The organism is Agromyces sp. P2_B3, assembly GCF_056404815.1.
In genome coordinates this window covers 1-113,173 of record NZ_JBFUDH010000007.1, presented here as the reverse complement: position 1 = coordinate 113,173, position 113,173 = coordinate 1, and the positions used below count along the sequence as shown (strand labels likewise).

The window sequence follows — 113,173 nt, the reverse complement described above, 5'->3', positions numbered from 1 at the left end:
CCGAGCAGCATCGTGGCGGCGGCGGCGGGCTCGACGATCGAGCTGCCCGTCTACGCCTCCCGCGGAGCCGACGCCGACCGCGACGCGACCGTCACGGTCACGGCGACGTCGGAGAACGACCCGTCGAAGACCGAGACGATCACCTGCGAGCTCGACGCTCCGGGCAAGGCCCGGTAGTCGCTCGCACCGAGTGGGGCACGCGGAGCGGGACGACCTCCCGTTCCGCGTCGCCCCGTTCGGCGTCACGCGGGCTCCGCGCGAGCCCGTACGATCACACGACACGACACGACCCGACCCGACCCGACACGACGCCCGGCCGATCGGCGGGCAGGAGGAGGCCACGTGAGGTTCCGGCCCATCCACCGCCCTGCGTTGCTCGCCGCGACGATCCTGTCGGTCGCAGCGCTCGCCGGGTGCGCCGGCACGACCGCCGGCGCCGGCGATGACGAGCCGGGCGGCCTGCAGCTCGTCGTCCGCGACGGCCACCTCCGGGAGCTCGGCGCCGCATGCTCCGGAGCGCGGCCGTACCTCGGCATCCACAAGGGCGCCGAACTCGCCCTCCACGACGACGAAGGCCGCCAGGTGTTCGCCGCGGTGCTCGGCGACGGCGAGGCCGTGAAGGTCGACGACATCGACTACGGCACGGCCCCGCGCATCCCCACCTTCTGCCGGTTCTCCCTGGGAACCGCGGAGCTTCACGACGGGACGCAGTACGCCGTCAGCATCGACGGACAGGTCGTCGCCGAACACGAGGCGGATGCCGCTGACCCGATGGTCTTCGTGCCGGCACTCGCCGACCCCACCATCGAAGGAACCGAATGACCTCCCTCCGCCGAGTCGCCACGGTCATCGCCGCCGCTGCCCTGGCCCTCACCCTCGCCGCGTGCACGTCCGAACCACGGGGTGGTGCAGCCCGACTTCCCGGCGACCTCCCCGAGGGCACGTCGTTCGCCTCCAACGCGGAGGCCCCCGCTGCCCCATCGCTCGAGGGCCGTCTGGTCGACGGCACGGAGGTGGACCTGGACGTCCTCGCGGCTGGGCGTCCGCTCATCGTGCAGTTCATGGCCAGCTGGTGCTCCACGTGCGCCGGCCAGCAGGGGGTGCTCACCGACGTCGCCTCCGAGTACGGCGAGGCCGTGGCGATCGCCCAGGTCTCGGGCGACACCGACCCCGAAGCGCTCGCGACCTACCTCGACGACCAACAGGTGGGCGACCCCGTCGTGCTCGATCCCGACCTGCAGATCTGGCGCGCCTACGCCGTGACCGAGCCGCCCATGACCGCGCTCATCGACGCCGACGGGCATCTCGTGAAGCTCTGGCCGGGCGGCGCCGACGCCGGGAAGATCGGCGAGCAGCTCGAGCAGATGGTGTCCCGCGCAGGCTGAGCGAGGCGCGTCCCGTCAGTCGCCCCGAAGGGCCCGGCGATCGCGCTCGAGGTCGACGAGGGCGTGCTGGAGCGCGGTGTACGTCGCCGTGTCGGCGCGATCCGCACGCTGGAGCCGGCCGAGCAGCTCGGACTTCTGCCGCAGGAGCTCCCGGTCGACGAGCGCGCTCACCACCCCCGTGACGTAGGCCGCGAGTTCGGCCTCGCTGCGCTGCGGCACCGGCGCGACGGCGAGCTGGTGCACGATGCCGCTGAACGGCGCGGGCACCTCCTCGACGACCCGGTCGACGCGGATGGCGGGCTCGGGTGACGCGAGCACGGATGCCACGGCGTCGCGGACGACCGCGAGCGTCGCGTTGCCGAACCGGCAGTCGATCGCGTGGCGGAGCAGGTCGGCGCCGACCGCGTCGGGGTACTGCAGGATGACCTGCAACGCGTCGCGCTCGAGCCGGGTCGACGGGTCGTTCGGCAGGTCGGTGATCGAGAACGGGCGGGTCGGAGCATCCGCTGCCGCGGCGTGGTCACGCGGCGAACCCTGCTGCCCGTTGCCCGGCGCCGCCGAAGCAACCGATCCGCGTCGGTCGCCGCCCGCGGCGGTGCCCTTGGGGCGTGACGCCGCCGATCGCACGGCCCGCTCGACCTCGGCGAGCTCGAGGCCCAGCATGCGCGCGAGCTCGCGCGTATATCCGGGGCGCAGCGCGGGGTCGCGGATGTCGGCGACGGCCGGCGCCGCGGCCCGCAATGCGGACACCCGCCCCTCGACCGTCTCGAGGTCGTAGCGCGCAACCGTGTGGCGGATCACGAACTCGAACATCGGCGTGCGCGTGTCGACGAGGGATCGCACGGCGGCATCGCCGCGCGCGAGCCGCAGGTCGCACGGATCGAGCCCGTCGGGCGCGACCGCGACGAACGTCTGGGCCGCGAAGCGCTGCTCCTCGGCGAAGGCGCGCATGGCGGCCTGCTGCCCGGCCGCGTCACCGTCGAACGTGAAGACGACCTCGCCGATGCCCGAGTCGTCGCCGAGCACCCGCCGCAGCACCTTGATGTGGTCGACGCCGAACGACGTGCCGCACGTCGCGATCGCGGTGGTGACCCCGGCGAGGTGGCACGCCATCACGTCGGTGTAGCCCTCGACGACCACGACTCGGTGCGTCTTCGCGATGTCGCGCTTGGCGAGGTCGAGGCCGTACAGCACCTGTGCCTTGTGATAGATCGCCGTCTCGGGGGTGTTCAGGTACTTGGGGCCCTGGTCATCGTCGAGGAGCCGTCGCGCCCCGAAGCCCACGGTCTGTCCGGTCACGTCACGGATGGGCCACACGAGCCGGCCGCGGAACCGGTCGTACACGCCGCGGTCGCCCTGCGAGACGAGGCCGGATGCCGCGAGCTCCTCGGTCGTGAATCCCCGCCCCTTGAGGTGGTCGGTCAGTGCGTCCCAGCTCTTGGGCGCGAAGCCCACGCCGAACCTGCGGGCGGCCTCGGCGTCGAATCCGCGCTCCCCGAGGAACCGGCGACCGACCTCGGCGTCGGGTGCGCCAAGTCGCTCGACGAAGAACTCGGCGGCGGCCTGGTTGGCGGCGAGCAGCCGCGCCCGGTTGCCGTGGTCGGAGGCCTGCCCGCCGTCTTCGTAGTGCAGTTCGAGCCCGACGCGGCCGGCAAGACGCTCGACCGCCTCGGTGAACGAGACGTGGTCCATGCGCTGCAGGAACGAGTAGACGTCGCCCGATTCGCCGCATCCGAAGCAGTGGTAGTAGCCGAGCTGCGGACGCACGTGGAAGCTCGGGCTGCGCTCGTCGTGGAAGGGGCACAGCCCCTTCAGGGAGCCGACGCCCGCGGACTTGAGGCTCACGTGCTCGCCGACGATGTCGGCGATGTTGGTGCGGGCCTTGACCTCTTCGACATCGCTCTGTCGAATGCGGCCCGCCATGGCTCTCATCCTAGTTCGCCACGGAACGACGCGGGCCGGATGCGGACACGTCGCGGGGCGACCCGACCCAGGTCGGTACGCCGCCGGGTTGCCCGCCGCACCGGTGTCGGGTGCTCACCGCTGGACGAGCCGCTCGTACCAGGCGAGTGCGGACTGGTCGGTGAGGCTCGCGACCTGGTCGACGATGGCGCGCTTGCGGGCGTCGTCGTCGCGGGCCTCCCGCCAGTCTGCGGCGAAGCCAGGATCGAGATGCCGGTCGCCCGTCTCGTGCAGCACGTCGGCGAGCGAGGTGAGCACCTGGCGCTGCTGGGTGTAGATGGGCTGGCGGGTGTTCTTCGACATGACGAACGCGGCCACGATGCCCTTGAGCACCGCGATCTCGGCCTGGATCTCGCGCGGCACGACCACGTCGGCGTCGAACCGGATGAGGCTCGCGAGCGGGAACGCCGACCTGGTCGCCTCGGTCGCGGCGTGCGCGAAGCGGCCGATGAGCTGGCTCGTGAGGTTCTTCAGCCGCCCCTGCTCGAGGCGGCTGCCGCTCCACGTGTCGAGCCAGCCGTCGAGCGAGTCGAGCCGGTCGAACGCGGCGATGAGCTCGTCGTGGGTGATGGCGCCGCCGATCCACTCGTACATCGACGAGACGAGTGCATCGTGGTCGACGCGGGCTCCGAGCGCGGCCACGTCGACGTAGCCGTTCACGATGGCGTCCTCGAAGTCGTGCACCGAGTAGGCGATGTCGTCGGAGAGGTCCATGACCTGCGCCTCGATGCAGAGCCGCCGCTCGGGAGCCCCGGCGCGCATCCACTCGAAGACGGCGACGTCGTCGCGGTAGAAGCCGAACTTCGCGCGGCCGCTCGGGTCGGCGACCGAGGTGGCCTCTGGCCACGGGTACTTGCAGCTCGCATCGAGGCTCGCGCGCGTGAGGTTGAGCCCGTAGCTGCGACCGTCGGCGTCGAAGACCTTCGGTTCGAGTCGCGTGAGGATGCGCAGGGTCTGCGCGTTGCCCTCGAAGCCGCCGATGTCGTCGGCCCAGGTGTTGAGCGCCCGCTCGCCGTTGTGCCCGAAGGGCGGGTGCCCCAGGTCGTGGGCGAGGCAGGCCGTGTCGACGACGTCGGGGTCGAGGCCGAGGCTCGTGGCGAGCTCGCGGCCGACCTGGGCGACCTCGAGCGAGTGGGTGAGGCGGTTGCGGGCGAAGTCGAGGCCCGCGGTGGGGCTCAGCACCTGCGTCTTTGCCGCGAGACGTCGGAGTGCGCTCGAGTGCAGCAGCCGCGCCCGGTCGCGGGCGAAGTCGCTGCGCCGGTTCGTGTGTTCCTCGGGCAGCAGGCGTTCGGTGTCGGCGTCGTCGTATCCGCCGAACAGTCGCTCCCGCACGTCAGCCGCCGCTCGTGTCGAGCTCGGCGTCGACGAGCGTGGTGCGATCGTGACCGGCGAGCTCCTGCGAGTCGAGCCACCCCTCGGGGAGCGCGGGATTCTTGGGGGTACCCGCCCGCCCGCGTGGACCCTCGGCGCCCTCGCCGGGGTAGGGCATCGACCAGTCGAGCGTGCCGAGCAGGTCGTCGAGCTGCGCGAGCGACTCGACCGTGGCGAGCTTCGCCCGCAGTTCGCCGCCGACCGGGTAGCCCTTGAAGTACCACGCGACGTGCTTGCGGATGTCGCGGCAGCCCCGCTCCTCGCTGTCGAAGAACTCGGTGAGCAGCTCGGCGTGCCGCCGGAACGTCTGCGCCACCTCGCCGAGCGACGGATGCGCCGTCGCCGACTCGCCGCGGAACGCCGCCGCGAGGTCGCCGAAGAGCCACGGCCGGCCGAGGCATCCGCGCCCGACGACCACCCCGTCGCATCCGGTCTCTGCCACCATGCGCAGGGCGTCGTCGGCCGACCAGATGTCGCCGTTGCCGAGCACCGGCACGCTCGTGACGGTCTGCTTGAGCTTCGCGATCGCCGACCAGTCGGCCTCGCCCGAGTAGAACTCCGCAGCGGTGCGGGCGTGCAGCGCGATCGAGGCGACCCCCGCGCCCTCGGCGATGCGGCCCGCCTCGAGGTAGGTGAGGTGGTCGGCGTCGATGCCCTTGCGCATCTTCACCGTGAGCGGGATGTCGCCGGCGGCGCGCACGGCGCCCTCGACGATGTCGCGGAACAGGCCGCGCTTCCACGGCAGCGCGGCTCCCCCGCCCTTGCGGGTGACCTTGGGCACGGGGCATCCGAAGTTCAGGTCGATGTGGTCGGCCCGGTCTTCGGCGACGAGCATGGTGACCGCCTCGGCGACGGTCTTCGGGTCGACGCCGTAGAGCTGGATCGACCGGGGCGTCTCGGACTCGTGATGCGTGATGAGCCGCATGGACTCGGGCGTGCGCTCGACGAGGGCCCGGGACGTGATCATCTCGCTCACGTAGAGGCCGGCGCCGAACTCGCGGCAGAGCCGGCGGAACGCCGTGTTGGTGATGCCGGCCATCGGGGCCAGCACGACGGGGACGTCGAGTTCGATCCCGCCGATCGTGAGCGGGGCCGCGGGGAGCGTGTCTGAAGTGGGCATCACCGTCGATTCTCCCAGAGTTCCGGTCGGCTTCGCCCGTGAGCGCCGAGCGCGCCTAGGATCCGAGGAGGACGAGGTGTGGAGGACGACATGACCGACGGCGGGCTCACGGGTTCCGATCGGGTGCGAGCGGATGCCGCCGACCGCGGCCTCGAGGTCGAGATCATCGAACGCCCGGCGGCCCGCAGCCTCGAGGAGGCCGCGGAACTGCTCGGCATCACCCCGGCCGACATCGTCAAGTCGCTCGTCGTGAAGCGCAGCGACGACACCTACGTGTTCGCGCTCGTGCCCGGCGGTCGCAAGATCTCGTGGCCGAAGCTGCGCGGGCTGCTCGGCGTCAACAAGCTCCAGTTGCCGGATGCCTCGCTCGCGCTGGCCGCCACGGGGTACGAGCGCGGCACGATCACGCCGCTCGGCTCGACCACCGCCTGGCCGGTCGTCGTCGACGCGACCATTCCGGGGCGACGCGTCTCGATGGGCGCCGGAGAGCACGGCCGCAGCCTGTTCGTCGACGCCGACGACCTCGTGCGCGCGTTCGACGCGACCGTGGCCGACATCACCGACCCCGAAGTAGCGGTCAGTCCGCGGCGCGGTCCGCGGTCGGGATGAAGCAGACGTCGCCCTCGCAGACCATGGCCGCCGGGTCGCCGGTCACCATCGTGAACGGCGAGGGCGCGGCATCCGTCGACCCTGCCGTCACGACCCCTTCGACCCGCTCGATGCGCTCGGTCATGCCGCGGCGCCGTCGCGCTCGCCGGCGACCTGCGTGAGCACCTGGCTGAACACCTCGGCGGGCTGGGCGCCCGAGACGCCGTACTTGCCCTCGAAGACGAAGAACGGCACGCCGTTGATGCCGTAGGCGCCGGCCTGGGCGATGTCGGCCTGCACGGCGGCGGAGTAGCGGCCCGACTCGAGCGCCTCGCGCGCGGCACTCGCGTCGAGTCCGACCTCGGCGGCGAGTTCAACGAGCTCGTCCACCCGGCCGACGTGTCGGCCCTCGGTGAAGTAGGCGCGGAACAGCCGCTCGGAGAGCTCGAGCTGCAGCCCCTGATCCTTCGCGAAGTGCAGCAGCTCGTGCGCCTTCAGCGTCTTCGTGTGCTGCAGTGCCTCGAAGTCGTAGTCGAGCCCGGCATTCGCCGCGACGCCCGTCACGTGCTGCAGCATCTGCTGCACCCGGTCGGCCGGCAGGCCCTTGTGCGTCGCGAGGAAGTCGACCTCCGAGCCCTCGAAGTCGACGGGGGTGTCGGGGGCGAGCTCGAACGAGTGGTACTCGATCTCGACGTCGGGTGCGTCCGCCCCGAGGGCCGCGATGCCGCCCTCGAGGTGCCGCTTGCCGATGTAGCACCAGGGGCACGCGATGTCGGACCAGATGTCGATCTTGATGGGGGAAGTCACGATGAGGCGAACGGATGCCGCGGCCGCCGTATTCCCGGCCGTCCGCGGCATCCGAGCGCCTTCACGCCCGCACCGGCAGGCCGGAGGCGGCTCAGCGGCCGACGACGATGCGCGTGGCCTCGGCCACGACCTCGTTGTTGCGCACCGCGTCGGGCCGGTCGGTGCGGGTGAGGATCACGAGCGTGAGCGGCTCGACGCCTGGACGCCAGAGCACGCCGGCGTCGTTGACGACGCCGTACTCGCCGCCGCCGGTCTTGTCGGCGAGCTCGTAGGGCGGGGTGAGGCCGGCGCGCATCCGGGCGCCCGAGGTCGTGTTCCGGAGCATCCACTCACGGAGCCTCGATGAGGCGAGCACGCCGGCGGCGTCCTCGAGCATGAGGGCCGAGTACAGCACGGCGATGTCGTCGGGCGTGGTCGTGTCCCGCTCGTCGCCCGGGCGGGCCTCGTTGAGGTCGGGCTCCCAGCGGTCGAGCCGCGTCTGCGTCGCCCCGAGTTCCTGGGCGAAGGCCGTGATCGCGGCGGGCCCCCCGAGTTCGCGCAGCAGCAGGTTGCCTGCGGTGTTGTCGCTGTAGCGGATGGCGGCGTCGGCGAGCTGCTCGGGGGTCGCCTGCTGCGGCCGCATCGTGCTCAGCACGGCCGAGTCGCGCACGACATCCCCGTCGGTGAACGGGATGGGTGTCGACCAGTACGCGTCGTCGTATCCCCGCGCCCGCACGAGCGCCGCGGCGGCCAGGGGCTTGAAGAGCGAGCACATGGGGAACAGGTCGGCCGCCCGGTACCGGAACGCGCGAACCCGCCCGGCGCCGCGCCCCAGGTCGGCCGGCAGCGCGACGACCCCGATCGTGACGTCGGTCGCGACCTCGAGCGAGCGAAGGTCATCGGACACGCGGCCGTGGTCGGCACGTATGACGGGCCTGCCGTTCGCCGGCAACGGCGAGGCCCAAGCCGGCGCCGATGCCAGCACGGTGGAGACGACGCCCGCGGCTCCCGCTGCGCCGCCGAGGGCGAGCAGCGAACGCCGGGACAGGGAGGTGGATTCACGCGATGGATTCATGGATCGCAGTCTTCCGATGCGGCACTGATGCCGGCAAAGCACCAAACGGCTCTATTCATGCAAGGATCGCATGCATGGCACGCAACTTCGACCTCCTGTCAGCGTGCGAGGCCTTCGTCTCGGTGGCCGAGCACGAGAGCTTCACGGCCGGTGCCGTCGGGGCCGGCGTGACGCAGTCCGTGGCGAGCCGGCGCATCGCCGCCCTCGAAGCGCACCTCGGCGGTCGCCTGTTCGAGCGCTCGTCGCGCCGCGTCGCACTCACCGCGTTCGGGCGCAGCGTGCTGCCGGGCGCGACCCGGCTCGTCGTGGCGGCGCAGGAGTTCGGCGACGACGCCGAGCACGCGCGCTCCCTGCCCATCACCCTCGCCGTGCCCCGCCACCTCTCCCCCGCGCCGGCCGCGCGGCTCTGCGCCGCGGCTGCCGATGGGTCGCTGACCGTCGAGCTGCTCGAGGGGGTGCCACGTGAGCGAGCCGAGTGGATGAGCGCCGGGCGCGCCCAGCTCGCGCTGCAACACGTCGAACCCGACCGCGCGGTCTGGTCGACCCCGCTCGGCGTGGGATTCGCCGGCGATGCCGGTCGCAACGACGGCAGCGGCGACGAGGAACCGTTCTACCTCGCGGAGCTCCGGCCGCGACGGGGCACGCCCGAGCGGCGTCGGCTCTGGCTCCAGCCCGAGGACGACGTGCCCAACGTGCGCGATCGACTCGAACGCGTGCGCAACGGCGCGGGGCTCGCACCCGGCCACCTCCGACTCGCCACCTCACTCGTCGCCGCCATCGCCCGCGCGATCGCCGACGGCGACCTCGTGCTGTGCACCCGCGCCGAGGCGAACGAGGCCGACCTCGCGTGGCATCCGCTCGGCGACCTGCACCTGCTGCGCGGCTACGCCCTCGTGCACCGCGACGCCGGTCTCGCCGAGCGGTTCCTCGACGCGACCCGGCCGCTGCTGCCCGAGTTGCTCGGCACGACGACCACGGCCGGCACCGCCACCACCATCGAGCAACCTCATGCGCACTGACCGCCTCGTACTCCGCGAGGCGACGCGGGCGCTCGCGGAGGCCGGGCTCGTCGCATCCGTGACCGTGCGCGACCTCGACACCGGTCGCGAGCTCGCGATCGATCCGGATGCCGCATACCCCCTCGCGTCGGTCGTGAAGCTGCCGCTCGCCATCGCCGTGCTGCGCGAGGCGGCGAACGGCTCGATCGACCTCGCATCGCAGGTCGACCTCCACCCATCCGAGCGCACGCCGGGGCTGACCGGCCTCTGCAGGTTCGAGCATCCGGCACGCGTCTCCATCGAGGACCTGCTGTACCTCGCGGTGTGCGTGAGCGACGACACCGCCGCCGACGCCCTCTTCGAGCGGTGCCCGCCCGCTCGGGTCACCGACCAGCTGCGCGGCCTCGGCATCACGGAGCTCACCGTGCGGCACTCCATCCGCGAGCTCCACGAGACGCTCGCGAGCCGCCTCACGCCCGACGAACTGCCGCAGGCGCTCGCCCTCGCGATCCAGGCGTCGACGCGCGGCGGCGGGCACCTGATCCCCCAGCTCGACGTCACGCACGCCAACGCCGGCACCTCACGAGCCCTCGTCGACCTGCTCGAGCGGCTCTGGACCGACCCCGAGCTCGCCGGCGAACGCGAGCCGATGCGACGCCTGCTCGGCATGAACCTCATGCGGCATCGCCTCGCACCCGACCTCGAGTCCGACGACGCCGAGTGGTTCTCGAAGACCGGCACGTTCCTCCACCTCAGGCACGAGGTCGGGGTGCTCGAGCACGCCGACGGCAGCGCGTTCGCCATCGCAGTGCTGAGCGAGTCGTCGGTTCCGGCGCGGCGGCAACCGGGCGCCGAGCAGGCCCTCGGCCACGCGGCCCGGTTGCTGCACGACCAGGTGCGCGCGACCCGATCCACGCGCTGACCGGATGCCGCGTGGGCAGCTACGCTCGGACGATGCCCACCCCCGAGCCGCCGTCCAGGCCGATACCGCCGCCCCGACGCATCCTCGTCGCGGGCACGAGCGGGTCGGGCAAGTCGACCCTCGCGGCGCGGATCGCGGAGGTCGGCGGCCTGCCCCACGTCGAGATCGACGCGCTGTTCCACGGCGCCGACTGGACGCCGCGGCCCGAGTTCGAGCATGACGTCGACGCGCTCATCGCGCGGCCCTCATGGGTCACCGAGTGGCAGTACACGTCGGTCCGCGGGCGCCTCGCCGCCGCCGCAGACGCACTCGTCTGGCTCGACTACCCACGGCCGCTCGTAATGCGACGCGTCATCCGTCGAACGCTCGCACGGCGCATCCGGCGCATCGAACTCTGGAACGGCAACATCGAGCCACCGCTGCGCACGATCGTGACCGACCCCGACCACATCATCCGGTGGGCATGGCGCACCCATTCCGGCCTGCCGGCGATGGTGCACGCCGCGGCGGCCGCGAACCCGGCGCTCGAGATCGTCCGACTTCGGAGCCCGCTGGTGACGGAGCAGTGGCTGTGCGACTACGCCGAGGCGGTGGGAGTGTCGATCGCCCCGCCGAAGCGACGGTTCCGCCCGGCGTAGAGCTCGATCGCCTCCCAGAGGTCGACCCGGGAGAAGTCGGGCCAGAGCGTGTCGAGGAACACCATCTCGGCATAGGCCGACTGCCACAGCAGGAAGTTCGACGTGCGCTGCTCCCCCGAGCTGCGCACGAAGAGGTCGACGTCGGGCAGGTCGGGCACGTACAGGCGCTTCGCGATGAGCTTCTCGGATACGGCCGATGGCCTCAGGCGCCCGGATGCCACGTCGTCGGCGATCGACCGCACCGCGTCGGTGATCTCGTTGCGGCCGCCGTAGTTCACGCACATCGTGAGGGTCAGGGTGTCGTTGCCCGCCGTGAGTCGCTCGGCGAACCGCAGCTCGTTGATGACGGACGCCCAGAGCCTCGGCCTGCGCCCGGCCCAGCGGATGCGCACGCCCCACTCGTTCAGCTGGTCGCGCCGACGGTGCAGCACATCGCGGTTGTAGCCCATGAGGAAGCGCACCTCGTCGGGCGACCGCTTCCAGTTCTCGGTGGAGAACGCATAGACCGACAGGTGCTTCACGCCCGCCTGGATCGCGCCGGCGACGACGTCGAGGAGCGCCACCTCGCCGGCCTTGTGCCCCTCGATGCGGGTGAGGCCGCGGCGGTTCGCCCAGCGGCCGTTGCCGTCCATCACGATCGCGACGTGGCCGGGCACGGCGCCCTTCGGCAGCTCGGGTGGGTAGACGCCCGTCCAGTCGACGGGCCGGTAGGGCACGGCGTCGCGATGCGTGTAGGGCTTGGGGGTCACGTGGTCGTCGTTTCTCTCGAGACGTGCGGCAGCGAGCGCAGCCCGCGCTCGAGGTGCCACTGGGTGTAGGCGGCGACGATGCCGCTGGCCTGGTTGCGGTCGCCGGATGCCGCCGCCTCGGCGAACGCCCAGTCGCCGGCGAGCAGCGCACCGAGCAGCGCCACCGTGGAGCGGGCGATGCGCGGCGTGCCGGGCGGGGCGCAGTCGTCGCAGACCACGCCGCCGAGCTGCACCACCACGGCCGTGTGCTCGCCGGCGTTGCCGCACCGGGCGCAGTCCTGGAAGCTCGGTGCCCACCCCGCGAGGGCGAGCGCGCGCAGCAGGTAGGAGTCGAGCGTCAGGCTCGCGCCGTGCTCGCCACGCGCCAGCGACCGCAGGCCGCCGACGAGCAGCAGGTACTGCTGCAGCGACCCCTCGTCCTCCGTGAGCTTGTCGGCCGCCTCGACCATGGCGTTCGCGGCCGTGTAGGCGGCGTAGTCCTGCGTGATCTCGGCGCCGTACGAGCCGATCGACTCGGCCTGCGTCACGACGTCGAGCGTGCGGCCCTCGTAGAGCTGCAGGTCGGCGACCATGAACGGCTCGAGCCGCGCCCCGAATTTCGAGCCCGTGCGCCGCACGCCCTTGGCGACCGCGCGCACCTTGCCGTGCCGCCTCGTGAGGAGCGTGAGGATGCGGTCGGCCTCGCCCAGCTTGTGGGTACGAAGCACGACGGCTTCATCTCGGTAGACGGGCACCCTTCATTATCGCGCGCCCGTCCGACGCGGCGGCCGAGGTGAGCGGCGCGAGCCGTCATGTGCCGCCCGCAGCCGCCGTCGGATGGTTCACTGGTGGCGTGGCCTCCGCACTCTTCGTCATCCCCCTGTGGCTCGACCTCACGGCGGTCGCCATCGGCGCCATCCAGGGCGCCATGTTCGCGGCCAGGCTCACGGAGCGGCGCATCGACCTGCTCGGCGTCGCGCTCATCGGGGTGATCGTCGGCCTCGGAGGAGGCCTCCTGCGCGACATCCTGCTCAACCAGCTGCCGGCGGCGATCTCCGACAACTGGTACATCCCGGTCGCGACGGCGGCCGCCCTGCTCGGCATGCTGCTCCTCCGCGTCTTCACCCGCCTGAACGGGCTCATCATCGCGCTCGACGCGGTGACGATCGGCCTGTTCGGCGCGATCGGCACGTCGAAGGCGCTCGCCTACGGCGTGCCGGTCGTGCCGGCGATCTTCGTGGGCGTGATCTCGGCGGTCGGCGGCTCGATCCTGCGTGACGTGGCGCTCAACCTGCCGATCGCGCTGATGCACGTCGGCTCGCTCTACGCCATCGCGGCCACCGCCGGCACGACCCTGCTCGTCGTGCTCGTCGCGCTCGACGTGAACATCGTGGTGGCGGCGACCGCCTGCGTCATCGTCACGACGCTCACCCGCCTCGGCTCCGTGCGCTACGGGTGGAGCCTCCCCGAGCAGCGGGCGCTCGGCAGCTGGCGGGTGTGGCGGCGCGCGTAGCGTCACGGGCGAGCGGATACCGCAGCGGCGGCGACGTGAGATGGCGGATGCCGCGCGCCGACGTTGGCGCGCGGCATCCGTCGCCCGTCAGACCGCGACGACCTCGCGCTCGGCCTCGGCGGCCACCGTGCCCCGGATCGCCCGGTTGACGGCGGAGACCACGGCCTTCAGCGACGCCGTCGAGATGTCGGCGTCGATCCCGACGCCCCACAGCACGCGGCCGTCGACCTCGAGCTCGACGTAGGCGGCCGCGAGCGAGTCGCCGCTCGCCGACAGCGTGTGCTCGACGTAGTCGCGCAGCTTCACGTCGACCCCCTCGGTGCCGAGCACGGCGAGGAACGCGGAGATGGGCCCGTTGCCGCTGGCGTCGGCCTCGATGCGCTCGTCGCCGTCGCGCAGCCCGACGCGCACGTTCACGACCCCGTCGAGGGCGCTCTCGGTGCGCAGCGACAGCAGCTCGAAGCGGCCCCACTTCTGCTCGGGGTGATCGGCCGGCGCCGGCAGGTACTCGTCGTTGAAGACGCGCCAGATCTCGTCGCTCGAGACCTCGCCGCCCTCGGCGTCGGTCTTCGCCTGCACGACGCCCGAGAACTCGATCTGCAGCTTGCGCGGCAGGTCGAGGGAGTGGTCGGCCTTCAGCAGGTAGGCGACGCCGCCCTTGCCCGACTGGGAGTTCACGCGGATCACAGCCTCGTAGCTGCGCCCCAGATCGCGCGGGTCGACCGGCAGGTAGGGCACGGCCCACTCGAGCTCGTCGACCGTGACGCCGCGGCGCTCCGCCTCGGCCGCCATGGCCTCGAAGCCCTTCTTGATCGCGTCCTGGTGCGAGCCGCTGAAGGCCGTGTAGACGAGGTCGCCCGCCCACGGCTGGCGCTCGGGCACCGGCAGCTGGTTGCAGTACTCGGCGGTGCGCTTCACGTCGTCGACGTCGGAGAAGTCGATCTGCGGGTCGATGCCCTGCGTGAACAGGTTGATACCCAGCGCGACGAGGTCGACGTTGCCGGTGCGCTCCCCGTTGCCGAAGAGGCACCCCTCGATGCGGTCGGCGCCGGCCATGTAGCCGAGCTCTGCTGCGGCGATGGCGGTGCCGCGGTCGTTGTGTGGGTGCAGCGACAGGATGACGTTCTCGCGGTGGGCCAGGTGTCGGCTCATCCACTCGATCGAGTCGGCGTACACGTTGGGCGTGGCCATCTCGACGGTGGCCGGCAGGTTGATGATGACCTTGCGCTCGGGCGTCGGCTCGAAGATCTCGAGCACCTGGTTGCAGACGTCGACGGCGAACTCGAGCTCGGTGCCCGTGTAGCTCTCGGGCGAGTACTCGTAGTAGACCGTGGTGCCGGGAACGGACGACTCCATCTCACGGCATTTGCGCGCGCCGTGCAGGGCGATGTCGATGATGCCCTGCTTATCGGTGCGGAACACGACATCGCGCTGCAGCACGCTCGTGGAGTTGTAGAGGTGCACGATCGCCTGCTTGGCGCCGGCGATCGACTCGTAGGTGCGCTCGATCAGGTGGTCGCGGGCCTGCGTCAGCACCTGGATGGTGACGTCGTCGGGGATCGCGCCCTCCTCGATGAGGCTGCGCACGAAGTCGAAGTCGGTCTGGCTCGCGCTCGGGAACCCGACCTCGATCTCCTTGTAGCCCATGCGCACGAGCAGGTCGAACATGATGCGCTTGCGCTCGGGGCTCATGGGGTCGATCAGGGCCTGGTTCCCGTCGCGCAGGTCGACGGCGCACCAACGGGGCGCGGTCGTGATGCGCTGCGACGGCCACGTGCGGTCGGGCAGGTCGACGCGGATCTGCTCGTGGAACGGACGGTACCGATGCACGGGCATCGAGGACGGCTTCTGGGTGTTCTGCATGAGGTGCTCTTCTCGCTTGTTCGGATGGATTCAGCCGACGACGAACTCCGCAGCGAGGGAGGCCTGGATTAGGACTCGCTGCGGCAGCTAAGGAGAAGCAGGCCGTGAAGCACGAGCCAAGGCTAACACCGAGGGGTGGTGCGAGTGCAAACATGACGGACGAGCGGATGCCACGTGGCTCGCGGCATCCGCTCGTCGAAGCGTCTCGCGCGACCGTCAGTCGACCGCGAGCGCCACCACGGGCGCGACCCGCATGGCGCGTCGCGTCGGGGCCACCGAGGCGACGAGTGTGAGCACCGCCGCGGCCAGCAGCAGTCCGCCGAACATGACCCATGGGATGCCGGGCAGCACGAAGGTCGGCTCCCCCTGCGCGCCGCCGAGCAGCGCCTGCGCGCCTGCCCAGCCGTAGCCGAACCCGAGCACCAGTCCGAGCAGCGTCGCGGCGAGGGTCAGGGCCGCGCTCTCCGCGACGATCATCGTGCGCACCTGGCGGCGCTCGAAGCCCAGCGCGCGCAGCAGGCCGAGCTCGCGGGTGCGCTGCATGACGCTGAGGGACAGCGTGTTCACCATGCCGATGGCCGCGATCAGGGCGCTGAACCCGATCAGCACCGTGAAGATCGCGACGGTGACGTTGAGCATGTCGTCGATGCCGGCGTACATCTCGGGCTGGGCGCGCTGGGCCTCCAGCAGCATGGCGCGGTACGACTCCATGGTGACCGCGAACGTCGTGACGAGCGTCACCCCGATGACGAGGCCGATCGTCATGCGTGAACTGCGCTCGGGGTGGCGCACGGCGTTCTCCGCTGCCAGCCGCGCCGACGGCGAGCGGCCGAGCGCACGCCCGACGAGGCGGAGGACCGGGGGCAGGACGACCTGGGCGCCGAGCACGATGCCCGTGAACGAGACGATGCCGCCGACCATGCCGACCAGTACGCCGTAGGGCTCGGTGAGCCCCCACACGACGCCGATCACGAGGAGGACGATGCCGACGACGAACAGCACGAGCGCCACGATGTTGCGGCCCCGCCGCCGGCCGAGCTCCTCGCGGTCCTGCTCGTGCGAGTCGCCGATCGCCTGGATCGGCCGCACCCGCAGCACGCGGCGCGAGCCCACCCACGACGCGAGCCACGTCGTGACCGCCACGGCCGCGGCGGGCAGCGCCACGACGGGGTTCAGGTAGTCGTACGCGGTGGCCGGCATGAGGTCGTTCGCCTCGGCGACCGCCTGGATGGCGAACGCGGCGCCCGTGCCGAGCACGACGCCCGCGAGCGCGCCGGCGAGCCCGATCAGCAGTCCCTCGCGGGCGATCTGCGCGCGCTGCGACCGTGCACTGGAGCCGATGAGGCGCAGCAACGCGATGAGGCGGGTGCGACCCGCGACCACCGTCGACACGGTGTTCGCCGTGACGATCGCGCTGACGTAGATGGCGATGACGATGAAGACGGTCGCGACGATGCCGAGGATGATCGCGACCGTCGTGCTCTCGCCGGTCACCTCATCGGCCGCGATGGCCGCGCCGAGCAGTCCGGTCACGTGCAGCAGCACGACGCCGAAGGTGCCGGCGAGCGTGGCCACCACGAGGGTCGGCCACTGGTCCCTGAGTCGCGTGCGCATCACGCCGCGATCTCCATCGAGAGCATGAACGCGGAGATCTCCTCGGCCGACGAACGCGCGGCATCGCGGACGATGCGTCCGTCGGCCAGGAAGAGGATGCGATCGGCGTGGCTGGCCGCGACCGGGTCGTGCGTGACCATCGCGATCGACTGCCCCGAGCGGGCGCTCGCCGTGGCGAGGAGGCCCAGCACCTCACGGCCGGTACGCGAGTCGAGGTTGCCCGTCGGCTCGTCGGCGAACACGAGGTCGGGCAGCGTCGCCAGGGCGCGGGCGATGGCCACCCGCTGCTGCTGGCCGCCCGAGAGCTCGTGCGGGCGGTGCGTGAGGCGAGGGCCGAGGCCGAGGGTGTCGATCAGCTCGTCGATCCACGCCTGCTCGTCGCGGCTCGGCCGGCGACCGTCGAGCTCGAACGGGAGCATGACGTTGCCGCGCACGTCGAGCGTCGGCACCAGGTTGAACGACTGGAACACGAAGCCGATCCGGCGCCGGCGCAGCACGGTGAGCGCCGAGTCCGAGAGCTCGGTGATCTCCGTGTCGCCGAGCCATGCTCGACCCGACGTGGGCGAGTCGAGGCCCGCCATGATGTGCATCAACGTGGACTTGCCCGAGCCCGACGGCCCCATGATGGCGGTGAAGTCGCCGCGGCGGAGCCCGAGCGAGACGTCGTCGAGTGCGGTGACCGTGCCGGCGCCATGTCCGTAGCGCTTGCCGAGGCCCGTGACGCGGGCGATGAGACCGAGGTCGGAAGGTTGGATCTGCATGCCTTCGACGCTACGGACGGGGGCCACGACGCGGCATCCGGCCACCGGATGGTCCGGCGTCATCCTGCAGGATGACCCGCCCTCACTCGCCGAGGTCGTGCTCGTAGCCGAAGACCACCAACTGCACGCGATCGCGGAGCCCGAGCTTGGCGAGGATGCGGCTGACATGCGTCTTCACGGTGGCCTCCGACAGGTACTCGGATGCCGCGATCTCGGAATTCGAGAGGCCGCGCGCGGCGAGGGCGAAGATCTCGCGCTCGCGCGGGGTGAGCTCCGACCACGCGGCCGGGGCGGGACGGCGGCCGTTGCCCCGGCCCACGTGGGCGAACAGCTCGCGCGTCGCCGCCGCGGCGATCACCTGGTTGCCCTGATGCACGGTGCGGATCGCCGCGAGCAGGAACTCGGGGTCGGCGTCCTTGAGCACGAAGCCGCTCGCGCCCGCCCGGATCGCGCGCGCCGCGTTCTCGTCGAGGTCGAAGGTGGTGAGCACGAGCACCCGCGGCGGCGTGCGCCCATCGCGGTCGGCGTCGGCGAGGATGCGTTCGGTCGCGGCGATGCCGTCGAGCAGCGGCATCCGCACGTCCATGAGCATGACGTCGGGCCGGGCGCGGGCGGCGAGCTCCACCGCGGCGACGCCGTCGCCCGCCTCCCCGGTGACGGTGAGGTCGGGCTGCGATTCGACGAGCATCCGCACCCCCGCACGGAACAGCGCCTGGTCGTCGACGAGGGCGACGCGGATGCCGCTCACGCGAGGCCGCCCGGCTGTGCGGGGATGTGCGCGCGGACCCGGAACGTGCCGTCACCGGCCGGCTCCGCCGTCAGGGATCCTCCTGCGAGCTGCGCCCGCTCGCGCATGCCGGGAAGCCCGTGCCGGAGTCCGTGCGACTCCGCCGTCGCGGCATCCGCTCGCATCGCGTTGACGATCTCGAGGTCGACGCCCGCGCCGTCCCACGCGAGCCGCAGGTCGACGGGCGCGCCGGCGTCGCCATGGCGGAGCGCGTTCGTCAGGCTCTCCTGGGCGATGCGGTAGACGGCGATCTGGTGCCCCGTTCCGAGAGCGAGGCGGTCACCGGTCTCGGAGTAGCGCACGTCGAGTCCTGCGGCGCGGACACGGTCGACGAGGCCGTCGAGGTCGTCGAGCACCGGCTGCGGCGATCCGGACTCGTCGTGACGGAGTTCGGCGAGCAGCACCCGCACGTCGCCGAGCGCGCCGCGCGCGACGTGCGAGATCGTCTCGAGGGCCCCGACGGCGGCCTCGGGGCGCGTGCGGGCGGCGAAGCGCGCGCCGTCGGACTGGGCGATGACCACCGCGAGCGAGTGCGCGACCACGTCATGCATGTCGCGGGCGATGCGGTTGCGCTCCTGCTCGACCGCGTAGCGGTACTCGACGAGGGCACGCTCGCGGTTGGCGGCGTCCTCCCTGCGACGAACCTCACGGGAGTCGCGGATCGAGCGGATGAGCAGGCCCGCCGTCCAGGCGAGCACCAGCACGGCGATCGAGGCGACGAAGAGGAAGCCGAGTGCGAACGCGAGCCCGATCCCGTCCTGCGTGATCGGCGCCGCCTGCCCGAAGATCGGCTTCACCAGCGCGAGGTAGACGGTCGCCACGACCGCACCGGCGCCCGCGCTCGCGAGGCCGGCCCACTTCACCACGCGGCCGCCGTGCGCCGCGGTCGAGTACAGCACCCCGAGCACCGCGGCATCGTAGAGCTGCAGGTCGCGTAGGGTCGCCATCTGCAGGATCGCAGCGCCCCACGCGATGCCGAGCGACCAGGCGGGCGACAGCCGCCGCACCGACAGGGCCGCCGTGAAGCCCGCGAGCACCACCACGTCGACGCCGTTGCCGAGCAGGGCGAACGGCAGGCAGGCCAGTGCGAACACGACGGCGAGGACGATGTCGGTCGTCAGCTTGCCACGGCTCAGGGTGTTCACCGGTCCACCGTACGCGGTGCTCGGGAGCGAGGACGGCGTCTCACGCCGGAATCATCCTCGAGTCGTACGCGAGGCGCGGCCGTGGTGGCCGCGCGAGCTGCCGGCTCGGTCAGAAGCCCAGTCGGCCGAGCTGCTTCGGGTCGCGCTGCCACTCCTTCGCGACCTTGACGTGCAGCGCCAGGTGCACCTTGCGACCGAGCAGGCCCTCGATCTGCGCGCGTGCGGTGGTGCCGACCTCGCGCAGCCGCGCACCGCCCTTGCCGATGATGATGCCCTTCTGGCTGTCGCGTTCGACGTAGAGGTTGGCGTAGATCTCGAGGAGGTCCTTGTCCTCGCGCTCGACCATGTCGTCGACGGTCACGGCGATGGAGTGCGGCAGCTCGTCGGAGACGCCCTCGAGCGCCGCCTCGCGGATGAACTCGGCGATGCGCTCACTCGTGTCCTCGTCGGTGAGCGTCTCGGCCGGGTAGAGCGGTTGGTCGGACTCGGGCAGCAGCGCGAGGAGCTCGTCGACGAGCACCTCCAGCTGCTCGCCGCGCGGCGCGGACACGGGGATGATCGACGCCCACTCCCGCAGCTCGGACACGGCGAGCAGCTGCTCGGCGACCTTGGCCTTCGACGCGGCATCCGTCTTCGTGACGATCGCGACCTTCTTCGCGCGCGGATACTGGTCGAGCTGCTCGTTGATGAAGCGGTCGCCGGGGCCGATCGGCTCATCGGCGGGCACGCAGAAGGCGATGACGTCGACGTCGCCGAGCGTCGACTGCACGAGCGAGTTGAGACGTTCGCCGAGCAGCGTGCGCGGGCGGTGGAGGCCCGGCGTGTCCACGAGGATCAGCTGGCCGTGCTCGCGATGCACGATGCCGCGGATCGCGCGACGGGTGGTCTGCGGCTTCGAGCTCGTGATCGCCACCTTCTCGCCGACCAGCGCGTTGGTCAGCGTCGACTTGCCGACGTTCGGCCGCCCGACGAACGAGACGAATCCGGCTCGGTACTCAGCCACGGTGGTTCCTTCCTTCGATGTCGCCCTGGTCGAACGCCGCCTGGGCGTCGATGAGGGCCTGGTCGCGCTCGACGAGGATGGTCGAGATGCGCTTGCGCCGCCCCTCGGTGCGCTCGGCCTCGAGGAGGAGCCCCGACACGGTCACGCGCTCCCCCGGCTGCGGGAGACGGCCGAGCTCCTTGGCGAGCAGACCGCCGGCGGAGTCGACGTCCTCGTCCTCGAGATCGAGTCCGAACAACTCCCCGAGCTCGTCGACGGGAAGGCGTGCATTGATGCGATAGCGCCCGTCGCCGAGGGCCTCGACCTGCGCCGCCTCCCGGTCGTACTCGTCGGAGATGTCGCCGACGAGCTCCTCGATGAGGTCCTCCAGCGTGGCGAGGCCGGCGATCCCGCCGTACTCGTCGACGACCATCGCGAGGTGGTTCGACTCCAGCTGCATCTGCCGCAGCAGGGCGTCGGCCTTCATCGAATCGGGCACGAACATCGCCGGCCGCGCGAGCTCGCCGACCGTGAGGTCCTCGGCGTCGAGTGGCCGCTCGAACCCGAGCCGGGCGAGGTCGCGCAGGTACAGGACGCCCACCACGTCGTCGGCGTCGTGCTCGATCACGGGGATGCGCGAGTAGCCCGCCTTGAGGAACAGTGCCATCGCGTGCGGCAGGTGCGCCGAGGCGTCGATCGTGACCATGTCGGTGCGGGGCACCATGACCTCGCGCACGACGGTGTCGTTGAACTCGAAGATCGAGTGGATGAGCTCGCGGTCGCCCTCCTCGAGCACGTCGAGCTCGGTCGCCTCGTCGACCATGCTCAGCAGCTGCTCCTCACTGGAGACGCCGGCGAAGCGGATGCGGCCGGGCGTCACCCGGTTGCCGAGCGACACGAGGGCGTTCGCGAGTGGGCCGAGCAGCACGCGCAGGAAGTGGACGAGCGGCGCGGTGAGCCGCAGCACCGCGTCGGCGTGCGCCCGCCCGACCGACCGCGGGCTGGCGCCGACGAGCACGAACGAGACGGCCGTCATGATCAGCGCCGACCAGAGCAGGACGAGCCAGACGTTGTCGAGGAACGAGGTGAACGCGAGCGTCACGAGCACGGCCGCCGTCGTCTCGGCGAGGATGCGCATGAAGTTCACGGCGTTCACGTGCGCGCCGGTGTCGTCGGCGATGGCGAGGAGCGAACGACGTGCGCGGGAGCCGAGCGCGAGGTCGGTGACATCCGCCCGGCTCGTCGCGCCGATCGCCGAGTCGACGGCCGCCATGAGGCCGCCGAAGGCGACGAGCACGAAGGCTGCGCCGAGGAAGAGCCAGGGCTGCATGGTCAGCGGCGTCGCTCCTGCATGGTGAAGCCGACGAGGATGTCGCGCTGGATGCCGAACATCTCCTTCTCCTCATCGGGCTCCGCGTGGTCGAACCCGAGCAGGTGCAGGATGCCGTGCGTCGTGAGCAGCAGCAGTTCGTCGAGCAGCGGATGTCCCGCCGTGCGCGCCTGCGCCTCGGCGACCTGCGGGCACAGCACGACGTCGCCGAGCAGTCCGGGCGGGGCCGGCTGGTCTTCAGTGCCCGGACGGAGCTCGTCCATGGGGAAGCTCAGCACGTCGGTGGGACCGGGCTCGTCCATCCACTGCACGTGCAGCTGCTCCATCGCGCCCTCGTCGACGAGCACGATCGCGAGCTCGGCGTCGGGGTGCACGTGCATCGCGTCGAGCGCGTACACGGCCAGCCGCTGCAGGGCGGCTTCGTCGACCTCGACGGCGGACTCGTTGTTGACCTCGATGCTCACGCGCGGTGCTCCTCTTGGGCGATCACTTGGACTTCCGCGGCAGGTGGTCGCGGGGCGCGGTGCCGCGGCGCTCTGCACGGTTGGCGAACTCGCGTGCCTGGTCGCGCTCGAAGCGCTGCGCCTGGGTGCGCTGGTCGTACTCGGTGTAGGCGTCGACGATGCGGCCGACGAGGCTGTGGCGCACCACGTCGTCGCTCGTGAGCCGTGCGAAGTGGATGTCGTCGACGTGGTCGAGGATGCGGGTGACGAGCCGGAGCCCGCTTGCGCCGCCGGGGAGGTCGACCTGGGTGACGTCGCCGGTGACCACCATCTTCGAGCCGAACCCGAGCCGGGTGAGGAACATCTTCATCTGCTCGGGCGTGGTGTTCTGGGCCTCGTCGAGCACGACGAACGAGTCGTTCAGGGTGCGGCCGCGCATGTAGGCGAGCGGCGCCACCTCGACGGTGCCGGCCGCGAGCAGCTTCGGCACCATCTCGGGATCCATCATCTCGTTGAGCGCGTCGTAGAGCGGCCGCAGGTAGGGGTCGATCTTGTCGGTGAGGGTGCCGGGGAGGAATCCGAGCCGCTCCCCCGCCTCGACGGCCGGGCGGGTGAGGATGATGCGGTTCACCTCCTTGCGCTGCAGGGCCTGCACGGCCTTCGCCATGGCGAGGTAGGTCTTGCCGGTGCCGGCCGGGCCGATGCCGAACACGATGGTGTTCTCGTCGATCGCGTCGACGTACTGGCGCTGACCCTCGGTCTTCGGGCGGATGGTGCGCCCTCGGGCGGAGACGATGACCTGTCCGAGCAGCTCGGACGGCTTGGCGTTGGGATCGGCTTCGAGCATGCGGGCCGAGCTCCTCACTTCGGTGGGTGTCGGGTCCTGGCCGGCTCTGACGAGCTCCAGGAGTTCTTCGATGAGGCGGCGGACGCGCAGGCGGTCGTCGGCAGCGCCCCGGATGGTGATCTCGTTGCCGCGCACGTGCACCTCGACGCCGGGGTGCTCGCGCAGGATCGTGGTGAGCAGCCGGTCCTGCGGGCCGAGGAGTCGCACCATGGCGATGCCGTCGATGCGGAGGCGCTCCTCGTCGTCGTGGAGCGGCTGCTCGGCAGCCGCCTCTGAGCCCTGCGCGTCAGCCGGCAAGCGAACCCTCCTCGAGGCCGCCCGCGAGCACGTGCGCGTGCACGTGGAAGACGGTCTGCCCGGCTCCGGCGCCGGTGTTGAACACGAGCCGGAAGTCGCCGTCGGCGAGGTCGTCGGCGATGCCACGTGCGACGGCGACGAGCTCGGCGAGCAGTTCGGGGTCGCCCTCGGCGAGCTCTGCCACGTCGCGGTAGTCGCCCTGCTTGGGCGTGACGATCACGTGGACGGGTGCCTTCGGCGCGATGTCGTGGAACGCGATCACCCGGTCGGTCTCCGCCACGATCTGCGCGGGGATCTCACGGGCGGCGATGCGCTCGAACAGGGTCGGCTCCGCGGCGGACTGGGTCATCTGCCCATCGTAGCGACGGATGCGTCACCACCGCCCGAGGGTTGCGTTCAGCACCGCGATGGCCGCAGGGCCGGCCGTGGAGGTGCGCAGCACTGAGGCGCCGAGCCGCACGGGCTCGGCCCCGGCGGCCACGAGCGCCTCGAGCTCGGACGGGGCGATGCCGCCCTCGGGGCCGACGACGAGCGCCAGGTCGCGACCGTCGGGCCGCAGTTCGGTGAGCGCCGTCGTCGCGGTCGGCTCGAGGAGCAGCATCCGGGAGCCCTCGACCGCCGTCGCAAGCGCACCGGTCGCGGTGACGGATGCCACGGGCGGAAGCCATGAGCGGATCGACTGCTTCACGGCCTCGCGCACGATCGTCGCCCAGCGCTGTCGGCCCTTCTCGGCCTTCGGCCCCTCCCAGCGCGACACCGAGCGCGAGGCGGCCCACGGCACGATCGCGTCGACGCCGAGCTCGGTGGCGGCCTGCACCGCGAGCTCGTCGCGATCGCCCTTCGCCAGCGCCTGCACGAGCGTGATGCGGATCGCAGGCGGCTCCTCGACGACGACCTCGTCGGCCTCGAGCGTGAGCTCGCGAGGCCCGGTCGCCGTGACGATGCCGAGAACGCGGATGCCGCGGCCGTCGCCGATCGCGATCCGCTCGCCCGTGCGCACCCGCGACACCGTCACCGCGTGCCGAGCCTCGTCGCCCGAGAGCTGGACGGTCGCGCCGGGGGCGACGGACGCGAGGTCGAGGGACTCGTCGAGGTAGAGGTGGCTCATCGCGGCATCCGTCAGCCGAGGAAGCGGTCGCGGAGCCGCGCGAAGAGGCCCTGCTGGAAGTGGCTGAGCGCCGGGGCGGCCGCCTTCTTCGAGTGGGCGAACTGCTGGATGAGGTCGCGCTCCTTCGAGGAGAGCTTGGTGGGAGTGACGACCTGCACGCCGATCTTCAGGTCGCCGCGACCGGTGCCGCGGAGCTTCGTGACGCCGCGGTCCTTGACGGTGAGGATCTCGCCGCTCTGCAGCCCTGCGTGGAGTTCGACTCGCACGTCGCCGTCGAGCGCCGGGATGGTGGTGTCGGCGCCGAGCACCGCGTCGGTCATGGCCACCTCGAGCGTGCAGAGCAGGTCGTCGCCGTTCCGGCTGAACACCTCGTGGTTGCGCACCTTGATCTCGAGGTAGAGGTCGCCGTTCGGGCCCCCGGCGGGGCCTGCCTCGCCCGACCCGGGCATCTGCAGGCGCACGCCGGTGTCGACGCCGGCGGGGATGTCGACCGGCACGGTGCGGCGGGCGCGCACGCGGCCCTGGCCCTGGCAGGTGACGCAGGGCGTGGCGATGACGGTGCCGTAGCCGCGGCAGGTGCCGCAGGGGCTCGAGGTCATGACGTTGCCGAGCAGGGAGCGCACCGCGCGCTGGATCGAACCCGTGCCGTGGCAGATGTCGCACGTGACGGGCGACGTGCCCGGCTGGCAGCACGAGCCGTGGCATGTCTCGCAGAGGATCGCGGTGTCGACCTCGATGTCGCGGTGCGTGCCGAAGATGACCTCCTCGAGCCCCACCTCGACGCGGATGAGCGCGTCCTGGCCGCGTTCACGCCGCGACCGCGGCCCACGGGTCTGCTGGCCGGCGCCGAAGAAGGTCTCGAAGATGTCGCCGAATCCGCCGAAGTTCTGGCCGCCGGCGCCGCCGAATCCGCCCTGCCCGCCGAGGTCGTACTGCTCCCGCTGCCTCGGGTCCGACAGCACGTCGTACGCGTGCGTGACCATCTTGAACCGCTCGGATGCGTCGGCGCCCGGGTTCACGTCGGGGTGCAGCTCGCGCGCGAGGCGGCGGTAGGCCTTCTTGATCTCGTCGGGGGTGGCGTCACGCGAGACGCCGAGGACCTCGTAGTGGTCTGCCACGGAGGGCGTGTCCTTTCGAATTGCCGGATGCCGGTCGGATGCGACGGCAGCGGGGAATCAGCTCTCGCCGAGGGTGCGGGAGAGGTAGCGGGCGACGGCTCGCACGGCCGCCATGCTGTTGGAGTAGTCCATGCGGGTGGGTCCCACGATGCCGAGGCGAGACACGTCGCGACCGGGGATCGCGAACGCGCTCGAGACGACGGAGGTCTCGCCCAAGCCGAACGAGGCGTTCTCGCGCCCGATGCGCACCGCGACCGCGTGCTCGTCGCCGGCCATCTCGCCGAACAGCCGGAGCAGCACGACCTGCTCCTCGATCGCCTCGATGACCCCGAGGATCGACCCCGCGAAGTCCTGCTCGGTGCGCACGAGGTTGGCCGCGCCCGCCACGACGAGGCGATCGTGTCGCTGGGCGCGCGCCTGCTCGGCGAGCGTCGCCGCGATCGTCTGCACCACGACGGCGTGGCGGCCGTCGGCGCCGGGGATCTCGCCGGAGAGCGCGTCCGCGGCATCCGCCATCGTCCGTCCGCCGGCCAGGTCGTTCAGGCGCACCCGCAGCGCGGAGAGGGTCTCGTCGTCGACGGGCTCGTCGAGCGCGACGAGGCGCTGCTCCACCTGCCCCGAGTCGGCGATGAGGATGCCGAGCACGCGGTCGGGGGCGAGGGACACGAGCTCGACGTGCCGCACGCGGGCGCTGCCGAACGAGGGGTACTGCACCACGGCGAGCTGCTTGGTCAACTGGGCGATGAGCCGGACCGTGCGCGCGAGCAGCTCGTCGAGGTCGCTCGATTCGCCGAGGAAGGTCTCGATGGCCTGGCGCTGCGCCTGGCTCAGCGGACGCACGTCGGTGAGCTGGTCGACGAAGACGCGATAGCCCTTGTCGGTGGGGATGCGACCCGACGAGGTGTGCGGCGCCGCGATGAGCTCCTCCTCCTCGAGGAGGGCCATGTCGTTGCGGATCGTGGCGGCGGACACGCCGAAGGAGTGGCGCTCGACGATCGTCTTCGAACCCACCGGCTCGCGGGACGCGACGTAGTCCTGCACGATGGCGCGGAGCACTGCGAGACTGCGTTCGGAGACCATGGTCCTCGCTTCCCTCACCGCTTAGCACTCGTTCTGACTGAGTGCCAATCCTACCGCGAGAATCAGGGTCAGCACCGTTGCCGGGCCGCACGGCGCAGCGCTACCGTATGGGTACCCCGCGAGGCACCTTGCCTGCACCTTCCCTGCTGCAGTCGCGGTTCACCCCTTCTGAACCCCCCTGAAAGGCACGCACATGACCGACCCCAACGTCCAGCCCTCGGATCCGACGGGGCAGACGCCGCCTCCGCCCGCCGCACCGGCGACGCCCACCCCCGCCACGCACGCCGCGCCGCCGCTGACGCCCGAGCAGGACGTGCAGTGGGGCTCGTTCGCCCACCTCGGCGGCGTGCTCGGCTTCCTGCCGTCGCTGATCATCTGGCTCGTCTTCAAGGACCGCGGCGCGTTCACCAACACCGAGGCGAAGGAGGCGCTGAACTTCCAGATCACCCTCGTCTTCGGCTACATCATCTCGGCCATCCTCGTGGTCGTCTTCATCGGTGCGCTGCTCATGTGGGTCGTCTGGATCGTGGGCGTCGTCTTCTCGATCATCGCGTTCCTCCAGGCCAAGGACGGCAAGCACTACCGCTACCCGTTCGCCATCCGCCTCATCAAGTAGGCGCACGCCGGCAAGATCGATCGGCCCGTCGCGGGAGCGCCTATTCCCGCGGCGGGCGTTGCTGTGCCAGCATGAACCTGAACGAGTCTCGCCGAACGGACGAGCCCGGAGAAGGAGACCGCCATGTCCGACCAGACCCCGCCTCCCCCGCCGCCGCAGGGACCGCCGCCGCCGCCACCGCAGGGGCCGCCCGCACCGCCGCAGAACCCCTACGGGCAGAGCCAGCAGCTCAGCCCGAGCGATGAGAAGCTCTGGTCGACGCTCGTGCACATCGGCGGCATCTTCTTCAGCTTCGTGCCGGCGCTGCTGGGCTACCTCATCCTCAAGGACAAGGGCCCCTTCGTGCGCGAGCACACCGCGACCGCGCTGAACTTCCAGATCACGATGGCCATCGCCTACGTGGTCGGCATCGTGACGACGTTCATCGTGATCGGCATCTTCATCCTGATCGCCGTGTGGGTGCTCGTGATCGTCTTCAGCATCATCGCCGCGGTGAAGGCCAACCAGGGCCAGCTCTACAGCTACCCGCTCACGATCAAGTTCGTGAGCTGAGCCTCACTCCTCGAGCAGGCGCCGCACGACGGCGTCCGCGAGCAGCCGCCCCCGCCTGGTGAGCATCAGCACACCGGCGAGGGCGGCTTTCGCGTCCACGAGGCCGTCCGCGATGAGACCGGCCACGGCGTGCCGGCCGCCGGCGTGCAACGACTCGATGCGGATGCCCTCCCGGATGCGGGTCAGCAGCAGCACCCGTTCCGTCTCGCGGGTGCCGGCGTCGAGCACCTCGCGTCCCACGGCCGGCGAGAGCTCCGCCGTCACGCGATCCGCGTAGGCGGCCGGGTGCTTCGCGTTCCACCAGCGCACGCCGCCGACATGGCTGTGCGCGCCAGGCCCGACGCCCCACCAGTCGTCGCCGCGCCAGTACCCGAGGTTGTGGCGCGACCGCTGTGAGGCATCCGTCGCCCAGTTGCTCACCTCGTACCACTCGTACCCGGCGGCGGCGAGCAGGTCGTCGGCGAGCTCGTACATGTCGGCCTCGAGGTCGTCGGAGGGCGTCGCGAGCTCCCCGCGACGGATCTGGCGGGCGAGCTTCGTGCCCTCCTCGACGATGAGCGCGTAGGCGCTGACGTGGTCGGGCCGCTCGGTCACCACCGCCTCGACGCTCCGGCGCCAGTCGCCCAGTGACTCGCCCGGCGTGCCGTAGATGAGGTCGAGGCTCACGTCGAGCCCGGCGTCGCGCGCCCAGCGCACCACGAGCGGCACCCGCGCGGGATCGTGCGTGCGGTCGAGTGCCGCGAGCACGTGCGGCACCGCCGACTGCATGCCGAACGACACGCGCGTGAACCCCCCGTCGGCGAGACGACGCAGGTCGTCGGGTCCGACCGAGTCGGGGTTCGCCTCGGTCGTGACCTCGGCGCCCTCCTCGAGTCCGAACTCGTCGCGCACGGCGCCGAGCATGCGCACCAGGTCGTCGGCGGGCAGCAGTGTCGGCGTGCCGCCCCCGAAGAACACGGTCGAGGCGAGGCGATGCGGCACTCCGGATGCCTCGAGCACCCGCCGCGACATCCGGATCTCACCGATCGCGTGGTCGGCGTAGTCCACCTGCCGCGCCCCCCGCAGTTCACCGGCGGTGTACGTGTTGAAGTCGCAGTAGCCGCAGCGCACGCGGCAGAACGGCACGTGCACGTACACGCCGAACGCCCGGTCGTCGGCGCCCACCGCGGCGGATGCCGGGAGGAGCCCGTCGAGCGGCGCGGGGTCGCCGAGCGGAAGGGCCGAGCCCACCGGCTACACGCCGCCCGCGGGGTGCAGGGCCCGCAGCTCGACGCGGGTGAGCTCCCGGCGCTTGCGGCGCTGGCGAGGAGCCACGAGTCGACGGATGCCGCCGGCGGTGCCGAGCAGCGACCGGATGGTGAGCCACACGGTGTCGTCCTCGCGGTGCTCGAGGATGAACGACTCCTCGCCGCTCTCGGGGCCCTCGGCCGTGGTGCCGTAGGCGAAGCCGACGCGGTCGGGCTCGTCGATCACGTAGACGACGAGCACCGGGGTGTCGTGGTGGCGGAAGCGGCCCGAGCGGCGCAGCGTCGCGGTCATGCCGGCGGCGATGTAGGGCGTGCCGTCGGCGCCGAAGCGCTCCTCGGTTCGCGGCGACGGCTGTTCGGCGAGCGGGGCTCCCTCGGCGTCGTAGACGATGCCCGGGTACTGCGCGCCCGTGCCCGTCGACACGTCGACGACCTCGAAGCCGGCGCCCTGCTGGATGCCCCAGGTCATGAGCGACTCCGCGGCGCGCTCGAAGCGCTCGATCCCGCTGCCGAGGCGCACCGAGTCCTCGGCGGGGCGATAGCCCTCGGGCGGGTAGCGCAGCAGGTCGGGGGCGAGCGTCGCCCCGATCGCCCCGTAGGTGACCGACTGGTCGGTGAACGTGCTTCGTCGGGTCATCGGGAACCTACTTCTTCGCGTCCTTCTTCTCGGTGTCGCCCGAGAGCGCGGCGATGAACGCCTCTTGGGGGACCTCGACGCGGCCGACCATCTTCATGCGCTTCTTGCCCTCCTTCTGCTTCTCGAGGAGCTTGCGCTTGCGGGTGATGTCACCGCCGTAGCACTTGGCGAGCACGTCCTTGCGCATCGCGCGGATCGACTCGCGTGCGATGATGCGGGCGCCGATCGCCGCTTGGATGGGCACCTCGAACTGCTGCCGCGGGATGAGCTCGCGCAGCCGCCCCGTCATGAGCACCCCATAGGCGTAGGCCTTGTCTCGGTGCACGATCGCGCTGAACGCGTCGACCTGCTCGCCCTGCAGGAGGATGTCGACCTTCACGAGGTCGGCGGCCTGGTCGCCGGTGGGCTCGTAGTCGAGCGACGCGTAGCCGGCGGTCTTCGACTTCAGCTGGTCGAAGAAGTCGAAGACGATCTCGCCGAGCGGCATGTTGTAGCGGATCTCGACCCGGTCCTCACCGAGGTACTCCATGCCGAGCAGGGTTCCGCGGCGCGACTGGCAGAGCTCCATGATGGTGCCCACGTAGTCCTTCGGCGCGAGGATCGCGGCGCGCACCATGGGCTCGCGCACCTCGGAGATCTTCGCCCCGGTCGGGAACTCGCTCGGGTTCGTGACCGTGACGGTCTTCCGGTCCTCCGTGGTCACCTCGTAGACCACCGACGGCGCGGTGTTGATGATGTCGAGCCCGAACTCGCGGCGGAGCCGCTCGGTCACGATCTCGAGGTGCAGCAGGCCCAGGAAGCCGGCGCGGAAGCCGAAGCCGAGGGCGACCGAGGTCTCGGGCTCGTACACGAGCGCGGCATCCGACAGCTTGAGCTTGTCGAGTGCCTCGCGCAGCTCGGGGTAATCGCTGCCGTCGATCGGGTAGAGACCGGAGAAGACCATCGGCAGCGGCTCGGTGTAGCCGGGCAGCGCCTCCGTGGCCGACTTCGCCGAGGTGGTGACGGTGTCGCCGACCTTCGACTGGCGCACGTCCTTCACGCCGGTGATGAGGTAGCCGACCTCGCCGACGCCGAGCCCCTTCGTGGGCGTGGGCTCGGGCGCGCTCACGCCGATCTCGAGGATCTCGTGAGTCGCCTTCGTCGACATCATCTGGATGCGCTCGCGCGGGTTCAGCTGGCCGTCGACCATGCGCACGTAGGTGACGACGCCGCGGTAGCTGTCGTAGACCGAGTCGAAGATCATGGCGCGCGCAGGGGCATCCGATCGGCCGACGGGAGCCGGGATGCGCTCGACGACTCGGTCGAGGAGCTCCTCGACGCCGACCCCGGTCTTGCCCGACACCTTGAGCACGTCGTCGGGCGAGCCGCCGATGAGGTCGGCGAGCTCGCGCGCGTACTTCTCGGGCTCCGCCGCGGGCAGGTCGATCTTGTTCAGCACGGGGATGATCTCGAGGTCGTTCTCGAGGGCGAGGTAGAGGTTCGCGAGCGTCTGCGCCTCGATGCCCTGCGCGGCGTCGACGAGGAGGATCGCGCCCTCGCAGGCGGCGAGCGAGCGGGACACCTCGTAGCTGAAGTCGACGTGGCCGGGCGTGTCGATCATGTTCAGGGCGTACGACGTGTCGCCCACCTGCCAGGGCATGCGCACGGCCTGGCTCTTGATCGTGATGCCGCGCTCGCGCTCGATGTCCATGCGGTCGAGGTACTGGGCGCGCATGTCGCGGTCGGACACGACCCCGGTGATACCGAGCATCCGGTCGGCGAGGGTGGACTTGCCGTGGTCGATGTGGGCGATGATGCAGAAGTTGCGGATCAGCGCGGGGTCGGTGGCAGCAGGCACCGGCGGATTGGCGGCTCGAGGGGACATCCCCACGATTCTCCCATGACTTTCGGTTCGCACTTTCGACGGATGCCGCCGTCGGTGCCCCCGGGCTACGCTGACAGCATCATGACCGTGATGGAAGACACCGACGCGCGCGTCGCGCCGTCCGCGCTTCGGCCGGTCTTCTTCACGCTCCGGCTCGGCCTGCACCTGCTCGTCGTCGGGCTCACGCTCTTCGTCGTCGTGCGTGCGCTGCTCGAGGACGCACCGACCGAGGTGCCGGTCACCATCCTCGCCGTGGCGTTCCTCGCCTGGTACGGCGCCGGCGTCGCCGTCGCGCACCGCCACTTCCCGACGTGGGCCCGCGTGCTGTGGCTCGTCGGCCTCCTGCTCCTGTGGCTGGCGATGTCGTTCCTCACGCCGGATGCCGCGTTCCTCGCGTTCCCCCTCTTCTTCCTCGAGCTGCACGTGCTGGCGACGCCCATCGCCGTGCCGCTCGTCGTCATCACGTTCGGGCTCTCGGTCTGGGGCACGGCGTCGCACCTCGGGTTCGAGGTGGGCACCATCCTCGGGCCGATGATCAGCGCAGGCGTCGCCATCGTCATCGGCTCGGGCTACCGCGCCATGTCGCAGGAGACCCGCGACCGGCAGGCACTCATCCTCGACCTGCTCGCCACCCGCGAGGAGCTCGCGGCGGCGAGCCGCGAGGCCGGCACGCTCGCCGAGCGCGAGCGCCTCGCCCGCGAGATCCACGACACCGTCGCCCAGGGCCTCTCGAGCATCCAGATGCTGCTCCACGCCGCCGAGCGCGACATCACCGACGAGCCCACGCGCGAGAAGCTGCGGCTCGCGCGCGAGACCGCCGCCGACAACCTCGGCGAGACGCGTCGCTTCATCCGGGAGCTCACTCCCCCGTCGCTCGACGAGCAGACGCTGCCCGCCGCGCTGCGCCGGCTCACCGACGCGATCAACGACCAGGCCGAGCAGTCGGGGTCGTCGACCCGGGTGAGCTTCCGCCTCAGCGGCGACGCGGTCATGCTGCCGATGGCGATCGACGCGACCCTGCTGCGCATCGCCCAGGGTGCGCTCGCCAACGTGCTGCGTCACTCGGACGCCGATCGCGCGGAGCTCACGCTGAGCTACCTCGGCGACGAGGTCGCGCTCGACGTCGTCGACGACGGGATCGGGTTCGATCCGCGCGCCGCGCAGCGCGAGGAGACGGAGGGGGTCGCCTTCGGCCTGCGCGCCATGCGGCAGCGCGCCGAGCGGCAGGGCGGGTCGATCGAGATCGAGTCGGCTCCGGGCGATGGCACCGCGGTGTCCGTGCGCATCCCGGTGGTGCCCGCATGATCCGGCTCCTGCTGAGCGACGACCACCCCGTCGTGCGGGCCGGCATCCGCGCCCTGCTCGAGTCGGAGGCCGACCTCGAGGTGATCGCCGAGGCGGCGACGGCCGAGGACGCGGTTCGCCTCGCCGCGGCATCCGACGTCGATCTCGTGCTCATGGACCTGCAGTTCCCCGGCGCCATGCAGGGGGCGGAGGCGACGCGCCGCATCCGCTCGCACCATGGCGCCCCGCGCGTGCTCGTGCTCACCAACTACGACACCGACGCCGACATCCTCGGTGCGATTGAGGCCGGCGCGAGCGGCTACCTCCTGAAGGACGCGCCGCCCGCCGAGCTCGTGGCCGCCGTGCGCGCCGCGGCCGTCGGCGAGGCGGCGCTCGCGTCCTCGGTGTCGTCGCGCCTCGACGCCTCCCAGGGCGCCGAGCGACTCACCGTTCGCGAGGCCGAGGTGCTCACGCTCGTGGCCGACGGCCGGTCGAACCGCGACATCGGTCGCGAGCTGTTCCTCAGCGAGGCGACCGTGAAGTCGCATCTCGTGCACATCTTCACGAAGCTCGGGGTCGGCTCCCGCACGGCGGCCGTGGCGCGGGCCCGCGAGCTCGGGGCGATCCGGTCGGGCTGACGGATGCCCCGCGCCCGCGTCGTGCTCGTGCACGGACTCCGCACCTCGGCCACGATGTGGCGGCGGCAGCTCGCCGCGCTCGCGCGTCACGACATCGACGCGGTCGCGATCGACCTCCCGTCGCACGGCACGCGCAGCGGCGAGCCGTTCACCCTCGACAACGCCATGCGGGTGATCGGCGAGGCGGTCCCCGAACGTGAGGCGGACGCGTCGAGCACGCCGACGCTCCTCGTCGGCCTCAGCCTCGGCGGGTACCTGTCGATCGAATTCGCCTCGCGGCATCCGGGGCGGATCGAGGGACTGGTCGCCGCCTCGTGCGGCACTCGGCCACGGGGTGTCGGACTCGAGGGCTATCGGCGGATCGCCGCGATCATCGCCCGGCTCCCCGACCACGGGCGCGGGCTGAACGAGCTCACCGCGCGCATGTTCCTCTCGCCCGAGGGGGTCGCGGACGTGCTGGCCGGGGGCGTCGCCCTGCACGCCATGGCCCCCGTGCTCGGTTCCATCGGCGGCCTCGACGTCGAGGCCGCGCTCGCGCGCATCCACGTGCCGGTGTGGCTGGTGAACGGCCGCCTCGACCACTTCCGCATCGAGGAACGGCGGATGCTCCGTGCCGCACCCCGCGCACGCCTGGTGATCGTTCCCGGCGCGACGCACCTCGTGAGCCTCGTGCGCCCCGAGGAGTTCACCGCCGTCGTACTCGGCGCCGTCGCCGAACTGGAGTGGGAGCAGGTGCGGCGCCGGCGACGTCGAGCACGGTCCGACGCGTCGGCATAGCGGCGGAGTCGATGGTCCGCCACCCCTTGCGGCTCGCCCCGACGCGGACGAGCCTCGTGCGCAGGAGTGGACGGAGGATCGACATGCAGCGCACGTATCCCGAGGGCGTCCCGTCGTGGATCGACCTCGAGGCGCCCGACCTCGACGAGGCCCAGCGCTTCTACGGCGGTCTCTTCGGGTGGACGTTCGAGGCCGCCCCAGGCCCTCAGGGCGACGCGGCGCACGTCGTCGCCCGACTCGACGGCCGAGCGGCGGCCGGCCTCGGCGCGGCTGCGGCCTCCGCGCCGGCGGTGGACCCCCCGACGTGGAACACGTACGTGGCCGTCGCCGACCTCGATGCCGCCGTCGCACGGGTCGCCGGAGCCGGCGGCCACGTCATCGCCGGGCCGGCCGACGTGGGGCGGGCCGGGCGTGCGGCCGGCGTGGTCGATCCGGCCGGTGCACCATTCCGGCTCTGGCAGGCGGGCGCGCGCGTGGGCGTGCAGGTCGTCAACGAGCCCGGCGCGTGGAACTTCAGCGACCTGCACACGTCCGATCCCGAGCAACCCGGGTTCTACGAGGAGGTGTTCGGCTGGGAGTTCGCCGACCTCGGTTTCGCCACCCTCATCCGCTGCCCCGGCTACGGGGACCACCTCGCGGCCACGGTCGACCCCGACATCCGGCAACGCCAGGCGAGCGCGATCACGCCGCCCAGGTTCGAGGACGCGATCGGGTGGCTGGCGCCGTCCCATGACGGCGAACCGCCGCACTGGCACGTCACCTTCACCGTCGCCGACCGTGACGAGGCCGCATCGACCGCCGAGCGCCTCGACGGCACCGTGCTGGCCTCGACCGACACGGACTGGACCCAGGAGGCCCTCATCCGCGACCCCCAGGGCGGGGTGTTCACGGCCAGCCGGTTCGTGCCGCCCGAGCGGTGAGCCCAGCGCCGTCGAACCCTGCGCCGTCGTACCCCGCCGACCCGCCGCTTTGGCGGGTCGAAGGCGAACTGGTATCGTTGTCTGTTGGCTTCCGTGTGGGTCCCACCCCGCACGATTCGCCGGTGAGGCCCCTCTACCTTCATCGGCACATCCGGTACCCACACACGAACGAAAGATACCCACGTGGCAAACATCAAGTCGCAGATCAAGCGCATCCGCACCAACCTGAAGGCGCAGGAGCGCAACAAGGCCGTCAAGAGCGAGGTCAAGAGCGCCGTGCGCGCCGCCCGCGAGGCGATCGCCACCGGCGACAAGGACAAGGCGACGACCGCCCTCCGCAACGCGACCCGCAAGCTCGACAAGGCCGCCAGCAAGGGCGTCATCCACAAGAACCAGGCCGCGAACCGCAAGTCGGCCATCGCGAAGCAGGTCGCCGCGCTCTGACGTACGACCGTTGACGAAGGCCCCGCACATCGTGCGGGGCCTTCGTCGTTTCCGGCGCCGGCCGTGCACCCCGTGCATGGCCTCGACGGCCGCGGTCGGATGCTCCGTCAGGACGACGTGCGCCCGCGAGCGGCGATGACGCCGACCAGCCGTTCGAGCGCGAACACGGGATCGCGCTCGGCGCCCTTGACGGCGGCGTCGGTCGCGGCGAGCGACTCGATGGCTCGCTGGAGGCCCTCGTCGGTCCAGCCGGCGAGGTCTCGGCGGGCGCGGTCGACCTGCCACGGCGCGAGCCCGAGCGACGATGCCACCTGGGGGCCGCCTCCCCTGACGCCCGACACCTTGGCCATCGTGCGCACCTTCATCGCGAACGCGGCCACCATCGGCACCGGATCGGCGCCGCTGTCGAGGGCGTGCCGGAGTGCCACCAGCGCTTCGCCGTGGCGCCCCGCGATCGCCGCATCGGCGACGGCGAAGGCGTTCGTCTCCACACGCCCGCCGTAGTAGCGCCCGACGACGGCCTCGGTGATCTCTCCCGGTGCGTCGGCGATGAGCTGACGGCATGCGGCCGAGAGCTCGGCCAGGTCGTCGGCGAACGCCGCGACGAGCGCACGCAGCGCCCGGGCGTCGATCCTGCGTCCGGCGGCACGGAACTCCGCCGCCGCGAAGTCCTGCTTCTCGGATTCCCGCTTGAGCTCGGCGCAGACGATCTCGACGCCGGCGCCCGACCCCGCGCGGATGGCGTCGAGGAGCTTCTTGCCGCGCTGACCCCCCGCGTGCCGCAACAGCAACGTGGTGCCGTCGGCGGTCTGCTCGAGGTACTCGAGCGCGTCGATGAGGAAGTCGTCGCTGGCCCGCTCGACGGCGGTGACGCGGATGAGTCGTGGCTCACCGAACAGCGACGGGCTGGCGAGGGTGAGCAGCTCGCCACGGCGGTAGCCGTCGGCCTCGAGATCGCTCACCTCGAGCGCGGGGTCCTCGGATCGAAGGAAGTCGCGCAGCATCGTGCTCGCGCGTTCGGCGAGGACCGTCTCGGCGCCGCTGACGAGCACCACCGGTGCCGGGCGGATCTCGTTCCACGAGAGCTGCGGGATCGTGGCCGCCTTCGCTCGCGTCGTACCTGCTCGCGTCGCACCTGCTCGCGCTGCCACCGCACCTCCCCGTCCGGGTGCAAGTCTACGGGCCGGGTCCGACGTCGCCCCGCTCGGCCCAGACGTCGAAGCCGCCCTCGGCGGCGGCGATCGTGATGGTGCCCGAACGGTCGGTGCGCACCACGGAGGTGCCCTCGTCGCCGAGGATCCCCAGCAACCGATCGGTGGGATGACCGTACCCGTTGTCGAGGCCGACCCCGATCACGCCGATCGTGGCATGCAGGCGCTCGTACAGTGACGCGCTCTGGTCGGCGGATCCATGGTGCGCGACCTTCACCAGGTCGACCGCCCCGAGGTCCGCCGACCGGAGGAGCCGGTCCTGCGCCCCCTCCCCGAGGTCGCCCAGGAAGAGCCCGCGGAACGCCGGCGCATCGACCTCGACGACGACGCTCGCGTCGTTGCCGGGCGCCGCGCGCGGCAACGGCCAGAGCACGCGCCACTGGGCCTCGCCGAGCACGCCTCGGTGGCCGGCGACGACCTCGGCGGAGTCGGCTCCGCCCAGCACGAGCGGGTCGAGCACGCGGTCGCTGCGGTCGCCGTCGAGCGGGCCGTGGACGACCGTGCCGACGCGCCCCACGACCGCGGCCGATCCCCCGACGTGATCGGCATCCCAGTGCGTCAGCACGAGCAGGTCGATGCGGTCCACCCCGAGGAGCGCGAGGCAGCGCGCCAGGGCGGCGGGATCGGGCCCGGTGTCGACGAGCGCGGTCGCCTCCGCGGAGCGGATGAGCACCGCATCGCCCTGGCCGACGTCGCACGCGGCGACATCCCAGCGGGCCGGCCGCGTCGAAGCCGACACGACGGGCGCGCCGAACGACACGCCGACGGGCACCGCCAACCCGATCGCGAGGAGCGCGACGCCGGCCGCACGCAGTCGTGTCCGGGATGGCGGCGCGAACGCGACGGCGAGGGCGAGTGCGGTGCAGGCGGCGAGCAGGGCCGCGCCCGGGGCATCCGGAAGCCAGGCGAGCCGGCCGCCCGGAAGTCCGGCGGTGCCGTGCGCGACGAGGGCGATCCACGTGGCCGGGACCCACGCGACCTGCAGGAACGCCGCGCCGACGGAGGGCAGGACCGGCAGGACGAGGCATCCGAGGAGCCCGACGACGGTGGCGACCGGGGCCGCCGGCGCGGCGAGCAGGTTCGCGGGCACGCCGTAGACGGCGATTGCCGGGTCGAGCAGCACGAGGATGGGCTGGCAGGCGAGCTGCGCGGCGACCGGCACGGCCAGCACCATGGCGAGCGGTCGTGGCATCAGGCGGCCGAGGACGACGGCCAGCGGCGCCGCCAGGAGCAGGAGTCCGGCCGTCGCGGCCGCCGACAACGCGAAGCCGTAGTCGCGCGCCAGCCAGGGATCGAACACGAGCAGTCCGACCACCGCGACCGACAATGCGGCGACGCCGCCGCCCGGGCGGCCAGACGCGATGGCGATGAGCACGACGACGGCCATCGCCCCGGCCCGCACGACGCTCGGCTGCGGCGTCACGAGCACGACGAACCCCGCGAGGGCGACCAGCGCGAGCCCGACGCGCACGCCGCGACGCAGCCCGCACGCCGCCGCGAGGGCGAACGCGGCAGCCGTGATGATGGCGCAGTTCGCACCGGAGACCGCGGTGAGGTGGCTGAGCGAGCTCGCCTTCATCGCCGCGTCGAGCTCGACGCCGACCGCGGCCGTGTCGCCGATGGCGAGCCCGGGCACGAGCGCGCCGCCGTCGCCACCGAGGTCGGTCGACGCCGTCGCGAGTCCCGATCGGAGCGCCACGGCCCAGCCGAGCCACGGCGGCGGCGCGATCACGCGCGCGTCGCCAGTCGGCCGGAGCTGGAAGCCGTGCTGCTCCGCGCCGGGCAGGGCCACCACCCGCGTGGGGAAGGACAGGCGGGTGCCGAGTGAGAGCTCCTCCCCGGGGAGCTCGAGCATCACGGTCGAGGAGACCGCCGGAACCTCGACGCCGTCCACGCCGATGACCTGGGCGTCGACCCGGAAGGTCGGAGCCGCTGCATCGCCGGATGACGCCCACGGCGGCGCCCGCACCGGCCGGGGGCCGGAAGCCACCTCGATCAGGACGTCGACGACGACGTGGGCATCGGCGGCCGCGGCAAGCGGCGACTCGGCGCGCCGTTCCAGCGCGAGCGCCGCCGACGTCGCGACGAGCCCCATCGCGGTCGAGGCGATGAGCGCCGCAGTGAGCGCGGCCCGGAGCGCGTCGGCGGCCGACGACCCGCGTCGGGCCCCGGTCAGGACGAGCAGGGCGACCGCGAGGATCACGCCGAGCGACCAGCCGAGCCACGCCACGACGGCCGGATCGACCCCGACGTCGGGTGACGCGACGGCGCACCAGGCAGCCAGCCAGGCGGCGCCGGCCGGCGGCAGGAGCCTCAGGTCGCGCACGTCAGAGCGCGACCTTGTCGGCGAGGCCGGAGAAGACCGCGTCGCCGATGCCGGCCACATCGAGGAGCTGGTCGACGCTCGTGAACGGACCGTTCGCGGCGCGCCAGTCGATGATGCGCTGGGCCAGCGCAGGCCCGATCCTGGGCAGGGTGTCGAGGGCCGCCACATCGGCGGTGTTCAGGTGCACGAGGCCGTCGGCAGGGCCGCCGCCCGCCGCGCTTGCCGCGCCCGCGCCGCCCGGGGCGGACGGCGGCGGAACCTGGCCGACCGCGAAGACCACGAGCTGCTCGCCGTCGGCCACTGGCCGGGCCAGATTGACGCCGGCGGGGTCGGCATCGGGGGTGAAGCCGCCCGCCGCGGCCACGGCGTCGACGACGCGGTCGCCGGGGTGCAGCTCGACGAGCCCGGGGCGCACGACCGCTCCGAGCACATGCACGAGCAGGGGGGTCGTCTCGATCCCGACGGCGGTCGATGCCTGCACGGACCCCGACGCGGACCTCGACGCCGACGCCGACGCCGATCGTGACCCATCGCCGGCGCCCGGCCCGCCCGTCGCCACGACGCGTTCCTGCACGCCGCCGCCGCCCGCGGCGAACGACATGAGCGCTGCTGCGGCGACCGCCGCGATGAAGAGCACCACGGCCGCCCCGATGGCCACCCGCGCGCGTGGCGTCGCGCGACGGGCGGCCGGGTCGAGTGCGTCGAACGGGTGGTCTCGGCTCGCGGGCATGCCCGCACGCTACGAGGGCGACCGCCTCATCCGGTCGAGCAGCGCTCCCGCCCGGCAGCGCTCAGCGAGGCCGATTGCTGTCGAGGAGGAGTCCGCAGGTCAGCCGCGCGTCGCGATGTTCACGAGCCGGGGGGCGCGCACGATGACGTTGACGATCTCGCGCTCGCCGACGGCGCGAGCCACGGCGGCCGACGCCCGCGCGAGCGCTTCGAGCTCGTCGGCCGCGATCTTCGGCGACACCTCGAGCCGGTCGCGCACCTTGCCGTCGACCTGCACGATCGCGGTGACCGACTCCTCGACGAGGAGTGCCGGGTCGGCCTTGCGCCACGGCACGAGCGCCACGCTCGGCTGGTAGCCCAGCCGCTCCCACATGTCCTCGGCGGTGTAGGGAGCGAACAGGTCGAGGATCATGGCCGTCACCTCGGCGGCCTCGCGCACGGCAGCGTCGGCGGGACCGGCGCCCGAGTCGATGACCTTGCGGGTCGCGTTGACGAGCTCCATCAGGCGCGCCACGACGACGTTGAACTTGAACGCCTCGACCAAGCCGGGGGCATCTGCCAGCAGACGGTGCGTCAGCCGGCGGAGCCCGGCGTCGCCCGTCTTCCACTCGACGTCTGGGGTGGACGAGACCTCGCCCGAGATGCGCCAGGCGCGGGCGAGGAACTTCGCCGCCCCGACGGGCGAGACATCCGCCCAGTCGATGTCGTCCTCGGGGGGCCCGGCGAACGCCAACGTCACGCGCAGCGCGTCGGCGCCGTGCGCGCCCAACTCGCTCGCGAACTCGACCAGGTTGCCCTTGGACTTCGACATCTTCGTGCCGTCCATGATGACCATGCCCTGGTTCAGCAGGGAGGTGAACGGCTCGGTGAAGCTCAGGTACCCCAGGTCGAAGAGCACCTTGGTGATGAAGCGGGAGTAGAGCAGGTGCAGGATGGCGTGCTCGACGCCGCCGACGTACTGGTCGACCGGCAGCCACTTCTCGGCTTCTGCCGTGTCGAACGGCTTCGTGTCGTCGTTCGGGTTGAGGTAGCGCAGGTAGTACCACGAGCTGTCGACGAACGTGTCCATCGTGTCGGAGTCGCGACGGGCCGCCCCGCCGCAGTTCGGGCAGGCGACGTTCACCCAGTCCTCGGCCGCGCCGAGCGGGCTGGTGCCCTTCGGCTTGAGGTCGAGGCCGGCGGCGTCGGGCAGGCGCACGGGCAGGTCGCTCTCGGGCACCGGGACCTCGCCGCACTCGGCGCAGTGGATGATCGGGATGGGCGTGCCCCAGTACCGCTGGCGTGAGATGAGCCAGTCGCGGAGGCGGAAGTTCTTCGCGGCGCGGCCGGTTCCGCGCTGCTCGAGCACCTCGATGATGCGGCGGATCGCGTTCGACTTCGAGAGCCCGTCGAGCGGACCCGAGTTGATGAGGCGCCCTTCTCCGGCCAGCGCGATGCCGGTCGAGGCGGGGTCGACGGCGGGCAGGTCGTCGGGCAGGATCGGCTCGCCCTGCTCGTCGAGGTGGATCACCGGGATGACCCCGGTGACGGGAGCGTTCGTGTCGACCACCACGCGCACGGGCAGGTCGAACGCCCGTGCGAAGTCGAGGTCGCGCTGGTCGTGGGCCGGCACCGCCATGATCGCGCCGTGCCCGTAGTCGGCCAGCACGTAGTCGGCGGCCCAGATGGGCAGGCGCTCGCCGTTCACCGGGTTCACGGCGTACCGCTCGAGGAACACGCCGGTCTTGGGCCGTTCGGTCGACAGGCGGTCGATGTCGCTCTCGCCCCGCACCGAGTCGAGGTAGTCCTGGAACCGGCCGCGCACCGCGTCGGACGCCCCCGCCGCGAGCTCGGCGGCGAGCTCCGAGTCGGGTGCGACGACCATGAACGTGGCGCCGTACAACGTGTCGGGGCGCGTCGTGAACACCGTCACCCGCGCGTCGCGGCCCTCGATCTCGAAGTCCACGTCGGCACCCGACGACCGGCCGATCCAGTTGCGCTGCATCGTGACGACCTTCGACGGCCACGAGCCCTCGAGCTGGTTCAGGTCGTCGAGCAGGCGGTCGGCGTAGTCGGTGACACGGAAGTACCACTGCGTGAGCGCCTTCTTCGTCACGATGAAGCCGCAGCGCTCGCAGTGCCCGTCGACCACCTGCTCGTTGGCGAGCACGGTCTGGTCGTTCGGGCACCAGTTCACGAGGCCGGCCTTGCGGTACGCGATGCCTTTCTCGTAGAGCTTCAGGAACAGCCACTGGTTCCACTTGTAGTACTCGGGATCGCTGGTGTGCAGCTCGCGCGACCAGTCGAACGACGGCGCGTACTGGCGGAAGGAGCGCTTCTGCTGCTCGATGTTGTCGTAGGTCCAGCCGCGCGGGTCGATGCCGCGCTTGATGGCCGCGTTCTCGGCGGGCAGGCCGAACGAGTCCCAGCCGACGGGGTGCAGCACGTCGAAGCCCTGATGGCGCCAGTACCGCGCGACCGTGTCGCCGTAGCCGAACGCCTCGGCGTGGCCCATGTGCAGGTCGCCGGACGGGTAGGGGAACATGTCGAGGATGTACTTGCGCGGCTTGGTCTCGCCGGGGCGGCCTGCGCGGAACGGCTGGAGTTCGTCCCACACGGGAAGCCACTTCGCCTGGATCGCGGCGAAGTCGTAGGCGCCGGTCTCGGCGTCGGCGTGGGCGGGGTCGTGATCGTGTGCCACGTGACTCTCAATCGTGTGTGTGCTGCGGGGGGATCGCTCCGCACATCGTGCTGCGGGCGCGCCGGAACGCGACGCACCGAACCTTTAGCCTACTCACTCCGTGGGAGCGGACGCCCCGAGCAGCACGGCGAGCAGCGCACGCGCCTTGACGCGGGTCTCCTCGATCTCCTCGGCCGCGACGGAGAGCGCCGTGATGCCGCCGCCGGTGCCGATGCTCGCGCCCGACGGCGTGAGCACGATGGAGCGGATGACCATCGCGAGGTCGGCGGTGCCGTCGATCCCGAGGTAGCCGAACGTGCCCGAGTACACGCCCCGCGGACCCGCTTCGAGCTCGTGCAGGATCGACATGGCGCTCCGCTTCGGGGCGCCCGTCATCGAGCCGGCGGGGAAGGCCGCCCGCACGACGTCGAGCGCGGTGAGCGGATGCCGCAGCCGAGCCTGCACGGTCGAGACGAGCTGGTGCACGTGGGCGTACTCCTCGACCTCGAGCAGGCTCGTCACCGTGACGGTGCCGAGTTCGGCGACGCGACCGAGGTCGTTGCGCATGAGGTCGACGATCATGAGGTTCTCGGCGCGTTCCTTGTCGCTGGCGAGCAGCTCCCGGCGCAGCTCGTCGTCGCGTCGCGGATCGGCTCCCCGCGGACGCGTGCCCTTCATCGGCTTCGTCGAGACGATCCCGTCGGCATCGACGTGCAGGAACAGCTCGGGCGAGGCGCTGACCAGGGCGACGTCGCCGAACCGCACATACCCGCCGTGGTGGCTGGGGCTCGATTCGCGCAGCGCGAGGTAGGTCGCCGCCGGGTCGGGCCGGGCGKCGACGTCGACGCGGTTCGTGAGGCACAGCTGGTAGGCGTCGCCGCGCACGATCGCGGCCTGGCAGTCGGCGATGAGCTGCGCGTATCGGTCGGGTTCGTGTCGCCAGCGCACGCTCGCGGCGCGGCCGGCGCCGGTCGCGGCGCGCCCGGCCGGCGTGTTGCCGGACGACGGTCCGGATGCCGCGGGCAGCGCGTCGAGCGCCGCGGCGAGCTGCTCAGCCCACGCCGCGCCTGCGCCGGCGGTCTCAATGCCGTCGTCGGCGATCCAGGCGAGCTGCACGCTGCGCGCCGCGTGATCGAACACGATGGCGCGGTCGATGAAGAGGAACGCGGCATCCGGAGTGTCGGCCGTCGACGCCGGCACGTCGTTCAGGCTCGCGCCGAGTTCGTAGCCGAACCACCCGAACCAGCCCAGCGGTCCCGCATCGCGCGCAAGCACCCCGGACCCGTCCACCGTGCCGGGCAGCCGCTCAGCGAGCACGTCGAACACCGACCCGGTCGAGGTGGTGCCGGAGGGAGCCCGGCCGAGCGGCGTCGACCGGGTGACCGTGCCCGCCGCGGCATCCGCCGTCACGAACACGCTGCCGCTGTGCGCCGCTGCGATGACGCTGATGCCGGTGATGGCATCGGCGCCGCCGTCGAGCCACACCGCGTACGGGGCATCCGCGTACCGGGCGCGGAAGACCGCCTCGGGGTCGCGCCACGCGGCGAGCGGGCGGGTGCGGATGCAACGCGGCATCCCCTCAGCCTATGGCTCGCGCGCGGCTCCCCCTGAGGCGGCGAGGAGCGGCCCTGGACCACGAGACGTCTCGATTGCGCGACCGTCGCGGAGCTCGATCGTGCGATCCACGAGGCGCTCATCGACCGCGCCGTGCGAGATCACGACGACCGTGCGCCCCGATCGGCCCGCGGCGTCGGTCAGGTCGCGCAGCAGCGCATCGGCACGTGCCGGGTCGACGCTCGCCGTCGGCTCGTCGAGCACCAGGATCGGGAAGTCGGCGAGCATCGCCCTCGCGAGCGCGAGTCGTTGCGCCTGTCCGCCCGACACGAGGGCGCCGCGCTCCCCCACCTGCGCACCGAGGCCGCCGCGCTCATCGAGCCACTCGCGCAGGCCCACCCGATCGAGCACGTCGAGCAGGTCGTCGTCGGTCGCGGTGTCGCGGGCGAACAGCAGGTTCTGGCGCACGTCCTCGTCGAAGAGCCACGGTCGCTGCTCGACGAGGCCCACCATGCGGCGTACGCCCGCTGGTTCCAGCTCGGATGCCTCGACGCCGCTGATCCGGTACGACCCCTGGTACGCGAGGAACCGCACGAGCACGTGCGCGAGCGTCGTCTTCCCTGCGCCCGAGGCGCCGCGTACGAGCAGCCGCTCTCCCGGCGCGATCGTCAGGTCGAGTCCATCGAGGGCGGCGGGGCCCGCGGATGCCGCGGACGGCTCGTCGCCCGGCTCGGAGCGCTCCTCCACCGCGGGCCACCCGGCCCGGAGGTCGCGCAGCTCGATCGCCGGGGGCGACATCTCAGGCGCCGCGAGGGGATGCAGGGGCGGCACGGGCACCTCAGGAGGCACCGTGGCCGGAACGGCGTACGCCACCCGCTCGGCGCTCGCCCTGCTGAGGCGCCGTGCGGTCACCGCCAGCGGCACGGCCCCAGCGACCTCGGCGATGGCGAGCGGCAGGAGGCAGAGCACCGCGAAGGTCGGTCCGTCGATGCGGCCGCCTTCCAGCAGGGGTGCGGCGGCGGCGAGACTCGCGGCGACCGCGATCCCTCCCACGGCCGACATGGCCGCGGAGGCCGCTCCGCTCGCAGCGGCCCTGGCGCGCGTCGCCCTCGCGAGCCGTTCACCGAGCTGCGCGATGCGTCGGCGCCCCGCTCCTGCGGCGTCGAACGCGATGAGCACGTCGAGCGCCCGGACGTGCTCGACCACGGCGGCCTGGAGCTCGCCGCGCAGCGGAGCGAGGTCGCGTTCCGCGCGTCGCGCCGCGCCCCGCTGCACGAGGAGGGTCGCCCCGATGCCCGCCACGAGGCATCCGAGCACCGCCAGCGCCGACGCCGGGGCAAGGAACGCGATCCCTGCCACTGCGACGGCGAGCACGACGAGGGCGCTCACCAGCGGCTGCACCACGCGGAGCGGCACGTTCTGCAGCTCGTCGACGTCGTCGACGAATCGCGAGAGCAGGTCGCCCCGGCGGCTGGATGCGAGCGCGTCGGGCGCGAGGGGCAGCATCCGTTCGAAGATGCCGGCCCTGATGGAGGCGAGTTGGCGGAAGGACGCGTCGTGGCCGGTGAGCCGCTCGAGGTAGCGGAAGGCGGCACGTCCGAGGGCGAAGGCGCGCACGCCGACGATGCCGAGCGAGAGGTAGAGCACGGGCGGCTGCTCGGCCGCGCGGGCGATGAGCCACGCCGAGCAGGCGAGCAGCGCGACGCTCGACGCCGCCGACGCGATGCCCAGGAGGATGGCCGGGAGCAGCCGTCGCGGGGGCGGCACGGCCCGGCGCAGCATGGCGCGCGTCGCGGCGGCGGTGTCCGACGACGATCCGCCCCCGATCGCGGCCGGGTGCAGGTCGGAGGCCGCGTCACGCATACGACACCGCCAGGTCGATGGTGCGATCGGCGGACCCAGCCAGTGCCGACCGATGCGTGGTCACGAGCACGACCCGGCCGTCGCGGGCGAGCTCGCGGAGGTGCTCGCCCAGGGCCGCCGCGCGGTCGGGGTCCTGCGCGGAGGCGGGCTCGTCGAGCAGCAGGAGTCGGCCGTCGCGGGCGAGGAGGCGATGGATCGCCCGCGCGGTCGCGACGCGTTGCGCCTGGCCACCCGAGAGGCCGCCGCCGTCGGGCCCGAGCACGCGGTCGGGGTCGAGTTCCACGCCGGCGAGCCCGAGCGCGCGCCCGAGCAGTCGCGGGTCGGCGTCCTGGTCGCCGAGTCGCACGTTCGCGGCGATGGACCCCGCGAGGAGCGTCGGCGCCTGCCCCGCCCAGGCGATCCCCGATCGGTCGCCGTCCAGTCGTCGCCCGTCGAGCCGCAGGTGTCCGTCGGCGTCCGCGAAGCCCAGGAGCGCGGCGAGGAGGCTCGACTTGCCCGATCCGCTCTCCCCTGTGACCGCGACGACCTCGCCGGGCCGGACTGCGAGGTGGAACCCGTCGAGCACCAGCCGGTCTCCACGCCGCACGCGGAGATCGTCGATGACGAGGCCGCGATCGTCGGTGCTGACGGAAGCGTCGTCGACGGCCCGCCGCGACCGCTCGGCCACCGCGCGAGGGTCCGCCGGCCGCTCGGCGGCGGCCAGGAGGTCGAACGCGTCGCCCGACGCCGCGACCCCTGCCGACGACGCGTGGAAGGCCGCGCCGACGTTGCGCAGCGGCAGGAAGACCTCTGGCGCGAGCACGAGCACGAAGAGGCCGGGCGCCAGGGTGAGGTCGCCGGCGACGAGCCGCAGGCCGATCGACACGGCGACGATCGCGACCGAGAGGCTCGCGGAGAACTCGAGGGTGAACCCCGAGAGGAAGGTGATCCGCAGCACCGTCATCGTGCGCCGGCGGTAGTCGTCGGTGACCGCTCGGATCCGCTCGACCTGGCGATCGGCGCGGCCGAAGAGGATGAGCGTCGACAGCCCGCCGACCATCTCGAGGAACCCGCGCGAGAGCGAGGCGAGGCTCTCCCACTGCCGGCGTTGCACGGCACCGGTCGCCATGCCGATGAGCGCCATGAAGACCGGGATGAGCGGCAGCACGATGACGAGCACGAGGCCCGACAGCGGGTCGGCGACCCACACGGCCACGACGCAGGCCGAGGTCGCGACCACGGTCAGCACGAGCTGCGGCAGGTAGCGGCCGAAGTACTCGTCGAGCGCCTCGAGGCCCGGCCCGAGCAGCGTGGCGATGCGCGACGTCGGGAACCCCGGGACGCCACCCGGCCGTGTCTCGAGCGCGCCGAGCAGGTCGCCTCGCAGTTCCGCCTTGACCCGCATCGCGCCGGCTGAGCCCACGACGTCCCAGCCCCAGGCGCCGACGGCCCGGGCGGATGCCGCGACGACGAGGATCCCGATGAGGGGCCGCGCCTGCGGCATCCGCATGCCGTCGATGAGGCCGGCCACCAGCGACGCGAGCGCCCAGGCGAAGGCGATGATGGCGGCGGCCTGCACCGCCGCGAGCAGCGCGCCGGCGACGAGGAACCGCCGCGCGGCATGCGACCGGCGGATGAGACGGGGATCGAGGGGCTTCACGAGCTCAGTGCACCGCTGCCTCGATGCCGGCACGCGTCACGCGCTTCCGGAACACCCAATACGTCCACCCCTGGTAGGCCAGCACCAGCGGGAGGGCGACGAGGGCCAGCCAGCTCATGACGGTGAGCGTGTAGTCCGTGCTCGACGCGTTGGCCACCGTGAGGCTGTTCGCCGGGTCGTTCGAGGCGGGCATCACGTCGGGGAAGAGCGACGCGAAGAGCGCGAACACCGCCGCCGCGATCGTCACGGCGAGCATCGTGAACGCCACGCCCTCCGCACCGCGACGGTTGGCCAACCACCCCGCGACGAGGGCGACGGCCGCGACCGTCGCCAGGATCCAGAACCACGGCGTGCCCGACGCGAGGCCGGTCCAGAGCAGGAAGACCGCGGCGACCACGATCGTCGCGACACCCGACCGCCCCGCGAGCCGGCGTGCGCGCTCCCGCAGGTCGCCCTCGGTCTTGAGCGACACGAACACGACGCCGTGGGTGAAGAAGAGCAGCAGCGTGGTGAGCCCGCCGAGGAGCGCGTAGGGATTGAGCAGGTCGAACAGCGTGCCCGTGTAGTTGTGGTCGGCGTCGAGCGGCACGCCCTGCACGATGTTCGCGAACGCCACGCCCCAGAGGAACGCGGGCACCGCCGAGCCGACGACGATCATGCCGTCGAACCACCCCTTCCACCTCGACTCGGGCCGCTGGTGGCGGTACTCGAACGAGACGCCGCGCGCGATGAGCGCGAGGAGGATGAGCAGCAGCGCGAGGTAGAAGCCCGAGAACAACGTGGCGTACCACTCGGGGAAGGCCGCGAACAACGACGCACCCGCCACGATCACCCACGTCTCGTTGAGGTCCCACACCGGACCGATCGTGTTGATGAGCACGCGCCGGTCGGTGTCGTCCCTGCCGAGGAACGGAAGCGACATGCCGACCCCGAAGTCGAAGCCGTCGAGCACGAAGTAGCCGACGAAGAGGAAGCCGACGATCCAGAACCAGAGCACCGAGAGATCCATGGTCACGTCCTCCTAGTACACCGTGGCGGCGGGTTCGATGCGGCCCGACTCGGGATCGGGCTCGCCGACCTCGGGCGGACCCTTCCGGATGGCCCGGATCACCAGGCGCACCTCGACGACCGCGAGCGCGCCGTAGATCAGGGTGAAGGCGACGAGGGAGATGAGCACCTCGAGGCCCGTCACGTTCGGCGACACGGCCGAGGCGGTCGGGAGCAGGCTGAAGACGATCCACGGCTGCCGGCCCATCTCGGTGAAGATCCAGCCGATGATCATGGCCGCGAGCGAGAGCGGGAAGCTCCAGATCGCCGCCTTCCAGATCCACGGATGCCGCGGCATCCGGCCCTTGCGGGTGAGCCACAGGCCGACGACGGCGACGAGCACGTGGAGCATGCCGAGCCCGATCATCCAGCGGAACGCCCAGTAGGTGACCCAGATGATCGGCGAGTAGTCGCCGGGACCGTAGAGCGCCGTGTACTCGGCCTGCAGGTCGTTGATGCCCTCGACGCAGCCGTCGAACGTATGCGTCGAGAGGAATGAGAGGAGGTACGGCACGCGGATCGAGAAGAGCTCGGTGCTGCCGTCGGGCGTGCCGAGGGTGAACAGCGAGAAGGAGGCGTCCGCGCCGCAGACCGTGTCGTAGGTGGCCTCCGCGGCGGCCATCTTCATCGGCTGCGTCGCGACCATCGCGAGGCTGAGCTGGTCGCCGAACAGCGTGGTGAGGATGCCGGCACCGACCATCACCCAGAGGCCGAACTTCAGCGCGGGGCGCATGGTGTCGAGGTGCTCGTTCCGCGACAGGTGCCAGGCGGCGGCGCTGATGATGAGCCCCGCGGCCACCATGAAGCTGGCGGCGATCGTGTGCGGGAACGCCGCGAGGGCGACCGGGTTGGCGAGCAGTGCCCAGATGTCGACGAGCTCGGCCCTCGCCTTGTCGGCGTTCATCTCGTAGCCGACCGGATTCTGCATGAACGCGTTCGCCGCGATGATGAAGTACGCCGAGAGGATCGAGCCGATCGCGGTCGCCCAGATCGTCGCGAGGTGCAGGCCGCGTGGCAGCTTGTCCCACCCGAAGATCCAGAGGCCGATGAAGGTGGCTTCGAAGAAGAACGCGAGCAGGCCCTCCATCGCGAGGGGCGCCCCGAACACGTCGCCGACGAAGCGCGAGTACTCCGACCAGTTCATGCCGAACTGGAACTCCTGCACGATGCCCGTGACCACGCCCATGGCGAAGTTGATGAGGAAGATCGACCCGAAGAACCGGGTGATGCGGAGGTACTCCGCCTTGCCGGTGCGGTACCACGCGGTCTGGAAGATCGCGGCCGTGCTGGCGAGGCCGATGGTGAGTGGAACGAAGAGGAAGTGGTAGACGGTGGTGAGGCCGAACTGCCAGCGAGCGAGCAGCAGCGGGTCGAGCAGTTCGTTCACGGATGCCCCTTCCCAGTCGTTCCGTCATGTCTACTACACGACGTAGAACATCCTTCTACGTAGCGTAGAACAATTCGGCGGAAGCCGGTAGTCTGGACGCATGGCGAGTCTCGGCGAGTTGGAACGCTCCGTGATGGAGGTGCTCTGGACGAGCGACGTCGCGCTCACGGCGAACGAGATGCGCGACGCGCTCGCACTGCGCGACGACGCCGCCCGCATGGTCGCCACCACCACGGTGCTCACCGTCCTCTCGCGCCTCGAGCGCAAGGGGTTCGTGTCGCGCTCGCGGGACATGCGGCCGCACCGCTATCGCGCGCTGCTCAGTCGCGAGGAGCACACCGCCGAGCTCATGCACGAGGTGCTCGACCGTTCAGCCGACCGCGACGCGGCCCTCGCCCGCTTCGTCGGCACCGCCAGCGCGGGCGAAGCGGCCACCCTGCGCCGCCTGCTCGACGAGCTCGCGCGCCACTGACCATGCTCGCCGTCTCGGCGGTGCTCGGCGCCCTCGCGGTCGCCCTGGCGTGGCCGGTGCCGGTCGTCCTGGCCCGTGCCGACTGGCCGTCGCGCGCACCCGCGGCCGCGCTCGCGCTCTGGCAGGCCATCGCCCTCGCCGGGGGGCTGTCGATGATCGGATGCCTCCTCGCCTTCGGTGCCGCACCGGCCGGCTCTTTGCCGGCAGCCGTCGCGGCGCTCGCCCCGTACCTGCTCACCGGCCCCCTCCCCGCCGGCTTCGGCGTCGCCGAGGTCGCCGCCCTCACGCTCGCGGTGGCCATCGCCCTGCTGCTCACCCTCAACCTGGCGCTGACCGCGGTGCGCGCCGAACGGGAGCGGCGACGGCAGCACCAGCTCATCGGCCTGCTCAGCCACCCGATGCCCGGCGACCCCCGTACGCGCGTGCTCGCGCACCCGGTGCCGCTCGCGTACTGCGTGCCGGGCATCCGCACCGCGACCGTGCTCACCGACGGGCTCATCGACGCGCTCACGGCCGACGAGCTGGCAGCCGTGATCGCCCACGAGCGCACGCACCTCGATCAACTCCACCACCTCGTGCGGCTCTCGTTCCGCGCCTGGCACAGCGCCATCCCCTGGTTCCCGATCGCGAACCGTGCCGAGCACGCCGTCATCACCCTCACCGAGATGCTCGCCGACGACGGCGCCCGGCGGGCCGTCGGCACCGCATCCCTCCGCGGGGCCCTCGAACGCGTCGGTGACGCCGGCGAGTCCGGCGCATCCCTCGACGGCGCATCGGGCGCCGACGCCGACGCCGCGATGCTCGCCGCGCGCCTGCGTCGACTGGACGAGCCGGGCTCGTCTCCGGTCGCCGACCCGCGCGGCGCCCGGACGGCGGCGCTCGCGGCATCCGCGGTGCTCGTGGCGGTCCCCCTGGTGGGGTACGCCGTGATCCTCGGAATCGTCCCCTAGTCTGACGCGCCCACCGGAGCGCGTCGATACGCTCGGAGCGTGAACGAGCTCCTCGACTGGATCCTCGACGTGGTGCAGGCCGTGGACCCGGTGGCCCGCACCCTGCTCGCCGGGGTCGGGATCCTCCTCGAGACGTCCGTGCTCATCGGCCTCGTCGTCCCGGGCGACACGATCGTGCTCGTGGCATCGACCGCCGTGGACGGCGTCGGCCAGTACTTCGCCCTCGTCTTCGCCGTGATCGCCGGGGCCCTCATCGGCGAGAGCATCGGCTTCGGCCTCGGGCGCTGGTTCGGGCCGCACATCCAGCGGTCGCGGCTCGGGCGCCGCATCGGCGAGGAGAACTGGGCGAGGGCGCAGCGATACCTCGATCGACGCGGCGGACCCGCCGTGTTCATCTCCCGCTTCCTGCCCGTGCTGCATTCGCTCATCCCGCTCACCGTCGGCATGAGCACCATGCGCTACCGCAAGTTCATGGCGTGGACGGTGCCCGCCTGCGTGATTTGGGCCTTCGCCTATGTCTCCGTCGGATCGGCGGCCGCCGGCGGATACCGCGAACTCAGCCGGGACCTGCACTGGGCCGGCTACCTCTTCGTCGCGGTGATCGCAGCATTCCTGCTCGTCGTCTGGGGCGCGAAGAAGCTCATCGTTCGCGTGGAGTCTCGGCACATGGCCGAGGGGCCGGACACCGAAGCATCCGACCCCCCGAGTGCAACGCGCGAGCCCTAGAAGAGCGCCTTGTCGGCGAGCCAGTCGCTCGCGATCTGGTCGGCGGACTCCTGCTCGTTGACACTGAGTGCGTTCAGTGCCACGAGGTCCTCCGCGGTGAGCGCGGCGCTGACCGTGTTGAGGATCTTCGCGATCTTGTCGTCGACCTTCTCGCTCACGACGGGCACGACGTTCGACGCGAGGAAGAGGCCCTCGGGGTCCTCGAGCGTGACGAGGTCGTTCGCGGCGATGTTCGGGTCGGCGCTGTAGATGTTCACCATCTGCACCTGGTTGTCGACGAGCGCCTTGAGCGTCAGCGGGCCGCCGCTGTCTTCGATGGGCGTGAACGCCACGTCGACGCCGTAGACCGACTTCAGGCCCTCGGGTCCATAGGGACGCGTCGCCAGCTCCGAGTTGCCGCCCAGCGTGATGGGCGTCGACACGTTCTTCAGGTCGGCGAGGCTCGTCACGTCGTTCTCCTCGGAGAACGTCTTCGTCACGTTGTACGAGTCCTGGTCGGTCGCCGGCGACTGGTCGAGCACGCGCAGCCCGTCGGGCAGCGAGGTCTCGAGCTCGGCGTAGACGTCGTCGCTCGTGGTGGCGGCGGTGTCGGGCACGTAGTACTGGAGGAGGTTGCCCGTGTACTCGGGGAACACGTCGATCGAACCGCTCTCGATCTCGGGGATGTACACCTCGCGCTGGCCGATGCGGAGGTCGCGCTCGACGGTGTAGCCGTTCTCCTCGAGCGCCTGGGCGTAGAGCTCGGCGATGATCTCGTTCGAGTAGTAGTCCTGCGAGCCGACGACGATCGTCTCGGACGAACCGCCGCCGTCGGAGGATCCGCTGTCCAGCGGATCGCCCGATGAACACCCTGCCAGGGCCACTGTCGCCCCGACCACGACCGCTGCCAGGGCAACGAGCCGGCCTTTTCCTGCTGTGATCATTCCTGATTCCCTTCGGTGATGGGTCGCCCCACGGCCGCCCTGGACCGGGACGGCCCTGGGCGGAGCTCTGCACCTCGCGCCGCCCGCACGCCATGCGGGACGACGAGGCGTTGCGTGATCGCGAACAGGCCATCGATGGCCAGCGCGAGGATGATGACGAGGATGGAACCGCCGAGCATCTCGGCGTAGTCGCGGGTCTTCAGGCCGGCGAAGATGTACCGGCCGAGCCCGAAGTCGGCCACGTAGGCGGCGAGCGTGGCCGTCGCGATGATCTGCAGCGTGGCCGAGCGGATGCCGCCGACGACGATCGGCATGCCGAGCGGCAGCTCCACCTTGCCGATGATCTGGTCTTCGCGCATGCCCATCGCACGGGCGGCGTCGATCGTGCGCCGATCCACGGACTCGAGGCCCGCATAGGCCCCGGCGAGCAGCGGCGGGATCGCGAGGATGACGAGGGCGATGATCGGCGCCTGCAGGCCGATGCCGAGCCAGAGCGCGAACAGGGTGAGCACGCCGAGGGTCGGCAGCGCCCGAAGGCCGCCCGAGACCATCACCGCCGGCTCCTTGCCGCGCCCGGAGTGGCCCACCGCCACTCCGGCCGGCAGGGCGATGACCGACGCGATGACGAGGACGATGGCGGAGATCAGCAGGTGCTGTCCGATGCGCTCGGGAATGCTGCCGACGCCCGTCCAGTTCGCGGGATCGAGGATCCAGGCGATGCCGTCGAGGAAGAGGTTCACGCGGCATCCACCCGCTCGACCCGCTCTACCGACCGCCGCCGCTGCGCCGCGTCGGGACGCGACCACGGCATGAGCAGGCGCCCGATGCGGACGCAGGCCCAGTCGAGCGCCAACGCCAGCACGATGGTCGCGACGATGCCCGTGAAGATCTCGGCCTGGATGCCGCGCTGGAACCCGTCGGTGAACAGGCTGCCGAGGCTCTGCACGCCGATCACGGCACCGACGGTGGCGAGGCTCACCGTGCTCACGATGACCACGCGGAGACCGGAGACGAGCACCGGCCCGGCCAGGGGAAGGTCGACGCCCCAGAAGCGGCCGGCCGACGAGAAGCCCATCGCCGTCGCCGACTGGCGCACGTCGGGCTCGACCGAGTCGAAGGCGTCGGCGGCGGTGCGCACGAGCACCGCGATGCCGTACAACGTGAGGGCGATGACGAGGTTGAGCGGCGACCGCAGGCTCAGGCCGGTGATGGGCGGGAGCGCCACGAACAGCGCGAGCGACGGGATGGCGTAGAGCAGCCCGCAGAGGGACAGGAGCACGCCTCGCGACCACCGGTAGCGGTGCGCGAGCCATCCGATGGGGACCGACGCCACGAAGCTCAGTATGATCGCGGGCACCGACAATGCCAGGTGCACGAGCATGAGCTCGCCGACGAGGTCGAGGTTCGACCAGAGCCAGTTCACGGGGCGAGGACCCCCGCCGGACGTCCGTCGGCGTCGACGACCACCCTGCGGCCGTCGACGTCCGTCAGGTGCAGCGCGCGCTTGCCGCGGTCGGCGCCCACGAAGTCGGCCACGAACGCGTCGGCCGGACGCGCGAGGATCTCGCTCGGCGAGGCGGCCTGCGAGATCTTCCCGCCGCGCTGCATGATGACCACCTGGTCGCCGAGCAGGAACGCCTCGTCGATGTCGTGGGTCACGAAGACCACCGTCTTGCCGAGCTCGCCCTGCAGCCGCAGCAGTTCCTGCTGCAGCTCCGCCCGGACGATCGGATCGACCGCGCCGAACGGCTCGTCCATGAGGAGGATGTTCGGATCGACGGCGAGCCCGCGCGCGACGCCGACCCGCTGCTGCTGGCCTCCCGAGAGTTGGCTCGGGTACCGGTCGGCGAGCGAACGATCGAGGCCCACGGTGTCCATGAGCTCGAGCGCGCGATCATAGGCCTGGCGCTTGCCGGTGCCGCGGAGCAGCGGGACGGTGGCGACGTTGTCGATGACGGTGCGGTGCGGGAGGAGGCCCGAGTTCTGCATGACGTAGCCGATGCCGCGGCGCAACTGCACCGGATCGACCGTGGCGACGTCGGTGCCGTCGATGAGCACCTGGCCGCCGCTCGGGTCGACCATGCGGTTGATCATCCGAAGGAGCGTCGTCTTGCCCGATCCAGACGACCCGACGAGCACGGTCGTCTTGCGCGGCGGGATCACGATGTCGACGTTCTCGACCGCGACGGTGCCGTCGGGGAACTGCTTGGTGACGCGGCGGAACTCGATCATGGGCTGCCTCACTCGTCTCGGGTCGTCGCCCGGAAGCCGGAGTCCAAGCCAAACACCATTCCCCCGTCAGGGCAACGCGTTGACACTCGGCGCGTCACATGAAGGTCGTGCCGCGCCGGAGCCGGTGGTTCAGGCCGCGGAACTGGCGGCGAGCGCCCCGCCGAGGTGCTCGGCGAGGTAGTCGTGCACGAGGCGCTTGGCCTCGGCGAGGTAGCGGTCGTCGCCCACGGGCTTGCGCTCGAAGGCCCGGCTGATGAGCGCGTCGCCGAGCTCGATCGCCACGCCCAGGCGGAAGCGAAGCTCCTCGGGGTCGGGGACCCCGCCGAACTCAGCCTCGATGAGGCTCGCGAGGCGGTGGGCGAACTCGGGCTCGATGTCGCCGTCGGCCGTATCGCGTCGCCCGGCGTGGACCACGCTGAAGCCGGGCTCGTCGCGGTAGAGGGCGGCGAACGCATCGAGCGAGACGTCGACCACGTCCCACCACGTCGTGAGCGCCGTGCGCTCCATGTCGTCGGCCACCCGCTCGCGGAAGCGCCGGATCGACCGCTCGCGCAATGCGTGGAGCACCGCGACGCGGTCGGGGAAGTAGCGGTAGACGGTGCCGATCGACGCGCCGGCGCGCTCGGCGACCATCTGGGTGGTCAGCCGCTCGAACCCGGTCTCGTCGACGATCTCCGCGGCAGCGTCGAGCAGCGCGTCGAGCCGCTGGGTGCTGCGCCGTTGCGTCGGCTCGGTGCGCACCGCCACCCTCCGGTTCGGATCGGCCCCCAGGATCAGGTCGACATTCGGCACGGAACCTCCCTCATTTGCGGGGTCCACTCTACCGGCCGGGCCGACATCCGTCCGACCACCGCGAGGCCCGTGTTTTCGGCCGGTACCGCCCGCGTGACAGACTGAGTGGATGCCGGCGAGTCCCCCAACCCCGGCCGGATCTCGAGAGCGCCAGGTCCGGCACCGTGCCGCGCGCCTCGAAGACTGGTTGCACGACATCCGGGAGCGCTGGGCGCGCCGACGCGGGCACGTCCCGACCGTGGTGCCTTACACGGGCTACGGGTCCACCGAATGGGTGCGCGTACTCTGCCGCGTGCTGCTCAGCCGGCCGATCGCGGCCGACGAGCCGTCGAAGCGACGGCGCAAGCGCCGCGAGCAGGGCATCCGGGGTTGGCGGAGCTTCACTAGCGTGCCCGTCGGCGACGTGCCGGTCGTCATCGAGGTCGGCGGTGAGCGCATCGAGGTGCTCGCCGACCGGGGCGGCGTGGTCGACACGCGCGTCCCCGTGTCGCTGGCCCCCGGATGGCACCAGGCGACGCTGCGCACCGAGGGATCCGAGCCGGTGGAGGCGCCGATCTGGATCGTCGGCCCCGACGTGCACTTCGGCATCATCTCCGACGTCGACGACACCGTGATGGTGACCGCGCTCCCCCGCCCCTTCGTCGCCTTCTGGAACACGTTCGTGCTCGACGAGCACGCGCGCATCCCCACCCCCGGGATGGCGGTGCTGTACGAGCGGCTGGTGCGGGCCCACCCCGGGGCGCCCGTGATCTACCTCTCGACGGGCGCGTGGAACGTGGCGCCGACGTTGACGCGCTTCCTCTCGCGCAACCTCTACCCCGCCGGGCCGCTCCTGCTCACCGACTGGGGTCCGACGCACGACCGGCTGTTCCGCAGCGGCAGGGCGCACAAGGAGGAGAATCTCCGCCGCCTGGCCGAGGAGTTCCCCGACGTGCGCTGGCTCCTCATCGGCGACGACGGGCAGCACGACGAGGAGCACTACGCGAACTTCGCCGCCGAGCATCCCGGACGCGTCGCCGCGGTGGCCATCCGCGAGCTCTCCACCGGCGAGGCCGTGCTCGCGGGTGGTCGCTCCAAGGCGGAGCAGCACGGGGCCGACGTGCCCTGGGTGTCCGCGAGCGACGGCTCGACACTGGCCGACCGTCTCGGCGAGCACGGACTGCTCTGACCCGTCGCACCTCCCGCGACCTGTCGGCGCGGCGGACCACGACGGATGTCGGCGGACGGCGTCCGAGGACTCAGGCGCCGGACGGCGCCGCGGTTTCCGATCGACCGGCGGCTCGGCGGATGCGCGCAAGTCCGCGATTGACTTGGCGCGCCCAGAGCGGGCCGCGGTAGATGAAGGCCGAATAGCCCTGCACGAGCGTGGCGCCCGCGTCGAGACGGGCCTGCACGTCCTCGGCGGTCTCGACGCCACCCACCGAGATCACGCAGAGCTCGGAGGGCACGTGCGCGCGAACGAGGCGCAGCACCTCCAAGGAGCGCGCGGCGAGCGGCGCGCCCGAGAGCCCCCCGGCGCCGATCCGCTCGACCTCGGCCGCCGAGGCCGTGAGCCCCTCGCGGGAGATCGTCGTGTTCGTGGCGATGATGCCGTCGAGGCCGAGACGCGTCACCAGCTCGCAGATGCGCACCACCTCGTCGTCGGCGAGGTCTGGGGCGATCTTGACGAGGAGCGGGGTGGTGCCCGCGATCGCCCGTACGGCCTCGAGCAGCGGCGCGAGCGCGTCGAGCTCCTGCAGGCCGCGCAGGCCGGGTGTGTTCGGCGAGCTGACGTTGACGACGAGGTAATCGGCGAACGGCGCCAGCACTCGGGCGCTGCGTTCGTAGTCGGCCACGGCGTCCTCGACCGCGGTGACCCGGCTCTTGCCGATGTTCACGCCGAGCACGGGGCGGTGCGGTAGGCGGGAGAGCCGCGACAGGCGGCCGACCGCGGCATCCGCCCCGCCGTTGTTGAAGCCCATGCGGTTCACCAGGGCGCGGTCGCGCACCAGGCGGAACAGCCGGGGCCGCTCGTTGCCGGGCTGGGCGACGGCCGTGATCGTGCCGACCTCGACGTGCCCGAAGCCCAGGTTGCCGAGCCCGCGCACGGCGAACCCGTCCTTGTCGAATCCCGCGGCGACGCCGAACGGCGACCCGAACGTGCGACCGAGCGCGTGCACCGCGAGCGACGGATCGGGCCGAGTGGCGAGTTCGACGAGCCGGCCGAACCCGAGCGCCGGCAGCATCCGGATGACCCGGAATGCAAGGTGGTGCGCGTCTTCGGGGTCCATGCGGGACAGGACGAGGGAGAAGAGGAGTCGATACATGCCGGGACTCAGGCTATCGGAGGTGCACGGACGCGCCGGACGATGCGGAACCGTCGACGTCATGCTGCGACGCCGCGGGGCACCTCACTCGACGGGTCGCGCCGGCAGCCGGCCGTGCTCGGCGCGGAGCTGGCCGATCGCCGACTCGAAGTCGTCGAGCGACTCGAACGCCTGGTACACGCTCGCGAAGCGCAGGTAGGCCACCTCGTCGAGCTCGCGGAGCGGCGGCAGGATGGCGAGCCCGATGTCGTTCGCCTCGATCTGCGACGCGCCCGTGGAGCGGATGGTCTCCTCGACCTTCTGCGCGAGCACGGCGAGGTCGGAGTCGGTGACCGGTCGACCCTGGCACGCCTTCTTCACGCCCAGCACGACCTTCTCGCGGCTGAACGGCTCGATGACGCCGCTGCGCTTGATGACCGCGAGGCTCGCGGTCTCGGTCGTGGAGAACCGGCGGCCGCACTCGGGGCACTGCCTGCGGCGCCTGATCGAGAGTCCGTCATCACTCGTGCGCGAGTCGATGACACGGGAATCGGGGTGACGGCAGAACGGACAGTACATGGTGCTCCCAGCCTAGCGGCGCGGCGACGCCCGGCCTCCGCGCTCAGCGCTCGAAGCGCGCCGTGACCGCCTCGCCGTGCGCGGGCAGGTCCTCCTCGGCCGACAGCGCGGCGATGACCGGGGCGACCTCGCGCAACGCACGCTCGTCGTAGCGGACGACCTGCTGCGGACGCAGGAACGTCGCGGCCGAGAGGCCGGCGGTCGACCTGGCCTGCCCGCCGGTGGGCAGCACGTGGTTGGAACCCGCGGCGTAGTCGCCGAGGCTCACCGGCGAGTACGGGCCGATGAAGATCGCGCCGGCGTTCTCGATGCGAGCGAGCACGGCGTCGGTGTCGCGCACCTGGATCTCGAGGTGCTCCGGTCCGAACGCGTTCGAGAAGTCGGCGGCGCCCTCGAGGTCGTCGACGAGCACCACGGCCGACTGCACGCCCTCGACGGCCGTGCGCACGCGCGCCGCGTGCTTCGTGGCGGCCACGCGCACCTCGAGGCGCTCTCGAACGAGGTCGGCGAACTCGGCCGAATCGGTGACGAGCACCGATGCCGCGAGCTCGTCGTGCTCGGCCTGGCTCACGAGGTCGGCGGCGACGAGGTCGGGGTCGGCCGCATCGTCGGCGATGACGAGGATGTCGGTCGGACCGGCCTCCGCGTCGATGCCGGTGACGCCCTGCACGAGCCGCTTCGCCGCGGCGACGTACACGTTGCCCGGGCCGGTGACGCGCTGCACGGGATCGAGCCCGATCTCGGGGACGCCGTATGCGAAGGCCCCGATGGCGCCCGCGCCGCCCATCGCGTATACCTCGGTGACGCCGAGGAGCGCCGCCGCCGCCGCGATCGTCGGGTGGATGCGGCCGCCGAACTCGGCCTGCGGGGGTGAGGCGAGCGCGATCGACCGCACGCCGGCGACCTGCGCGGGGACGACGTTCATCACGACGCTCGACGGGTAGACCGCCTTGCCGCCCGGCACGTACAGGCCGACGCGGGCCACGGGCTGCCACCGCTGCTCCACGATCGCGCCGTCGGCCAGTTCCGTGCGCTCGGGCGCGGGCACCTGTGCGGCGCTCGCAGCCCGGACGCGGGCGATCGTCGACTCGAGGGCCGAGCGCACGTCCGCCTCGAGCGCGTCGAGGGCGGCCTCGAGCTCCGCCGCCGGCACCCGCACCGCGGCTGGGCGGACTCGGTCGAACCGCTCGGCCTGGTCGAGGAGCGCCGACTCGCCGCCCTCGCGCACGGCGTCGATGAGCGCTCGCGCCGGGTCGAGCGCCGCCGTGACGTCGGTCGCGGCGCGTGGCACGAGTGCGAGCAGTTCGCTCGCCGATGGACGGGTTCCGCGCAGGTCGATGGTTCGCAGCATGAGGCGACCAGCCTACCGAGCGGGGCGCGGTGCGACGTCGGCCACGGTCACACGAGGCAGTTCGGACCGAGGAGGCTCTTGATCTCGCCGTAGAAATCCGCCGTCACCTTGACGGGGTACGGGAGCTCGAACACCCGCGCGGTGCGGCCCTTCACGAGCTTCAGCCGCACCTCGGTGTCACCGGCATGCCGGATGAGCACGTCGCCGAGGGCCGAGATCGTGTCGGTGGTCGCGCGGATGTCGGGCAGCGAGATGACGACCGGCCCCGACTCGTCGCCCTGCCCGAGCTCGGGCGAGAAGACGCTGTAGGCGTGCAGGTTCATGCCGTCGTCGCGAAGGCTCACCCGGCCGCGCACGACCGCGATCGAGTCGGCCTTCAGTCCCGGCGCGAACTCCTGGTACGCCTTGCCCATGAACATGACGGTGATCTCGCCCGAGAAGTCCTCGACCTGGATCATGCCGTACTGGTTGCCGCTCTGGCGTGCGACGCGGTGCTGGACGCTCGTGACGAGACCCGCGATGGTCACGGTGTCGCCGTCCTGCGTGGCATCCGAGGAGAGGAGCTCGGTGATCGTCGTCGAGGCGTGCTTCGCGAGCGGCACCTCGAGCCCGGCGAGCGGGTGGTCGGAGACGTAGAGCCCGAGCATCTCGCGCTCGAACGCGAGCTTGTCGCGCTTGGCCCACTCGGGCCGGTCGGGCACGAGCGACGGGACCGCGTCGCGCTCGTGGTCCTCGAAGAGGCTGTCGAAATCGAAGCCGACGTCGCCGACCTCCTCGGCCCGCTTCTCCTTGACGGCCGACTCGACGGCGCCCTCGTGGATCTCGACGAGCGCCCGCCGGGTGTGGCCGAGCGAGTCGAAGGCGCCCGCCTTCACGAGCGACTCGACGGTGCGCTTGTTCGCGACCTGGATCGGCGACTTCTTGAGGAAGTCGTGGAACGACTCGAACCGGCCCTTCTGCTCGCGCGCGGCGCGGATCGCGTCGACCACGTTGAAGCCGACGTTGCGCACGGCGCCGAGCCCGAAGCGGATGTCCTCGCCCACGGCGGCGAAGTAGCCGATCGACTCGTTCACGTCGGGCGGGAGCACCTTGATGCCCATGCGGCGGCACTCGTTGAGGTAGAGCGCAAGCTTGTCGCGGGCGTCGCCGACGCTCGTGAGGAGCGCCGCCATGTACTCGGCCGGGTAGTGGGCCTTGAGGTAGGCCGTCCAGTAGCTCAGCACGCCGTAGGCGGCGGAGTGCGCCTTGTTGAAGGCATAGTCGGAGAACGGCAGCAGGATGTCCCACAGCGTCTTGACCGCGGCATCCGAGAACCCGTTGGCCTTCATGCCGCCCGAGAAGCCCTCGTACTGCTTGTCGAGCTCGGACTTCTTCTTCTTGCCCATCGCGCGCCGGAGGATGTCGGCCTGTCCGAGCGAGAAGCCGGCGACGCGCTGGGCGATCGCCATGACCTGCTCCTGGTAGATGATCAGGCCGTAGCTGGTGTCGAGGATGTCCCGCAGCGGCTCCTCGAGCTCGGGGTGGATCGGCGTGATCGGCTGCAGGCCGTTCTTGCGCAGGGCGTAGTTGATGTGCGAGTTCGCGCCCATCGGACCCGGCCGGTAGAGCGCGATGACGGCCGAGATGTCCTCGAAGTTGTCTGGCTTCATCTGCCGGAGCAGCGACCGCATCGGGCCGCCGTCGAGCTGGAAGACGCCGAGCGTGTCGCCGCGGGAGAGGAGCGCATAGGCCTCGGGGTCGTCGAGCTCGAGGTCTTCGAGCACGGGACGGAAGCCGCGGTTGGCCTCGATGTTGTCGAGCGCGTCGTCGATGATCGTGAGGTTGCGCAGCCCCAGGAAGTCCATCTTGATGAGGCCGAGGGACTCGCACGCGGGGTAGTCGAACTGCGTGACGATCTGGCCGTCCTGCTCCCGCTTCATGATCGGGATGATGTCGATGAGCGGGTCGCTCGACATGATGACGCCGGCGGCGTGCACGCCCCACTGGCGCTTCAGGTTCTCGAGGCCGAGGGCCGTCTCGAAGACCGTCTTCGCCTCGGCGTCGGTCTCGATGATGGCCCGGATGTCACCGGCCTCCTTGTAGCGCGGATGCGCCGTGTCGAGGATGCCCGACAGCGGGATGTCCTTGCCCATGATCGCCGGCGGCATGGCCTTGGTGAGCTTCTCGCCCATGCCGAACGGGAATCCGAGCACGCGGCTCGAGTCCTTCAGCGCCTGCTTGGCCTTGATGGTGCCGTAGGTGACGATCTGCGCGACGCGCTCGTCGCCGTACTTCTCGGTGACGTACTTGATGACCTCGCCGCGACGACGCTCGTCGAAGTCCACGTCGAAGTCGGGCATCGAGACGCGGTCGGGATTGAGGAACCGCTCGAAGATGAGCCCGTGCTGCAGCGGGTCGAGATCGGTGATGCGCATCGCGTAGGCGGCCATCGACCCCGCGCCGGAGCCACGACCCGGGCCGACGCGGATGCCGTTGTTCTTCGACCAGTTGATGAAGTCGGCGACGACGAGGAAGTACCCGGGGAAGCCCATCTGCAGGATGACGCCGACCTCGTAGTCAGCCTGCTTGCGCACCTCGCCGGGGATGCCGTCGGGGTAGCGCACGGCGAGCCCGCGATCCACCTCCTTCACGAACCAGCTCTCCTCGCTCTCGCCCTCGGGCACGGGGAAGCGGGGCATGTAGTTGGCGTTGGTGTTGAACTGCACGTCGGCGCGCTCGGCGATGAGCAGGGTGTTGTCGCACGCCTCGGGGTGGTCGCGGAAGAGGTGCCGCATCTCGGCGGCGGTCTTCAGGTAGAACTCGTCGGCGTCGAACTTGAACCGGTTCGGGTCGTCGAGCGTCGAGCCCGACTGCACGCAGAGCAGTGCCGCGTGGCTCTTCGCGTCGTGCGCGTGCGTGTAGTGCAGGTCGTTCGTCGCGACCAGCGGCAGGTCGAGCTGCTTGGCGAGCCGCAGCAGGTCTTCCATGATGCGGGTCTCGATGCCGAGCCCGTGGTCCATGATCTCGGCGAAGTAGTTCTCCTTGCCGAAGATGTCGCGGTACTCGGATGCCGCGCGCACGGCCTCGTCGTACTGCCCGAGCCGCAGGCGGGTCTGCACCTCGCCCGACGGGCATCCGGTGGTGGCGATGAGGCCCTTCGAGTACGTCTCGAGCAGCTCGCGGTCCATGCGCGGCTTGAAGTAGTAGCCCTCGATCGAGGCGCGGCTCGAGAGCCGGAAGAGGTTGTGCATGCCCTCGGTCGTCTCCGACAGGAGGGTCATGTGCGTGTAGGCGCCCGAGCCCGAGACGTCGTCGCCGCCGCCGTTCCCCCATCGCACCCGGGTCTTGTCGCCGCGGTGCGTGCCCGGCGTGATGTACGCCTCGGTGCCGATGATCGGCTTGATGCCCGCGTCGGTGGCCTGCTTCCAGAAGTCGTATGCGCCGAACACGTTGCCGTGGTCGGTGACCGCCACGGCGGGCATGCCCTCGCCCTGCGCCGCCTTGATGAGCTCCCCCACCCGGGCGGCGCCGTCGAGCATCGAGTACTCGCTGTGCACGTGGAGGTGGACGAAGGAATCGGCGGCCACTGGGCTCCTCTTCGGGATGCTGCGAGTCGGTTCTGGGGGTGTTCGAATTCTACGGCCGGCCACCCACGCCGGGGACCGGACGCGCCCGCTCAGTCCCCGCGGAGCAGGTCGAGCGCGTGGGAGAGATCGGCCGGGTACTCCGACTCGAACGTCGTCCAGGAGCCCGTGCCGGGATGCGTCAGCGACAGCTGCCTGGCGTGGAGCCACTGGCGGGTGAGGCCGAGTCGCGCCGAGAGGGTGGGGTCGGCCCCGTACATGGCATCGCCCGCGCACGGATGCCGCTGCGCCGCCATGTGCACTCGGATCTGGTGCGTGCGCCCCGTCTCGAGGTGCACCTCGAGCAGCGACGCGTACGGGAACGCCTCGATGGTCTCGTAGTGCGTGACCGCGTGCTTGCCGTCGGCGGTCACCGCGAACTTCCACTCGGAACGCGGATGCCGCCCGACTGGTGCGTCGATCGTACCGGCGAGCGGATCGGGGTGCCCCTGCACGACCGTGTGGTAGATCTTCTCGACCTCCCGGTCGTGGAACTGGCGCTTCAGCTCGGTGTACGCCCGCTCGGACTTCGCGACGACCATGAGGCCGCTCGTGCCCGCATCGAGCCGGTGCACGACGCCCTGGCGCTCGGGCGCGCCCGAGGTGGAGATGCGGAACCCCGCGGCGGCGAGGGCGCCCACGACCGTGGGACCGTTCCAGCCGAGCGACGGATGCGCGGCGACGCCCGCCGGCTTGTCGACCACCACGAGGTCGTCGTCGTCGTGCACGATGCCGAGATCGGGCACCGGGATCGCCTCGACCTGCACCGTGCGCGGCGGCTCCCAGCTCACCTCGAGCCAGCCCCCGGCGCGCAGCCGGTCGGACTTGTCGACGGATGCCCCGTCGAGCACCGCCCCGCCCGACCCGGCGATCTCCGCCGCCTGCGTGCGGGAGAAGCCGAGGAGCTTCGCGAGGCCCTGGTCGACGCGCACGCCGTCGAGCCCGTCGGGCACGGGGAACGAGCGGTGCTCCATGCTCAGGACTCGGCCGCGAGCGGCGCGCCCACGCGAGGCGTTGTCGTACCCTCACCGGTCGCCGGTGCGCCGTTCGCCCCATCCGCCGTGGCGGCGCCCGGAGCGGTGGGCGCTGCGGGTTCCGCGTCCGCAGCGGGATCGCCGCCGGCCTCGGCCGTGGCATCCGCTCGCTTCGACTCGCGAGAGCCGTCGAGGCCGACGCCGCGGATCGTCAGGATCATGAACAGCACCATGCTCGAGACGATCGCCATGTCGGCGACGTTGTAGATCGCGGGGATCAGCCATGGCGTCGAGATGAAGTCGACGACGTGCCCGAGGCCGAAGCTCGGCTCGCGGAGGAGCCGGTCGGTGAGGTTGCCGAGCACCCCGCCGAGCAGCAGCGCGAACACGAGCGCCCACGCGACCGAGCGGATGCGCCGCGCGAACCAGATGATGAACGTGATCACGCCCGCGGCGAGGATCGTGAAGATCCACGTCATGCCGCTGGCGAGCGAGAAGGCCGCGCCGGGGTTCCGCACGAACTGCCACTGCAGCACGGTGCCGAGCACCGGCACGACCTCACCCTCGGTGAGGTTCGTGACGACGAGGTACTTGCTCAGCTGGTCGAGGCAGTACACCGCGAGGGCGCCGCCGACCAGGATGAGGAGTGCAGTGGTGGTGCCGACCTTCGCGGCCCGCTCAGCCGCCAAAGCCCTGGAAGGTCGGTGCCGGCGTCTGGTCGCCCGCGCTCACCGGGGCGGAGAAGCCCTGGTTGCCCGAGACCTGCACCGGCGCTGCGGTGTCGAGCTCGCGCAACTGGCCCTCGATGTAGCTCTTCAGCTTGAGGCGGTAGTCGCGCTCGAAGATGCGGAGCTCGTCGACGCGCTTCTCGAGCGCGAGGCGCTCCTGGTCGAGGATGCCCATCTGCTGGCGCTGCTTCGCCTCGGCCTCGGCCACGACGCGCGCGGCGGTGGCGTGACCCTCGGCGATCAGCGCGTCGCGCTTCTCGATGCCCTCTCGGACATGCTCCTCGTGGAGGCGGCGCGCGAGCTGGAGCAGGTTCGTCGTGGACGTCTGCTCGTCGAGCTCGGACTGCGGCTGCACGGGTGCCTGCGTCGGCACGGCGACCGTGGGAGGCGGCGCGGCCGGCTCCGTGTACACCGCGGCGGGGGCCGGCGCGGCGGGAGCGGCCTTGCCGGCCTCCGCAGCACGGGACTCGGCCGCGGACAGACGCTGGCGCAGCTCCTCGTTCTCCTGGTTCAGTCGGCGCAGTTCGACGACCACCTCGTCGAGGAAGTCGTCGACCTCGTCCTGGTCGTAGCCCTCCCGGAACTTCGTCGCCTGGAAGCGCTTGTTGACCACATCTTCCGGAGTTAGCGCCATGGCTTCCCACCCTCAAATCTGTCGAGCTGTTCGAACGTTCTGCTAACGGTAGCAAAGACCTCCACGCGACCGCAGTGCCGAACGTCACGGCCCGCCACCTCGCAGGAGATCATCAGGCGGATGCCGCGGCGCCCGCCGCCAGCCAGGACACCACGGTCATGGCGACGATGACCAGCAGCATCGCCAGGCTCCACCCGAGATCGAGTGCGACCTGGCCGATGCGGATCGGCGGCACGATTCGCCGGAAGAAGCGCACGGGCGGATCCGTGACGCTGTAGACCGTCTCGACGACGACGAGCCAGGCGCCGCGCGGCCTCCACGAGCGGTTGAACGTGCGGACGAGGTCCAGCACGAACCTCGCCCACATCACGAAGAAGTAGACGAGGAGCAGCGTGTAGAGGATGTTCCAGACGACGGCCAGTGCGCCCACGGCGGCTACGCGTGCGTGAAGAACGACGCGTCGACGTCGCCTTCGGCCTCGCCGGCCTCGCCCGAGACGACGACGTGCGCCGGCGAGAGCAGGAACACCTTGCTCGTGACGCGCTCGATCTTGCCGTAGAGCCCCTGGGACAGGCCGCTCGCGAAGTCGATCAGGCGACGCGCGTCGCCGTCCGACATCTGCGAGAGGTTGATGATCACGGGGACTCCCTCGCGGAAGGATTCGGCGATCACCTGCGCGTCACGGTACTGACGCGGGTGCACGGTGAGGATCTCGTTCATCTCCGCCTGCGGTGTAGTCGGTTGGACCTGGTGCTTGCGAAGCGGCGTGACGGCCGCTCCGGTCTTCGGGGCGGCGGGAGCCGCGTGCACGATGGGTGCAGCGGGCGCCGGAGCCTGCGGGGCCTCCTGCTCGAACTCCTCATCGGCGAGTCCGAGGTAGACCATGGTCTTCTTGAGCGGGTTGGACATCGCTGCCTCCGTCTGTGTTCCGTCTGTTCGAGGCTAACCGGCGTCCGGCCGATTCCCGGTGATTGCGGTGCCGATCCGCAGGTGTGTCGCGCCCTCCAAGATCGCCTCACGGAAATCGTGCGACATCCCCATGGACAACGCCTGTGCGTCGGGTGCCAGATTCTGCACCCGCTCGGAGAGCAGGTGCATCCGTGCGAACGCCGGACGGGGCGGCTCGCCGAGCGGCGCCACGGCCATCAGGCCCCGCAGGCGCAGGCCGGGAGTCGCGAGCACCTGCTCCGCCAGCCGGTCGACCTCGTCGGGCTGCACGCCGCCGCGGCCGGGGTCGTCGGTGAGGTTGACCTGCACGAACGCGTCGATGGTCGCGGCATCCGATCGAAGGGCGTCGACGAGCGACGCGCGGTCCACGGAATGGATCGCCGTGGCGTAACCGCGGACCTGCCTGGCCTTCTTGCTCTGCAGTTGCCCGACGAAGTGCCACCGGACTCCGAGGGAGGCGAGCTCTGCGGCCTTCGCCTGCGCCTCCTGGTGCCGGTTCTCGCCGAAGTCCTCCACGCCGAGCGCGGCGAGCTCCGCCACGAGCGACGCCGGCTGGAACTTCGTCACCACGATGGTCGTGATCTCGTTCGGATGCCGCCCGGCGTCGCGCGCGGCATCCGCGATGCTGCCTCGGACGGACGCGAGTCGGTCGGCGAGCTCGCTCATCTGCTCCCCCGTTCGGCCGACACGGCCCGGCTCACTTCAGGAAGTCGGGGATGTCGAGGTCGTCGCCGTCGTCGTCGAACGCGGGGTCGGAGACGATCTGGTCGGCAGCGGCTGGCGACGCCTCGCCCCAGTTCGCCGTCTCGACGAGCTCGTCGATGTCGATCTCGCCGATCGCCTCGGACACGGCTTCGGCGCCCGGACCGCCGAGCGACGACCCGCCGACCGCCGCGCCGACGCCCACGGCCGCGGGCACGAAGTTCGTGCGCCGCGCCTCGACGGGCTGCTTGGCGTTCGGCTCGCCGCCGTCGAAGCCCGCGGCGATGACGGTGACGCGCACCTCGTCGCCGAGGGTGTCGTCGATGACGGCGCCGAAGATGATGTTGGCCTCGGGGTGCACGGCCTCCTGCACGAGGCGGGCCGCGTCGTTGATCTCGAAGATGCCGAGGTTCGAGCCGCCCTGGATGGAGAGCAGCACGCCGTGGGCGCCGTCGATCGACGCCTCGAGCAGCGGGCTCGCGACGGCCAGCTCGGCCGCCTTGATCGCGCGATCGGCACCCCTCGAGGAGCCGATGCCCATGAGCGCCGATCCGGCGCCCTGCATGACCGACTTCACGTCGGCGAAGTCCAGGTTGATGAGGCCGGGCGTGGTGATCAGGTCGGTGATGCCCTGGACGCCGGCGAGGAGCACCTGGTCGGCCGTCGCGAACGCCTCGAGCATCGAGATGCCGCGGTCGCTGATCTCGAGCAACCGGTCGTTCGGCACGACGATGAGGGTGTCGACCTCCTCCTTCAGGCGTGCGACGCCCTGCTCCGCCTGCGTCTGGCGGCGCTTGCCCTCGAATCCGAACGGCTTCGTGACGACACCGATGGTGAGGGCGCCGATGGACTTCGCGATGCGCGCGACGACGGGCGCACCGCCCGTGCCGGTGCCGCCGCCCTCGCCCGCGGTCACGAAGACCATGTCGGCGCCGGCCAACGCCTCCTCGATCTCCTCGGCGTGATCCTCCGCGGCACGGCGACCGACCTCGGGGTCGGCACCCGCGCCGAGGCCACGGGTCAGATCTCGGCCGACGTCGAGCTTGACGTCGGCATCGCTCATCAGCAGTGCCTGGGCATCGGTGTTGATCGCGATGAACTCGACGCCGCGCAGGCCGAGTTCGATCATGCGGTTGACGGCGTTGACGCCACCGCCGCCGATGCCGACGACCTTGATGACGGCGAGGTAGTTCTGGTTAGACGACATGTCCGGCCCTCCGTGCGAACTCTGAACCCTGAACCTCAAGTCGAAGGTTAAAGTCTTGCTGAGTATGCAATTCCTGATCTGACGGTAGGTGCCCGCCGCCCCACGCTCCGCAAGGCGCTCCCGCGTGTCGCGAACCGCCGCCGGGATTGGCGCCGAGCGCCGCCGCGCCGCACGGTGCGTCGAGCGCCGACGTCACTCGGTCACGGGGCTCGTGGGTGCCGAGACGTCGTACAACGCCACCGTGTCGGGTGGCGCCGCGCGCATCAGCCCGGCGAGCACGTCGGCCTTCAGCACCGAGTCCTCGGCACTCCCCCAGACCACGCTCGCACCGCCCCCCAGCTCGAGGCGCACGTCGTCGGCCGTCGCCGCCGTCGCACGGGTCAGCTGTCCGCGGACCTCGGCCGGAAGGCTGCGCACGACGGAGGCGACGGCACGGAAGCCCTCGTCGGCGATGCCGCCGTCGACCTCGATGAGCGGCTGGCCGGCGGGCACCGTCTCGGGCCGGTCGATGACCACGCCGGCGGCATCCACCAGTTCGAGGCCCGACCCCGTGTCGATCACGCCGACCGGGGTCCGCTCGACGATGCGCACGACGAGCGTGCCCGGCGGGATCGTCTCGGTCACGTAGGTCTCGATGAGCGGGAATCGCGCGAGCGCCGCCTGCACGTCGCCGGAGTCGATGAGCGGGAGCGGGGTGCCCATCACGCCGGCGAACGCGGCCTGCACGTCGGCGGCGGGGATGCGCTGCGCACCTTCGACACGCACGTCGCGCAGCGCCATGAGCGGCGAGTACGCGCCCACGCCGATGACCGCCACGAGTGCGAGGACCGCGCCGATGACGACCGCCCACGTGATGCGGCGTCGGCGCGACCGCTTCGTGAAACGGCGCACCTCCTGGCGCTCGTAGCGCCGGCGTTCCCGGGCCGCCGCGGCGATGGCGCGCTTCGAGGCGCGCGCGTCGGCGGGCGCATCGGTCGGCGGGTCGATGGGCACGACGTCGGACGCCGCGGGCGACGTCGGAGCGACCGCGTCGCCCGGCGATCCGGCGGTGGGCCCGGCGACCACGGGGATCGGCTCGGTCACCACCCGGTCGCGGTCGACCGGCCGGGCGGCGGTGACCACCGGGGCATCCGCCGACGAGGCACCGGCGGTCGCGGCATCCGCCGACCGACGCGCGTCGGTCCGGCCATCCCCCGCCGACGACGCGGCGGCCTGCGCACGTGCGGTCGCCCGCGATGCGGGCGGCCGGTCGAAGCCCTGGGGCCGCTTCACGCGCGGCGGGCCCTCATCCGCGCTCCCGCTCGAGCGAGCCGAGCAGTTGCGGCACGATGCGGTACACGTCACCGCAGCCGAGCGTGATCACGAAGTCGCCCTCTTCGGCGATTCGCGCCGTGTAGTCGGCGGCCTCCTGCCAGTCGGGCACGAACGCGACGTGCGACGCGTCGGCGAAGCGCTCGCTCACGAGCGCTCCGGTGACGCCCGGGACGGGGTCCTCACGGGCGCCGTAGACATCGAGCACGACGGTCTCGTCGGCGTACTGCTCGAGCACCTCGGCGAACTCCTTCGCGAACGTCTGGGTGCGGCTGTACGTGTGCGGCTGGTGCACGGCGATGATACGTCCGGAGCCGACCACGGTGCGGGCCGCCGACAGCGCCGCGGCCACCTCGGTCGGGTGGTGCGCGTAGTCGTCGTACACGCTGACACCGCCCACCGTGCCGTGCAGCTCGAAGCGACGACCGGTGCCCGCGAAGCGCGCGATGCCGGCGAGGGATGCCGCGGGGTCGAACCCGAGGCCGACGAGCACCGCGAACGCGCCGGCCGCGTTGACGGCGTTGTGGCGCCCTGGGATCCGCAGGGTCGCCCGATGCGTCACGCCCTCGTGGTCGATGGCGAACGACACGGGTCCGTCGGTCTCGATGGAGTGCACCCGCACCGTCGCATCCGCCGCCTCGCCGAAGCTGACGACGCGCTCGTGCGAGAGGCGGGCGGCGACGCGCGTGGCTCCGGGGTCGTCGGAGGAGATGACGACGAGCTCGCTCGCACGGTCGGCGAAGTCCACGAAGGCCTGCTCGAAGGCCTCCCGCGAGCCGTAGTGGTCGAGGTGGTCGGGGTCGACGTTGGTGATGAGCGCGACCGAGGTGTCGTAGAGCAGGAACGACCCGTCGGACTCGTCGGCCTCGACGACGAAGAGCTCGCCGGTGCCGGAGGCCGCGCTGACGCCGAGCTCCTCGATGACGCCGCCGTTGACGAAGCTCGGGTCCTCGCCCAGCTCGAGCAGCCCGGTGATGATCATGCCCGTGGACGTCGTCTTGCCATGCGCCCCGGCGACCGACACGAGGCGCTGGCCGGCGATGAGCCAGGCGAGCGCCTGGGAGCGGTGCAGCACCGGGAGGCCGCGCTCGAGCGCGAGCTGGTACTCGGGATTGTCCTGCCACAGCGCGCCCGTGACGACGAGCGCCTCGGCGTCGCCGACGTTCGCGGCGTCGTGCCCGATCGCGATCTCGGCACCGAGCTCACGCAGCGCCGCGATGTTCGCGGAGTCGCGCACGTCGGATCCGGTGACCCGGTGGCCTGCGCCGATGAAGAGCCGGGCGATCCCGCTCATGCCCGAGCCGCCGATGCCGACGAAGTGCACGGCGCCGAGCTCGGCGGGGATCTGGGCGTTCAGGTCGGGCTTGATGGTCACGTGCTGCGGCTCTTCCTCGGGGGTGATGCGTTCGGGTCGGCGTGCCGCGGATGCCGCGGCATCCGCTCACTCCACGTTACGCGCTGCGCGTGGCGGCGCCGGCACCCCCGCCGAGCGCGGCGTCGACGAGGGCGATCATGCGGTCGGTGCCGTCGCGGTGGCCGACGGATGCCGCGGCCGCGGCCATGCGCGCCACGCGCTCGCGGTCGGCGAGCAATGGGACGAGCTCCCGGCTGACCCAGTCGGGGACGAACCCGGCGTCGTCCACGAGCAGGCCGCCGCCCGCGGCGACGACCTCCGCGGCGTTGAACCGCTGCTCGCCGTTGCCCACCGGGTACGGCACGTAGACGGCGGGGATGCCGAGGGCGGCGAGCTCGCTCACGGTCGCGGCGCCGGCGCGCGAGACGGCGGCGTCGGCGACGGCGAGTGCCAGGTCCATGCGGTCGGCGTACTCGACCATGCGATACCCGGGAATCGCCGGGTCGACCACGTCGGAGGACGCGCCCGTGATGTGGAGCACCTGCCAGTCGGAGCCCGTGAGAGTGCTCGCGCTCTCGATCATCGTGCGGTTGATGCGGCGGGCGCCGAGCGAGCCGCCGGTCGCGAGGAGCACCGGGCGCCGCGGATCGAGGCCGAAGAACGCTGCCGCCTCCTCGCGAAGCGCCCGGCAGTCGAGCGTCTCGATCTCCCGGCGGAGGGGCATGCCGACGACCTCGGCGCCACGGAGCGGCGTGCCGCCGAAGGCGACGCCCACGGATGCCGCCCAGCGCGCACCCAGGCGGTTGGCGAGTCCCGGCTTCGCATTGGCCTCGTGGATGGCGACCGGCACGCGGGCCCTGCGCGCCGCCAGGTAGGCGGGGGTCGAGACGTACCCGCCGAAGCCGACGACGACATCGACGCCGCGCTCCGCGATGATCGCGGCGACATCGTCGATCGAGCGGCGGAATCGCGAGGGGAACGCGACGGCGGTGCGGTTCGGACGACGCGGGAAGGGCACCTTGGCGATCGTCAGGAGCTCGTAGCCGCGCGCCGGCACGAGCCGCGCCTCGAGTCCCTCCGCCGTGCCGAGCACGAGCACCTCGTCGTCGGCCTGGCGATCGCGCAGGCGGTCGGCGACGGCGAGCAGGGGATTCACGTGGCCCGCGGTCCCACCGCCGGCCAGCAGGTAGGTCGTCATCGGGCGGGCCGCCCCGAACGCGCGGCCGCGCGGGCGACCGCGCGGGCCTCAGCACGCGAGGCCGCTTCGGGGTCGCGTGCGACCGAGAGCACCACGCCGATCGCGAACAGCGTCGTGAGCAGGGCGGTGCCGCCCGCCGAGACGAGGGGCAACGGCACGCCGAGGACGGGGAAGACTCCGAGCACGACACCGATATTGACACACGCCTGGCCGACCACCCACACGAGGACCGCCGCGGTGGCCGCCTTCGCGAACGGCGTCCTGGCCGCACGCAGCACCCGGGCGAACGCGACGGCGAGCACCACGAACAGGGCGATGACGACGATCGCGCCGATGAGCCCGAGCTCCTCCCCGATGATCGCGAAGATGAAGTCGTTGTCGGCTGCGGGCAGCCACGACCACTTCGCCGTGGAGTTGCCGAGCCCGACGCCGAAGATGCCGCCGTTGGCCAGCGCGAACCGGCCATGCTGGATCTGCCAGCAGTCGGCCTCGTCGATGGTGGCGCAGTTCTCCTGCAGGAACGCGGTGATGCGCCGCATCCGGCTCTCGCTGGACACCGCCACGAACGCGAAGAGGGCGGAGCCGAGGAGCACCGGCGGCAGCAGCAGCCGGAAGCGCACGCCGATGAGGAACAGCGCCCCCAGCAGCATCCCGCCCATGACCATCACGGTGCCGAGGTCGCCGCCGAGGAGCACCAGGCCGATCGCCCCGCCGCCCACGAGGAGGATCGGGAGGATGCCGTGCACGAAGTCGCCGAGCTGCGCCTGCTTCTTCGTGACGATGAGCCCCAGCCAGATCACCAGCGAGACCTTGATCAGCTCCGAGGGCTGGAAGGGCGGAATGGGACCGAGCTGGAGCCAGTTCGTGTTCCCGCCGACCGTGACGCCCAGTGGCGTCGCGACCACGAGCAGCTGCAGCACGCACGACACGATGAGCAGCGGCCACGCCACCCGCATCCACATGCGTTCGGGCACGCGGCTCGCGATGAGCATGATGGGCAGCCCGAAGAGGGCGTAGAGGCCCTGCCGGGAGGCCTGCACGAAGAATCCGCCGTCCTCGAGGTTCGACTCGACGGATGACGACGAGAGCACCATCACGAGTCCGAACACGACGAGGAAGACCGTCGTGCCGAGCAGCAGGAAGTAGTCCTTGGACTCGACCCGGAAGACGCGGCCGAGGCGGATGCGGGCGGCGGAGACGCCCGCGGGCTCAGCCGTGGCCGGTCGGGCGGTGCCGGTCGGAGTCGCCATCCGCCTCGCCTCCCAGCCTTGCTCTGACCGCCTCGTGGAACCGCCGGCCCCGCTCGGCGTAGTCGGCGAACTGGTCCATCGACGCCGCCGCCGGCGCGAGGAGCACGGTGTCCCCCGGCTCCGCCACCGACGCCGCCAGTGCGACCGCGTCGGGCATCACCGTCTCAGTGTCGTCGGTGACGACCTCGAAGAGGGGCAGCTCCGGCGCGTGTCGCTGGAACGCCGCGACGAGCGCGCTGCGGTCGACGCCGATCACGATCGCCGCGCGCAGCCGCCCGGCGTGCGCGGCCACGAGCGCGTCGGCATCGACCCCCTTGAGGAGCCCGCCGACGATCCACACCACCCGGCCGAACGCGCGCAGCGACGCCTCGGCCGCGTGCGGGTTCGTCGCCTTCGAGTCGTCGATCCAGCGGATGCCGCCGGCCACCGCGACCGTCTCGATCCGGTGCGCGTCGAGGCGGAAGTCGCCGAGCGCATCGTGGATGACGCCGACCGGCACGCCGTAGGACCGCGCGAGCGCGGAGGCGGCGAGGATGTTCTGCACGACGTGCGGAGCGTCGAGGCCGTGCGGCTCGAGCTCGCCGAGGGTGATGATCTCGAGCGCGGCAGTGCGACGCTCGTCGAGGAAGGCGCGGTCGCAGAGGATGCCCTCGACGACGCCGAAGTCGCTCGGCCCCGGCACGTCGAGGCCGAAGCCGATGGCGCGCGCGCCCTCCTCGACCTCCGCGTCCTCGACCATGTGCATGGTCGCCTCGTCGGCACGGTTGTAGACGCAGGCCACCTTCGTGTTCGCGTACACGGTGGCCTTCGCGGCCCGGTACGCCTCGGCGGAGCCGTGCCAGTCGAGATGGTCGTCGGCGATGTTCAGCACGACGCTGGCCCACGGATGCAGCGCACCCGGGCCCGCCGTGGGCAGGTGGTGGAGCTGGTAGCTCGACAGCTCCACGACGAGCACGTCGAAGCCGCCGGGATCGCGCACGGCATCCAGCACGGGCACGCCGATGTTGCCGCACGGCGCCGCCCGAAGGCCGTTGGCCGCGAGGAACGTCGCCGTCATCTGCACCGTCGTCGTCTTGCCGTTGGTGCCGGTGACGAGGATCCAGTCGGCGGCGTTCACCTTGTCGCGGACGCGCCACGCGAGCTCGATGTCGCCCCAGACGGCCACCACCTGCTCGGCCGCCCAGTCCAGCACGGGATGGTCGGGGTGGAAGCCCGGGGAGGCGACCACGAGCTCCGGTGCGAAGGCGACGAGCTCGTCAGGCACCGAATCGAGCGGATGCCGCACCAATCGCGCCCCGATGACCTCGAGGATGCGCGCGCGATCGTCGTCAGCCGCGGGTGCGAGCACCAGCACGTCGGCGCCCAGCTCGGTCAGCGTGTCGGCGACCGCGAACCCCGTGACGCCCAGGCCGAGCACCGCCACCCGGAGGCCGCGCCAGTCGGCGTGCCAGCTGGTGAGCGTCTCGAGGCGGTCGGCGACGGACGCGGCATCCGACCCGCTCAACTCTGCAGCCATTCGAAGTAGAAGCTGCCGACCCCCGCCGCCACGAACAGGCCGCCGATGATCCAGAAGCGCACGACGATCGTGACCTCGGCCCAGCCCTTGAGCTCGAAGTGATGGTGGATCGGGCTCATCAGGAAGATGCGCTTGCCGCCGGTGAGCTTGAAGTAGGCCCGTTGCACGATCACCGAGCCGGTCTCGATCACGAAGAGGCCGCCGATGAGGAGCAGGAGCAGCTCGGTGTGGCTCACGATGGCGAGCGCCGCGAGGGCGCCGCCGAGGGCGAGCGACCCGGTGTCGCCCATGTAGATGTGGGCCGGGTTCGTGTTCCACCAGAGGAATCCGATGAGCCCGCCCACGATGGCCGTGGCGACGATGGCGATGTCGAGCGGGTCGCGCACGTCGTAGCACCGGTAGGCGTCGCTCTGGTTGAGGCTCTCGCTGAAGCACGACTGGTTGAACTGCCAGAAGCCGATGACGACGAAGGACCCGATCGCGAGGATGGAGGCGCCGCCGGCGAGCCCGTCGAGGCCATCGGTGACGTTCACCCCGTTCGACGCGCCGGCCGTGAGCAGGCAGATCCAGATGACGTAGAGGATCACGCCCACGATCGTGCCGAAGACCATGAAGTCGAGCGGCAGGTCGCGGATGAACGAGATGCTCGTGTTCGCGGGCGTGACGCCGTCGTCGTTCGGGAACTGGAGCGCGAGGAGCGCGAACGCGGTGGCCACCACCACCTGCCCGAGTACCTTCGCCCACCCGCCGAGCCCGAGGCTCTGCTTCTTGCGGGTCTTCAGGAAGTCGTCGATGAAGCCGACGACGCCGAGGCCCACCATCATGAAGAGCACGAGCATGGCGGATGCCGTCGGCGGCTCGTTCGACACGAGCAGCGTCGAGGTGAAGTACCCGAAGAGGCTGCCGAGGATGAAGACGATGCCGCCCATCGTGGGCGTGCCGCGCTTGACGTGGTGGCTCTTTGGCCCGTCGTCGCGGATGAACTGGCCCCAGCCCAACCGCGTGAACAGCCGGATGAAGAGCGGCGTCAGGAAGAGCGTGAAAGCGAGCGACAACGCCCCGGCGGTCAACAGTGCTCTCACGAGAACCATTCTCCCAGTCGGTCGCCGAGGTGGCGGAGACCCGCCGAGTTCGAGGATTTCACGAGGATCGTGTCACCCGGGCGGGCCAGGCCCGTCACGAGGTCGTAGGCCTCGTCGGCCTGCTCGACGTACGTCGATTCGCCGTCCCATGAACCCTCGTTGATGGCCGTGATGTGCAGGCGCCGCGCGCCCTCGCCGACGACCACGAGCTGCGAGATGCCGAGGCGCACCGCGAGCAGGCCGATGCGGTCGTGCTCCTCCCCCGAGAACTCGCCGAGCTCGCTCATCTCGCCGAGCACGGCGATCGCCTGCGAGCCGGCTGCGCGCACCTGGGCGAGCGTCTTGAGCGCCGCCGCCACCGAGTCGGGGCTGGCGTTGTACGCGTCGTTGATGACGGTGATGCCGTCGCGGCCGCCCATGAGCTGCATGCGCCAGCGCTCGGCGAGCGTGACGGACTCGAGCGCCGCGACGATCTGGTCGAGGGGCACGCCGAGCTCGGTCGCCGCCGCGATCGTCGCGAGGGCGTTCATCACGTGGTGCTCGCCGAGCACCCCGAAGCGGACCCGGGAGGACTCGCCGCCCGCAAGCTCGACGGTGAAGTCGGTGCCGCGCGCGTGCGCGGAGATGTCGACGGCTCGCACGTGCGCGTCGGCGCCGAGCCCGAACCAGACCACGCGCGCGGCGGTGAGGCCCGCCATGGGAGCGACGCGCGGGTCGTCGAGGTTCAGCACCGCGACATCCGTGTCGAGCAGGTCGGTGACCATCTCGGACTTCGCACGCACCGTCTGCTCGATGCCGCCGAACTCGCCGGCGTGCGCCAGGCCGACCTTCAGCACGATGCCGATGTCTGGGCGCGCCATGCGCACGAGGCGGGCGATCTCGCCCACGCCCGACGCACCCATCTCGGCGACGAGGTACCGCGTGTCGGCAGCGAGTTCGAGCATCGTGATCGGCGCGCCGACCTCGTTGTTGTACGAGGCTCGCGCGGCGACCGTGGGGCCGACGCGCTCGAGCACCGCGCGCAGCAGGTTCTTCGTCGTCGTCTTGCCGTTGGACCCGGTCACGCCGACGATCCTGAGGTCGCCGCCGGCCCGCACGCGCGCCACGACCTCGGTCGCGAGGGCGCCGAGCGCGTCGACGGTGTCGGCGACCACGATCTGCGGGGCGGGAAGGTCGAGCGGGTGCTCCACGACCAGCAGCGCGGCGCCCCGCTCGACGGCGGCCGGCGCGAACCGGTGCCCGTCGTCGAACTCTCCGCGCTTCGCGAAGAAGACATCGCCCGACTCGATCTCACGCGAGTCGGTCGTGACGGTTCCGTCGACGACCGTCTCGCCCGTGGCATCCGTGCCGCCCAGGTGCAGGCTGCCGCCGACCACCGAGGCGATCTCGGCGAGGGTGAGCGCGATCATGCGCCCCAGCCCGCCTCACGCAGTGCCTGCTTCGCGTCGTCTCGCGCTGAATAGGGGATCTTCACGCCCTTCACCTCGTGGTAGTCCTCATGGCCGGGGCCGGCGTAGAGGATCGCGTCTCCCTCGCCGGCCATGGCCAGCGCCGCCCGGAACGCCTCGCGGGGATCGGCGATCTCGTGGATCTCGCGCTCGGGAACGGCCTCGCGCGCTCCGGCGATGAGCGCAGCGCGGATCGCGGCCGGGTCCTCCCACCTGGGGTGGAAGTCGGTGATCACCACGACGTCCGCGCCCCGCGCCGCGATGGCGCCCATGTCGGCGCGTTTCGTGGTGTCGCGGTCGCCGTCGGCGCCGAACAGCATGATGACGCGCCCGGCGGTCGACCGCCGGATCGCTCCCAGCGTCTGCAGGAAGGCGTCGGGGCTGTGCCCGTAGTCGATGTAGACGATCGGCCCGCGGTCGCCCGAGATGCGCTCGGCCCGGCCCGGGATGTAGGCGTCGACACCGCCGTCGCGCTCGAGCACCTCCGCGATCTGCTCGAGGTCGTAGCCCGATTCCACGAGCATCACGATGGCCAGGGCCGCGTTCGCCGCCATGTACCAGCCGAGCAGGGGAACCCGTGTCTCGAGCCGGCGACCCGCCGTGCCCTCGAGCACGAACGCGGTGTCGGTGGGGGTCTCCTCGAGCACGGTGAGGCGCCAGTCGGCCTCGATCGCGGGGTCGGTCGACAGCGTCGTAACGGGCACGCGCGACTCCGCGAGCAGGCGACGGCCCCACTCGGAGTCGATCGTGACCACGCCGCGCCGGGCGCGCTCGGGCTGGAACAGCTCGCGCTTCGCTTCGAAGTAGACGTCCATCGACGCGTAGTCGTCGAGGTGGTCGTGCGTGAGGTTCGTGAACCCGACCACGTCGAAGACGAGGCCGTCGACGCGGTGGCGCGAGAGCGCCTGCGCCGACACCTCGACACCGACGGCGCGCACGTCGACCTCGCGCATGCGGGCGAGCAGGGCGTGCAGTTCGCTCGCCTCGGGGGTCGTCAGCGAGCTGGTGACCGCCTCGTCGCCGATGCGCCGCTCCGCCGTCGACGTGAGGCCCGCGGTAACGCCGAGCTGGCGCAGGATGCCGTAGAGCAGGTACACGACGCTCGTCTTGCCGTTCGTGCCGGTCACGGCGAACAGCGTCGCGGGGTTCTCGGCCGTGCGGTGGATCCACGCGGCGACTTCGCCGAGGGCGGCGCGGGCGTCGGGAGTGACGAGCACGGGCAGGCCCGAGTCGCGCGCGAGCTCGGCGCCCGCGGCATCCGTCATGACGGCGACGGCACCGGCATCGCGCGCGGCATCGGCGTAGCGAGCGCCGTGCGCGTTGCGCCCCGGCACGCCGACGTAGAGGTCGCCGGGCCGCACGGCCGACGAGGCGAGCACAACGCCCGTCACCTCGAGGTCGTCGATGTCGCCGTGCACCTCGAGGCCGAACGTCTCGGCCAGGCCGTGGAGCGATCGGGGGCTCGGATGCTGCGGCCGGAGGGCCGCGGGGGGCGATCCGGTCACGAACCCAACTTTCTCACCAGGTTGCTGGCAGCTCGGGCGCCGGGGCGCCGGATGGAACGGTCCGATACTTCTTCAGCACCTGGCTCATCACCTGTTGGAAGACGGGAGCGGATGCGGCGGACGAATTCATCTTAACGGGATTCATGATGCTCACCGAAACGACGAACTGCGGATCGTCCGCCGGCGCGAAGCCCGACACGGAGACCAGGTAGCCGTGGAGATAGTGGCCGTTGCCGTCGGGCACCTGCGCCGTACCGGTCTTCGCGGCGACCCGGTACCCGGGGATCTCCCACTTGTCGGCAAGCCAGCCCTCGAGGTACACGCGCTCGAGCATCTGGCTGGTCTGGTCGGCCGCCTGCTCGGAGACGACCCTCGCGCCCTCGGGCTTCGCCGTGGCGTCGTCGCCGCAGCCGTCGACCAGGCGAACCGGCATGCGCACGCCGCCGTTCGCGATCGTCTGGTAGGCGCTCGCGATCTGCACCGCCGTCGTGGTGAGGCCCTGGCCGAACATCGTCGCGTACTTCGTCTGGTTGTCCCAGTCGTCGGGGTCGCCGTGCAGGTCGCCGGAGGCCTCCGCGGGGAATCCGACCTCCGTCTCCTGGCCGAGCCCGAACTTCAACATGTCGTCGTACCGCTCGCGGTCGGTCATCAGCTCGCCGAACTTCGACATGCCGGTATTCGACGACTCGATGAGCACGCCGGTGAGCGTCAGCCGCTCATCCTCGTGGAAGGCGCTGTCGTTGATGTCAGCCTCGTTCGGCGGCCGGTAGCGATAGGGGGCCACGATCTGGCTCAGCGGGTCCGCCTTGCCGGCGTCGATGACGGATGCCGCGGTGAGCGCCTTGAACGTCGAGCCGGGCTCGAACGGCGCGGTGAACGAACGAGAGCCGCGGTCGGCTTCCGCCGTCGACGACGGGTCGTTCGGATCCACCGTGGGCACGTCGGCCACCGCGAGGAGCCGCCCGGTCTTCGCCTCCATGACGGTGACCGTCGCCCAGTCGGCGCCCACGGCCTGCACCTGCGCCTCGGCGATGCGCTGCACCATCCACTGCAGGTCGGAGTCGATCGTGAGCTTCAGCGTGCCGCCGTCGTGCGCCTGCTTGTGGATCACCTGCGTGCCCGGGATCTGCACCCAGTCCTGCAGGCTGTGCAGGTAGCTGAGCTCGCCGTCCTCGCCCGCGAGGCACTCGTCCTCGGAGTACTCGAGGCCCGCCACGGCGTTGCCGTCGGGATCGACGAAGCCCAGCAGGTTGCCCGCGACGGCGCCGTTGGGGTACCGCCGGCTGGGATGCTCCCACGGCACGACCCACGGGATGTCGAGCGCCTTCACCTTCTCGTAGGTGTCGGTGTCCACGAGCTTCGCGACGAACGCGAAGTCCGATTCGGGGTCGCCGGCGAGGGCGTCGGTGATGATCGCCTGCACCTGCTCGCCCGTGAGTCCGACCACGGCGCCGAGCTCGGCGGCGGACTGCTCGAGCGGCACCTTCACGCGCTTGGTCTTGTCGGGGTCGGCGGGATCGGGCTCCTCGCGGATGATCGGACCCGCGCTCGCGTTCTTCGGCGAGAGGGCGATGTCGTACCGCATGACGGTGTCGGCGAGCACGATCCCGTTCGCGTCCACGATGTCGCCGCGCGACCCGTACACCTTCACGTCCGTCGACCGCCGGCCCTCGGCCTCGGCGCTGAGCTCCGCCGCCCGCACGACCTGGATGTCGACGAGTCGCACGACGAACACGCCGACGAGCGCCACCAGGATCACGCCGGCCAGGAGGATTCGCCGCATCGGGTGTCGGCTCGTGCGGTTCATTCGCGCCTTCCTCGTCGGGTGCTGGTCAGTGCGTCGCGGGCGTCGGCAGGCCGTCGGCCGGTGGCGGGACCACGGCCGCGGCGTCGGGCGCCGCTGCCGCACCCTCCCCCGGTGTCGTTCCGTTCGGAGTCTCCCCCGTCGCCTGCTCGGTCACGAGCGGCACGCCGTCGATGAGCGCATTCGGCACGAGCGGGGCGGATGCCGCGGCGCCGCCGCTCGCGGGCGTGGGCTGCCCGAGCACGGCCCCGTCGGAGAGCCGCAGGTAGACCGGGTTGGCGTTGGGCACCATGCCGAGCGCCTCCGCGTTCTTCGCGAGGTACTGCGGTGACTCGACCCGGTCGAGGTCCTCCGCGAGCTTCTGGTGCTCTCGTTCCAGTTCGGCCTGGCGCACCTGGTAGCCGTCGATCTCGTAGGCGCCCTGCGCCACCGCGATCGAGAGGAGCAGTTGCGCGACGACGATCACGGCGACCCCGCCCAGCGCGATGACGGCGTAGGCGAGCCGCGGCTTGGCGCGCCCGTTCGGCTGCGGCGCCGGTCGGAGTCGCCGTTCGGGTCGTGGTGCCGGGCTCCGCCGTGGGGCCGGAGCGCCGTGGGCCGGCAGTGCGGTCATGACGGCCTCCTCACTCGTTCGGCGGCACGCAGCCGCACGGGCTTGGCGCGCGGGTTCTCGGCCTGCTCCGACTCGCTCGCCAGTTCGGCTCCGCGCACCAGGAGCCGGAACTGCGGACGGTGCTCGGGCAGCTCCATCGGGAGCCCGGCGGGTGCCGTGGAGCTCGAGGCGGCCTGGAGCACGCGCTTCACGATGCGGTCCTCGAGGGACTGGTAGGCGAGCACGACGATCCTGCCGCCGACCGCCACCGTGTCGAGCGCCGCGGGCATCGCCCGCTGCAGCACGGACAGTTCCTCGTTCACCTCGATGCGGAGGGCCTGGAAGACGCGCTTGGCCGGATGCCCCTGTCGCTGCACCGCGACGGGCGTCGCCGCCGTGATGACGGCGACGAGTTCGGCCGATCGGGTGATGGGGGCATCCGCCCTCGCCTTGACGATCGCCCGGGCGTACCTGGCCGACAACTTCTCTTCGCCGTAGTCCTGGAAGATGCGTCGCAGCTCGTCTTCGCTGGACTCGGCGATCACCTCGGCCGCGGTGCGGCCCTGGGTGAAGTCCATGCGCATGTCGAGCGGGGCATCCTTCGAATAGGCGAACCCTCGCTCGGCACGGTCGAGCTGGAGCGAGGAGACGCCGAGGTCGAACAGCACGCCCTGCACCTCGTTGAAGCCCTCCGACCGCACGGCCTCGGCGATGCCGTCGTAGACCGTGTGCACGAAGCGCGCCCGGTCGCCGAACGGCGCGAGACGCTCCCGCGCGATCGCGAGGGCGTCGGTGTCGCGGTCGAGCCCGATGACCGTGAGCTTCGGGAAGCGGGTGAGGAAGGCGCTCGCGTGCCCGCCCATGCCGAGGGTGGCGTCGACGAGCACGGCGCCGTCGGCCTCGATGGCCGGGGCGAGCAGCTCGAGCGTGCGCTCGAGCATGACCGGGGTGTGGATGCGTTCGATGTCCATGATTCCTTCGGGACTGGTCCCGGATTCCGATCCCCATCCGTTCGTCCTGATGCGGGGAAGTGCATCAGGCGCGCACGGCTGGGAGTCGCAATCCGGGACTAGAAGAGTCCCGGGATCACCTCCTCCGCCGTGTCCGCGAAGGCCGCCTCCTGCTCGGCGAGGTATGTCTGCCACGCCGTCGCATCCCAGATCTCCACTCGGCTGCCCGTGCCGATGACCGTGAGGTCCCGGTCCAGGCCCGCATACGCGCGGAGCGTTGCGGGGATGGTGACGCGATGCTGCTTGTCGGGGGTCTCCGCGGATGCCCCCGAGAGGAAGACGCGCATGTAGTCGCGCGCCTGCTTGCTCGTTACCGGGGCCTGGCGGATCTTGTCGCTCATGCTCTCGAACTCGCGTGCGCTGAACACGTAGATGCAGCGCTCCTGCCCGCGCGTGAGCACGAGGCCGCTCGACAGCTCCTCCCGGAATTTCGCCGGAAGAATGACGCGGCCCTTCTCGTCGAGCTTCGGCTCGTAGGTCCCGAGGAACACCGCACCACCCCCTTTCCTCCGGCCAGAATCCAGGTGACCCCACTTTACTCCACTCTCATCCACCAATCAACGACATTCGCTCGTTTTCAGCGCCTCCGAGGTGTGAGATCCCTGTGAATACGCGCGAGAGAGACGGTGGAGGCGAGTGGAGGGAATGCGCGATCCATGGAGTCGCGGGCACGCGCTCGCTCCGCCGCGGGTCGCAGGAATGGACGGTGTGGAGACGCACAGAGGGAAACGGGCGCCCCGGATCAGCGTCGGCGCAACGAAAAACGGGCCGATCCGAAGATCGACCCGTTGCGGTGGTGCGAAGTGGAGGGCTTAGTCGTGACCGTCCTGGCGACGGTCCCAACGCTCGTTCAGGCGGTCCATGAACCCGCCCGAGCGTCGAGCCTTGCCCGAGGCCGATGCCGGTTCGGCGGGTGCGGGCGTCGCCGCCCCGCGCTTGCTGGGCGTGATCGCGATGAGCACGCCGGCGAACATGAGGGCGAAGCCGAGGATGCCGACGATGAGCAACTGCAGGGCGACGCCAGCGATGAGGGCACCGACGCCGGCGACCGCGACCAGCACTCCGAGCACGATCGCCCGGTAGTTGGGTCGTCGACCACGTACGCCGCCGACGGCATGCACGAAGTCCGCGTCATTGCGGTAGAGGTTCCGCTCCATCTCCTCGAGAAGACGTTGCTCCTGCTCTGAAAGCGGCATCTCATTCCCCTCAGGCTCGGGATCGACGCATCCGAGCTCATTCTAGCCCCGCCCCGCCTCGCTAGGCTAGGCGGGTGGCTCACGGTTCCCGGCTGGTCGATCTGGTGCAAGCGCGCATCGAGGAGTTCCTCTCCGAACGCACCTCCATTCTCCGCTCGATCAGCTCCGACCTGGACTCCCTCGACGAGTTCTCAAGGCGGTTTCTCAGCGGCGGCAAGCGCTTCCGGGCGCGGTTCTGTTACTGGGGGTGGGAGGCGGTCGGCGGACGTGGCTTCGATCCCTTCGAATCGGAGGCCGGACGCGACTGGTTCCCCGTCGTGTCGGCGGCGTCCGCCCTCGAGCTCTTCCACGCGGCGGCGCTGGTGCACGACGACATCATCGACAACTCCGACACCCGCCGCGGCGCCCCGGCGGCGCACAAGCTGTTCGAGCAGCTCCATGCCGACTCCGGGTGGGCCGGAAGCCCGGCCGACTTCGGGCGGGCCTCGGCGATCCTGCTCGGCGACCTCCTGCTCGGCTGGAGCGACGAGCTCCTCGACGAGGGGCTGCAGGCGCTTCCCGACCGACAGGACGCCCGCGCGGCACGCGCCGAGTTCATGCGCATGCGCACCGAGGTGACGGCCGGCCAATACCTCGACATCCTCGAGGAACGGGCCTGGGTGGTCCAGTCCGACGCCGACCAGCGGACGCGCGCCGAGCGCGTCATCGTCTACAAGGCAGCCAAGTACTCGGTCGAGTCGCCGCTCGTGATCGGCGGGGCGATCGCCGGTGCGTCGTCAGCCCAGGTGGCCGCGTTGCGCGGGTTCGGGCTGCCGCTCGGCATCGCGTTCCAGCTGCGCGACGACCTGCTCGGGGTGTACGGCGATCCCGAGGTCACAGGCAAGCCCAGTGGCGACGACCTCCGCGAGGGCAAGCGCACCCTGCTCGTGGCGATCGCCCGTGAGCGTCTCGCCGCCGGACCGCGTCATCTGCTCGACGAGCTCCTCGGCGACGCCGATCTCGACGCCGAGCAGGTGCGGATGCTGCAGCGCACCATCTCGGACTGCGGCGCCGTCGACGAGATCGAGCGACTCATCGCCGAGCACGTCGCGCGCGCCACCGCGGTGCTCGCCGATGCGCCGATCAGCCGCGACGCGCGCGCCGAGCTCGGCTCACTCGCCAAGGCGGTCTCGCGGCGCACGAGCTGACCGCCCGTCGGCCTGCCGCTCGTGGCGTCAGGCGAGCGCCTGCGCGACTCGCCGCACCTCGGACTTGCGACCGGCGCGCAGGGCCGCGATCGGCGTGGTGCCGAGGCTGTCGTCCTCACCGAGCAGCCACTCCAGCGCCTCGGCGTCGGAGAAGCCCGCATCGGCGAGCACGATGGCCGTGCCGTGCAGCTCGGGCAGCGGAGCGGCGTCGCGGAGGAAGGTCGCCGGAACCTTCAGCACGCCGTCCACGCGGGCGGCGAGCAGGTGGCGGTCGTCGATGAGCCGTCGGATCCTGCTCGGGCTCTGCCCGAGCAGCTCGACGAGGTCGGGAACAGTCAGCCAGTCGGTCTGGTCGGCGTCGGTCACGGCTCCAGCCTGCCAGACGAACCCGCGACTCGGAAAGCCGTCGGCCGTTCCGAGGCCCGCCGGCCGCCGCGTCCACCGTCCGCGTGCGGTTCGCGCACGGAGTCCGCGGACTCGCGGCGAGGTCGTTGACTCGGCTTACCCCCTGTGCGACCGTGGCGACGGACGAGGATGTCCGACGCCGACTTCAGGGGGAACGATGGCGAACGAGACGGACGCATTCCGGGCCGCGGGCGGCGGCGACGCCGGCGCGGCCGCGCGACCGCGCCGCCGCGGCATCCGGGTGCTCCTCGGGGTGCCCATCGCGATCGTGAGCACCGTGGCCGTCACGCTCGGCATCGCCCAGCCTGCCGACGCGGCACCACCGCAGGTCAAGCGGCAGGCGAAGCCGAGGGCCCAGGGCGCCGACGTGCACCGGGTGGTGAGGGCCACCGCCGCAGCGCAGGCACCCGGCGAGTACGTCGTCGCGGAGGGTGACACCATCAGCGGGATCGCCGAGCGATTCGGCCTCGCGACCGCCGAGGTGCTCGCGGCGAACGGACTGGGGTGGTCGAGCCTGATCTTCCCCGGCCAGCGACTGGCGTTGCCCGGCGGCCTCGCGCCCGATGCGGTCCCGGCGCCGATCGCCGTCGCCCCTGAGATCGCCCGCCACGTCGTGGCGGAGGGAGACACGGTCAGCGGCATCGCCGCCGCGTACGGGCTGACGCTGGCGGACGTGCTCAGTGCCAACGGGCTCAGCTCGTCGAGCCTCATCTTCCCGGGCCAGGCGATCGTGCTGCCGCTCGCCGGTCCGGCCGGCGAGGCGGCGCCACCCGCGGCAGAGCCGTCCCCGGCACCCGTGCCCGCTCCGGACCCCGCGCCCGCGCCTCCCGCCTCGCCGCCCGAGCCCGGCGGCGAAGAGCACGTCGTCGTCGCCGGTGACACGCTCTCGGGGATCGCCGCGGCCGCCGGTCTGAGCGTCGCTGAGCTCGACACCCTGAACGGCCTCGGCGGGTCGACCCTCATCGTCCCGGGGCAGGTGCTCGTCACGCGGCGGCCTGAGCCGGTCGTGGCCGTCGCCGTCGCCATCGCCGCGGTGAGCATGCCGCTGACCGACGAGACCCGGAGCAACGCGCAGCTCATCGTCGACATCGGCCGATCGCTCGGAGTGCCCGACCAGGGCATCGTCGTCGCCCTCGCCGCCGCGGCCCAGGAGTCGGGCCTGAAGAACGTGCACTCCGGCGACCTCGACTCGCTCGGCGTCTTCCAGCAACGGCCGAGCCAGGGCTGGGGCACGCCCGAGGAGGTGCTCGACCCGGCGCGTGCGGCGACGGCATTCTACGGCGGCCCGACGAACCCGAACCCGGGCCGCACGCTGGGTCTCCTCGACATCCCCGGATGGGAGTCGATGAGCGTCACCCAGGCCGCCCAGGCCGTGCAGCGGTCGGCGCATCCCGACCACTACGCGAAATGGGAGGCCCAGGCGCGCGCCTGGCTATCGGAGCTCGGCTGACGGCGAGCATGCGCACGCGGCCGGCACGCGGCATCCGTCGGTCACGAAGGCGTTTCGATCTCGGCGTTGCACGGCGTTTAGTCGGCGGCGGGCATACACCTCTTCGTACACTCGAACGGTGACCACCGCGCCCGCCGACCCCATGATCGGCCGTCTCGTCGACGGCCGCTATCAGGTGCGCTCGCGGATCGCCCGCGGCGGCATGGCCACGGTGTACCTCGCGACCGACCTCCGCCTCGAGCGACGGGTCGCGATCAAGATCATGCACGGCCATCTCGCCGACGACAACACCTTCAAGACCCGGTTCGTGCAGGAGGCCCGCTCGGCGGCCCGCCTCGCCCACCCGAACGTCGTGAACGTGTTCGACCAGGGCCAGGACTCCGACATGGCGTACCTCGTCATGGAGTACCTGCCGGGCATCACCCTCCGGGAACTGCTGAAGGACTACAAGAAGCTCACGCCCGAGCAGACCGTCGACATCATGGACGCCGTGCTCTCGGGCCTCGCCGCAGCACACCAGGCCGGCATCGTGCACCGCGACCTCAAGCCCGAGAACGTGCTGCTCGCCGACGACGGCCGCATCAAGCTCGGCGACTTCGGGCTGGCCAGGGCGGCCAGCGCGAACACCGCGACCGGGCAGGCGCTGCTCGGCACGATCGCGTACCTCTCCCCCGAGCTCGTCACCCGCGGCGTCGCCGACGCACGCAGCGACATCTACGCGGTCGGCATCATGATGTACGAGATGCTCACGGGCGAGCAGCCATACGTGGGCGAGGCGCCCATGCAGATCGCCTACCAGCATGCGAACGACACCGTTCCGACGCCCAGCTCGAAGAACCCGGGCGTGCCGGTCGAACTCGACGAGCTCGTGCTCTGGGCCACCGCACGCGACCCCGAGGAGCGCCCGAACGACGCCAGGGTCATGCTCGAGCGCCTGCGCGAGGTCGAACCCGACATCCGCTCGCCCCGGCCGCACGGGCGCACCCAGGCGACGATGGTGCTCGCGGGCGGGGCCATGGCAGCGGGTGCCGCCACGGCCGAGACGACGGTGCTCGGCGGAGCGGTCGCCGCTGCTCCGGTGACAACGCTCGAGGCATCCGGTGGCGACGACGGCGACGACGCCGCAGCGCTCTCGACGAGCGCCGACCGCCGCAAGCGCCGCGGCTACTGGATCTTCGCCCTCGTGCTCCTCCTCACCGGACTCGCGGCCGGCACCGGATGGTACTTCGGGGCGGGCCCCGGGGCGCTCGCCACCGTGCCCGACACGGCGACGTTCCTGCCCGAGAACGCCCAGCAGGTGCTCGAGGAGGCCGGCTTCGAGGTCGTCGCCGCCGAGCGCAACGACCCGACGGTGCCGGTGGGGCAGGTGTCGGGCACCGACCCGGCGGGCGGCGAACAGGCGCGCAAGGGCTCCGAGGTGACGATGTTCGTCTCGCTGGGTCCGCGCATCCTGGCCGTCCCCGACGTGATCGGCCAGCCCGAGGCCGACGCACGAGCCGCCCTCGCCGACTTCACCGTCGCCGAGCAGAGCGCGCAGCAGTTCTCCGCCGACGTGCCGCCCGGCTCCGTGGTGGCGGCGCTCGGCGCCGACGGCAATCCGCTCGGAGCGGAGTATCCCGAGCTCGGCGACGTCACGCTCGTGGTCTCCGTCGGCGGCGTCCCCGACGTCACCGGCATGCCCGTCGCCGACGCCGAGGCGGCCCTCGCCGGCGTCAACCTCGCGGTCGACTACGCGGAAGCCGAGTTCAGCGACGACGTGCCGCTCGACCACGTCATCTCGGCGACGCCCGCCACCGACCCGGTTCGCCCGGGCGACACGGTCGTCCTCACCCTTTCCAAGGGCGAGGACCTCGTCGAGGTGCCCAACGTCATCACCGGCGGCACCATCGCGCAGGCGCGCGAGCAGCTCGAGGCGCTCGGCTTCACGGTCACGTCGAACGTGCCGGCCTTCCTCGAAGGCGCCGTCGTGGCATCCGTGCAGACCCCGGCCGCCGGCGAGAAGCTCAAGCGCGGCGCGGAGGTCACGGTCAACTTCGGCTGAACCGGCAGCGCGTCGTCTGGCCGACGGCCGCGAGCACGCGCGACGTGGGACACCCGCACGGATGCCCCACGCCGAACGCTCAGCGAGCGGTGAGCTCCTCGGCCACGAGGAACGCCAGCTCGAGCGACTGCATGTGGTTCAGGCGCGGGTCGCACAGGGACTCGTACCGGGTCGCCAGCGTCGCCTCGTCGATGTGCTCGGACCCGCCGAGGCACTCGGTGACGTCGTCGCCGGTGAGCTCGACGTGGATGCCGCCCGGGTACGTGCCGGCCGTACGGTGCGCCTCGAAGAAGCCGCGCACCTCGTCGACCACGTCGTCGAAGCGGCGCGTCTTGTAGCCGTTCGGCGTCGTGATGCCGTTGCCGTGCATCGGGTCGGTGACCCACAGCGGGTTGGCGTCGCTGCGCTTGATGGCCTCGAGGAGCGGGGGCAGCGCGTCGCGGATCTTGCCCGCGCCCATGCGCGTGATGAACGTGAGGCGGCCCGGCTCGCGATCGGGATCGAGCTTCTCGACGAGCTCGAGCATCGTCTCGGGCGTCGTCGACGGGCCGAGCTTCACGCCGATCGGGTTGCGGACGCGCGACAGGAAGTCGACGTGCGCGCCATCGAGGTCGCGCGTGCGCTCCCCGATCCAGATGAAGTGGCTCGACGTGTCGTACGGCGTGCCCGTGCGGGAGTCGATGCGCGTCATGGGCCGCTCGTAGTCCATGAGCAGCCCCTCGTGGCCGGTGTAGAACTCGGTGTGCTTCAGCGCCTCGAAGTCGGCGCCGCAGGCCTCCATGAACTTGATCGCGCGGTCGATCTCGCGTGCGAGCGACTCGTAGCGGGCGTTCGCCGGGTTCACCGAGAAGCCCTGGTTCCAGGAGTGGACCTGGCGCAGGTCGGCGAATCCGCCCGTGGTGAATGCGCGGATGAGGTTCAGCGTCGACGCGGCCATGTGGTACCCGCGCACCAGTCGCGCCGGGTCGGCCGCGCGGGACTCGGACGTGAAGTCGTAGCCGTTGACGATGTCCCCGCGGTACGCCGGCAGGGTGACATCGCCGCGCGTCTCGGTGTCGCTCGACCGGGGCTTCGCGAACTGCCCGGCCATCCGGCCCATCTTCACGACCGGCATCGACGCGCCGTAGGTGAGCACCACGGCCATCTGCAGCACGGTCTTCACGCGGTTGCGGATCTGGTCGGCGGTCGCTCCGGCGAACGTCTCGGCGCAGTCGCCGCCCTGAAGCAGGAACGCCTCGCCACGCGACGCGGCGGCGAGCCGGGTGCGCAGCATGTCGACCTCGCCGGCGAACACGAGCGGCGGCAGGGTCGCCAGCTCGGCGGATGCCGCGTGCGCGGCCTCGGCGTCGGGCCACTGCGGCTGCTGCTTGATCGGCAGGGTGCGCCAATAGTCGAGGCCGTCGATCACGGAGGGATCTGCACTGATGACGGGCTCGACGAGCTGTACCACGGAAGTGTCCTGAGGGGTGCGGGGCGCGGTGCGCCGGGAATGGGAACGCGGCGCCGCACGTCGCGCCGCCGCTGCATCGAGCCTACCCCGAGGTCGTCGCGCGTTGCTCCCGCACGGAGCTCGCGTAGACGTCGACGTACTGCTGGCCGCTCAGCGCCCGGAGTTCGTAGACGAGCTCGTCCGTCACGGAGCGCAACACGAAGCGATCACCCTCGAGGCCCTCGAACCGGGTGAAGTCGAGCGGCTCGCCGATGATGATGCCGATGCGCCGGATCTTCGGCAGCCTCGTGCCGATCGGCATGACCTTCTCGGTGCCGATCATCGCGACGGGGAGCACCGGCACGCCGGCCTCGAGCACCATGCGCGCGACCCCGGTGCGGCCACGGTAGAGCCGCGCATCGGGGCTGCGGGTGCCCTCGGGATAGATGCCGAGGATGCCGCCGTCGCCGAGCACGCGGAGGCCGGTGAGGAGTGAGGCCTCCGACGCCTTGCCGCCCGAGCGGTCGATGGGCAGCTGCCCCGCCGCCTGGAAGAACGTCTTCGTCGCCCAGCCCTTGAGGCCCTTGCCGGTGAAGTACTCGCTCTTCGCGAGGAACACCACCGGACGGTCGACGACGAGCGGGAGGAAGATCGAGTCGATGAACGAGAGGTGGTTGCTCGCCAGCACCACCGCGCCCTGCTTCGGCACGTGCTCGAGGCCGACCACCCACGGCCGGAAGATCGCGAGGAGGATCGGGCCGATCACGATGTGCTTCATGATCCAGTAGAACACCGGCGGACTCCCCTCCCGTGCGGACGAACGCTTCAGCCTAGCGCCGGGCGCGTGTCAGGCGTGTTCCTGCACCCAGACGCGCGCCAGGTCTGCCGCGCCGACCACTCCGGCGTCGTTGACGAGCTCCGCGATCACGAAATCGGGCTCGGGGTGGTAGCCGCGCGCCGGGAGGTGCTCGAAGAAGGCTTCACGGATGGGAGCCAGCAGCAGCTCCCCCGCCACCGCCACGCCGCCGCCGAACACGAAGCGCTGCGGGTCGAGCACGGCCGCGAGGGACGCCGAGGCCTGCCCCAGCCAGTGGCCGAGCTGGCGGAGCGCGGCGACCGCCCCCGGGTCCTCGCCCTCGATGAGCGAGCCGACGAGCCGACCGTCGAGGGCCCCGTGCTCGTCGCGCACCCGCGCGAGCGACTGTCCGATGCCGCCCGCGTCGGCGATCTCGTTGGCCATGCGCAGCAGCGCCCGACCTGAACCGTACTGCTCGAGGCATCCGTGCTGCCCGCAGCCGCAGGCGATGCCGCCCGGCACGACCCGGACGTGGCCGAGCTCGGCGCCCGCGCCGAAGCCGCCGCGGAACAGGCGGTCGCCCGCGACGATCGCGCCGCCGACGCCCGTGCCGATCGTGAGCATCACCATGTCGCTCACGAGGCGGCCCGCACCGAACCGGAACTCGGCCCACCCCGCGGCATTCGCGTCGTTGTCGACGACCACCGTCGTGCCGACGCGGGCCTCGAGCTTCTCGCGGAACGGCTCGTTGCGCCAGTTGATGTTCGGCGCGTAGTAGACCGTCGACTGGGCGGCGTCGATGAACCCCGCGGCGGCGACCCCGACGGCGGCGACGTCGCCGTCGGAGGAGAGCGACCGGATCATGTCGACGACCGCGTCCTCGAGGAGCGCCGGATCGCCGGCCGCGGTGGGCACGCGCTCGCTGCGCACGATCGCGCCGAACTCGTCGACGACCGCTCCTGCGATCTTCGTCCCGCCGATGTCGATACCGATCGCGTGCACCAGCGAGCCGCCTTTCGAACTGGGTGAGGCCGAATGATCCCGGGGCCTCAGGGCCGCACGAGCAACGACTAGAGTGTAATCGACCCCAACGCCGAGGTTCGCGCGCCCTGAGGCAGCGCGGCCTCCTCCGGTGCCGAAGGAGCTACCGTGATCCAGTTCGATACCCCCGCCCTCGTCCCGGCCGACCCCGACGCGAATGCGACCGACCTCCTCGTCGACCGGGTCGCCGCCACTCCCGACTCGGTGCTGTTCTCCCTCCCGACGGCCGACGGCGGCTGGTCGCCGGTCACGACCCGCGAGTTCTACGACCAGGTCATCGCCCTCGCGAAGGGCCTCGTGGCCGCGGGCATCCAGCCGGGCGACAAGATCGGGCTCATGTGCAAGACCCGGTACGAGTGGACCCTCATCGACTTCGCCACCTGGTTCGCCGGCGCGGTGCTGGTTCCGATCTACGAGACGAACTCCCCCTCCCAGGTCAAGTGGAACCTCAGTGACTCGGGCGCCATCTCGGTGATCCTCGAGACGCCCGACCACTTCGCGCGCTTCGACGAGGTGCACCCCGAACTGCCCGCGATCCGCAACGTCTGGCAGATCGACCTCGGCGACCTCGACAAGCTCGCCGCGTCGGGCACCGGCGTGGCCGACGAGGAGATCGAACGGCGACGCAACCTCGCGGTCGGCTCCGACATCGCGACCCTGATCTACACCTCGGGATCGACCGGCAAGCCGAAGGGCTGCGTGCTCACCCACTCGAACTTCGTCGAGCTCTGCCGCAACTCCGCCGTGGCGCTCAAGGAGGTCGTGTCCGAGCCCGGCGCGTCCACCCTGCTCTTCATCACGACCGCGCACATCTTCGCGCGATTCATCGCCGTGCTGGCGGTGCATTCCGGCGTGCGGGTCGGGCACCAGCCCGACACCAAGCAGCTGCTGCCGAGCCTCGGCACCTTCAAGCCGACGTTCCTCCTGGCCGTCCCGCGCGTGTTCGAGAAGGTCTACAACGTCTCCGAGCAGAAGGCCGAGGCGGGTGGCAAGGGCAAGATCTTCCGCTCGGCCGCCGAGACCGCCGTCGCCTACTCGATGGCGAAGGAGGCGGGCGCCGTGCCGTTCGGCCTCAAGGTCAAGTTCGCGATCCTCGACCGGCTCGTGCTCTCGAAGCTCCGGCACGCCATGGGCGGCAACGTGAAGTACGCCGTGTCGGGCTCGGCGCCCCTCGGGCCGCGCCTCGGCCACTTCTACCACGCCCTCGGCATCACGATCCTCGAGGGCTACGGCCTCACCGAGACGACGGCGCCGGCGACCGTCAATCTGGCCACGAAGTCGAAGATCGGCTCGGTCGGCCCGGCGCTTCCCGGCGTCTCGGTCCGCATCGCCGACGACGGCGAGATCGAGGTCAAGGGCATCAACGTGTTCAAGGAATACTGGAAGAACCCCGAGGCGACCGCCGACACCTTCAACGGCGAGTGGTTCAAGACCGGCGACCTCGGCTCGTTCGACAGTGACGGCTTCCTCTCGATCACGGGGCGCAAGAAGGAGATCATCGTGACGGCCGGCGGCAAGAACGTGTCGCCCGCCGCCCTCGAGGACCCGATCCGCGCGAACCCGTTGGTGGGGCAGGTCGTCGTCGTCGGCGACAAGAAGCCCTTCATCTCCGCGCTGGTCACCCTCGACCCCGAGATGCTCCCCGTCTGGCTCAACAACAACAACGAGGACGCGGGCATGAGCCTCGAGGAGGCCACCACCAACGCCGCGGTCCTCGCCGAGGTGCAGCGGGCCATCGACGCCGCCAACGAGAACGTGTCGCGCGCCGAGTCGATCCGCAAGTTCACGATCCTGGCCACCGAGCTGACCGAGGCGAGCGGGCACCTCACCCCGAAGCTGAGCATCAAGCGCAACGTGATCCTCGAGGACTTCTCGGGCCAGATCGAGTCGATGTACTCGGGCGCCCCGGCCACCGAAGGCCACTCCATCGTGCACTGAGCCCACGCATCGTCGATCGCACGAAGAAGGGCCCCGCGGCATCCGCGGGGCCCTCTCTCGTCATGCGTGTCACAGCCGGGTTGGCCGGGCGCGGTCAGAACCAGTCCGACTCGCGCACCTCCTTCATCGCGACCCGACGTTCGGCCTTCTCGAGCCGGTCGAGGTAGAGGATGCCGTCGAGGTGGTCGGTCTCGTGCTGCAGGGCCTGCGCCATCAGGCCCGAGCCCGAGAGCTCGACCTCGTTCCCGTCGAGGTCGATGCCGCGCACCCGGGCGAACGGATGCCGCGGCGTCTTGTGCCAGAGCCCCGGAACCGACAGGCACCCCTCGTCGATGGCCTCGACCTCACCCGACACCTCGACGATCTCGGGATTCAGGATGTATCCGACCTCGCCGTCGACGTTGTAGCTGAATGCGCGCAGGTTGACCCCGATCTGCGACGCCGCCACCCCCGCACGGCCCGGGAGCTTCACGCTGTCGATGAGGTCGGCGACGAGCGCGCGCACGCCATCGTCGATCTGTTCGACGGGGGCGGAGACGGTCTTCAGGACAGGGTCGCCGAACAGGCGAATGGGGCGTTCCGGCACGTGCGCTCCGATATCAGTACCCGCGGTCGGCGGGCAGGCCTTCCACGACGAGCGCCGCGAGTTCGCGGGCCGCGTGCTTGGTCACGGGACGCAGCTCGTGCCAGTTCACGACGGATCCGGCGGCGAGCTGCGGGTCGTAGGGGATCCGCACGATCTCGCGCACCCGCGACGCGAAGTGCGCCTCGATCTCGTCGACCTTGACGAGGTGGGTGCCCTGGGTCGCCAGGTTGATCGCGACGACCGCGTTCCGCACGAGCTCGCCATAGCCGTTGGCCTCGAGCCAGGTGAGCGTCTCGGACGCGAGCCTCGCCTCGTCGACGCTGCCGCCCGACACGATCACGATCGAGTCGGCCCGCTGCAGGGTGGCGCGCATCACCGAGTGCACGATGCCGGTGCCGCAGTCGGTGAGCACGAGCGAGTAGTACCGGGCCGCGAGCCCGGCGACCACGTTGTAATCGTTGTCGTCGAAGGCCTCGGACAGCGTCGGATCGGTGTCGGACGCGAGGATGTCGAGCCGCGTCTCGTCGCGGGAGACGAAGGCGGAGAAGTCGGTGTAGCCGCCGATCGACGAGGCCTTCGTGACGACGTCGCGCACCGTCTCGCGGGTCTGGCGATCGACGCGCTCGGCGAGCGTGCCGCGGTCGGGGTTGGCGTCGATCGCGATGATGCGGTCGTCGCGCGCATCGGCGAGGGCCATGCCGAGCAGGGCGGTGATCGTCGTCTTGCCGACGCCGCCCTTGCGAGTGAGGACCGGCACGAAACGGGCGCCGCCCTCGAAGCGCTTCTGGATGCGGGCCGTCAGCTCCTTGTACGCCCGCGCCTTGGCCGAGTCGCCGAGGTTGACGAGATGCAGCGACGCCTCGTAGAGGAAACGGTTGAACCCGCCGTGCGGCGCGGGCCGCGTGGTGCGGTTCAGGTCGATGAGCCGATCGGCGGTGAGGGACTCGGACGGCTCGGGCAGCTCGGAGGGCGTGAGCTGGTCGGTCGGCACGTCGACGACGGCGACGTGGCTGCCGGTGTCGGTGCTGACGCGCTCGCGCCGGAGCTTGGAGGCGTCGGAGGCGAGGAGCGCACTGTAGGGCGACGCGTCGCGCCGGTAGGAGCTCCGATATCCGGCATTGGAGAGCGCCGGCGTGACGACCTCGACCGAGGTGGTCGAGGGCCCGCCGCCGACCACGGTCCCCGGATTCACGGCCACGTCGTCGATCGCGACGGCGACCTCGTCTTCGGGCATCTCGGGCCGCGGCGCGGGAGGCAGGTCGACCCGGATGTTCAGGCTCTCGGGGAGGGCACTCGCTGCATGCGCGCCCGTCGTCGGCTCGAGCTCACCGTGCTCGTCGGGGGTTCGACGCGCTCCGGTCGCCCGACGTGTCGTCATCTCGCGATCACTGCTGTCGTCAGCCACGGATAGCCCTCCTCACCAGTGCGAACACATCGACAGCCTAGCGCGGGCGCACCACCACGAGCAGATCGCCCGCCTCCACCTGCTGCGTCTTGGGGATGGCGAGCCGCTCCACGACACCCGCGACGGGCGAGGTGATCGCCGCCTCCATCTTCATCGCCTCGATCGACGCCACGCTCTGCCCGGCAGCGATCTCCGCCCCCGGCTCGACCTGCAGCGTGACCACGCCCGAGAAGGGCGCGGCCACCTGGCCGGGCTGCGAGGCATCCGCCTTCTCGGCCGCGCGGGTCTCGACCACGATGCTGCGGTCGCGCACGAAGACGGGTCGGAGCTGGCCGTTGAGGATGGTCATGACCGTGCGCATGCCCTTGTCATCGGCCTCGCCGATCGCCTCGAGGCCGGCGTAGAGCCGCACGCCCTTGTCGATCTCCACCACGTGCTCGGATCCCTGGCGCAGCCCGTAGAGGTAGTCGGAGGTGTCGACGACCGACAGGTCGCCGAAGAGCTCCCGGATCTGCTCGAACTGGCGCGTGGGTGCCGGGAACAGCAGGGCGTTGAGCGTCGCGCGACGGGTGACGCTGTCCCCCTCGAGGGCGCTGCGCTGGTCGTCGGTGAGCTCCGTCACGCCGATGCGCACGTCACGGCCGGCGAGCACCTTCGTGCGGAAGGGCTCGGGCCAGCCGCCCGGGAGGTCGCCGAGCTCTCCGGCCATGAAGCCGACGACCGAGTCGGGCACGTCGTACTTGTCGGGGTTCTCCGCGAAGTCGGCCGGATCCGCCTTGACCGCCGCGAGGTGCAGCGCGAGGTCGCCGACCACCTTCGACGACGGCGTCACCTTCGGCACACGGCCGAGGATCTTGTTGGCCGCGGCGTACATGTCCTCGATGAGCTCGAAGTCGTCGGCCAGGCCGAGCGCGATGGCCTGCTGGCGCAGGTTCGAGAGCTGGCCGCCGGGGATCTCGTGGTGGTACACGCGCCCGGTGGGGCCGGGCAGGCCGGACTCGAACGGCTTGTAGAGGCGGCGGACCGATTCCCAGTAGGGCTCCAGGTCGGCCACCGCCTGCAGCGACATGCCGGTGTCGCGCTCGGTGTGCGCGAGGGCCGCGACCAGCGACGAGGCCGACGGCTGGCTGGTGGTGCCGGCCATCGGGGCACTCGCCACGTCGACCGCGTCGACGCCGGCGCGGCTGGCCGCGAGCAGCGTGGCCAGCTGACCGCCGGCCGTGTCGTGGGTGTGCAGGTGCACGGGCAGGTCGAAGCGCTCGCGCAGTGCGCTCACGAGGCGCTCGGCTGCGGCCGGACGGAGGAGGCCGGCCATGTCCTTGATCGCGAGGATGTGCGCGCCCGCGGCGACGATCTCGTCGGCGAGCCCGAGGTAGTAGTCGAGCGTGTAGAGGTCTTCGGCGGGGTCGAGCAGGTCGCCCGTGTAGCAGAGGGCCACCTCGGCCACGGCGTGGCCGGTGGCCAGCACTGCGTCGATCGCCGGACGCATCTGGTTCACGTCGTTGAGGGCGTCGAAGATGCGGAAGATGTCGACGCCCGTGGCCGCCGCCTCGCGGATGAACGCGTCGGTGACCTCGGTCGGGTACGGCGTGTAGCCGACCGTGTTGCGCCCGCGCAGCAGCATCTGGATGTTGACGTTCGGCAATGCCTCGCGGAGCGCGGCGAGGCGCTCCCACGGGTCCTCGCCGAGGAACCGGAGCGCCACGTCGTAGGTCGCGCCGCCCCACGCCTCGACCGAGAGCAGCTCGGGCGTCATGCGCGCCACGTAGGGGGCGACGGCGACGAGGTCCTTGGTGCGGACGCGGGTGGCGAGCAGCGACTGGTGCGCGTCGCGGAACGTCGTCTCGGTGACGGCGAGCGGTGTCTGCGCGCGCAGGGCTGCGGCGAAGCCCGCCGGGCCGAGCTCGAGCAGGCGCTGACGCGACCCCGCCGGCGCCGGCTTCGAGAGGTCGAGCGCCGGGAGCTTCTCGGCCGGGTTCACCGAGGTGGGGGCCGGTCCGTTCGGCTGGTTCACCGTGACATCCGCGAGCCAGTTGAGGATCTTCGTGCCGCGATCCTTGGAGACGCGGCCGCGGACCAGCTGCGGGCGCTCCTCGATGAAGGAGGTGCTGAGGTCGCCGGCGACGAACGCCGGGTCCTCGAGGACCGCCTGGAGGAAGGGGATGTTCGTGGAGACGCCGCGGATGCGGAACTCGGCGAGGGCGCGCTTCGCCCGGGCCACCGCGGCCGGGTAGTCACGACCGCGGCACGTGAGCTTCGCGAGCATCGAGTCGAAGTGCGGGCTGATCTGGGCGCCCGGGTTGATCGTGCCGCCGTCCAGGCGGATGCCCGCACCGCCGGGCGACCGGTAGGTGGTGATCTTGCCCGTGTCGGGCCGGAAGCCCGCCGTGGGGTCCTCGGTCGTGATGCGGCACTGCAGCGCCGCGCCGCGCAGGCGGATCTGGTCCTGCTCGAGGCCGAGGCTCGCGAGGGTCTCTCCCGCCGCGATGCGGATCTGCGAGACGACGAGGTCGACGTCGGTGACCTCCTCGGTCACGGTGTGCTCGACCTGGATGCGCGGGTTCATCTCGATGAACACGTGCTCGCCGGCACGCTCGCCCGCGGTGTCGAGGAGGAATTCGACGGTGCCCGCGTTGACGTAGCCGATCGACTTCGCGAACGCGATGGCGTCGCGGTAGAGCGCCCTGCGGACGTCGTCGGACAGGTTCGGCGCCGGCGCGATCTCGATGACCTTCTGGTGACGGCGCTGCACCGAGCAGTCGCGCTCGAACAGGTGGACGGTCTCCCCCGAGGCATCCGCCAGCACCTGGACCTCGATGTGGCGGGGACGGAGCACCGCCTGCTCGAGGAACATCGTCGGGTCGCCGAAGGCGCTGTCGGCCTCGCGCATGGCCTCTTCGAGCGAGCCGCGCAGCTCGTCCTTCGTGTTGACCCGGCGCATGCCGCGACCGCCGCCGCCGGCGACGGCCTTGGCGAAGATGGGGAAGCCGATCTCGTCGGCCTGTGCCACGAGCGCCTCGATGTCGCGGGAGGGCGGCGTGGACCTCAGCACGGGCACGCCCGCGGCGATCGCGTGCTCCTTCGCGGTGACCTTGTTGCCGGCCATCTCGAGCACGTGCTTCGGCGGGCCGATGAAGGTGATGCCGGCCTCGGCCGCGGCCTGCGCGAGCTCGGGGTTCTCGGAGAGGAACCCGTAGCCCGGGTAGATCGCGTCGGCGCCCGACTCGCGAGCCACCCGGATGATCTCGGCCACGTCGAGATACGCCCGCACCGGATGTCCGGGCACGCCGATCTGGTACGCCTCGTCCGCCTTGAGGCGGTGCAGGGAGTTGCGGTCCTCGAACGGATACACGGCGACGGTCTTCGCGCCGAGTTCGACGGCTGCACGGAACGCCCGGATGGCGATCTCTCCGCGATTGGCTACCAGGATCTTCGTGAACATGCAGGCCTTTCCGACGGGTTTCCGCACAGCGAACATTTAGGTATCGCCCGAGGACTAAAGGTAACGTATCTGTTCGTGCACGTACTCAGCGTCAGTTCCCTGAAGGGCGGTGTCGGCAAGACGACCGTCACCCTCGGACTGGCCTCAGCGGCCTTCGCCCGAGGGGTTCGGACGCTCGTCGTCGACCTCGACCCGCAGTCCGATGTGTCGACCGGCATGGACATCCAGATGGCCGGCCACCTCAACGTCGCCGATGTCCTCGCGTCGCCGAAGGAGAAGATCGTCCGCTCGGCGATCGCCCCGAGCGGCTGGACCAGGTCCAACCCGAGCTCGACGATCGACGTCATGATCGGCAGCCCCTCGGCCATCAACTACGACGGCCCGCATCCGTCGATCCGCGACATCTGGAAGCTCGAGGAGGCGCTCGCGAACGTCGAGGCCGACTACGAGCTCGTGCTCATCGACTGCGCGCCCTCCCTGAACGCGCTCACCCGCACGGCCTGGGCCGCGAGCGACCGCGTCGCCGTGGTCACCGAGCCCGGCCTCTTCTCCGTCGCCGCAGCCGACCGTGCCCTCCGCGCCATCGAGGAGATCCGCCGCGGCCTCTCCCCCAGGCTGCAGCCGCTCGGGATCATCGTGAACCGCGCCCGCGTGCAGTCCCTCGAGCACCAGTTCCGCATCAAGGAGTTGCGCGACATGTTCGGTCCGCTCGTGCTCTCGCCCCAGCTGCCCGAGCGCACGTCGCTGCAGCAGGCGCAGGGTGCGGCGAAGCCGCTGCACATGTGGCCGGGCGAGAGCGCGGAGGAGATGTCGAACCACTTCGACCAGCTCCTCGACCGGGTGCTCCGCACGGCGAGGATCGCCGAGTACGCCGGCACGCCCCTGGAGCTCGAGTCCCCCGTCATCTGACGTCATCTGGGACGCCCGGGCGTGGCGCGACCGTTGCGATGGGCTCGACGGCGAGCAGTGGAGCGGTCAACCGATCCGTGGCACGGCGTGATCGCCGAGACCGCTGAAGGTCAGGAGATCTTGCGCGAACGCGCGCCGCGGCGCGCGGCCAATTCGTCCATCGGGTCGGCCGGATGCGTGTCGAGCTCGACCAGCGTGGACTCGACCTCGCGGAGGACCTTGCCGACGGCGATGCCGAACACGCCCTGTCCGCGGTTCACGAGGTCGATGACCTCGTCGTCGGAGGTGCACAGGTAGACGCTCGCACCGTCGCTCATGAGCGTCGTCTGCGCCAGGTCGTCGATGCCCGCCTCGCGGAGCTGGGTCACCGCGGTGCGGATCTGCTGGAGCGAGATGCCGGTGTCGAGGAGCCGCTTGACGAGCTTGAGCACGAGGATGTCGCGGAATCCGTAGAGTCGCTGGGAACCCGAGCCGGCCGCGCCGCGCACGGTCGGTTCCACGAGCTGGGTGCGCGCCCAGTAGTCGAGCTGCCGGTAGCTGATGCCTGCCGCGCGGGCGGCGACCGCTCCGCGATATCCGGCAGCGTCGTCGTGATCGGGGAGCCCGTCGGTGAACAGCAGGCCGAGGTCGTAGCGATCTCGTTCACTCCGGTCGAGCTCGCTCATCCGATCGCCCCTCACTCTCACGCCCGCACCCCGATGGCGCGAGTCCCACGCTACCGACGCCGGGGGTCCGCGCCAAACACATCGGGCCGAACGTCACGGCGTGTCGCGGATCAGCGTGCGAGTCGCGCGAGCGCGTCCCTCACCACGGCGCTGCGCACCGTCTCGAGCTGTTCGGCGAGCTCACGTGCGCGCTCGGCAGCACGCGCCTTGTCGGCCGGGTCGGAGCGTCGCGACGGGGCGATCGCCCGCTCGACGAGTGCGGCCTCCCGTTCTGCGGCGGCGCGCAGGCCTCTCAGGTGGCGGGTCTCGATGCCGACCTCGCGCAGGGCGACGAGCGCCCGGAGCACGGTCAGCGCCTCCTCGCCGTAGGGTCCGGCCGCCGGCAGGAGCGAAGCCGAGACGGCGTCGTCGAGCAGGGTCCGCGTCGCACCGGCGACCTCCACCAGCTCGTCACGCCCGTATCGGCGCGCCCCGGCGAGGAATGATGCCGCACTCGCCGCTCCGGGCAGGGCGGGCGTCTCACCGGCGTCGATCGCCTCGAGGTGCGCCCGGATGACCTTGAGCGGGAGGTACTGGTCGCGTTGCATCGACAGCACCACGGTGATGCGCTCCACGTCGGCGTTCGAGAACTTGCGATAGCCGGACGGCGTGCGCGCCGGCGAGACGAGGCGCTGCTCCTCGAGGAATCGCAGCTTCGACGGCGTCAGCTCGGGGAACTCGGGCTGAAGCAGCGCGAGTACCTGGCCGATGCCGAGCAGTTGGGCCTGGCCGCTCGCGTGCGTGGAGGCGGCGGTGCCCGGCACTAGCTGCTCGCCAGCGGCGCCAGGTCGCGTCGGGAGGCGTAGAAGGTGAGCCGGTACTTGCCGATCTGCACCTCTGCGCCGTCGCTGAGGAGGGCCGTCTCGATGCGCACGCCGTCGAAGTACGTGCCGTTCAGCGAGGACAGGTCCTTCACCTCGAAGGCCGTGCGGTGACGGAGGAACTCCGCGTGCCGCCGGGAGACGGTGACGTCGTCGAGGAAGATGTCGGCGTCGGGGTGACGGCCGACCGTCGTGACGTCGGTGTCGAGCAGGAACCGGGCTCCGCTGTTCGGACCGCGGCGCACGATGAGCAGCGCCGACCCCGAGGGCAGCGCGGCGATCGCCTCCTGCTCCTCGGCCGTGATGTCGCCGTCGAGGGCGGAGAGCTGCGCGGCCGCCTCACGGCTGAATCCGATCGTGGTGTCGGTGGAGCCGTCGCCGACGGCGCCGTTCGACCGCGTAGCCGGAGACTCGCCGTCGTCCGACCCCACTGCGCCAGCCTGAGTCATGTCGTCATCCGCCACGGCTAACCTCCCTGTTCCAGCGTATCGGATCGGGACTTGTCCGCCACACGGGGAATGCGGATGACGCGTGCCGTCTCGATCGCGTAGATGATGCCGGCCCACCAGTAGAGGAACGCCCCCCACATCGTGATGGCCCAGCCGATCGGCTCGCTCACCGCTTCGACGGCGGGGAACGCGAGTCCGAGCATGATGACGGGCAGGCCGAAGAAGAGCGCGAACGTGGCGACCTTGCCGAGCTGGTGCACGGGCAGGGGTCCGTAGCCGTGGTTCGCGAGCACGATACCGAGCACGAGGAGGAACACGTCTCGGGCGACGATGACGAGCACGATCCACCACGGGACGAGCTCGTTGGCCGCGAGTCCGACGAGCGCCGCGAAGATGTAGAGCCGGTCTGCGGCGGGGTCGAGGAGCTGCCCCAACCGCGTCACCTGACCCAGCCGCCGGGCGAGGTGGCCGTCGAGCGCGTCGGTGAGGCTCGCGACGACGAGCACGATGAGTGCAGCCACGTAGTCGCCGACCACGATGAAGGCGAGGAACGCCGGGACGAGCGCGAGCCGGAGCATCGTGAGGACGTTGGGGATCGTCCAGATCCTCGTACTCACCGGCCCCGCATCGTCCCCGCCCACGGTGCGATCCTATCGACCCCTAGAATGCGGCCATGGGTCCCCTCCTCGTGTGTCTCGTCATCTGCGCGATCGTCATCGCCGCAACCTGGGTCGCGTCGCTGCTGACCCGCGAGTACTCGTGGGTGGACCGCATCTGGTCCGTCGTGCCGGTCGTCTACGTCTGGGTCTTCGCGGTGGCGAGCGGATTCGACGCGCGGCTCGTGCTGATGGCCGCCCTGGTCACCGCATGGGGCATCCGGCTCACGTACAACTTCGCGAGGAAGGGCGGCTACCGCGCGGGCGGCGAGGACTACCGCTGGGCGGTCCTGCGCGAGCGGATGTCGCCCACGGCGTACCAGCTGTTCAACCTGTTCTTCATCTCGATCTACCAGAACGCGCTGATCCTGCTGTTCTGCCTCCCGGCGTTCACGGTGTTCGAGGCGGGCGGCTCGCCGCTCGGCGTCTGGGACCTGGTGCTGACGGCGGTGTTCGTGGCGTTCCTCGTGGGCGAGAGCGTCGCCGACCAGCAGCAGTGGGTCTTCCACCGGTGGAAGGCGGCCGAGCGCGCCGCGGGGCGCGCCCCGCGTCCGGGCTTCCTCACGACCGGACTGTTCCGGGTGTCGCGGCACCCCAACTTCTTCTTCGAGCAGGCCCAGTGGTGGGTGTTCTACGGCTTCGCCGTCGCCGCCACCGGGGTGTGGCTGCACTGGACGATCGCCGGGGCGGTGCTGCTCACGCTCCTCTTCATCGGCTCGACCGTGTTCACCGAATCCATCTCGCGGGCGAAGTACCCCGACTACGACGAGTACCGTGCGCGCACCTCGCCGATCGTGCCCTGGTTCCCCCGCTCGCATGCGGCGGCTCGTGAGGAGCGCACCGCCTGAAACGCGGCGGCTCGTGCGGCGGCCCGTTGCGTTCGTCGGCGGGTTCGTCAGAGCCGGCGGCGCAGCCCTGGCCAGGACTCGGCGAATCGCGGATGCAGCGGCAGGGCGTCGACGTCGGCGACCGGCACCCACCGAAGGGCGATGCTCTCGGGGTCGCTGACGACGGGCGTGAAGCGCGACGACGCGTCGGCGACCACGGTCGTGTACGACCAGTAGCCGAGGTCGAGCACGGTCGTGAACCGCACGTCGAGGGAATCGGCCGGCACCCCCGCCTCCTCCCCCGCCTCGCGAACCGCCGCGGCGACCGCCGTCTCGCCTTCGTGCCGCGCCCCGCCGGGCACGCCCCACGTGCCGCCGAAGTGACTCCACTCGGCACGGTGCTGCAGCAGCACCTCGAAGTCGGGGCTCACCACGAGGAGGCCGGCGGCACCGAAGCGCCCCCAGTACCGATCGCCGTCGGGACCCTCGACCCACGCATCGCCGCTCGCACCGCTCATCTCTCAAGCATGGCGCACGCCGGCGGTCAGGTTGCGGGAGGTGACGACGGCGAGGGCGGCGATGCGCCGACGTCTGGGGCGTCCTCGACGATCTCCGACAGGCGGTCGAGGAAGCCGACGACCACCAGCCGTTCCGCTGCGCTGAGGGACGACGCGAGGCGCAGCATCCGCTCGTGCATCGGACCGAGCGCACGCCGAAGCCGTTCGTGCGCACCGGGCAGGGTGCCGAGGAGCAGCGACCGCCGGTCGGTGGGATGCTCCTGGCGTTCGACGTAGCCGCCGGAGACGAGCCGGGCGACGAGCTTCACGGTCGCAGCGCTCGTGATGCCGAGCTCTCTGGCCAGGGCCGCGCTGGTGGCGAGCCGGCCCGACCGCTCCTGGCGGATGATCCAGCGCAGGGCGGCCAGGTCGGTGTCCCCCATGTCCATGTCCTCGCGGGTGCGCCGACGCATGGCCGCCTCGGCGTCGCGATGCCGGCGGATGGCCTCGAGCACCTCGAGTGCCGACGGGTCCGAGCGGTCGTACCAGTACCCCTCGTCACTCGAACTTTCGGTTGTTCCCAACGCCATAGCGCGATGATATCTTCGGATCACTAACTTGGTTAGCAAATTCGGCGGATCTGGAGGAAGCCATGTCGCAGACGATCGAGGCGATCGAGGACGAGGTCGTCCTCCTCGACGAGTCGGGCGCGCCCATCGGCCGTGCCCGAAAGAGCGCCGCGCACGGGCCCGACACGGCGCTGCACCTGGCCTTCTCGTGTCACGTGCTGAACGCGCTCGGCGAAGTGCTGGTGACGCGCCGCGCACTCAGCAAGCAGGCGTGGCCCGGCGTCTGGTCCAACTCCTTCTGCGGGCATCCGAAGCCGGCCGAATCGCTCACCGCCGCCGTGCGGCGACGTGCCGAGTTCGAGCTCGGCATCGAGCTCACCGAGCTGGAGCTGGCGCTCCCGCTCTTCCGGTACCGCGCGATCGACGCCAACGGCACGGTCGAGAACGAGGTGTGCCCGGTCTACGTCGCATTCACCGACGACCAGCCCGACCCGAACCCCCGTGAGATCGCCGAGTACGCCTGGGTGTCGCCGCAGGAGCTCGGCCGCGCCGTCGAGGCCGCACCCTGGGCCTTCAGCCCGTGGCTGGTGCTGCAGGCACGAGAACTGGAGCTCTTCCGTGACTGACCTCGTGCACTCGGCGATCGACGACGAGTTGCGCGCCGTCTTCGCTGACGCGCGTGCCCGCGCCGACGAGTTCGGGGCGGACTACGCGGCCCTCTGGGAGTCCCTCGAACTGCAGAGCGCCGGCGGCAAGCGGATCCGGCCCCACCTCGTGAATGCGGCCTACCTGGGACTCGGCGGAACCGACCGCGCGCTCGCCACTCGCGTGGGCGTGGCGTTCGAGGTGCTGCACACCGCCTTCCTCATCCACGACGACGTGATCGACCGGGACACCGTGCGCCGCGGCGCGCCGAACGTCGCCTCCCGGTTCGCCGGCCGTGCCCTGGCGCGCGGCGCGGGAGACCGTGCGAGCGAGGTGCTCGGCGAGACGGCCGCCGTGCTCGCCGGCGATCTCGCGCTGAGCCTCGCCCACCGCGAGATCGCGATGCTCTCGATCGAGCCCGAGCGCCGTGGCCGGCTGCTCGACATCCTCGACCGTGCCGTCTTCGTCTCCGCGGCTGGCGAACTCGCCGATGTCGTGCACGCGGGTTCCGTCGAGCCGCCGGAGGTCGCCCGCGTGCTGGCGACGCTCGAGCAGAAGACCGCCGTGTACTCGTTCGAGTGCCCGCTCACCGCCGGGGCAGTGCTGGCCGGGGCCGACGAGGCTGCGGTCGGCGCGCTCGCCCGGTACGGTCGCTTCGTGGGCGTCGCGTTCCAGATCACCGATGACATCCTCGGCGTGTTCGGCGATCCGGCCACGACCGGCAAGTCCACGACATCCGACCTGCGCGAGGGCAAGCAGACCGCCCTCACCGCGCACGCGGCGACCACCGATGCCTGGCCGTCGATCTCGGGGCGGCTGGGCGACCCCGAGCTCGACGATTCCGGCGCCGACCTGCTCCGTGAGGCGCTGCTCGGCTGCGGCGCACTCGATGCCGCACGCCGGCTCGCCGACGAGTACGTGACCCTCGCCCGGTTCGAGCTCGACACCGCGGAGCTGCCCGAACTGCTCCGCACCGAACTCGGCGAGCTCGCCGGACGAGCCGCGGAGCGTGCGCGATGACCGACGACCCGACTCTGCTCGGCCGCTACGACGACGCCGCCGAGGCGAGCGCCGCCGTGGTGATCGGCCGGTACTCGACCTCGTTCGGCGCGGCGGCGCGGCTGCTCGACGAGAGCTCGCGGCGACGCATCCGCTCGATCTATGCGCTCGTGCGGGTCGCCGACGAGGTGGTCGACGGCACGGCACGCGAGGCCGGCCTCTCGGACGCCGAGCTGCTGACCGTGCTCGACGACCTCGAGGCGGAGACCGAGATCGCGGTGCAGCGAGGCTACTCGGCGAACCTCGTCGTGCACGCGTTCGCGAAGACCGCACGCGAAGCCGGGATCGACGAACGCCTCACGCGCCCCTTCTTCGCCTCGATGCGCCGCGACCTCGACCCGGCGCCGTTCACGGCCGATGAGATCGCGCCCTACATCCACGGGTCCGCAGAGGTGGTGGGACTCATGTGCCTCGCGGTGTTCCTCGTCGAGGACCCGGTCGACGCCGCGGAGCGGGCGGGCCTGGAGGAGGGCGCGGTGCACCTCGGCGCCGCCTTCCAGAAGATCAACTTCCTTCGCGACCTGGCGGTCGACTGGCACGAGCTCGGCCGCAACTACTTCCCGTGGCTCGACCCCGACGCCTTCACGGAGGCCGACAAGGCGAGGATCCTCGACGACATCGACCACGACCTCGAGATCGCGGGACGCACGATCCGCCGCCTCCCCCGACGGGCCAGGGCCGCGGTCGCGGCCGCGCACGGACTCTTCTCGCACCTCGCGGCACGCTGCCGACGGACTCCCGCCGAGCGGCTCATCGCCACCCGCATCCGGGTTCCCGACGGCGAGAAGCTCGCCATCGCGCTGCGGTCGGCACTGACGGCGGGCGGGATCGGGCGATGACCGCGTCGTCGGAGCGCATCGTCGTGATCGGCGGCGGCATCGCGGGCCTGGCCTCGGCCGCGCTGCTCGCGCGGGACGGACACCGCGTCACCCTCCTCGAGGCGCGCGGAGAACTGGGCGGGCGTGCCGGCACGTGGGAGCGGCGCGGCTTCCGGTTCGACACCGGCCCGTCGTGGTACCTCATGCCCGAGGTGTTCGACCACTTCTTCCGGCTCTTCGGCACGAGCGCCGCCGAGCAGCTCGACCTCACGCCGCTCGACCCCGGCTACCGGGTCTACGGCGACGGCTACGACGCCCCGCTCGACCTGCGCGCCTCCCGCGCCGAGAACGTGGCGCTCTTCGAGTCGGTCGAGCCTGGCGCGGGGGCCGCGCTCGAGCGATACCTCGACTCCGCGGCGTCGACGTACGACATCGCGCGGCGCCGCTTCCTCTACACGAACTTCGACGACGTCCGGGCCTTCGCTGCGCCCGAGGTGCTCGGGGGGGCGATTCGCCTGGGCCGCCTCCTCGCGACGCCGCTCGACCGCTTCGCCGCCCGGTCGGTGCACGACCGGCGCCTGCAGCAGGTGCTCGGCTATCCGGCGGTCTTCCTCGGCGCCTCGCCGTCGTCGGCGCCCGCGATGTACCACCTCATGAGCCACATGGACCTCGAGCAGGGGGTGCTGTACCCGCAGGGCGGGTTCGGCACCGTGATCGCACGCATCGCCGCGATCGCCGAGGCGGCCGGGGTCGAGATCGTGACCGGCGCCGAGGTGCAGGCCATCGAGCTCACCGACGACTCCACGCCGTCGGTCACCGGCGTTCGCGTGACGGATGCCGCGGGCCACTCCCGGCGCGTCCCGGCGCACCGCGTCGTGTCCGCCGCCGACCTGCACCACACCGAGACCGAGCTGCTGCCGCGGCGGGCGCAGACCTACCCCGAGACCTGGTGGGACCGGCGGACCTCGGGCCCCGGCGCGGTGCTCGCGATGCTCGGCGTGCGGGGGGCCCTGCCCGGGCTCCTGCACCACACCCTCTTCTTCACGGAGGACTGGGAGGAGAACTTCGACCAGATCTTCGGCGACGATCCCCGTATCCCCGACCCCGCGTCGTTCTACGTGTGCAAGCCCAGCGAGACCGACCCGACGGTCGCCCCGCCGGGCGACTCCAACCTGTTCGTGCTCATCCCCGTGCCCGCCGACGTGTCGATCGGCCGCGGCGGCGAGGACGGCACGGGCGACCGGCTCGTCGAGCAGGCCGTCGACCGTGCGGTCGCACACATGGCCGTCGCGGCCGGGGCGCCCGACCTCGAACGACGCATCGTCGTCCGCCGCACCGTCGGTCCCGCCGACTTCGCCGACGACCTGCACTCGTGGAGCGGCGGCGCCCTCGGCCCGGCGCACACGCTGCGGCAGAGCGCCTTCCTGCGCGGCACCAACCGGTCGCGCCGGGTGCGCGGACTGCTCTACGCAGGCGGTTCGAGCGTGCCGGGCGTCGGCCTGCCGATGTGCCTCATCAGCGCGGAGAACGTGCTGAAGCGGGTGCGCGGAGACCGTACCAGCGGCCCGCTGCCCGAACACGCGGTGCACGCGCCCGCCGAGGCGACGGCCGAGGCACCGTTGGAGCGATACCCGCAATGACGCCGTTCGCCTACCTCGCGGGCCTGCTGCTCTCGCTCGCCGCGATGGCGCTCGTCGATGCACGGTGGCGCCTCGCCTTCTGGCGTTCACCCGGCGCGTCGGCGCTCGCGGTGGGCACGGGCACCGTGCTGCTGCTCATCTGGGACCTGACCGGCATCGGCTTCGGGGTGTTCTTCCGCGGCGACTCGCCATGGGCGACCGGCGCCGTGCTGGCGCCCGAGCTGCCGATCGAGGAGCCCGTGTTCCTGCTCTTCCTCTGCTACCTCTCCTTGGTGTGCGTGCTCGGCGTCGAACGGATGCTGCGCCATGGCGGACGCCGGCGTGCGCGTTCGGGCGGGTCGGCCACGGTGGCACCGCCGACGGGCGATGCCGCGGGCACGCCCGGCGGGAGGCATCCGTGACCTACGCGCTCATCTGCCTGCCGTTCCTCGCCGCCGCCCTCGTCGTGGCTCTCGTCGCGACGCGCACGCTGCCGCCCGGCGAGCGACGCCGCCGCTGGGCGGCGACCGGGATCGCGGCGGTCGTGCTGCTCGCGCTCACCGCGGTCTTCGATTCGGTGATGATCGCCGCGGGGCTCTTCGGCTACGCCGACGGCACGCGACTGGGACCGGTCGTCGGGCTGGCGCCGATCGAGGACTTCGCCTACCCGATCGCCACGGTGCTCCTCGTGCCCGCCGTGTGGACGCTCGCGCGGCGGCGGGGCGCGAAGGCGGCGCATGATGAAGACTGAGACGGTGCAGCCGGGAATCCTCCACACCGTCGCCCAGGTGCTGCTCTCGTCGCGGCCGATCAGCTGGATCAACACGGCCTTCCCGTTCGCCGCGGCCTACCTGCTGACGGCTGGCACGGTCGATGCCCTCTTCGTCGTCGGCACCCTGTTCTTCCTGATCCCGTACAACCTGGTGATGTACGGCGTGAACGACGTGTTCGACTACGAGTCCGACCTGCGGAATCCGCGCAAGGGCGGCAGCGAGGGGGCGCTCCTCGAGCCGCGCCTGCACCGGCTGGTGGTGTGGGCGGGCATCGTCACGGCGACTCCGCTGCTGGTGGCGATGGTCTGGCTCGGCGGCACGGGGCATCCGTGGTCGTGGGCGGTGCTCGCGGTGAGCCTGTTCGCCGTACTCGCCTACTCGGTGCCGGTGCTGCGGTTCAAGGAGCGGCCGGTGCTCGACTCGATCACGTCGAGCACCCACTTCGTGAGCCCCGCCGTCTACGGGCTCGCGGTGGCCGGAGCGGTGGCGACTCCGCAGCTGCTCGCGCTGCTCGCCGCGTTCTTCTGCTGGGGCATGGCCAGCCACGCGTTCGGCGCGGTGCAGGACGTCGTGCCCGACCGCGAGGCCGGCATCGCGTCGATCGCGACCGCCTTCGGCGCCCGTGCCACCGTGCGCATCGCGCTGGGGCTGTGGGTCGTCGCCGGTCTCCTCATGCTCGCGACCGAGTGGCCGGGGCCGCTGGCCGCGCTCCTCGTGCTGCCGTACCTCGCCGCGGCATGGCCGTACCGGTCGGTGAGCGATGCGGAATCGGGACTCGCGAACCGCGGCTGGCGGTGGTTCATCGCCATGAACTACGGGGTCGGATTCCTCGTGACGATGCTCCTCATCTGGTGGGCGCTCATCCGGTCGTAGGCTGGACGCATGCCCGACGGACCCGTGCGCATCGACGCCTGGCTGTGGGCCGTGCGCCAGTTCAAGACGCGCTCGGCGGCCACGGCGGCCTGCCGTGCCGGACACGTGCGCGTGAACGGCGAGCGCGCCAAGGCCGCCCAGTCGGTGCGCCCGGGCGACGAGGTGCGCGTGCGGGTCGACGGCTTCGATCGACGGCTGGTCGTGCGCCAGACGCTCGTGAAGCGCGTCTCGGCGACGGTCGCCGCCACGGCCGTCGAGGACCTCACGCCGCCGCCGCCCCCGCGCGAGACGGTGGCGATCGTCCCGGTGCGCGACCGCGGCGCCGGGCGTCCGACGAAGCGCGAGCGACGCGACCTCGAGCGGCTGCGCGGCCGGTGAGCCGCCGTGGCGACCTCCCGGGCGTAGCCTGAAACGGTGCAGAAGGAACTCACCCACGAACCCGATGCCCGTCGCTACGTACTGAGGCTCGGAGGCGACATCGCCAGCGTGCTCGACTACCGGGTGCTCGGCGACTCCGTCGCCTTCACTCGCACCTTCACCAATCCCCGGTACCGAGGCAGCGGCCTGGCCGGCGAGCTCGTCGAGTTCGCGGTCGACGACGTCGAGGCGACCTCCGATCGCCGCATCATGCCGAGCTGCTGGTACGTCGGCGAGTGGTTCGACCGGCATCCCGACCGGGCCGCGATGCTCGACCCCCGAACGGCCTGACCATGGCGGCCGGGTACTCCGCCGCGCAGGTGCGCGCCGCCGAGGCGCCGCACCTGGCCGCGGGTGAACCGCTCATGCTGCGGGCTGCGGCGGCACTGGCGGAGGTGATCCGCCGTGAGTCGGCGCGGTCGGATGCCACCGGCGGGCCGGTGGTGCTCCTCGTCGGCTCGGGCGATAACGGCGGCGACGCGCTGTTCGCCGGTGCGGAGCTCGCCGGCGACGGCATGGCGGTGACCGCGATCCCGGCTTCGGAGCGGATGCACGCGGACGGCGCCGCGGCAGCTCGGACGGCGGGCGTGCGGTTCCAGGGCGGCGACGACGCGGCTGCGGTCGACCGGGCGCTCCGTTCCGCGGCGCTCGTCGTCGACGGACTGCTCGGCACGGGGACGAGCGCCGCGCCCGCCCTCCGGGGCACCGCCCGCGACCTGGTGGCCGCCGCGATGCCGATCGTCGAGGAGCGCGGCATCCCGGTCGTCGCGGTGGACCTGCCGAGCGGCATTCATCCCGATGACGGGTCGGTGCCCGATCCGACGGTGCTGCGCGCCGATGTCACGGTCACCTTCGGCGCGGTGAAGGCGGGGCTCCTCCTCGAGCCGGGCGCCAGCCGGGCCGGACGCATCGAGCTCGTCGACCTGGGGCTCGCGCCCGAGCTCGCCGCGATGACCCCGCTCGTCACGACCGACCGGTCCTAGTCGCGTCGGCGTCGACGTCGGCGCCAGCGCGTCGCGTCAGCGCTCAGGTGCCGTCGTCGATCTCCTCGTCGGTGATCACGCCGGTCTCCTCGCTCTCGACCACGACATGTCGGCTGCCGAGCTGCGCCGCGAGCGAGCGTCCGGCGTCGATCGCCTCATCGCGGCTGCGGAAGCTCTGCGAGAGCTCCTCGCCGCCCACCACGCGGTTGACCCACTGGCCGCGCTTGGACATCGTGATCACGTCGCCGTCGTCCATGCGAATTCCCCGTTCCGCGGTGCGCGGTGGCATCCGCCCCACCAGTCAAGCGCAGGGCGTGGGGATTGGGAACCGGGAGATCAGTACCAGTTCATCGACTGCGAGTGCGACCAGGCGCTGCAGGGGCTGCCGTACGAGCCCTTGATGTAGCCGAGGCCCCACTTGATCTGCGTGGCCGCGTTGGTCTCCCAGTCGGCGCCGGCGCTGGCCATCTTGCTGCCGGGCAGCGACTGCGGGATGCCGGTGGCGCCGCTGCCCGCGTTGAACGCGGTGTACGACCAGCCCGACTCCTTCTGCCAGAGCTTGTCGAGGCACTGGAACTGGTCGGCGCCCCAGCCGTACTGCGACGCGG

At 71.4% G+C, this 113,173-nt stretch carries 112 protein-coding genes (1 of these 112 cut by a window edge); 35 read left to right on the top strand and 77 right to left on the bottom strand.

Annotation, left to right across the window (positions count from 1 at the left end; translation table 11 throughout):
- The 3 genes from AC1DZA_RS12155 to AC1DZA_RS12145 form a co-directional block, all read left to right on the top strand.
- A protein-coding gene (locus AC1DZA_RS12155) for a metallopeptidase domain-containing protein (RefSeq protein ID WP_476772932.1) crosses the window boundary here: on the top strand, positions 1-177 show its final stretch. It extends 1,977 nt beyond the left edge of the window; only the last 177 of its 2,154 coding nucleotides appear in the window; its start codon lies beyond the left edge, outside the window; its stop codon occupies positions 175-177.
- Positions 178-342: 165 nt separating this feature from the next.
- On the top strand, positions 343-822 hold the full coding sequence (locus tag AC1DZA_RS12150) for a hypothetical protein (RefSeq protein ID WP_476772931.1): 480 nt from the start codon (positions 343-345) through the stop codon (positions 820-822).
- Positions 819-1,385, top strand: coding sequence for a TlpA family protein disulfide reductase (locus AC1DZA_RS12145; RefSeq protein ID WP_476772930.1), 567 nt, complete (start codon positions 819-821; stop codon positions 1,383-1,385). Before AC1DZA_RS12150 ends, AC1DZA_RS12145 begins: the two co-directional genes overlap by 4 nt.
- Positions 1,386-1,400: 15 nt before the next feature.
- Here AC1DZA_RS12145 and dnaG read toward each other — a convergent pair whose 3' ends face one another.
- The 3 genes from dnaG to dusB all read right to left on the bottom strand — a co-directional run bounded on the left by dnaG (position 1,401) and on the right by dusB (position 5,838).
- Positions 1,401-3,308: a DNA primase gene (dnaG, locus tag AC1DZA_RS12140; protein ID WP_476772929.1), complete on the bottom strand. Its 1,908-nt coding sequence runs from the start codon at positions 3,306-3,308 to the stop codon at positions 1,401-1,403.
- A 114-nt stretch (positions 3,309-3,422) separates the two neighbouring features.
- Positions 3,423-4,679, bottom strand: a complete 1,257-nt coding sequence (locus AC1DZA_RS12135; RefSeq protein WP_476762858.1) for a deoxyguanosinetriphosphate triphosphohydrolase — start codon at positions 4,677-4,679, stop codon at positions 3,423-3,425.
- A gap of 1 nt (position 4,680) precedes the next feature.
- Positions 4,681-5,838 carry a tRNA dihydrouridine synthase DusB gene (gene dusB / locus AC1DZA_RS12130; RefSeq protein ID WP_309978295.1) on the bottom strand — a complete coding sequence of 386 codons (1,158 nt, stop codon included), beginning with the start codon at positions 5,836-5,838 and terminating at the stop codon, positions 4,681-4,683.
- A gap of 90 nt (positions 5,839-5,928) precedes the next feature.
- Here dusB and AC1DZA_RS12125 point away from each other — a divergent pair, with 90 nt between their 5' ends.
- Positions 5,929-6,447 carry an aminoacyl-tRNA deacylase gene (locus AC1DZA_RS12125; RefSeq protein WP_476773033.1) on the top strand — a complete coding sequence of 173 codons (519 nt, stop codon included), beginning with the start codon at positions 5,929-5,931 and terminating at the stop codon, positions 6,445-6,447.
- Here the strand turns inward: AC1DZA_RS12125 and AC1DZA_RS12120 are convergent.
- The 3 genes from AC1DZA_RS12120 to bla form a co-directional block, all read right to left on the bottom strand.
- The gene (locus tag AC1DZA_RS12120; RefSeq protein ID WP_476772928.1) at positions 6,416-6,571 is read right to left on the bottom strand and encodes a hypothetical protein; all 156 of its coding nucleotides are present in this window, start codon (positions 6,569-6,571) and stop codon (positions 6,416-6,418) included. The genes AC1DZA_RS12125 and AC1DZA_RS12120 overlap by 32 nt on opposite strands.
- Positions 6,568-7,233 carry a DsbA family oxidoreductase gene (locus AC1DZA_RS12115; protein ID WP_476773032.1) on the bottom strand — a complete coding sequence of 222 codons (666 nt, stop codon included), beginning with the start codon at positions 7,231-7,233 and terminating at the stop codon, positions 6,568-6,570. Before AC1DZA_RS12115 ends, AC1DZA_RS12120 begins: the two co-directional genes overlap by 4 nt.
- A gap of 91 nt (positions 7,234-7,324) precedes the next feature.
- Positions 7,325-8,287, bottom strand: coding sequence for a class A beta-lactamase (gene bla, locus AC1DZA_RS12110; protein ID WP_476772927.1), 963 nt, complete (start codon positions 8,285-8,287; stop codon positions 7,325-7,327).
- A gap of 74 nt (positions 8,288-8,361) precedes the next feature.
- Here bla and AC1DZA_RS12105 point away from each other — a divergent pair, with 74 nt between their 5' ends.
- Genes AC1DZA_RS12105 through AC1DZA_RS12095 form a run of 3 tightly spaced genes read left to right on the top strand, consistent with a single transcriptional unit; the run spans position 8,362 to position 10,845 of the window.
- Positions 8,362-9,306, top strand: coding sequence for a LysR family transcriptional regulator (locus AC1DZA_RS12105; RefSeq protein ID WP_476772926.1), 945 nt, complete (start codon positions 8,362-8,364; stop codon positions 9,304-9,306).
- The gene (locus tag AC1DZA_RS12100) at positions 9,296-10,207 is read left to right on the top strand and encodes a serine hydrolase (RefSeq protein ID WP_476772925.1); all 912 of its coding nucleotides are present in this window, start codon (positions 9,296-9,298) and stop codon (positions 10,205-10,207) included. The genes AC1DZA_RS12105 and AC1DZA_RS12100 overlap by 11 nt, the downstream gene beginning before the upstream one ends.
- Before the next feature lie 32 nt (positions 10,208-10,239).
- Positions 10,240-10,845 carry a P-loop NTPase family protein gene (locus AC1DZA_RS12095; protein WP_476772924.1) on the top strand — a complete coding sequence of 202 codons (606 nt, stop codon included), beginning with the start codon at positions 10,240-10,242 and terminating at the stop codon, positions 10,843-10,845.
- On the opposite strand, the gene AC1DZA_RS12090 is transcribed toward AC1DZA_RS12095, so the two are convergent.
- A complete protein-coding gene (locus tag AC1DZA_RS12090) occupies positions 10,785-11,594 on the bottom strand; it encodes an isoprenyl transferase (protein ID WP_476772923.1) in 810 nt (269 codons plus the stop codon). The two genes, AC1DZA_RS12095 and AC1DZA_RS12090, sit on opposite strands and share 61 nt — an antisense overlap.
- The gene (recO, locus tag AC1DZA_RS12085; RefSeq protein ID WP_476772922.1) at positions 11,591-12,328 is read right to left on the bottom strand and encodes a DNA repair protein RecO; all 738 of its coding nucleotides are present in this window, start codon (positions 12,326-12,328) and stop codon (positions 11,591-11,593) included. Before recO ends, AC1DZA_RS12090 begins: the two co-directional genes overlap by 4 nt.
- A gap of 98 nt (positions 12,329-12,426) precedes the next feature.
- On the opposite strand from recO, the gene AC1DZA_RS12080 reads away from it, so the two are divergent.
- Positions 12,427-13,086, top strand: coding sequence for a trimeric intracellular cation channel family protein (locus tag AC1DZA_RS12080; protein ID WP_309978277.1), 660 nt, complete (start codon positions 12,427-12,429; stop codon positions 13,084-13,086).
- Positions 13,087-13,173: 87 nt separating this feature from the next.
- Here the strand turns inward: AC1DZA_RS12080 and leuA are convergent, their stop codons facing one another.
- The 13 genes from leuA to hrcA all read right to left on the bottom strand — a co-directional run bounded on the left by leuA (position 13,174) and on the right by hrcA (position 26,461).
- Entirely contained in the window at positions 13,174-14,949 is a 1,776-nt protein-coding gene (gene leuA, locus AC1DZA_RS12075) for a 2-isopropylmalate synthase (protein WP_476772921.1), read from the bottom strand.
- A 216-nt stretch (positions 14,950-15,165) separates the two neighbouring features.
- Complete coding sequence (locus tag AC1DZA_RS12070) at positions 15,166-16,563, bottom strand: ABC transporter permease (RefSeq protein WP_476773031.1); 1,398 nt, start codon at positions 16,561-16,563, stop codon at positions 15,166-15,168.
- Positions 16,563-17,324 (bottom strand): ABC transporter ATP-binding protein, encoded by a 762-nt coding sequence (locus tag AC1DZA_RS12065; RefSeq protein ID WP_476772920.1) that lies wholly within the window; start codon positions 17,322-17,324, stop codon positions 16,563-16,565. The genes AC1DZA_RS12070 and AC1DZA_RS12065 overlap by 1 nt, the downstream gene beginning before the upstream one ends.
- An 82-nt stretch (positions 17,325-17,406) precedes the next feature.
- A complete protein-coding gene (locus tag AC1DZA_RS12060; RefSeq protein WP_476761718.1) occupies positions 17,407-18,072 on the bottom strand; it encodes a response regulator in 666 nt (221 codons plus the stop codon).
- Positions 18,069-19,256: a sensor histidine kinase gene (locus tag AC1DZA_RS12055; RefSeq protein ID WP_476772919.1), complete on the bottom strand. Its 1,188-nt coding sequence runs from the start codon at positions 19,254-19,256 to the stop codon at positions 18,069-18,071. Before AC1DZA_RS12055 ends, AC1DZA_RS12060 begins: the two co-directional genes overlap by 4 nt.
- Before the next feature lie 109 nt (positions 19,257-19,365).
- Positions 19,366-20,259, bottom strand: coding sequence for a GTPase Era (era, locus tag AC1DZA_RS12050; RefSeq protein WP_476761716.1), 894 nt, complete (start codon positions 20,257-20,259; stop codon positions 19,366-19,368).
- Complete coding sequence (locus AC1DZA_RS12045) at positions 20,252-21,568, bottom strand: hemolysin family protein (RefSeq protein ID WP_476772918.1); 1,317 nt, start codon at positions 21,566-21,568, stop codon at positions 20,252-20,254. The genes era and AC1DZA_RS12045 overlap by 8 nt, the downstream gene beginning before the upstream one ends.
- A 2-nt stretch (positions 21,569-21,570) precedes the next feature.
- The gene (gene ybeY, locus AC1DZA_RS12040; protein WP_159605275.1) at positions 21,571-22,032 is read right to left on the bottom strand and encodes an rRNA maturation RNase YbeY; all 462 of its coding nucleotides are present in this window, start codon (positions 22,030-22,032) and stop codon (positions 21,571-21,573) included.
- 22 nt (positions 22,033-22,054) lie between these two features.
- Positions 22,055-23,068 (bottom strand): PhoH family protein, encoded by a 1,014-nt coding sequence (locus AC1DZA_RS12035; protein ID WP_476773030.1) that lies wholly within the window; start codon positions 23,066-23,068, stop codon positions 22,055-22,057.
- A gap of 76 nt (positions 23,069-23,144) precedes the next feature.
- Positions 23,145-23,504, bottom strand: a complete 360-nt coding sequence (locus AC1DZA_RS12030; RefSeq protein ID WP_476763370.1) for a histidine triad nucleotide-binding protein — start codon at positions 23,502-23,504, stop codon at positions 23,145-23,147.
- A gap of 24 nt (positions 23,505-23,528) precedes the next feature.
- Entirely contained in the window at positions 23,529-24,263 is a 735-nt protein-coding gene (locus tag AC1DZA_RS12025) for a 16S rRNA (uracil(1498)-N(3))-methyltransferase (RefSeq protein ID WP_476763371.1), read from the bottom strand.
- An 11-nt stretch (positions 24,264-24,274) separates the two neighbouring features.
- Positions 24,275-25,381: a molecular chaperone DnaJ gene (gene dnaJ, locus AC1DZA_RS12020; RefSeq protein WP_476763372.1), complete on the bottom strand. Its 1,107-nt coding sequence runs from the start codon at positions 25,379-25,381 to the stop codon at positions 24,275-24,277.
- 57 nt (positions 25,382-25,438) lie between these two features.
- Positions 25,439-26,461: a heat-inducible transcriptional repressor HrcA gene (gene hrcA, locus AC1DZA_RS12015; RefSeq protein WP_476772917.1), complete on the bottom strand. Its 1,023-nt coding sequence runs from the start codon at positions 26,459-26,461 to the stop codon at positions 25,439-25,441.
- Positions 26,462-26,654: 193 nt separating this feature from the next.
- On the opposite strand from hrcA, the gene AC1DZA_RS12010 reads away from it, so the two are divergent.
- Complete coding sequence (locus tag AC1DZA_RS12010; protein ID WP_476763883.1) at positions 26,655-27,077, top strand: DUF4870 domain-containing protein; 423 nt, start codon at positions 26,655-26,657, stop codon at positions 27,075-27,077.
- Between the two features lie 123 nt (positions 27,078-27,200).
- A complete protein-coding gene (locus AC1DZA_RS12005) occupies positions 27,201-27,629 on the top strand; it encodes a DUF4870 domain-containing protein (protein WP_476763882.1) in 429 nt (142 codons plus the stop codon).
- 3 nt (positions 27,630-27,632) lie between these two features.
- Here the strand turns inward: AC1DZA_RS12005 and hemW are convergent, their stop codons facing one another.
- The 3 genes from hemW to lepA are packed head-to-tail and all read right to left on the bottom strand — an operon-like array spanning position 27,633 to position 31,377.
- On the bottom strand, positions 27,633-28,859 hold the full coding sequence (hemW, locus tag AC1DZA_RS12000; protein WP_476772916.1) for a radical SAM family heme chaperone HemW: 1,227 nt from the start codon (positions 28,857-28,859) through the stop codon (positions 27,633-27,635).
- 3 nt (positions 28,860-28,862) lie between these two features.
- Positions 28,863-29,513 carry a DUF1990 family protein gene (locus AC1DZA_RS11995; protein WP_476772915.1) on the bottom strand — a complete coding sequence of 217 codons (651 nt, stop codon included), beginning with the start codon at positions 29,511-29,513 and terminating at the stop codon, positions 28,863-28,865.
- Positions 29,514-29,520: 7 nt separating this feature from the next.
- The gene (gene lepA / locus AC1DZA_RS11990) at positions 29,521-31,377 is read right to left on the bottom strand and encodes a translation elongation factor 4 (RefSeq protein WP_476772914.1); all 1,857 of its coding nucleotides are present in this window, start codon (positions 31,375-31,377) and stop codon (positions 29,521-29,523) included.
- An 81-nt stretch (positions 31,378-31,458) separates the two neighbouring features.
- Here lepA and AC1DZA_RS11985 point away from each other — a divergent pair, with 81 nt between their 5' ends.
- The 5 genes from AC1DZA_RS11985 (at position 31,459) to rpsT (ending at position 35,440) form a co-directional block, all read left to right on the top strand.
- Positions 31,459-32,682, top strand: coding sequence for a sensor histidine kinase (locus tag AC1DZA_RS11985; RefSeq protein ID WP_476772913.1), 1,224 nt, complete (start codon positions 31,459-31,461; stop codon positions 32,680-32,682).
- Complete coding sequence (locus tag AC1DZA_RS11980; protein WP_309978243.1) at positions 32,679-33,299, top strand: response regulator; 621 nt, start codon at positions 32,679-32,681, stop codon at positions 33,297-33,299. Before AC1DZA_RS11985 ends, AC1DZA_RS11980 begins: the two co-directional genes overlap by 4 nt.
- Positions 33,300-33,302: 3 nt before the next feature.
- Positions 33,303-34,076, top strand: a complete 774-nt coding sequence (locus AC1DZA_RS11975; RefSeq protein WP_476772912.1) for an alpha/beta fold hydrolase — start codon at positions 33,303-33,305, stop codon at positions 34,074-34,076.
- An 83-nt stretch (positions 34,077-34,159) separates the two neighbouring features.
- Complete coding sequence (locus tag AC1DZA_RS11970) at positions 34,160-34,996, top strand: VOC family protein (protein WP_476772911.1); 837 nt, start codon at positions 34,160-34,162, stop codon at positions 34,994-34,996.
- 183 nt (positions 34,997-35,179) lie between these two features.
- Positions 35,180-35,440 carry a 30S ribosomal protein S20 gene (gene rpsT, locus AC1DZA_RS11965; RefSeq protein WP_159607402.1) on the top strand — a complete coding sequence of 87 codons (261 nt, stop codon included), beginning with the start codon at positions 35,180-35,182 and terminating at the stop codon, positions 35,438-35,440.
- A gap of 107 nt (positions 35,441-35,547) precedes the next feature.
- On the opposite strand, the gene holA is transcribed toward rpsT, so the two are convergent.
- From holA to AC1DZA_RS11920, 9 genes are all read right to left on the bottom strand, one after another.
- Complete coding sequence (gene holA / locus AC1DZA_RS11960) at positions 35,548-36,591, bottom strand: DNA polymerase III subunit delta (protein WP_476772910.1); 1,044 nt, start codon at positions 36,589-36,591, stop codon at positions 35,548-35,550.
- Positions 36,592-36,616: 25 nt separating this feature from the next.
- On the bottom strand, positions 36,617-38,977 hold the full coding sequence (locus tag AC1DZA_RS11955; protein ID WP_476772909.1) for a ComEC/Rec2 family competence protein: 2,361 nt from the start codon (positions 38,975-38,977) through the stop codon (positions 36,617-36,619).
- Between the two features lies 1 nt (position 38,978).
- Complete coding sequence (locus tag AC1DZA_RS11950) at positions 38,979-39,707, bottom strand: ComEA family DNA-binding protein (RefSeq protein WP_476772908.1); 729 nt, start codon at positions 39,705-39,707, stop codon at positions 38,979-38,981.
- A gap of 99 nt (positions 39,708-39,806) precedes the next feature.
- Positions 39,807-42,386, bottom strand: a complete 2,580-nt coding sequence (leuS, locus tag AC1DZA_RS11945) for a leucine--tRNA ligase (RefSeq protein ID WP_476772907.1) — start codon at positions 42,384-42,386, stop codon at positions 39,807-39,809.
- Positions 42,387-42,479: 93 nt separating this feature from the next.
- Positions 42,480-43,940 (bottom strand): aminodeoxychorismate synthase component I, encoded by a 1,461-nt coding sequence (gene pabB, locus AC1DZA_RS11940; protein ID WP_476772906.1) that lies wholly within the window; start codon positions 43,938-43,940, stop codon positions 42,480-42,482.
- A 9-nt stretch (positions 43,941-43,949) separates the two neighbouring features.
- Positions 43,950-45,782: a thiol reductant ABC exporter subunit CydC gene (gene cydC, locus AC1DZA_RS11935; protein ID WP_476772905.1), complete on the bottom strand. Its 1,833-nt coding sequence runs from the start codon at positions 45,780-45,782 to the stop codon at positions 43,950-43,952.
- Positions 45,775-47,421, bottom strand: a complete 1,647-nt coding sequence (cydD, locus tag AC1DZA_RS11930; protein WP_476772904.1) for a thiol reductant ABC exporter subunit CydD — start codon at positions 47,419-47,421, stop codon at positions 45,775-45,777. Before cydD ends, cydC begins: the two co-directional genes overlap by 8 nt.
- A gap of 4 nt (positions 47,422-47,425) precedes the next feature.
- Complete coding sequence (cydB, locus tag AC1DZA_RS11925) at positions 47,426-48,430, bottom strand: cytochrome d ubiquinol oxidase subunit II (protein ID WP_476772903.1); 1,005 nt, start codon at positions 48,428-48,430, stop codon at positions 47,426-47,428.
- Positions 48,431-48,442: 12 nt separating this feature from the next.
- On the bottom strand, positions 48,443-49,855 hold the full coding sequence (locus AC1DZA_RS11920; RefSeq protein ID WP_476772902.1) for a cytochrome ubiquinol oxidase subunit I: 1,413 nt from the start codon (positions 49,853-49,855) through the stop codon (positions 48,443-48,445).
- A gap of 100 nt (positions 49,856-49,955) precedes the next feature.
- Here AC1DZA_RS11920 and AC1DZA_RS11915 point away from each other — a divergent pair, with 100 nt between their 5' ends.
- Genes AC1DZA_RS11915 through AC1DZA_RS11905 form a run of 3 tightly spaced genes read left to right on the top strand, consistent with a single transcriptional unit; the run spans position 49,956 to position 52,003 of the window.
- The gene (locus AC1DZA_RS11915; RefSeq protein WP_159602317.1) at positions 49,956-50,327 is read left to right on the top strand and encodes a BlaI/MecI/CopY family transcriptional regulator; all 372 of its coding nucleotides are present in this window, start codon (positions 49,956-49,958) and stop codon (positions 50,325-50,327) included.
- A 2-nt stretch (positions 50,328-50,329) separates the two neighbouring features.
- Entirely contained in the window at positions 50,330-51,277 is a 948-nt protein-coding gene (locus tag AC1DZA_RS11910) for a M56 family metallopeptidase (protein ID WP_476772901.1), read from the top strand.
- Positions 51,278-51,316: 39 nt separating this feature from the next.
- On the top strand, positions 51,317-52,003 hold the full coding sequence (locus tag AC1DZA_RS11905; RefSeq protein WP_476772900.1) for a DedA family protein: 687 nt from the start codon (positions 51,317-51,319) through the stop codon (positions 52,001-52,003).
- On the opposite strand, the gene AC1DZA_RS11900 is transcribed toward AC1DZA_RS11905, so the two are convergent.
- From AC1DZA_RS11900 to AC1DZA_RS11880, 5 genes are all read right to left on the bottom strand, one after another.
- The gene (locus tag AC1DZA_RS11900; protein ID WP_309978213.1) at positions 52,000-52,926 is read right to left on the bottom strand and encodes an ABC transporter substrate-binding protein; all 927 of its coding nucleotides are present in this window, start codon (positions 52,924-52,926) and stop codon (positions 52,000-52,002) included. The two genes, AC1DZA_RS11905 and AC1DZA_RS11900, sit on opposite strands and share 4 nt — an antisense overlap.
- Positions 52,923-53,666 carry an ABC transporter permease gene (locus tag AC1DZA_RS11895; protein WP_476762482.1) on the bottom strand — a complete coding sequence of 248 codons (744 nt, stop codon included), beginning with the start codon at positions 53,664-53,666 and terminating at the stop codon, positions 52,923-52,925. The genes AC1DZA_RS11900 and AC1DZA_RS11895 overlap by 4 nt, the downstream gene beginning before the upstream one ends.
- Positions 53,663-54,349, bottom strand: coding sequence for an ABC transporter permease (locus AC1DZA_RS11890; RefSeq protein WP_476762483.1), 687 nt, complete (start codon positions 54,347-54,349; stop codon positions 53,663-53,665). Before AC1DZA_RS11890 ends, AC1DZA_RS11895 begins: the two co-directional genes overlap by 4 nt.
- Complete coding sequence (locus AC1DZA_RS11885) at positions 54,346-55,158, bottom strand: ABC transporter ATP-binding protein (RefSeq protein ID WP_309978208.1); 813 nt, start codon at positions 55,156-55,158, stop codon at positions 54,346-54,348. The genes AC1DZA_RS11890 and AC1DZA_RS11885 overlap by 4 nt, the downstream gene beginning before the upstream one ends.
- A gap of 129 nt (positions 55,159-55,287) precedes the next feature.
- Positions 55,288-55,950, bottom strand: coding sequence for a TetR/AcrR family transcriptional regulator (locus tag AC1DZA_RS11880; RefSeq protein ID WP_476762484.1), 663 nt, complete (start codon positions 55,948-55,950; stop codon positions 55,288-55,290).
- A gap of 109 nt (positions 55,951-56,059) precedes the next feature.
- Here AC1DZA_RS11880 and AC1DZA_RS11875 point away from each other — a divergent pair, with 109 nt between their 5' ends.
- Complete coding sequence (locus AC1DZA_RS11875; RefSeq protein WP_476762485.1) at positions 56,060-57,118, top strand: App1 family protein; 1,059 nt, start codon at positions 56,060-56,062, stop codon at positions 57,116-57,118.
- 70 nt (positions 57,119-57,188) lie between these two features.
- On the opposite strand, the gene AC1DZA_RS11870 is transcribed toward AC1DZA_RS11875, so the two are convergent.
- From AC1DZA_RS11870 to AC1DZA_RS11755, 24 genes are all read right to left on the bottom strand, one after another.
- The gene (locus tag AC1DZA_RS11870) at positions 57,189-58,256 is read right to left on the bottom strand and encodes a quinone-dependent dihydroorotate dehydrogenase (RefSeq protein ID WP_476772899.1); all 1,068 of its coding nucleotides are present in this window, start codon (positions 58,254-58,256) and stop codon (positions 57,189-57,191) included.
- An 84-nt stretch (positions 58,257-58,340) separates the two neighbouring features.
- Positions 58,341-58,814 carry a transcriptional regulator NrdR gene (gene nrdR, locus AC1DZA_RS11865; protein WP_159602337.1) on the bottom strand — a complete coding sequence of 158 codons (474 nt, stop codon included), beginning with the start codon at positions 58,812-58,814 and terminating at the stop codon, positions 58,341-58,343.
- A gap of 43 nt (positions 58,815-58,857) precedes the next feature.
- Entirely contained in the window at positions 58,858-60,165 is a 1,308-nt protein-coding gene (hisD, locus tag AC1DZA_RS11860; RefSeq protein WP_476772898.1) for a histidinol dehydrogenase, read from the bottom strand.
- Positions 60,166-60,212: 47 nt separating this feature from the next.
- On the bottom strand, positions 60,213-63,683 hold the full coding sequence (gene dnaE, locus AC1DZA_RS11855; RefSeq protein WP_476773029.1) for a DNA polymerase III subunit alpha: 3,471 nt from the start codon (positions 63,681-63,683) through the stop codon (positions 60,213-60,215).
- A gap of 137 nt (positions 63,684-63,820) precedes the next feature.
- Positions 63,821-64,741: an RluA family pseudouridine synthase gene (locus tag AC1DZA_RS11850; protein WP_476772897.1), complete on the bottom strand. Its 921-nt coding sequence runs from the start codon at positions 64,739-64,741 to the stop codon at positions 63,821-63,823.
- Positions 64,742-64,743: 2 nt separating this feature from the next.
- Entirely contained in the window at positions 64,744-65,430 is a 687-nt protein-coding gene (gene lspA, locus AC1DZA_RS11845) for a signal peptidase II (RefSeq protein WP_476772896.1), read from the bottom strand.
- A complete protein-coding gene (locus AC1DZA_RS11840; RefSeq protein ID WP_476762500.1) occupies positions 65,420-66,103 on the bottom strand; it encodes a DivIVA domain-containing protein in 684 nt (227 codons plus the stop codon). The genes lspA and AC1DZA_RS11840 overlap by 11 nt, the downstream gene beginning before the upstream one ends.
- A gap of 112 nt (positions 66,104-66,215) precedes the next feature.
- Complete coding sequence (locus AC1DZA_RS11835; RefSeq protein ID WP_309978191.1) at positions 66,216-66,533, bottom strand: YggT family protein; 318 nt, start codon at positions 66,531-66,533, stop codon at positions 66,216-66,218.
- Between the two features lie 5 nt (positions 66,534-66,538).
- Complete coding sequence (locus AC1DZA_RS11830; protein ID WP_159605689.1) at positions 66,539-67,012, bottom strand: cell division protein SepF; 474 nt, start codon at positions 67,010-67,012, stop codon at positions 66,539-66,541.
- Between the two features lie 33 nt (positions 67,013-67,045).
- Complete coding sequence (locus AC1DZA_RS11825) at positions 67,046-67,717, bottom strand: YggS family pyridoxal phosphate-dependent enzyme (protein WP_309978187.1); 672 nt, start codon at positions 67,715-67,717, stop codon at positions 67,046-67,048.
- A gap of 31 nt (positions 67,718-67,748) precedes the next feature.
- Positions 67,749-68,960: a cell division protein FtsZ gene (gene ftsZ, locus AC1DZA_RS11820; RefSeq protein WP_309978185.1), complete on the bottom strand. Its 1,212-nt coding sequence runs from the start codon at positions 68,958-68,960 to the stop codon at positions 67,749-67,751.
- A gap of 192 nt (positions 68,961-69,152) precedes the next feature.
- On the bottom strand, positions 69,153-70,232 hold the full coding sequence (locus AC1DZA_RS11815; protein WP_476772895.1) for a cell division protein FtsQ/DivIB: 1,080 nt from the start codon (positions 70,230-70,232) through the stop codon (positions 69,153-69,155).
- 13 nt (positions 70,233-70,245) lie between these two features.
- Complete coding sequence (gene murC / locus AC1DZA_RS11810) at positions 70,246-71,646, bottom strand: UDP-N-acetylmuramate--L-alanine ligase (protein WP_476772894.1); 1,401 nt, start codon at positions 71,644-71,646, stop codon at positions 70,246-70,248.
- Positions 71,647-71,722: 76 nt separating this feature from the next.
- A complete protein-coding gene (locus AC1DZA_RS11805; protein WP_476772893.1) occupies positions 71,723-72,823 on the bottom strand; it encodes a UDP-N-acetylglucosamine--N-acetylmuramyl-(pentapeptide) pyrophosphoryl-undecaprenol N-acetylglucosamine transferase in 1,101 nt (366 codons plus the stop codon).
- Positions 72,820-74,073, bottom strand: coding sequence for a putative lipid II flippase FtsW (ftsW, locus tag AC1DZA_RS11800; protein ID WP_476772892.1), 1,254 nt, complete (start codon positions 74,071-74,073; stop codon positions 72,820-72,822). Before ftsW ends, AC1DZA_RS11805 begins: the two co-directional genes overlap by 4 nt.
- Complete coding sequence (gene murD, locus AC1DZA_RS11795; protein WP_476772891.1) at positions 74,033-75,589, bottom strand: UDP-N-acetylmuramoyl-L-alanine--D-glutamate ligase; 1,557 nt, start codon at positions 75,587-75,589, stop codon at positions 74,033-74,035. The genes ftsW and murD overlap by 41 nt, the downstream gene beginning before the upstream one ends.
- A complete protein-coding gene (gene mraY / locus AC1DZA_RS11790) occupies positions 75,574-76,671 on the bottom strand; it encodes a phospho-N-acetylmuramoyl-pentapeptide-transferase (protein ID WP_159604728.1) in 1,098 nt (365 codons plus the stop codon). The genes murD and mraY overlap by 16 nt, the downstream gene beginning before the upstream one ends.
- Positions 76,668-78,080: a UDP-N-acetylmuramoyl-tripeptide--D-alanyl-D-alanine ligase gene (locus AC1DZA_RS11785; protein WP_476772890.1), complete on the bottom strand. Its 1,413-nt coding sequence runs from the start codon at positions 78,078-78,080 to the stop codon at positions 76,668-76,670. Before AC1DZA_RS11785 ends, mraY begins: the two co-directional genes overlap by 4 nt.
- On the bottom strand, positions 78,077-79,624 hold the full coding sequence (locus AC1DZA_RS11780) for a Mur ligase family protein (protein ID WP_476762444.1): 1,548 nt from the start codon (positions 79,622-79,624) through the stop codon (positions 78,077-78,079). The genes AC1DZA_RS11785 and AC1DZA_RS11780 overlap by 4 nt, the downstream gene beginning before the upstream one ends.
- 13 nt (positions 79,625-79,637) lie before the next feature.
- Positions 79,638-81,431, bottom strand: coding sequence for a peptidoglycan D,D-transpeptidase FtsI family protein (locus tag AC1DZA_RS11775; protein WP_476772889.1), 1,794 nt, complete (start codon positions 81,429-81,431; stop codon positions 79,638-79,640).
- Between the two features lie 25 nt (positions 81,432-81,456).
- Positions 81,457-82,041 carry a cell division protein FtsL gene (ftsL, locus tag AC1DZA_RS11770; RefSeq protein ID WP_309978164.1) on the bottom strand — a complete coding sequence of 195 codons (585 nt, stop codon included), beginning with the start codon at positions 82,039-82,041 and terminating at the stop codon, positions 81,457-81,459.
- Positions 82,038-82,991 (bottom strand): 16S rRNA (cytosine(1402)-N(4))-methyltransferase RsmH, encoded by a 954-nt coding sequence (gene rsmH, locus AC1DZA_RS11765; RefSeq protein WP_476772888.1) that lies wholly within the window; start codon positions 82,989-82,991, stop codon positions 82,038-82,040. Before rsmH ends, ftsL begins: the two co-directional genes overlap by 4 nt.
- Positions 82,992-83,089: 98 nt before the next feature.
- On the bottom strand, positions 83,090-83,521 hold the full coding sequence (gene mraZ, locus AC1DZA_RS11760; RefSeq protein WP_476762441.1) for a division/cell wall cluster transcriptional repressor MraZ: 432 nt from the start codon (positions 83,519-83,521) through the stop codon (positions 83,090-83,092).
- A 321-nt stretch (positions 83,522-83,842) separates the two neighbouring features.
- A complete protein-coding gene (locus AC1DZA_RS11755) occupies positions 83,843-84,226 on the bottom strand; it encodes a DUF3040 domain-containing protein (RefSeq protein WP_476762440.1) in 384 nt (127 codons plus the stop codon).
- Positions 84,227-84,300: 74 nt separating this feature from the next.
- Between AC1DZA_RS11755 and AC1DZA_RS11750 the strand changes: the two genes are divergently transcribed.
- Positions 84,301-85,413 (top strand): polyprenyl synthetase family protein, encoded by a 1,113-nt coding sequence (locus AC1DZA_RS11750; protein ID WP_476772887.1) that lies wholly within the window; start codon positions 84,301-84,303, stop codon positions 85,411-85,413.
- A 27-nt stretch (positions 85,414-85,440) separates the two neighbouring features.
- On the opposite strand, the gene AC1DZA_RS11745 is transcribed toward AC1DZA_RS11750, so the two are convergent.
- Positions 85,441-85,779: an Rv2175c family DNA-binding protein gene (locus AC1DZA_RS11745; RefSeq protein ID WP_309978153.1), complete on the bottom strand. Its 339-nt coding sequence runs from the start codon at positions 85,777-85,779 to the stop codon at positions 85,441-85,443.
- Positions 85,780-85,975: 196 nt separating this feature from the next.
- Here AC1DZA_RS11745 and AC1DZA_RS11740 point away from each other — a divergent pair, with 196 nt between their 5' ends.
- Positions 85,976-87,268: a LysM peptidoglycan-binding domain-containing protein gene (locus tag AC1DZA_RS11740; protein ID WP_476772886.1), complete on the top strand. Its 1,293-nt coding sequence runs from the start codon at positions 85,976-85,978 to the stop codon at positions 87,266-87,268.
- Between the two features lie 118 nt (positions 87,269-87,386).
- Positions 87,387-89,309 (top strand): Stk1 family PASTA domain-containing Ser/Thr kinase, encoded by a 1,923-nt coding sequence (gene pknB / locus AC1DZA_RS11735; protein WP_476772885.1) that lies wholly within the window; start codon positions 87,387-87,389, stop codon positions 89,307-89,309.
- 79 nt (positions 89,310-89,388) lie between these two features.
- On the opposite strand, the gene AC1DZA_RS11730 is transcribed toward pknB, so the two are convergent.
- From AC1DZA_RS11730 to AC1DZA_RS11720, 3 genes are all read right to left on the bottom strand, one after another.
- The gene (locus AC1DZA_RS11730; RefSeq protein ID WP_476760726.1) at positions 89,389-90,759 is read right to left on the bottom strand and encodes a class II 3-deoxy-7-phosphoheptulonate synthase; all 1,371 of its coding nucleotides are present in this window, start codon (positions 90,757-90,759) and stop codon (positions 89,389-89,391) included.
- An 82-nt stretch (positions 90,760-90,841) separates the two neighbouring features.
- Positions 90,842-91,531, bottom strand: a complete 690-nt coding sequence (locus tag AC1DZA_RS11725) for a lysophospholipid acyltransferase family protein (protein WP_476760727.1) — start codon at positions 91,529-91,531, stop codon at positions 90,842-90,844.
- Between the two features lie 54 nt (positions 91,532-91,585).
- On the bottom strand, positions 91,586-92,536 hold the full coding sequence (locus tag AC1DZA_RS11720) for an ROK family glucokinase (RefSeq protein ID WP_476760728.1): 951 nt from the start codon (positions 92,534-92,536) through the stop codon (positions 91,586-91,588).
- A 147-nt stretch (positions 92,537-92,683) separates the two neighbouring features.
- On the opposite strand from AC1DZA_RS11720, the gene AC1DZA_RS11715 reads away from it, so the two are divergent.
- Complete coding sequence (locus tag AC1DZA_RS11715; protein WP_476772884.1) at positions 92,684-94,513, top strand: AMP-dependent synthetase/ligase; 1,830 nt, start codon at positions 92,684-92,686, stop codon at positions 94,511-94,513.
- 94 nt (positions 94,514-94,607) lie between these two features.
- Here the strand turns inward: AC1DZA_RS11715 and def are convergent, their stop codons facing one another.
- Genes def through AC1DZA_RS11700 form a run of 3 tightly spaced genes read right to left on the bottom strand, consistent with a single transcriptional unit; the run spans position 94,608 to position 99,946 of the window.
- Positions 94,608-95,099 (bottom strand): peptide deformylase, encoded by a 492-nt coding sequence (def, locus tag AC1DZA_RS11710; RefSeq protein WP_309978139.1) that lies wholly within the window; start codon positions 95,097-95,099, stop codon positions 94,608-94,610.
- 13 nt (positions 95,100-95,112) lie between these two features.
- On the bottom strand, positions 95,113-96,504 hold the full coding sequence (locus tag AC1DZA_RS11705; RefSeq protein ID WP_476772883.1) for a MinD/ParA family ATP-binding protein: 1,392 nt from the start codon (positions 96,502-96,504) through the stop codon (positions 95,113-95,115).
- Positions 96,505-96,541: 37 nt separating this feature from the next.
- Positions 96,542-99,946 carry a pyruvate carboxylase gene (locus AC1DZA_RS11700; protein WP_476772882.1) on the bottom strand — a complete coding sequence of 1,135 codons (3,405 nt, stop codon included), beginning with the start codon at positions 99,944-99,946 and terminating at the stop codon, positions 96,542-96,544.
- Positions 99,947-100,021: 75 nt separating this feature from the next.
- On the opposite strand from AC1DZA_RS11700, the gene AC1DZA_RS11695 reads away from it, so the two are divergent.
- Positions 100,022-100,855 carry a ParA family protein gene (locus AC1DZA_RS11695; RefSeq protein ID WP_309978132.1) on the top strand — a complete coding sequence of 278 codons (834 nt, stop codon included), beginning with the start codon at positions 100,022-100,024 and terminating at the stop codon, positions 100,853-100,855.
- Between the two features lie 110 nt (positions 100,856-100,965).
- On the opposite strand, the gene AC1DZA_RS11690 is transcribed toward AC1DZA_RS11695, so the two are convergent.
- The 4 genes from AC1DZA_RS11690 to AC1DZA_RS11675 form a co-directional block, all read right to left on the bottom strand.
- Positions 100,966-101,520, bottom strand: coding sequence for a MerR family transcriptional regulator (locus tag AC1DZA_RS11690; protein WP_309978130.1), 555 nt, complete (start codon positions 101,518-101,520; stop codon positions 100,966-100,968).
- A gap of 110 nt (positions 101,521-101,630) precedes the next feature.
- Positions 101,631-102,323, bottom strand: coding sequence for a transcriptional regulator FtsR (gene ftsR / locus AC1DZA_RS11685; protein WP_476760732.1), 693 nt, complete (start codon positions 102,321-102,323; stop codon positions 101,631-101,633).
- Positions 102,323-102,829: an FHA domain-containing protein gene (locus AC1DZA_RS11680; RefSeq protein ID WP_476760733.1), complete on the bottom strand. Its 507-nt coding sequence runs from the start codon at positions 102,827-102,829 to the stop codon at positions 102,323-102,325. Before AC1DZA_RS11680 ends, ftsR begins: the two co-directional genes overlap by 1 nt.
- 17 nt (positions 102,830-102,846) lie before the next feature.
- Entirely contained in the window at positions 102,847-103,446 is a 600-nt protein-coding gene (locus AC1DZA_RS11675; RefSeq protein WP_476760734.1) for a CDP-alcohol phosphatidyltransferase family protein, read from the bottom strand.
- Between the two features lie 56 nt (positions 103,447-103,502).
- On the opposite strand from AC1DZA_RS11675, the gene AC1DZA_RS11670 reads away from it, so the two are divergent.
- Entirely contained in the window at positions 103,503-104,333 is an 831-nt protein-coding gene (locus AC1DZA_RS11670; protein ID WP_476772881.1) for a DUF1295 domain-containing protein, read from the top strand.
- A 47-nt stretch (positions 104,334-104,380) separates the two neighbouring features.
- On the opposite strand, the gene AC1DZA_RS11665 is transcribed toward AC1DZA_RS11670, so the two are convergent.
- Together AC1DZA_RS11665 and AC1DZA_RS11660 are read right to left on the bottom strand one after the other, a co-directional pair.
- The gene (locus AC1DZA_RS11665) at positions 104,381-104,830 is read right to left on the bottom strand and encodes an NUDIX hydrolase (protein ID WP_476772880.1); all 450 of its coding nucleotides are present in this window, start codon (positions 104,828-104,830) and stop codon (positions 104,381-104,383) included.
- Positions 104,831-104,856: 26 nt separating this feature from the next.
- The gene (locus tag AC1DZA_RS11660) at positions 104,857-105,399 is read right to left on the bottom strand and encodes a MarR family winged helix-turn-helix transcriptional regulator (RefSeq protein ID WP_476772879.1); all 543 of its coding nucleotides are present in this window, start codon (positions 105,397-105,399) and stop codon (positions 104,857-104,859) included.
- A 62-nt stretch (positions 105,400-105,461) separates the two neighbouring features.
- On the opposite strand from AC1DZA_RS11660, the gene idi reads away from it, so the two are divergent.
- The 10 genes from idi to AC1DZA_RS11610 are packed head-to-tail and all read left to right on the top strand — an operon-like array spanning position 105,462 to position 112,565.
- The gene (gene idi / locus AC1DZA_RS11655) at positions 105,462-106,004 is read left to right on the top strand and encodes an isopentenyl-diphosphate Delta-isomerase (RefSeq protein WP_476772878.1); all 543 of its coding nucleotides are present in this window, start codon (positions 105,462-105,464) and stop codon (positions 106,002-106,004) included.
- Complete coding sequence (locus tag AC1DZA_RS11650) at positions 105,997-107,043, top strand: polyprenyl synthetase family protein (protein WP_476772877.1); 1,047 nt, start codon at positions 105,997-105,999, stop codon at positions 107,041-107,043. Before idi ends, AC1DZA_RS11650 begins: the two co-directional genes overlap by 8 nt.
- Positions 107,040-107,921, top strand: a complete 882-nt coding sequence (locus AC1DZA_RS11645; protein ID WP_476760738.1) for a phytoene/squalene synthase family protein — start codon at positions 107,040-107,042, stop codon at positions 107,919-107,921. Before AC1DZA_RS11650 ends, AC1DZA_RS11645 begins: the two co-directional genes overlap by 4 nt.
- Entirely contained in the window at positions 107,918-109,540 is a 1,623-nt protein-coding gene (gene crtI, locus AC1DZA_RS11640) for a phytoene desaturase family protein (protein WP_476772876.1), read from the top strand. Before AC1DZA_RS11645 ends, crtI begins: the two co-directional genes overlap by 4 nt.
- Positions 109,537-109,941: a lycopene cyclase domain-containing protein gene (locus tag AC1DZA_RS11635; RefSeq protein WP_476772875.1), complete on the top strand. Its 405-nt coding sequence runs from the start codon at positions 109,537-109,539 to the stop codon at positions 109,939-109,941. Before crtI ends, AC1DZA_RS11635 begins: the two co-directional genes overlap by 4 nt.
- Positions 109,938-110,270, top strand: a complete 333-nt coding sequence (locus tag AC1DZA_RS11630; protein ID WP_476772874.1) for a lycopene cyclase domain-containing protein — start codon at positions 109,938-109,940, stop codon at positions 110,268-110,270. Before AC1DZA_RS11635 ends, AC1DZA_RS11630 begins: the two co-directional genes overlap by 4 nt.
- On the top strand, positions 110,260-111,165 hold the full coding sequence (locus tag AC1DZA_RS11625) for a prenyltransferase (RefSeq protein WP_476772873.1): 906 nt from the start codon (positions 110,260-110,262) through the stop codon (positions 111,163-111,165). The genes AC1DZA_RS11630 and AC1DZA_RS11625 overlap by 11 nt, the downstream gene beginning before the upstream one ends.
- A gap of 9 nt (positions 111,166-111,174) precedes the next feature.
- A complete protein-coding gene (locus tag AC1DZA_RS11620) occupies positions 111,175-111,543 on the top strand; it encodes an RNA-binding S4 domain-containing protein (RefSeq protein WP_309978102.1) in 369 nt (122 codons plus the stop codon).
- Between the two features lie 36 nt (positions 111,544-111,579).
- Positions 111,580-111,873: a GNAT family N-acetyltransferase gene (locus AC1DZA_RS11615; protein ID WP_476760743.1), complete on the top strand. Its 294-nt coding sequence runs from the start codon at positions 111,580-111,582 to the stop codon at positions 111,871-111,873.
- 2 nt (positions 111,874-111,875) lie between these two features.
- On the top strand, positions 111,876-112,565 hold the full coding sequence (locus AC1DZA_RS11610; protein ID WP_476772872.1) for an NAD(P)H-hydrate epimerase: 690 nt from the start codon (positions 111,876-111,878) through the stop codon (positions 112,563-112,565).
- A gap of 43 nt (positions 112,566-112,608) precedes the next feature.
- Here the strand turns inward: AC1DZA_RS11610 and AC1DZA_RS11605 are convergent, their stop codons facing one another.
- Both AC1DZA_RS11605 and AC1DZA_RS11600 read right to left on the bottom strand, forming a co-directional pair.
- Positions 112,609-112,821, bottom strand: coding sequence for a DUF2188 domain-containing protein (locus AC1DZA_RS11605; protein WP_476760745.1), 213 nt, complete (start codon positions 112,819-112,821; stop codon positions 112,609-112,611).
- Positions 112,822-112,901: 80 nt separating this feature from the next.
- On the bottom strand, positions 112,902-113,173 hold a 272-nt coding region (locus AC1DZA_RS11600; protein ID WP_476772871.1), incomplete at its 5' end, for an aggregation-promoting factor C-terminal-like domain-containing protein.

Bases quoted from the DNA above. Each gene is read 5' to 3' on its own strand.
- AC1DZA_RS12145 (WP_476772930.1), top strand. From the start codon at position 819: ATGACCTCCCTCCGCCGAGTCGCCACGGTCATCGCCGCCGCTGCCCTG.
- dnaG (WP_476772929.1), bottom strand. From the start codon at position 3,308: ATGGCGGGCCGCATTCGACAGAGCGATGTCGAAGAGGTCAAGGCCCGC.
- dusB (WP_309978295.1), bottom strand. From the start codon at position 5,838: ATGCCCACTTCAGACACGCTCCCCGCGGCCCCGCTCACGATCGGCGGG.
- AC1DZA_RS12125 (WP_476773033.1), top strand. From the start codon at position 5,929: ATGACCGACGGCGGGCTCACGGGTTCCGATCGGGTGCGAGCGGATGCC.
- AC1DZA_RS12120 (WP_476772928.1), bottom strand. From the start codon at position 6,571: ATGACCGAGCGCATCGAGCGGGTCGAAGGGGTCGTGACGGCAGGGTCG.
- bla (WP_476772927.1), bottom strand. From the start codon at position 8,287: ATGAATCCATCGCGTGAATCCACCTCCCTGTCCCGGCGTTCGCTGCTC.
- AC1DZA_RS12105 (WP_476772926.1), top strand. From the start codon at position 8,362: ATGGCACGCAACTTCGACCTCCTGTCAGCGTGCGAGGCCTTCGTCTCG.
- AC1DZA_RS12100 (WP_476772925.1), top strand. From the start codon at position 9,296: ATGCGCACTGACCGCCTCGTACTCCGCGAGGCGACGCGGGCGCTCGCG.
- AC1DZA_RS12095 (WP_476772924.1), top strand. From the start codon at position 10,240: ATGCCCACCCCCGAGCCGCCGTCCAGGCCGATACCGCCGCCCCGACGC.
- leuA (WP_476772921.1), bottom strand. From the start codon at position 14,949: ATGCAGAACACCCAGAAGCCGTCCTCGATGCCCGTGCATCGGTACCGT.
- AC1DZA_RS12070 (WP_476773031.1), bottom strand. From the start codon at position 16,563: ATGCGCACGCGACTCAGGGACCAGTGGCCGACCCTCGTGGTGGCCACG.
- AC1DZA_RS12065 (WP_476772920.1), bottom strand. From the start codon at position 17,324: ATGCAGATCCAACCTTCCGACCTCGGTCTCATCGCCCGCGTCACGGGC.
- AC1DZA_RS12045 (WP_476772918.1), bottom strand. From the start codon at position 21,568: ATGCAGCCCTGGCTCTTCCTCGGCGCAGCCTTCGTGCTCGTCGCCTTC.
- AC1DZA_RS12035 (WP_476773030.1), bottom strand. From the start codon at position 23,068: ATGGTGCGACTCCTCGGCCCGCAGGACCGGCTGCTCACCACGATCCTG.
- AC1DZA_RS12030 (WP_476763370.1), bottom strand. From the start codon at position 23,504: ATGACCCAGTCCGCCGCGGAGCCGACCCTGTTCGAGCGCATCGCCGCC.
- AC1DZA_RS12025 (WP_476763371.1), bottom strand. From the start codon at position 24,263: ATGAGCCACCTCTACCTCGACGAGTCCCTCGACCTCGCGTCCGTCGCC.
- hrcA (WP_476772917.1), bottom strand. From the start codon at position 26,461: ATGGTCTCCGAACGCAGTCTCGCAGTGCTCCGCGCCATCGTGCAGGAC.
- AC1DZA_RS12010 (WP_476763883.1), top strand. From the start codon at position 26,655: ATGACCGACCCCAACGTCCAGCCCTCGGATCCGACGGGGCAGACGCCG.
- AC1DZA_RS12005 (WP_476763882.1), top strand. From the start codon at position 27,201: ATGTCCGACCAGACCCCGCCTCCCCCGCCGCCGCAGGGACCGCCGCCG.
- AC1DZA_RS11995 (WP_476772915.1), bottom strand. From the start codon at position 29,513: ATGACCCGACGAAGCACGTTCACCGACCAGTCGGTCACCTACGGGGCG.
- lepA (WP_476772914.1), bottom strand. From the start codon at position 31,377: ATGTCCCCTCGAGCCGCCAATCCGCCGGTGCCTGCTGCCACCGACCCC.
- AC1DZA_RS11985 (WP_476772913.1), top strand. From the start codon at position 31,459: ATGACCGTGATGGAAGACACCGACGCGCGCGTCGCGCCGTCCGCGCTT.
- AC1DZA_RS11980 (WP_309978243.1), top strand. From the start codon at position 32,679: ATGATCCGGCTCCTGCTGAGCGACGACCACCCCGTCGTGCGGGCCGGC.
- AC1DZA_RS11975 (WP_476772912.1), top strand. From the start codon at position 33,303: ATGCCCCGCGCCCGCGTCGTGCTCGTGCACGGACTCCGCACCTCGGCC.
- AC1DZA_RS11970 (WP_476772911.1), top strand. From the start codon at position 34,160: ATGCAGCGCACGTATCCCGAGGGCGTCCCGTCGTGGATCGACCTCGAG.
- AC1DZA_RS11950 (WP_476772908.1), bottom strand. From the start codon at position 39,707: ATGCCCGCGAGCCGAGACCACCCGTTCGACGCACTCGACCCGGCCGCC.
- cydC (WP_476772905.1), bottom strand. From the start codon at position 45,782: ATGCGTGACGCGGCCTCCGACCTGCACCCGGCCGCGATCGGGGGCGGA.
- cydB (WP_476772903.1), bottom strand. From the start codon at position 48,430: ATGGATCTCTCGGTGCTCTGGTTCTGGATCGTCGGCTTCCTCTTCGTC.
- AC1DZA_RS11915 (WP_159602317.1), top strand. From the start codon at position 49,956: ATGGCGAGTCTCGGCGAGTTGGAACGCTCCGTGATGGAGGTGCTCTGG.
- AC1DZA_RS11910 (WP_476772901.1), top strand. From the start codon at position 50,330: ATGCTCGCCGTCTCGGCGGTGCTCGGCGCCCTCGCGGTCGCCCTGGCG.
- AC1DZA_RS11900 (WP_309978213.1), bottom strand. From the start codon at position 52,926: ATGATCACAGCAGGAAAAGGCCGGCTCGTTGCCCTGGCAGCGGTCGTG.
- AC1DZA_RS11885 (WP_309978208.1), bottom strand. From the start codon at position 55,158: ATGATCGAGTTCCGCCGCGTCACCAAGCAGTTCCCCGACGGCACCGTC.
- AC1DZA_RS11875 (WP_476762485.1), top strand. From the start codon at position 56,060: ATGCCGGCGAGTCCCCCAACCCCGGCCGGATCTCGAGAGCGCCAGGTC.
- AC1DZA_RS11870 (WP_476772899.1), bottom strand. From the start codon at position 58,256: ATGTATCGACTCCTCTTCTCCCTCGTCCTGTCCCGCATGGACCCCGAA.
- nrdR (WP_159602337.1), bottom strand. From the start codon at position 58,814: ATGTACTGTCCGTTCTGCCGTCACCCCGATTCCCGTGTCATCGACTCG.
- hisD (WP_476772898.1), bottom strand. From the start codon at position 60,165: ATGCTGCGAACCATCGACCTGCGCGGAACCCGTCCATCGGCGAGCGAA.
- dnaE (WP_476773029.1), bottom strand. From the start codon at position 63,683: ATGCTCGACGGCGCCGCCCGGGTGGGGGAGCTCATCAAGGCGGCGCAG.
- AC1DZA_RS11850 (WP_476772897.1), bottom strand. From the start codon at position 64,741: ATGGAGCACCGCTCGTTCCCCGTGCCCGACGGGCTCGACGGCGTGCGC.
- AC1DZA_RS11840 (WP_476762500.1), bottom strand. From the start codon at position 66,103: ATGGCGCTAACTCCGGAAGATGTGGTCAACAAGCGCTTCCAGGCGACG.
- AC1DZA_RS11830 (WP_159605689.1), bottom strand. From the start codon at position 67,012: ATGTCCAACCCGCTCAAGAAGACCATGGTCTACCTCGGACTCGCCGAT.
- AC1DZA_RS11825 (WP_309978187.1), bottom strand. From the start codon at position 67,717: ATGAGCGAGCTCGCCGACCGACTCGCGTCCGTCCGAGGCAGCATCGCG.
- ftsZ (WP_309978185.1), bottom strand. From the start codon at position 68,960: ATGTCGTCTAACCAGAACTACCTCGCCGTCATCAAGGTCGTCGGCATC.
- AC1DZA_RS11805 (WP_476772893.1), bottom strand. From the start codon at position 72,823: ATGACGACCTACCTGCTGGCCGGCGGTGGGACCGCGGGCCACGTGAAT.
- ftsW (WP_476772892.1), bottom strand. From the start codon at position 74,073: ATGGCGACTCCGACCGGCACCGCCCGACCGGCCACGGCTGAGCCCGCG.
- murD (WP_476772891.1), bottom strand. From the start codon at position 75,589: ATGGCTGCAGAGTTGAGCGGGTCGGATGCCGCGTCCGTCGCCGACCGC.
- AC1DZA_RS11785 (WP_476772890.1), bottom strand. From the start codon at position 78,080: ATGATCGCGCTCACCCTCGCCGAGATCGCCTCGGTGGTCGGCGGCAGC.
- AC1DZA_RS11775 (WP_476772889.1), bottom strand. From the start codon at position 81,431: ATGAACCGCACGAGCCGACACCCGATGCGGCGAATCCTCCTGGCCGGC.
- ftsL (WP_309978164.1), bottom strand. From the start codon at position 82,041: ATGACCGCACTGCCGGCCCACGGCGCTCCGGCCCCACGGCGGAGCCCG.
- rsmH (WP_476772888.1), bottom strand. From the start codon at position 82,991: ATGGACATCGAACGCATCCACACCCCGGTCATGCTCGAGCGCACGCTC.
- AC1DZA_RS11755 (WP_476762440.1), bottom strand. From the start codon at position 84,226: ATGCCGCTTTCAGAGCAGGAGCAACGTCTTCTCGAGGAGATGGAGCGG.
- AC1DZA_RS11740 (WP_476772886.1), top strand. From the start codon at position 85,976: ATGGCGAACGAGACGGACGCATTCCGGGCCGCGGGCGGCGGCGACGCC.
- AC1DZA_RS11700 (WP_476772882.1), bottom strand. From the start codon at position 99,946: ATGTTCACGAAGATCCTGGTAGCCAATCGCGGAGAGATCGCCATCCGG.
- AC1DZA_RS11690 (WP_309978130.1), bottom strand. From the start codon at position 101,520: ATGAGCGAGCTCGACCGGAGTGAACGAGATCGCTACGACCTCGGCCTG.
- AC1DZA_RS11680 (WP_476760733.1), bottom strand. From the start codon at position 102,829: ATGACTCAGGCTGGCGCAGTGGGGTCGGACGACGGCGAGTCTCCGGCT.
- AC1DZA_RS11670 (WP_476772881.1), top strand. From the start codon at position 103,503: ATGGGTCCCCTCCTCGTGTGTCTCGTCATCTGCGCGATCGTCATCGCC.
- AC1DZA_RS11665 (WP_476772880.1), bottom strand. From the start codon at position 104,830: ATGAGCGGTGCGAGCGGCGATGCGTGGGTCGAGGGTCCCGACGGCGAT.
- AC1DZA_RS11660 (WP_476772879.1), bottom strand. From the start codon at position 105,399: ATGGCGTTGGGAACAACCGAAAGTTCGAGTGACGAGGGGTACTGGTAC.
- idi (WP_476772878.1), top strand. From the start codon at position 105,462: ATGTCGCAGACGATCGAGGCGATCGAGGACGAGGTCGTCCTCCTCGAC.
- AC1DZA_RS11645 (WP_476760738.1), top strand. From the start codon at position 107,040: ATGACCGACGACCCGACTCTGCTCGGCCGCTACGACGACGCCGCCGAG.
- crtI (WP_476772876.1), top strand. From the start codon at position 107,918: ATGACCGCGTCGTCGGAGCGCATCGTCGTGATCGGCGGCGGCATCGCG.
- AC1DZA_RS11635 (WP_476772875.1), top strand. From the start codon at position 109,537: ATGACGCCGTTCGCCTACCTCGCGGGCCTGCTGCTCTCGCTCGCCGCG.
- AC1DZA_RS11625 (WP_476772873.1), top strand. From the start codon at position 110,260: ATGAAGACTGAGACGGTGCAGCCGGGAATCCTCCACACCGTCGCCCAG.
- AC1DZA_RS11620 (WP_309978102.1), top strand. From the start codon at position 111,175: ATGCCCGACGGACCCGTGCGCATCGACGCCTGGCTGTGGGCCGTGCGC.
- AC1DZA_RS11610 (WP_476772872.1), top strand. From the start codon at position 111,876: ATGGCGGCCGGGTACTCCGCCGCGCAGGTGCGCGCCGCCGAGGCGCCG.
- AC1DZA_RS11605 (WP_476760745.1), bottom strand. From the start codon at position 112,821: ATGGACGACGGCGACGTGATCACGATGTCCAAGCGCGGCCAGTGGGTC.